105 protein-coding genes and 1 pseudogene (2 of these 106 running past the window's edge) are annotated in these 115343 nt (G+C 60.2%); 57 read left to right on the top strand and 49 right to left on the bottom strand.

What is annotated here, in order from left to right; translation table 11 throughout:
* The 3 genes from cysN to EC919_RS06075 form a co-directional block, all read right to left on the bottom strand.
* On the bottom strand, window positions 1-1150 hold the 5' portion of the coding sequence (gene cysN, locus EC919_RS06085; protein WP_133772169.1) for a sulfate adenylyltransferase subunit CysN. 749 nt of this gene lie to the left of the window's left edge; only the first 1150 of its 1899 coding nucleotides appear in the window; it begins with the start codon at window positions 1148-1150; the stop codon falls past the left edge of the window.
* 15 nt (window positions 1151-1165) lie between these two features.
* Window positions 1166-2083 (bottom strand): sulfate adenylyltransferase subunit CysD, encoded by a 918-nt coding sequence (gene cysD, locus EC919_RS06080; RefSeq protein WP_074884403.1) that lies wholly within the window; start codon window positions 2081-2083, stop codon window positions 1166-1168.
* Between the two features lie 147 nt (window positions 2084-2230).
* Window positions 2231-2989: a Nif3-like dinuclear metal center hexameric protein gene (locus EC919_RS06075; RefSeq protein ID WP_133772167.1), complete on the bottom strand. Its 759-nt coding sequence runs from the start codon at window positions 2987-2989 to the stop codon at window positions 2231-2233.
* Window positions 2990-3087: 98 nt separating this feature from the next.
* On the opposite strand from EC919_RS06075, the gene algW reads away from it, so the two are divergent.
* Window positions 3088-4254 (top strand): Do family serine endopeptidase AlgW, encoded by a 1167-nt coding sequence (gene algW / locus EC919_RS06070; protein ID WP_133772165.1) that lies wholly within the window; start codon window positions 3088-3090, stop codon window positions 4252-4254.
* A gap of 26 nt (window positions 4255-4280) precedes the next feature.
* Here algW and hisC read toward each other — a convergent pair whose 3' ends face one another.
* The 10 genes from hisC to EC919_RS06020 form a co-directional block, all read right to left on the bottom strand.
* Entirely contained in the window at window positions 4281-5339 is a 1059-nt protein-coding gene (gene hisC / locus EC919_RS06065; protein WP_133772592.1) for a histidinol-phosphate transaminase, read from the bottom strand.
* A gap of 2 nt (window positions 5340-5341) precedes the next feature.
* The gene (gene hisD / locus EC919_RS06060; protein WP_133772163.1) at window positions 5342-6670 is read right to left on the bottom strand and encodes a histidinol dehydrogenase; all 1329 of its coding nucleotides are present in this window, start codon (window positions 6668-6670) and stop codon (window positions 5342-5344) included.
* 156 nt (window positions 6671-6826) lie between these two features.
* A complete protein-coding gene (hisG, locus tag EC919_RS06055) occupies window positions 6827-7462 on the bottom strand; it encodes an ATP phosphoribosyltransferase (protein ID WP_065992096.1) in 636 nt (211 codons plus the stop codon).
* Window positions 7463-7626: 164 nt separating this feature from the next.
* The gene (gene murA, locus EC919_RS06050; protein ID WP_122536135.1) at window positions 7627-8892 is read right to left on the bottom strand and encodes a UDP-N-acetylglucosamine 1-carboxyvinyltransferase; all 1266 of its coding nucleotides are present in this window, start codon (window positions 8890-8892) and stop codon (window positions 7627-7629) included.
* A gap of 23 nt (window positions 8893-8915) precedes the next feature.
* Complete coding sequence (locus tag EC919_RS06045; RefSeq protein ID WP_037014766.1) at window positions 8916-9155, bottom strand: BolA family protein; 240 nt, start codon at window positions 9153-9155, stop codon at window positions 8916-8918.
* A 114-nt stretch (window positions 9156-9269) separates the two neighbouring features.
* Window positions 9270-9575, bottom strand: coding sequence for an STAS domain-containing protein (locus EC919_RS06040; RefSeq protein WP_133772161.1), 306 nt, complete (start codon window positions 9573-9575; stop codon window positions 9270-9272).
* Window positions 9572-10228, bottom strand: coding sequence for an MlaC/ttg2D family ABC transporter substrate-binding protein (locus EC919_RS06035; protein WP_133772159.1), 657 nt, complete (start codon window positions 10226-10228; stop codon window positions 9572-9574). The genes EC919_RS06040 and EC919_RS06035 overlap by 4 nt, the downstream gene beginning before the upstream one ends.
* Before the next feature lie 11 nt (window positions 10229-10239).
* A complete protein-coding gene (gene mlaD, locus EC919_RS06030) occupies window positions 10240-10707 on the bottom strand; it encodes an outer membrane lipid asymmetry maintenance protein MlaD (RefSeq protein ID WP_065992091.1) in 468 nt (155 codons plus the stop codon).
* Complete coding sequence (gene mlaE, locus EC919_RS06025; protein WP_133772157.1) at window positions 10707-11504, bottom strand: lipid asymmetry maintenance ABC transporter permease subunit MlaE; 798 nt, start codon at window positions 11502-11504, stop codon at window positions 10707-10709. Before mlaE ends, mlaD begins: the two co-directional genes overlap by 1 nt.
* Window positions 11504-12313 (bottom strand): ATP-binding cassette domain-containing protein, encoded by an 810-nt coding sequence (locus EC919_RS06020; RefSeq protein ID WP_133772155.1) that lies wholly within the window; start codon window positions 12311-12313, stop codon window positions 11504-11506. Before EC919_RS06020 ends, mlaE begins: the two co-directional genes overlap by 1 nt.
* Before the next feature lie 308 nt (window positions 12314-12621).
* On the opposite strand from EC919_RS06020, the gene EC919_RS06015 reads away from it, so the two are divergent.
* The 11 genes from EC919_RS06015 (at window position 12622) to EC919_RS05965 (ending at window position 21235) form a co-directional block, all read left to right on the top strand.
* Window positions 12622-13596: a KpsF/GutQ family sugar-phosphate isomerase gene (locus EC919_RS06015; RefSeq protein ID WP_133772153.1), complete on the top strand. Its 975-nt coding sequence runs from the start codon at window positions 12622-12624 to the stop codon at window positions 13594-13596.
* Window positions 13597-14130: a 3-deoxy-manno-octulosonate-8-phosphatase KdsC gene (gene kdsC, locus EC919_RS06010; protein ID WP_133772151.1), complete on the top strand. Its 534-nt coding sequence runs from the start codon at window positions 13597-13599 to the stop codon at window positions 14128-14130.
* Between the two features lie 10 nt (window positions 14131-14140).
* On the top strand, window positions 14141-14713 hold the full coding sequence (gene lptC, locus EC919_RS06005; RefSeq protein WP_133772149.1) for an LPS export ABC transporter periplasmic protein LptC: 573 nt from the start codon (window positions 14141-14143) through the stop codon (window positions 14711-14713).
* Window positions 14700-15242, top strand: a complete 543-nt coding sequence (gene lptA, locus EC919_RS06000) for a lipopolysaccharide transport periplasmic protein LptA (protein WP_037014791.1) — start codon at window positions 14700-14702, stop codon at window positions 15240-15242. Before lptC ends, lptA begins: the two co-directional genes overlap by 14 nt.
* On the top strand, window positions 15242-15967 hold the full coding sequence (gene lptB, locus EC919_RS05995; protein ID WP_074884367.1) for an LPS export ABC transporter ATP-binding protein: 726 nt from the start codon (window positions 15242-15244) through the stop codon (window positions 15965-15967). Before lptA ends, lptB begins: the two co-directional genes overlap by 1 nt.
* 188 nt (window positions 15968-16155) lie before the next feature.
* A complete protein-coding gene (locus EC919_RS05990; RefSeq protein WP_133772147.1) occupies window positions 16156-17649 on the top strand; it encodes an RNA polymerase factor sigma-54 in 1494 nt (497 codons plus the stop codon).
* Window positions 17650-17725: 76 nt separating this feature from the next.
* The gene (hpf, locus tag EC919_RS05985) at window positions 17726-18034 is read left to right on the top strand and encodes a ribosome hibernation-promoting factor, HPF/YfiA family (RefSeq protein ID WP_037014798.1); all 309 of its coding nucleotides are present in this window, start codon (window positions 17726-17728) and stop codon (window positions 18032-18034) included.
* A gap of 12 nt (window positions 18035-18046) precedes the next feature.
* Window positions 18047-18511, top strand: a complete 465-nt coding sequence (gene ptsN / locus EC919_RS05980; RefSeq protein ID WP_133772145.1) for a PTS IIA-like nitrogen regulatory protein PtsN — start codon at window positions 18047-18049, stop codon at window positions 18509-18511.
* Between the two features lie 2 nt (window positions 18512-18513).
* Window positions 18514-19371: an RNase adapter RapZ gene (gene rapZ, locus EC919_RS05975; protein ID WP_133772143.1), complete on the top strand. Its 858-nt coding sequence runs from the start codon at window positions 18514-18516 to the stop codon at window positions 19369-19371.
* 16 nt (window positions 19372-19387) lie between these two features.
* Complete coding sequence (locus tag EC919_RS05970; RefSeq protein ID WP_133772141.1) at window positions 19388-19660, top strand: HPr family phosphocarrier protein; 273 nt, start codon at window positions 19388-19390, stop codon at window positions 19658-19660.
* 102 nt (window positions 19661-19762) lie between these two features.
* Window positions 19763-21235 (top strand): GGDEF domain-containing protein, encoded by a 1473-nt coding sequence (locus EC919_RS05965; RefSeq protein WP_133772139.1) that lies wholly within the window; start codon window positions 19763-19765, stop codon window positions 21233-21235.
* 42 nt (window positions 21236-21277) lie between these two features.
* Here the strand turns inward: EC919_RS05965 and EC919_RS05960 are convergent, their stop codons facing one another.
* Window positions 21278-21751, bottom strand: coding sequence for a PA2169 family four-helix-bundle protein (locus tag EC919_RS05960; protein ID WP_133772137.1), 474 nt, complete (start codon window positions 21749-21751; stop codon window positions 21278-21280).
* A gap of 232 nt (window positions 21752-21983) precedes the next feature.
* Between EC919_RS05960 and EC919_RS05955 the strand changes: the two genes are divergently transcribed.
* Both EC919_RS05955 and EC919_RS05950 read left to right on the top strand, forming a co-directional pair.
* The gene (locus EC919_RS05955) at window positions 21984-22247 is read left to right on the top strand and encodes a DUF3820 family protein (RefSeq protein WP_133772135.1); all 264 of its coding nucleotides are present in this window, start codon (window positions 21984-21986) and stop codon (window positions 22245-22247) included.
* A gap of 29 nt (window positions 22248-22276) precedes the next feature.
* Entirely contained in the window at window positions 22277-23482 is a 1206-nt protein-coding gene (locus tag EC919_RS05950) for an aminotransferase class V-fold PLP-dependent enzyme (RefSeq protein ID WP_133772134.1), read from the top strand.
* A 344-nt stretch (window positions 23483-23826) separates the two neighbouring features.
* Here the strand turns inward: EC919_RS05950 and EC919_RS05945 are convergent, their stop codons facing one another.
* Genes EC919_RS05945 through zwf form a run of 3 tightly spaced genes read right to left on the bottom strand, consistent with a single transcriptional unit; the run spans window position 23827 to window position 26694 of the window.
* The gene (locus tag EC919_RS05945) at window positions 23827-24501 is read right to left on the bottom strand and encodes a bifunctional 4-hydroxy-2-oxoglutarate aldolase/2-dehydro-3-deoxy-phosphogluconate aldolase (RefSeq protein ID WP_133772133.1); all 675 of its coding nucleotides are present in this window, start codon (window positions 24499-24501) and stop codon (window positions 23827-23829) included.
* 17 nt (window positions 24502-24518) lie between these two features.
* Window positions 24519-25238, bottom strand: a complete 720-nt coding sequence (gene pgl / locus EC919_RS05940; protein WP_133772132.1) for a 6-phosphogluconolactonase — start codon at window positions 25236-25238, stop codon at window positions 24519-24521.
* Window positions 25225-26694 carry a glucose-6-phosphate dehydrogenase gene (gene zwf, locus EC919_RS05935; protein ID WP_133772131.1) on the bottom strand — a complete coding sequence of 490 codons (1470 nt, stop codon included), beginning with the start codon at window positions 26692-26694 and terminating at the stop codon, window positions 25225-25227. The genes pgl and zwf overlap by 14 nt, the downstream gene beginning before the upstream one ends.
* A gap of 231 nt (window positions 26695-26925) precedes the next feature.
* Here zwf and EC919_RS05930 point away from each other — a divergent pair, with 231 nt between their 5' ends.
* Window positions 26926-27795 carry a MurR/RpiR family transcriptional regulator gene (locus EC919_RS05930; protein ID WP_065992054.1) on the top strand — a complete coding sequence of 290 codons (870 nt, stop codon included), beginning with the start codon at window positions 26926-26928 and terminating at the stop codon, window positions 27793-27795.
* Window positions 27796-27940: 145 nt separating this feature from the next.
* Here the strand turns inward: EC919_RS05930 and EC919_RS05925 are convergent, their stop codons facing one another.
* The 10 genes from EC919_RS05925 to edd form a co-directional block, all read right to left on the bottom strand.
* Window positions 27941-28816, bottom strand: coding sequence for a D-hexose-6-phosphate mutarotase (locus EC919_RS05925; protein WP_133772130.1), 876 nt, complete (start codon window positions 28814-28816; stop codon window positions 27941-27943).
* Window positions 28817-28985: 169 nt separating this feature from the next.
* Complete coding sequence (locus EC919_RS05920) at window positions 28986-30341, bottom strand: carbohydrate porin (protein ID WP_133772129.1); 1356 nt, start codon at window positions 30339-30341, stop codon at window positions 28986-28988.
* A gap of 137 nt (window positions 30342-30478) precedes the next feature.
* Window positions 30479-31639: an ABC transporter ATP-binding protein gene (locus EC919_RS05915; protein ID WP_133772128.1), complete on the bottom strand. Its 1161-nt coding sequence runs from the start codon at window positions 31637-31639 to the stop codon at window positions 30479-30481.
* A 2-nt stretch (window positions 31640-31641) separates the two neighbouring features.
* On the bottom strand, window positions 31642-32487 hold the full coding sequence (locus EC919_RS05910; protein WP_133772127.1) for a carbohydrate ABC transporter permease: 846 nt from the start codon (window positions 32485-32487) through the stop codon (window positions 31642-31644).
* The gene (locus EC919_RS05905; protein WP_037014845.1) at window positions 32480-33388 is read right to left on the bottom strand and encodes a carbohydrate ABC transporter permease; all 909 of its coding nucleotides are present in this window, start codon (window positions 33386-33388) and stop codon (window positions 32480-32482) included. Before EC919_RS05905 ends, EC919_RS05910 begins: the two co-directional genes overlap by 8 nt.
* A 165-nt stretch (window positions 33389-33553) precedes the next feature.
* On the bottom strand, window positions 33554-34840 hold the full coding sequence (locus EC919_RS05900) for an ABC transporter substrate-binding protein (RefSeq protein ID WP_065992042.1): 1287 nt from the start codon (window positions 34838-34840) through the stop codon (window positions 33554-33556).
* Window positions 34841-35091: 251 nt separating this feature from the next.
* On the bottom strand, window positions 35092-36552 hold the full coding sequence (locus EC919_RS05895) for an ATP-binding protein (protein ID WP_133772590.1): 1461 nt from the start codon (window positions 36550-36552) through the stop codon (window positions 35092-35094).
* Between the two features lie 6 nt (window positions 36553-36558).
* Window positions 36559-37296, bottom strand: a complete 738-nt coding sequence (locus EC919_RS05890) for a response regulator (RefSeq protein ID WP_037014852.1) — start codon at window positions 37294-37296, stop codon at window positions 36559-36561.
* A 207-nt stretch (window positions 37297-37503) separates the two neighbouring features.
* A complete protein-coding gene (locus EC919_RS05885) occupies window positions 37504-38457 on the bottom strand; it encodes a glucokinase (protein WP_432213798.1) in 954 nt (317 codons plus the stop codon).
* Between the two features lie 8 nt (window positions 38458-38465).
* Window positions 38466-40292, bottom strand: coding sequence for a phosphogluconate dehydratase (gene edd / locus EC919_RS05880; RefSeq protein WP_133772125.1), 1827 nt, complete (start codon window positions 40290-40292; stop codon window positions 38466-38468).
* A 235-nt stretch (window positions 40293-40527) separates the two neighbouring features.
* On the opposite strand from edd, the gene gap reads away from it, so the two are divergent.
* From gap to EC919_RS05810, 14 genes are all read left to right on the top strand, one after another.
* Entirely contained in the window at window positions 40528-41529 is a 1002-nt protein-coding gene (gene gap, locus EC919_RS05875) for a type I glyceraldehyde-3-phosphate dehydrogenase (RefSeq protein WP_133772124.1), read from the top strand.
* 220 nt (window positions 41530-41749) lie between these two features.
* A complete protein-coding gene (locus tag EC919_RS05870) occupies window positions 41750-42265 on the top strand; it encodes an RNA polymerase sigma factor (RefSeq protein ID WP_133772122.1) in 516 nt (171 codons plus the stop codon).
* Window positions 42266-42345: 80 nt separating this feature from the next.
* Window positions 42346-42591: a DUF4880 domain-containing protein gene (locus EC919_RS05865; protein WP_243842208.1), complete on the top strand. Its 246-nt coding sequence runs from the start codon at window positions 42346-42348 to the stop codon at window positions 42589-42591.
* Between the two features lie 183 nt (window positions 42592-42774).
* Window positions 42775-45132, top strand: coding sequence for a TonB-dependent hemoglobin/transferrin/lactoferrin family receptor (locus EC919_RS05860; protein ID WP_133772120.1), 2358 nt, complete (start codon window positions 42775-42777; stop codon window positions 45130-45132).
* Window positions 45133-45218: 86 nt separating this feature from the next.
* Window positions 45219-45818, top strand: coding sequence for a biliverdin-producing heme oxygenase (locus tag EC919_RS05855; protein WP_133772118.1), 600 nt, complete (start codon window positions 45219-45221; stop codon window positions 45816-45818).
* A 93-nt stretch (window positions 45819-45911) separates the two neighbouring features.
* A complete protein-coding gene (locus tag EC919_RS05850; protein ID WP_133772116.1) occupies window positions 45912-46316 on the top strand; it encodes a YbaN family protein in 405 nt (134 codons plus the stop codon).
* A gap of 185 nt (window positions 46317-46501) precedes the next feature.
* Window positions 46502-46852: a DUF5064 family protein gene (locus tag EC919_RS05845; RefSeq protein ID WP_166650495.1), complete on the top strand. Its 351-nt coding sequence runs from the start codon at window positions 46502-46504 to the stop codon at window positions 46850-46852.
* A gap of 84 nt (window positions 46853-46936) precedes the next feature.
* Window positions 46937-48445, top strand: coding sequence for a sigma-54-dependent transcriptional regulator (locus tag EC919_RS05840; protein ID WP_133772112.1), 1509 nt, complete (start codon window positions 46937-46939; stop codon window positions 48443-48445).
* A gap of 425 nt (window positions 48446-48870) precedes the next feature.
* Entirely contained in the window at window positions 48871-49254 is a 384-nt protein-coding gene (gene gcvH / locus EC919_RS05835) for a glycine cleavage system protein GcvH (protein WP_133772110.1), read from the top strand.
* A gap of 10 nt (window positions 49255-49264) precedes the next feature.
* Entirely contained in the window at window positions 49265-52123 is a 2859-nt protein-coding gene (gene gcvP, locus EC919_RS05830) for an aminomethyl-transferring glycine dehydrogenase (protein ID WP_133772109.1), read from the top strand.
* Between the two features lie 175 nt (window positions 52124-52298).
* Window positions 52299-53675, top strand: a complete 1377-nt coding sequence (locus EC919_RS05825) for an L-serine ammonia-lyase (RefSeq protein ID WP_133772107.1) — start codon at window positions 52299-52301, stop codon at window positions 53673-53675.
* Window positions 53676-53745: 70 nt separating this feature from the next.
* Entirely contained in the window at window positions 53746-54867 is a 1122-nt protein-coding gene (gcvT, locus tag EC919_RS05820; protein WP_133772105.1) for a glycine cleavage system aminomethyltransferase GcvT, read from the top strand.
* Between the two features lie 396 nt (window positions 54868-55263).
* Complete coding sequence (locus tag EC919_RS05815) at window positions 55264-55476, top strand: cold-shock protein (RefSeq protein ID WP_003227496.1); 213 nt, start codon at window positions 55264-55266, stop codon at window positions 55474-55476.
* Window positions 55477-55572: 96 nt separating this feature from the next.
* Window positions 55573-56076: an RDD family protein gene (locus EC919_RS05810; protein WP_432213793.1), complete on the top strand. Its 504-nt coding sequence runs from the start codon at window positions 55573-55575 to the stop codon at window positions 56074-56076.
* Between the two features lie 458 nt (window positions 56077-56534).
* Here EC919_RS05810 and lptG read toward each other — a convergent pair whose 3' ends face one another.
* Window positions 56535-57596 carry an LPS export ABC transporter permease LptG gene (gene lptG, locus EC919_RS05805; RefSeq protein WP_133772103.1) on the bottom strand — a complete coding sequence of 354 codons (1062 nt, stop codon included), beginning with the start codon at window positions 57594-57596 and terminating at the stop codon, window positions 56535-56537.
* The gene (lptF, locus tag EC919_RS05800) at window positions 57589-58707 is read right to left on the bottom strand and encodes an LPS export ABC transporter permease LptF (protein WP_133772101.1); all 1119 of its coding nucleotides are present in this window, start codon (window positions 58705-58707) and stop codon (window positions 57589-57591) included. The genes lptG and lptF overlap by 8 nt, the downstream gene beginning before the upstream one ends.
* Before the next feature lie 305 nt (window positions 58708-59012).
* Between lptF and EC919_RS05795 the strand changes: the two genes are divergently transcribed.
* From EC919_RS05795 to EC919_RS05770, 6 genes are all read left to right on the top strand, one after another.
* A complete protein-coding gene (locus EC919_RS05795; protein ID WP_133772099.1) occupies window positions 59013-60503 on the top strand; it encodes a leucyl aminopeptidase in 1491 nt (496 codons plus the stop codon).
* A gap of 57 nt (window positions 60504-60560) precedes the next feature.
* Entirely contained in the window at window positions 60561-60989 is a 429-nt protein-coding gene (locus EC919_RS05790) for a DNA polymerase III subunit chi (RefSeq protein ID WP_133772097.1), read from the top strand.
* Between the two features lie 7 nt (window positions 60990-60996).
* Window positions 60997-61437, top strand: coding sequence for a DNA polymerase III subunit chi (locus EC919_RS05785; protein WP_133772095.1), 441 nt, complete (start codon window positions 60997-60999; stop codon window positions 61435-61437).
* 174 nt (window positions 61438-61611) lie between these two features.
* A complete protein-coding gene (locus EC919_RS05780; RefSeq protein ID WP_133772093.1) occupies window positions 61612-64458 on the top strand; it encodes a valine--tRNA ligase in 2847 nt (948 codons plus the stop codon).
* A 204-nt stretch (window positions 64459-64662) separates the two neighbouring features.
* On the top strand, window positions 64663-65691 hold the full coding sequence (rlmF, locus tag EC919_RS05775) for a 23S rRNA (adenine(1618)-N(6))-methyltransferase RlmF (RefSeq protein ID WP_133772088.1): 1029 nt from the start codon (window positions 64663-64665) through the stop codon (window positions 65689-65691).
* Between the two features lie 96 nt (window positions 65692-65787).
* Complete coding sequence (locus EC919_RS05770) at window positions 65788-67122, top strand: DUF2599 domain-containing protein (RefSeq protein WP_133772086.1); 1335 nt, start codon at window positions 65788-65790, stop codon at window positions 67120-67122.
* A gap of 67 nt (window positions 67123-67189) precedes the next feature.
* Here EC919_RS05770 and EC919_RS05765 read toward each other — a convergent pair whose 3' ends face one another.
* Window positions 67190-67471, bottom strand: coding sequence for an HU family DNA-binding protein (locus EC919_RS05765; protein WP_037014905.1), 282 nt, complete (start codon window positions 67469-67471; stop codon window positions 67190-67192).
* A 354-nt stretch (window positions 67472-67825) separates the two neighbouring features.
* Here EC919_RS05765 and yejK point away from each other — a divergent pair, with 354 nt between their 5' ends.
* Together yejK and EC919_RS05755 are read left to right on the top strand one after the other, a co-directional pair.
* Window positions 67826-68827 carry a nucleoid-associated protein YejK gene (gene yejK, locus EC919_RS05760; protein ID WP_133772084.1) on the top strand — a complete coding sequence of 334 codons (1002 nt, stop codon included), beginning with the start codon at window positions 67826-67828 and terminating at the stop codon, window positions 68825-68827.
* Window positions 68828-68832: 5 nt separating this feature from the next.
* Entirely contained in the window at window positions 68833-69183 is a 351-nt protein-coding gene (locus tag EC919_RS05755; RefSeq protein WP_133772082.1) for a glutaredoxin family protein, read from the top strand.
* A 24-nt stretch (window positions 69184-69207) separates the two neighbouring features.
* Here the strand turns inward: EC919_RS05755 and EC919_RS05750 are convergent, their stop codons facing one another.
* The 9 genes from EC919_RS05750 to EC919_RS05710 form a co-directional block, all read right to left on the bottom strand.
* A complete protein-coding gene (locus tag EC919_RS05750; protein ID WP_133772081.1) occupies window positions 69208-70422 on the bottom strand; it encodes a DUF2599 domain-containing protein in 1215 nt (404 codons plus the stop codon).
* 277 nt (window positions 70423-70699) lie between these two features.
* Window positions 70700-71632 carry a glutathione S-transferase family protein gene (locus tag EC919_RS05745; protein WP_133772079.1) on the bottom strand — a complete coding sequence of 311 codons (933 nt, stop codon included), beginning with the start codon at window positions 71630-71632 and terminating at the stop codon, window positions 70700-70702.
* 64 nt (window positions 71633-71696) lie between these two features.
* Window positions 71697-72017 carry a GIY-YIG nuclease family protein gene (locus tag EC919_RS05740; protein ID WP_133772077.1) on the bottom strand — a complete coding sequence of 107 codons (321 nt, stop codon included), beginning with the start codon at window positions 72015-72017 and terminating at the stop codon, window positions 71697-71699.
* A gap of 46 nt (window positions 72018-72063) precedes the next feature.
* On the bottom strand, window positions 72064-72549 hold the full coding sequence (locus tag EC919_RS05735; protein ID WP_133772074.1) for a nuclear transport factor 2 family protein: 486 nt from the start codon (window positions 72547-72549) through the stop codon (window positions 72064-72066).
* A gap of 89 nt (window positions 72550-72638) precedes the next feature.
* Entirely contained in the window at window positions 72639-73946 is a 1308-nt protein-coding gene (locus tag EC919_RS05730; protein WP_133772072.1) for a CynX/NimT family MFS transporter, read from the bottom strand.
* A 347-nt stretch (window positions 73947-74293) separates the two neighbouring features.
* Window positions 74294-75058, bottom strand: a complete 765-nt coding sequence (locus EC919_RS05725) for an amino acid ABC transporter ATP-binding protein (RefSeq protein WP_037014923.1) — start codon at window positions 75056-75058, stop codon at window positions 74294-74296.
* 10 nt (window positions 75059-75068) lie between these two features.
* Window positions 75069-76166 (bottom strand): amino acid ABC transporter permease, encoded by a 1098-nt coding sequence (locus EC919_RS05720; protein ID WP_133772070.1) that lies wholly within the window; start codon window positions 76164-76166, stop codon window positions 75069-75071.
* A gap of 10 nt (window positions 76167-76176) precedes the next feature.
* The gene (locus EC919_RS05715) at window positions 76177-77358 is read right to left on the bottom strand and encodes an amino acid ABC transporter permease (protein WP_133772068.1); all 1182 of its coding nucleotides are present in this window, start codon (window positions 77356-77358) and stop codon (window positions 76177-76179) included.
* Between the two features lie 65 nt (window positions 77359-77423).
* Window positions 77424-78455 carry an amino acid ABC transporter substrate-binding protein gene (locus EC919_RS05710; protein ID WP_133772066.1) on the bottom strand — a complete coding sequence of 344 codons (1032 nt, stop codon included), beginning with the start codon at window positions 78453-78455 and terminating at the stop codon, window positions 77424-77426.
* Window positions 78456-78944: 489 nt separating this feature from the next.
* Here EC919_RS05710 and EC919_RS05705 point away from each other — a divergent pair, with 489 nt between their 5' ends.
* Both EC919_RS05705 and rhlB read left to right on the top strand, forming a co-directional pair.
* Window positions 78945-79601, top strand: coding sequence for an alpha/beta hydrolase (locus EC919_RS05705; RefSeq protein WP_133772064.1), 657 nt, complete (start codon window positions 78945-78947; stop codon window positions 79599-79601).
* A gap of 114 nt (window positions 79602-79715) precedes the next feature.
* Window positions 79716-81182: an ATP-dependent RNA helicase RhlB gene (gene rhlB, locus EC919_RS05700; RefSeq protein ID WP_432213792.1), complete on the top strand. Its 1467-nt coding sequence runs from the start codon at window positions 79716-79718 to the stop codon at window positions 81180-81182.
* Window positions 81183-81344: 162 nt separating this feature from the next.
* Here rhlB and moaE read toward each other — a convergent pair whose 3' ends face one another.
* From moaE to EC919_RS05675, 5 genes and pseudogenes are all read right to left on the bottom strand, one after another.
* Window positions 81345-81794, bottom strand: a complete 450-nt coding sequence (gene moaE, locus EC919_RS05695) for a molybdopterin synthase catalytic subunit MoaE (RefSeq protein ID WP_133772060.1) — start codon at window positions 81792-81794, stop codon at window positions 81345-81347.
* A 1-nt stretch (window position 81795) separates the two neighbouring features.
* The gene (locus EC919_RS05690; RefSeq protein WP_166650494.1) at window positions 81796-82047 is read right to left on the bottom strand and encodes a MoaD/ThiS family protein; all 252 of its coding nucleotides are present in this window, start codon (window positions 82045-82047) and stop codon (window positions 81796-81798) included.
* The gene (moaC, locus tag EC919_RS05685) at window positions 82044-82529 is read right to left on the bottom strand and encodes a cyclic pyranopterin monophosphate synthase MoaC (RefSeq protein WP_133772058.1); all 486 of its coding nucleotides are present in this window, start codon (window positions 82527-82529) and stop codon (window positions 82044-82046) included. The genes EC919_RS05690 and moaC overlap by 4 nt, the downstream gene beginning before the upstream one ends.
* Window positions 82530-82753: 224 nt before the next feature.
* The gene (locus tag EC919_RS05680) at window positions 82754-84148 is read right to left on the bottom strand and encodes a PhoH family protein (RefSeq protein ID WP_122535850.1); all 1395 of its coding nucleotides are present in this window, start codon (window positions 84146-84148) and stop codon (window positions 82754-82756) included.
* Window positions 84149-84608: 460 nt separating this feature from the next.
* Window positions 84609-85715: pseudogene (locus EC919_RS05675) on the bottom strand (polysaccharide deacetylase family protein); the annotation flags it as partial.
* A 183-nt stretch (window positions 85716-85898) separates the two neighbouring features.
* Between EC919_RS05675 and yaaA the strand changes: the two are divergent.
* From yaaA to EC919_RS05600, 15 genes are all read left to right on the top strand, one after another.
* Window positions 85899-86678: a peroxide stress protein YaaA gene (gene yaaA / locus EC919_RS05670; protein ID WP_133772056.1), complete on the top strand. Its 780-nt coding sequence runs from the start codon at window positions 85899-85901 to the stop codon at window positions 86676-86678.
* Window positions 86679-87675: 997 nt separating this feature from the next.
* A complete protein-coding gene (locus tag EC919_RS05665) occupies window positions 87676-88992 on the top strand; it encodes a nucleotide sugar dehydrogenase (RefSeq protein ID WP_133772054.1) in 1317 nt (438 codons plus the stop codon).
* 129 nt (window positions 88993-89121) lie between these two features.
* Window positions 89122-90603 (top strand): mannuronan synthase, encoded by a 1482-nt coding sequence (gene alg8, locus EC919_RS05660; RefSeq protein WP_133772052.1) that lies wholly within the window; start codon window positions 89122-89124, stop codon window positions 90601-90603.
* A gap of 53 nt (window positions 90604-90656) precedes the next feature.
* A complete protein-coding gene (locus EC919_RS05655; protein ID WP_133772050.1) occupies window positions 90657-91829 on the top strand; it encodes an alginate biosynthesis protein Alg44 in 1173 nt (390 codons plus the stop codon).
* 2 nt (window positions 91830-91831) lie between these two features.
* Window positions 91832-93244, top strand: coding sequence for an alginate biosynthesis TPR repeat lipoprotein AlgK (gene algK / locus EC919_RS05650; RefSeq protein WP_133772048.1), 1413 nt, complete (start codon window positions 91832-91834; stop codon window positions 93242-93244).
* The gene (locus EC919_RS05645) at window positions 93241-94746 is read left to right on the top strand and encodes an alginate export family protein (RefSeq protein ID WP_133772046.1); all 1506 of its coding nucleotides are present in this window, start codon (window positions 93241-93243) and stop codon (window positions 94744-94746) included. The genes algK and EC919_RS05645 overlap by 4 nt, the downstream gene beginning before the upstream one ends.
* 27 nt (window positions 94747-94773) lie before the next feature.
* Window positions 94774-96408 carry a mannuronan 5-epimerase AlgG gene (gene algG, locus EC919_RS05640; protein WP_133772044.1) on the top strand — a complete coding sequence of 545 codons (1635 nt, stop codon included), beginning with the start codon at window positions 94774-94776 and terminating at the stop codon, window positions 96406-96408.
* 13 nt (window positions 96409-96421) lie between these two features.
* Entirely contained in the window at window positions 96422-97861 is a 1440-nt protein-coding gene (locus EC919_RS05635) for an alginate O-acetyltransferase (protein WP_133772042.1), read from the top strand.
* A 7-nt stretch (window positions 97862-97868) separates the two neighbouring features.
* Window positions 97869-99005, top strand: a complete 1137-nt coding sequence (locus tag EC919_RS05630) for a mannuronate-specific alginate lyase (RefSeq protein WP_133772040.1) — start codon at window positions 97869-97871, stop codon at window positions 99003-99005.
* 213 nt (window positions 99006-99218) lie between these two features.
* Entirely contained in the window at window positions 99219-100781 is a 1563-nt protein-coding gene (locus EC919_RS05625) for an MBOAT family O-acyltransferase (RefSeq protein WP_133772038.1), read from the top strand.
* Window positions 100782-100791: 10 nt separating this feature from the next.
* Window positions 100792-101967: an alginate O-acetyltransferase gene (locus tag EC919_RS05620; protein WP_133772036.1), complete on the top strand. Its 1176-nt coding sequence runs from the start codon at window positions 100792-100794 to the stop codon at window positions 101965-101967.
* 33 nt (window positions 101968-102000) lie between these two features.
* Window positions 102001-102657 carry an alginate O-acetyltransferase AlgF gene (locus tag EC919_RS05615; RefSeq protein ID WP_122536132.1) on the top strand — a complete coding sequence of 219 codons (657 nt, stop codon included), beginning with the start codon at window positions 102001-102003 and terminating at the stop codon, window positions 102655-102657.
* A gap of 205 nt (window positions 102658-102862) precedes the next feature.
* On the top strand, window positions 102863-104317 hold the full coding sequence (locus EC919_RS05610; protein ID WP_133772034.1) for a mannose-1-phosphate guanylyltransferase/mannose-6-phosphate isomerase: 1455 nt from the start codon (window positions 102863-102865) through the stop codon (window positions 104315-104317).
* 283 nt (window positions 104318-104600) lie between these two features.
* Window positions 104601-105065: a multidrug transporter gene (locus tag EC919_RS05605; protein WP_133772032.1), complete on the top strand. Its 465-nt coding sequence runs from the start codon at window positions 104601-104603 to the stop codon at window positions 105063-105065.
* 33 nt (window positions 105066-105098) lie between these two features.
* Entirely contained in the window at window positions 105099-105923 is an 825-nt protein-coding gene (locus EC919_RS05600; protein WP_133772030.1) for an SDR family oxidoreductase, read from the top strand.
* 284 nt (window positions 105924-106207) lie between these two features.
* Here EC919_RS05600 and EC919_RS05595 read toward each other — a convergent pair whose 3' ends face one another.
* The 4 genes from EC919_RS05595 to EC919_RS05580 form a co-directional block, all read right to left on the bottom strand.
* The gene (locus tag EC919_RS05595; protein ID WP_133772028.1) at window positions 106208-107080 is read right to left on the bottom strand and encodes an efflux RND transporter periplasmic adaptor subunit; all 873 of its coding nucleotides are present in this window, start codon (window positions 107078-107080) and stop codon (window positions 106208-106210) included.
* 15 nt (window positions 107081-107095) lie between these two features.
* Window positions 107096-107296 carry a DUF1656 domain-containing protein gene (locus EC919_RS05590; RefSeq protein WP_065991906.1) on the bottom strand — a complete coding sequence of 67 codons (201 nt, stop codon included), beginning with the start codon at window positions 107294-107296 and terminating at the stop codon, window positions 107096-107098.
* Window positions 107286-109484: an FUSC family protein gene (locus EC919_RS05585; RefSeq protein WP_133772026.1), complete on the bottom strand. Its 2199-nt coding sequence runs from the start codon at window positions 109482-109484 to the stop codon at window positions 107286-107288. The genes EC919_RS05590 and EC919_RS05585 overlap by 11 nt, the downstream gene beginning before the upstream one ends.
* A 222-nt stretch (window positions 109485-109706) precedes the next feature.
* Complete coding sequence (locus tag EC919_RS05580; protein ID WP_133772024.1) at window positions 109707-111218, bottom strand: efflux transporter outer membrane subunit; 1512 nt, start codon at window positions 111216-111218, stop codon at window positions 109707-109709.
* A gap of 180 nt (window positions 111219-111398) precedes the next feature.
* Between EC919_RS05580 and EC919_RS05575 the strand changes: the two genes are divergently transcribed.
* Together EC919_RS05575 and EC919_RS05570 are read left to right on the top strand one after the other, a co-directional pair.
* Window positions 111399-112346, top strand: a complete 948-nt coding sequence (locus EC919_RS05575; protein WP_133772022.1) for a LysR family transcriptional regulator — start codon at window positions 111399-111401, stop codon at window positions 112344-112346.
* Between the two features lie 99 nt (window positions 112347-112445).
* Window positions 112446-113420: a 2-hydroxyacid dehydrogenase gene (locus tag EC919_RS05570; protein WP_133772020.1), complete on the top strand. Its 975-nt coding sequence runs from the start codon at window positions 112446-112448 to the stop codon at window positions 113418-113420.
* 260 nt (window positions 113421-113680) lie between these two features.
* Here EC919_RS05570 and EC919_RS05565 read toward each other — a convergent pair whose 3' ends face one another.
* Window positions 113681-114580 carry a DMT family transporter gene (locus EC919_RS05565; RefSeq protein ID WP_133772018.1) on the bottom strand — a complete coding sequence of 300 codons (900 nt, stop codon included), beginning with the start codon at window positions 114578-114580 and terminating at the stop codon, window positions 113681-113683.
* Window positions 114581-114713: 133 nt separating this feature from the next.
* Between EC919_RS05565 and EC919_RS05560 the strand changes: the two genes are divergently transcribed.
* Window positions 114714-115343 carry the 5' portion of a helix-turn-helix domain-containing protein gene (locus EC919_RS05560; RefSeq protein ID WP_133772016.1) on the top strand. 249 nt of this gene lie beyond the right edge of the window, so only the first 630 of its 879 coding nucleotides appear in the window; its start codon is at window positions 114714-114716; its stop codon lies beyond the right edge, outside the window.

The raw sequence follows: 115343 nt of genomic DNA, 5'->3' as shown, positions 1-115343 counted from the left end.
TGGCCGGGCCTTCTTCCAGCGTGTTCACGTCAACACGATGGGTAATGCTGGCAATCGAACCCGGCACGTAGGACGTGGCGCGTTTGATGTCGTATTTCTTGCCCGGCAGCATCGGCTCTTCGGCCATCCACACCAGCATGGCGTCGAAGGCGTCAGCGACCTGCGGGACGTTGTCGGCATGCACCAACAGGTCGCCACGGGAGATGTCGATCTCGTCTTCCATGGTCAGCGTCACTGCTTGACCCGGGCCCGCATGCTCCAGTTCACCTTCGAAGGTGACGATGGATTTCACGCGGCTGCTCTTGCCGGACGGCAGCACAACGACTTCGTCGCCCTTGTGCACGATGCCGCTTGCCAGGGTGCCGGCGAAACCTCGGAAGTTCAGGTTCGGACGGTTAACGTACTGCACCGGAAAACGCAGGTCGGTGAAATTGCGGTCGTTGGCGATCTCGACGGTTTCGAGAATTTCCATCAGCGACTTGCCGGTGTACCACGGCGAGCGCTCGCTCCGGTTGACCACGTTGTCGCCCTTGAGGGCCGACATCGGCACGAATTCCATGGTGGTCGGCTTCAGCGCGATGCGGTCGGCGAACGCCAGGTAATCAGCCTTGATCTGCTCGAAGATGGTCTCGTCGAAACCATTGAGGTCCATCTTGTTGATGGCGACCACGATGTGCTTGATGCCCAGTAACGAGGCGATGTAGCTGTGGCGTTTGGTCTGGGTCTGCACGCCGTAGCGGGCGTCGACCAGAATGATCGCCAGGTCACAGGTGGACGCACCGGTGGCCATGTTGCGGGTGTACTGCTCATGGCCGGGGGTGTCGGCGATGATGAATTTGCGCTTGGCGGTGGAGAAGTAGCGGTAAGCGACATCGATGGTGATGCCCTGCTCGCGCTCGGCCTGCAGGCCGTCAACCAGCAGCGCCAGATCGACTTCGTCGCCCGTGGTACCGGATTTTTTCGAATCACGGGTGATGGCTTCCAGGTGATCTTCGTAGATCATCTTGGAATCGTGCAGCAGCCGCCCGATCAACGTGCTCTTGCCGTCGTCGACGTTGCCACAGGTCAGGAAGCGCAGCATTTCCTTGCGTTCGTGCTGGCCCAGATAGGCGAGGATGTCCTCGCTGATCAATTCAGATTGATGCGACATGTTCAGACACCCTAATTAGAAATAACCCTGACGTTTCTTTTCTTCCATGGAGCCGGCGCCATCGTGGTCGATGACCCGGCCCTGGCGCTCGGAAGTTCGCGTCAGGAGCATTTCCTGAATGATGTCGGTGAGGCTGGTGGCCTCGGACTCGACAGCGCCCGTCAACGGGTAGTCGCCCAGTGTGCGGAAGCGGACCTTCTTCTTGACGATGCGCTTCTTGTCCTCGTCGGACAGGTGATTACGCAGGCGGTCGTCGTCGATCATGATCCAGGTGCCGTTCATCTCGATGACTTCGCGCTCGGCGGCGAAATACAGCGGGACGATCGGAATGCCTTCGAGGTAGATGTACTGCCAGATGTCCAGCTCGGTCCAGTTGGAGAGCGGGAACACACGGATCGACTCGCCTTTGTTGACGTTGCCGTTGTACACATTCCACAGCTCGGGGCGCTGGTTTTTCGGGTCCCAGCGGTGCTTGGTGTCGCGGAAGGAATACACGCGCTCTTTGGCGCGGGATTTCTCTTCGTCACGACGGGCGCCCCCGAACGCGGCATCGAAGCCGTGCTTGTCGAGGGCCTGCTTGAGGCCCTGGGTTTTCATGATATCGGTGTGCTTCGAGCTGCCGTGGGTCAGCGGGTTGATACCCTGCGCGACGCCGTCCGGGTTCACGTGCACGATCAGGTCCAGGCCCATATCCTCGACCATCTTGTCGCGGAAGCGGTACATCTCCTGGAATTTCCAGCGGGTGTCGACGTGCATCACAGGGAATGGCAACTTGCCTGGAAAGAAGGCCTTGCGCGCCAGATGCAGCATCACGGCAGAGTCTTTACCGACGGAGTACAGCATCACCGGGTTATCGAACTCGGCAGCGACCTCGCGGATGATGTGGATGCTTTCCGCCTCCAGCTGTTTCAGATGCGTCAGTTTGTCGACCATGGTTACTCACGGGATAACGTACGTGTATGGAGAGCCTGCGGGCTCTATCGAGCGAGGCACTTTATCATGGGGCCTGATTCTATTCAGCGGCAGGGATAGATCGAAACGATCTAACCATATAGCTCAGGCATTGGACCCGCGGGCCCGTTAAATCGGGTTCGGGCAGTCGATGAACAGATGCTCCAGGGCAAAGCGTCGCGCCAGGTAATCACCCAGTGCCTGAACCCCGTAGCGCTCGGTGGCGTGATGACCGGCGGCAATGAAACTGATGCCGTTCTCCCGTGCGCTGTGAAAGGTCTGCTCGGACGCCTCGCCGCTCAAGTACAGGTCCACGCCGGCCAGCACGGCTTGATCGATGTAGCCCTGCCCGCCTCCGGTGCACCAGCCGACCCGGCGAATCATGCCGTCGCCTTCGATCAGCAGCGGCTCACGTCCCAATGCAGTCTGGACGCGGTGGGCGAAATCCCGTGGGGTCATGGCCTCGCCGAGTGAGCCGACCAGCCCGACGATGCGCGGATTGTCCGGGTCCAACGGACCTTCGACGGTAATGTCCAGTTGCTGGGCCAACTGAACGTTGTTGCCCACGTCGGCATGAAGGTCGAGGGGCAAGTGGTAGGACAGCAGGCTGATGTCGTGCTTGAGCAGCGTTTTCAGGCGACGCTGTTTCATGCCGGTGATGCAGGGGTTCTCGCCTTTCCAGAAATAGCCATGATGCACCAGCACCAGATCGGCATTGGCCTCCACGGCTGCGTCCAGCAACGCCTGACTCGCGGTGACGCCGGAGACGATTCGGCTGACCTGCGGCCGGCCCTCGACCTGCAGGCCGTTGGGGCAATAATCCTGAATCCGTGCGCTACCGAGATAGCGGTCCGCTTCTTCCACCAGGGTGCTCAAGGCAACCGCCATAAAAGTCTCCTAAATATGCAGTCCAGACCGTGTCGGTCCTCGTATAATGCCGGCCATTATGGCGCAGCTAGGCGCTTCTACTTTCAGGATTCCGCTCAATGTTCAAAGCGCTGCGTTTTCTCGGCTGGCCCTTGCTCGCTGGTGTGCTTATCGCTTTATTGATTATCCAGCGCTATCCCCAGTGGGTCGGGCTGCCAAGCCAGGACGTGAACCTGCAGCAAGCGCCACAGCAGACCTTTGTGCAACAGGGTCCGGTCTCGTACGCAGACGCTGTCAGCAACGCCGCCCCCGCCGTGGCCAATCTGTACACGACCAAGATGGTCAATAACAACAACAAACCCAACCATCCGCTGTTCGACGACCCGCAGTTTCGTCGTTTCTTCGGCGACAACCTGCCTAAACAAAAGCGCATGCAGTCGAGCCTGGGATCGGCCGTGATCATGAGCCCGGAAGGCTACCTGCTGACCAACAATCACGTCACCTCCGGCGCCGACCAGATTGTCGTGGCGCTGAAAGACGGCCGCGAGACGATTGCCAAGGTGGTCGGGAGCGACCCCGAGACCGATCTTGCGGTTCTAAAGATCGACCTCAAGAACCTGCCTTCCATTACCCTCGGCCGGTCGGATGCCATCCGCATCGGCGACGTCGCATTGGCCATCGGTAACCCGTTTGGCGTCGGCCAGACCGTGACCATGGGCATCATCAGTGCCACCGGGCGCAATCAGCTGGGCCTCAACACCTACGAAGACTTCATTCAGACCGACGCGGCGATCAACCCCGGCAACTCAGGGGGCGCGCTGGTAGACGCCAACGGCAACCTGACCGGGATCAACACGGCGATCTTCTCCAAGTCCGGTGGCTCCCAAGGCATCGGTTTTGCGATTCCGACCAAGCTGGCCCTGGAAGTGATGAAGTCGATCATCGAACACGGTCAGGTGATTCGCGGCTGGTTGGGCATTGAGGTACAGCCGCTGACCCAGGAGCTGTCGGAATCCTTCGGCTTGAAGGATCGTCCAGGCATCGTGGTCGCCGGGATTTTCCGGGACGGCCCGGCGCAGAAAGCCGGATTGCAACTGGGTGATGTGATTTTGAGCATCAACGGCGAGCCCGCAGGCGATGGGCGCCGGTCAATGAATCAGGTGGCGCGCACCAAGCCGAGCGACAAGATCGCCATTGAGGTCATGCGCAACGGCAAGGAATTGAAGCTGAGCGCCGAGGTGGGCGTTCGCCCACCGCAGACAACGGCGCCTGCGGCGGAAAATTGATCGGTTGCGGTCAGGCAACCGTCAACTCAGTTCGACAAATCCCCCAGCGCATCCAACAGCGCCTGATTCTGTTCAGGCGTGCCTATGGTGATGCGCAGGAATTGCGCGATGCGCCCCTGCTTGAAGTGACGCACGATCACGCCCTGCTCGCGCACCTTCGCCGCCAGACCGGCAGCGTCATGCCGAGGGTGACGGGCGAAGATGAAGTTCGCCGCCGAGGGCAGCACTTCAAAGCCCTTGCCCTCCAACTGTTCGACAAGCGCTTCACGGCTGGCGATCACGCGCCGACAGGTGCGCTCGAAATAGTCGCGGTCATCGAATGCCGCCGCTGCGCCGACAATGGCCATGCGGTCCAGCGGATAGGAGTTGAAGCTGTTCTTGACCCGCTCCAGCGCTTCGATGAGGTCAGGATGGCCCACCGCGAGGCCAACCCTCAGCCCGGCGAGGGCGCGCGATTTGGACAGCGTTTGAGTGACCAGCAGGTTCGGATAGCGATCCACCAGGCTGATCGCGGTTTCACCGCCGAAGTCGATGTACGCCTCGTCGACGATCACCACGGAATCCGGGCTGTTCTTGAGGATCTGCTCGACGGCATCGAGGGCCAACAGGCAGCCGGTGGGTGCATTGGGGTTCGGGAAAATGATGCCGCCATTGGGACGCGCGTAATCTTCGGCACGAATCTGAAACTGCTCGTCCAGCGGCACGGCTTCGTAATCGACACCATACAGGCCGCAATACACCGGATAGAAGCTGTAGCTGATGTCCGGGAACAGCAGCGGTTTATCCTGCCGGAAGAACGCGTTATAGGCGTGGGCCAACACCTCATCCGAACCGTTGCCCAGGAACACGCGATTGGCGTCGACGCTGTAATAACGCCCTACGGCTTGCTTCAGCACGTCACTGTTGGGGTCGGGGTACAGACGCAGGTCGTCACTGACCGCAGCACGCATGGCATCAATCGCCTTGGGCGACGGGCCATAGGGGTTTTCGTTGGTGTTGAGCTTCACCAGTTTAGTCAGCTTGGGCTGCTCACCCGGCACATAAGGCACCAGGTCGTTGACGAAGGGACTCCAGAATTTGCTCATGCTCATTTGCCCTCTTGTGCGGTATCGACAATGCGGTATTCGGCGCTGCGGGCGTGGGCAGTCAACGACTCGCCCCGTGCCAGTACCGATGCCGTTTTGCCCAGTTCGGACGCACCCTGCTCCGAGCAGAAGATGATCGATGAGCGTTTCTGGAAATCGTAAACGCCCAACGGCGACGAGAACCGTGCGGTGCCCGAAGTAGGCAGCACATGGTTGGGACCGGCGCAGTAGTCGCCCAGCGCTTCGGAGGTGTGGCGGCCCATGAAGATCGCGCCGGCGTGGCGAATCTGCGGCAACCAGGCCTCAGGATCAGCCACCGATAACTCCAGGTGCTCCGGCGCAATCCGGTTGACGACTTCAATGGCCTGATTCATGTCGGTCACTTTGATCAAGGCGCCGCGGCCGTTGATGGAGGTCTGGATGATTTCCGCGCGCTCCATGGTCGGCATCAGTCTCGCGATGCTGGCCGCGACCCGATCAAGGAAGTCCGCATCCGGGCTGACCAGAATTGCCTGGGCGTCTTCGTCGTGCTCGGCCTGGGAGAACAGGTCCATGGCGATCCAGTCGGGGTCGGTCTGGCCGTCGCACACGACCAGAATTTCCGACGGGCCGGCGATCATGTCGATGCCTACCTGGCCGAACACATGACGCTTGGCGGTGGCCACGTAAATGTTGCCCGGACCGACGACTTTGTCCACCTGCGGGACGCTTTCAGTGCCATACGCCAGCGCCGCGACGGCTTGGGCGCCGCCGATGGTGAATACGCGATCGACGCCGGCGATGCAGGCCGCCGCGAGTACCAGCTCGTTGAGTTCACCGCGCGGGGTCGGCACGACCATGACCACCTCGCCGACGCCGGCGACTTTGGCCGGAATGGCGTTCATCAACACCGAAGACGGGTAAGACGCTTTACCGCCCGGCACGTACAGCCCGGCGCGATCCAGCGGCGTGACCTTCTGACCCAGCACGGTGCCGTCAGCCTCGGTGTAGCTCCAGGAATCCTGCTTTTGCCGCTCGTGATAACTGCGCACGCGGTCGGCTGCTTTTTCGAGCGCCTGGCGCTGGGCGGGCGTGATGCGGGTCAGTGCCAGCTCCAGCCGCTCGCGCGGCAGAATCAGGTCCGCCATCGACGCCACGTCCAGCCCGTCGAAACGGCGGGTGTATTCCACCAACGCCGCATCGCCGCGCTCGCGCACGTTCTTGATGATGTCCAGCACACGCTCATTGACCGAGTCGTCAGACACACTTTCCCAGCTCAGCAGATGATCCAGATGACGGGCGAAATCCGGATCGGCAGCGTTGAGTCGGCGAATAGCGTTGGGAGTGGTCATAGCGTGGGCCTCAATGATGGCGATTTCTCAGGTGGCGATGTCAGTTGCGAGGATAGGCAGATGCCTAAGCTAGCAAGCCATCCGCGCGGGCACCTGAGAAATTTGGCTATGACACGGATAGCTGGACGTGATCCTGTTGAGGGTCACGCGATGCAGTCAACCGCGGTGTCGCGACTCCACGGCAGTGCGCAGGGTGTCGATCAGCGACTGAATACGGGCGTGCTGCATTTTCATGGAGGCCTTGTTCACCACCAGACGCGAGCTGATGTGGGCAATCATGTCCTGAGGTTCAAGGCCGTTGGCACGCAGCGTGTTGCCGGTGTCGACGACGTCGATGATCTTGTCGGCCAGACCCACCAGCGGTGCCAGCTCCATGGAGCCGTACAGCTTGATGATGTCGACCTGACGGCCCTGTTCGGCGTAGTAGCGCTTGGCAACGTTGACGAACTTGGTCGCAACACGCAGCCGGCCCTTGGGTTCGACCGCGCCGACCGCGCCTGCGGTCATCAGCTTGCACTGGGCGATTTGCAGGTCGAGGGGCTCGTACAGCCCCTGGCCCCCGTATTCCATCAACACGTCCTTGCCCGCGACGCCGAGATCAGCAGCGCCATGCTCGACGTAAGTCGGCACGTCGGTCGCACGCACGATCAGCAGGCGCACATCGGCCTGGGTCGTGGGGATGATCAGCTTGCGGCTCTTGTCCGGATTCTCGGTCGGCACGATGCCCGCTGCAGCGAGCAGCGGCAAGGTGTCGTCGAGGATACGGCCCTTGGACAGTGCAATGGTCAACATGGGAAACGTCAGTCCTTATCAGCAGCGCGTGCCGGGTCGCAACTGGCGCCCGACAACCTCCGGCTCAAGAAGCCGGAGTGAAACGAATCAGAAAGTCTTGGCGCGATGGCCAGACACGTCGCCCGAGTCGATCACATCGACCCGGGCGAGCGCGCAGCAGCTGACTAGCCCGGAACGCGACGGATCTTCGCGCCCAGCATCTGCAGTTTTTCTTCGATGCACTCGTAACCACGGTCAATGTGGTAGATGCGGTCGATCAGCGTGTCGCCTTCGGCAACCAGCGCCGAAATGACCAGACTCGCCGAAGCGCGCAGGTCGGTCGCCATTACTGGCGCGCCTTTGAGCTTGGTGCAGCCGGTGACGATCGCGGTGTTGCCCTCGACCTGAATCTGCGCGCCCATGCGGTGCATTTCATACACGTGCATGAAGCGGTTTTCGAAGATGGTCTCGATGACTGCACCCGTGCCCTCGGCAATGGCGTTGAGCGAGATGAACTGCGCCTGCATGTCGGTCGGGAAAGCCGGGTACGGTGCAGTGCGCACATTGACCGCTTTCGGACGCTTGCCGTGCATGTTCAGCTCGATCCAGTCTTTGCCGGTGGTGATCTCGGCGCCGGATTCACGCAGCTTCTCGAGAACCGCTTCGAGAATCGTCGGATCGGTGTCCTTGAGTTTCACACGGCCGCCGGTTGCCGCCGCCGCCACCAGGTAGGTGCCGGTTTCGATACGGTCGGGCATGACGCGGTAGGTCGCCGAACCCAGGCGCTTGACGCCATCGATGGTGATGGTATCGGTGCCGGCCCCAGAGACTTTACCGCCCATGGCGTTGATGAAATTCGCCAGGTCGACGACTTCAGGCTCACGCGCGGCGTTTTGCAGGACGCTGCGGCCGTTGGCCAGTGCAGCAGCCATCATGATGTTCTCGGTACCGGTCACGCTGACGGTGTCGAAGAAGAAGTTGGCGCCACGCAGGCCGCCTTCCGGCGCCTTGGCCTTGATATAACCACCTTCGACGTCGATCACCGCGCCCATGGCTTCAAGACCACGGATGTGCAGATCGACCGGACGCGAACCGATGGCGCAACCACCAGGCAGCGCCACTTCGGCTTCACCGAAACGGGCAACCATCGGACCCAGGACGAGAATCGACGCACGCATGGTTTTCACCAGTTCGTACGGAGCGACCAGGGTCTTGATGGTACGTGGATCGATTTCGACGCTGAGCTTCTCGTCGATGATCGGCTCGATGCCCATGCGACCGAACAGCTCGATCATGGTGGTGATGTCGTGCAGGTGCGGCAGGTTGGCGACGGTCACAGGACCATCAGCCAGCAGCGTAGCTGCGAGAATCGGCAGGGCGGAGTTTTTCGCCCCGGAGATGCGGATTTCGCCATCAAGGCGAATGCCGCCAGTAATAATCAGTTTATCCATTGGAATCTCGACGCCGTGTTGGCTCAGGTGCGCTCGGCCCATGCAGCGCGGCTGAAAAATTTCATGGTGACCGCGTGGATGCTGCCATCGGCGATCCATGGGTTCAAATGCGTGTAGATCTGCTGCTGGCGCTTGACCGGGCTCAGTGCAGCCAGTTCGTCGCTGATCAGGTTCAGCTGGAAATTACAGCCTTCGCCTTCAACTTCGACCTGGATGTCTGGCAACTTAGCTTCCAGGAAGCTTTTAACTTCTACGGCCTGCATGCTTAACCTCTATCGGCGCCCTACGCGCGCGGGTCGGCCATCATACAAAAAAGCCCTCTCGTTGCGAACCCTACTTTGCAAGGGACGGACGAGGGGCTTTATCGATGAAAGCAATTAATGATGCTGCAACAGCTCGGTCAGGCCGGAGACCTGGGCGATTTCCTGCATGTCTTCTGGCAACGCGCGGACGGTGACTGACTTGCCCGCCGCCTGAGCATCCCGCATGAAGGCGAGGAGCAACGAAAGGCCGACACTGCTGGACTTCTCGACACCGGAGCAATCCAGTGTCAGCGCTGCAGCAGTACTTGCCTTGATCAGCGCCGCGCCCTGCTCACGCAAGGCGGGGCCGGTCCGATAGTCGACCACGCCGGAGAGCATCAGCTCTCCGACGTCAGTGGCTGTAACGGACGCTTCACTCATTTGACGACCTTGTCGCTAGAGGCTTCCGAGGTCTCCTTGGCCTTGGCAACTTCGCCAGCCCAACCGTCGATGGTTTTGTCCAGGTTGTTACCGTTGCGCTGCATGGCATCGGCGAACTGATCGCGGAACAGCTTGCCGATGTTGATGCCATTGATGATCACGTTGCGCACTTTCCACTCACCACCGATTTTGACGAGGGTGTAGGAAACAGGGTAAACCGCGCCGTTGTTGCCCTTGACCGACATGTCGACGGAAGTGCGATCAGCCGCTTCCTGCTTGGCCGGGGAAACAGTGATGCCCTGATTGTTGTACTCGAGCAGCGCGTTGCCATAGAACTGGATCAGGCTGCGCTTGAAGTTTTCCTGGAAGCGTTGCATCTGCGCCGGGCTGGCGTTGCGAGAATACTTCACGGTCATGATGCTTTTGGAGATGCCATCAGCGTCGATGACCGGGCCGACGATGCCGTTAAGTGCATCGTAGAAGGCCTGCGGATTGGACTTGTAGGTTTCCTTGTTGGCGGACAGGTCAGCCAGCAATTGCTTGGTGGTGCGATCAACCAGGTCGTGGGCGGAAGCATCGGACGCCGCTGCGTTAGCGAACAAAGGCAGGGCGGCCAGTAGCACCAGAAGGCCACGGCGCAGAATCGAGATCATGAAAAAACTCCTCATTTGGCGTCTTTGCCCACTGAATTGAGCAGGAATTTACCGATCAGGTCTTCGAGTACCAACGAGGACTGGGTGTCATGGATGGTGCCGCCGTCTTTCAACAGCTGGTCATCGCCACCGACACTGATGCCGATGTATTTTTCACCCAGCAGACCTGCGGTCAGGATGGAAGCGGTGGAATCCGAAGGCAGATTGTTGACCCGCTTGTTCACTTCCATCGTCACACGCCCCGTGAAGGTATCGTGATCCAGATCGATTGCAGTGACCTTGCCAATGTTCACACCGGCCATGGTCACTTTCGCTCTGACAGTCAAACCGGCGATATTATCGAAATTTGCGTAAAGTTTATAAGTGTCGGTGTTGGCGCTGGCGCTCAGACCGCTGACGCGCAGGGCGAGCAGGAGCAAAGCCAGGATCCCGGCCAGCAGAAACAGGCCTACACCGGTTTCGAGGGTGCGGTTTTGCATCAGAAGTCTCCAAACATCAAGGCGGTCATAATAAAGTCCAGGCCCAGTACGGCCAATGAGGCGTAGACCACGGTCTTGGTCGTGGCGCGACTGATCCCTTCGGACGTGGGCTCGCAGTCATAGCCCTGGAACACGGCAATCCAGGTGACGACAAAAGCGAACACGACGCTCTTGATGACACCGTTGAGTACATCATCGGAAAACGAAACACTGTTCTGCATGTTGGCCCAGAAGGAGCCTTCATAAACGCCCAGCCAGTCCACCGCCACCCACGAACCACCCCAGATGCCGACCACGCTGAAAATCAGCGCCAGCACCGGCAGCGAGATGAAGCCTGCCCAGAGACGGGGCGCGACGATGTATTTCAGCGGATCAACGCCAATCATCTCGAGACTGGACAACTGTTCGGTAGATTTCATGTTGCCGATTTCGGCAGTCAATGCAGAGCCTGCACGACCGGCGAACAATAGAGCGGTGACGACCGGCCCGAGTTCACGCAGCAGCGTCAGCGCCACCATCTGCCCTACAGCCTGCTCGGAACCGTACTTGGCGAGAATGCTGAAACCTTGCAGCGCCAGCACCATGCCGATAAACACCCCGGACACGACGATGATGGCCAGGGACATGACGCCCACCGAGTGCAGCTGACGAAGGAGCAGCTGGAAGCCGCCGCCGATGCCGCCGCGTCCAAGAAACGCATGAACCAGAAAAATCCCTGAACGACCCAGCACTGCAACCATATCGATCGTCGAACGCCCCATCAGGCGTACGCGATCCATTAAAGACTTTCTGCGCATCAGCGCTTCCCCAAAAGATCGTCGCGATAATCCGGCGCCGGATAATGGAAAGGCACCGGCCCGTCGGGATCGCCCGTCATGAACTGACGTATACGAGGGTTATCCGACTCCATCAGTTCCTGCGGCGTGCCCTGCCCCAGCACCTGACCGTCACCGACGACATATAAATAGTCGGCGATGCTGGCGGTCTCGGCGAGGTCGTGGGACACCACGATACTGGTGATACCCAGCGCATCATTGAGCAGCCGGATCAGCCGAACCAGCACGCCCATGGCGATAGGGTCCTGACCCACGAAGGGCTCGTCGTACATGAGGATCTGCGGATCCAGCGCGATGGCGCGCGCCAGTGCAACACGGCGCTTCATGCCACCCGACAGTTCGTCGGGCATCAGATCGACTGCACCACGAAGCCCGACCGCCTGCAATTTCAGCAGAACGATGTCGCGGATCATGTCTTCAGGCAGCTTGGTGTGAACCCGTAGCGGGAACGCCACGTTTTCAAAAACGTCGAGATCGGTAAACAGTGCGCCGCTCTGAAAGAGCACGCCCATTTGCTTGCGGGCATCGAACAGATCACTGCGCGAAAGTTTCGGCAAATTCTGGCCATTGACCCAGACTTCGCCAGCGCTCGGACGCAGTTGTGCTCCCATCAATCGCAGCAGGGTGGTTTTGCCACTGCCCGAAGGTCCCATGATGCCGGTGACTTTGCCCCGGGGGATACGGATGTCCACATTATTGAAGATGCTGCGCGTACCGCGCTTGAAGGACACGCCCTTCAGCTCGACCGCGTAGGCGTTATCGGCACTCATCTAAACTCCTTGCGATGCAACCTGTCTCTCAGATGCCGCGTTCTTGACGAACGACACACTTTTGGAGGGGCCGAACAAGCGGCGGACTATACCACCGCTCTCGCACCTCGCCCAAGCTCCAACATGGCAAGTCGCAAACAAAGAAGCGCATTAAGGACGGTGTGGAAATTTCGTACCCATCGCCAGCCGTTATCATGCAGTTGCTGAAGGACATGCCCTTTCATTAAACAAACAGCAACGATGAAGCGTGAGGCTTTTGAACATTGCCGCTATAATCCCCGGCTTTTGACCAAGCGACCCCTTCCGATATGTCCAATGCGCGCAACCTGATTGAATCGGCACAGAGCACCATCCGCCTTGAAATAGAAGCCGTGGAAGGTTTGCTCGCGCATATCAATGCCGATTTCGTCAGTGCGTGCGACATGATTCTGGGCAGTCAGGGCCGCGTGGTCGTGGTCGGCATGGGCAAGTCGGGGCATATCGGCAAGAAGATCGCCGCGACCCTCGCCAGCACTGGCACTCCTTCGTTTTTCGTGCACCCGGCCGAGGCCAGCCACGGCGACATGGGCATGATCACCAGCGCCGACATCATTCTGGCCCTCTCCAACTCGGGCACGACCGCCGAGATCGTCACGTTGCTGCCGCTGATCAAGCGCCTGGGCATCAAGATGATCAGCCTCACCGGCAACCCGGATTCAACGCTGGCCAAGGCCGCTGACGTCAACCTCAATGCACGGGTCGAAAAAGAAGCCTGCCCGCTGAATCTGGCGCCCACCTCCTCCACCACGGCGGCGCTGGTCATGGGTGACGCCCTGGCCGTTGCACTGCTGGACGCCAGAGGGTTTACCGCCGAAGATTTCGCGTTTTCCCATCCGGGCGGTGCGCTGGGTCGTCGGCTGCTGTTGAAGGTCGAGCATGTCATGCACACTGGCGCCAACCTGCCGCAGGTTGCGCGAGGCACGCCGCTTCGCGACTCGCTGATGGAAATGACCCGCAAGGGGCTGGGGATGACCGCCATCCTCGAGAGCGACGGCCGCCTTGCCGGTATCTTCACGGACGGTGACTTGCGTCGCACGCTGGATCGCCCTATCGACATACGCCAGGCGACCATCGATGAAGTGATGACCGTGCACGGCAAGACCGTGCGCCCGGAAATGCTCGCGGCCGAAGCCTTGAAAATCATGGAAGACAACAAGATCGGCGCACTCATCGTGGTCGACGAGAACGATCGCCCGGTTGGCGCGTTCAACCTTCAAGACCTGCTCCGCGCAGGAGTCATGTAAATGAGCGCCGATATGAATGACCTGATGCAACGCGGCAAGAACATCAAACTGGCGATTTTCGACGTCGATGGCGTACTGACCGACGGGCGCCTGTATTTCCTCGAAGACGGCAGCGAGTTCAAGACGTTCAACACACTCGACGGACAGGGCATCAAGATGCTCATCAATTCGGGTGTGACGACTGCCATCATCAGCGGACGCAAGACCCCCGTGGTTGAGCGGCGCGCGAAGAACCTCGGCATCGCACACCTTTATCAGGGCCGCGAAGACAAACTCGTGGTTCTTGACGAGCTTTTGCAGCAACTGAATCTAAGCTACGAGCAGGTCGCGTACCTGGGTGACGATTTGCCTGATCTGCCGGTCATTCGCCGGGTGGGTCTGGGCATGGCCGTTGCCAATGCTGCCGGCTTTGTCCGCGAGCATGCCGATGGCATTACCCAGGCACGTGGCGGTGAAGGCGCTGCCCGCGAATTCTGCGAGTTGATCCTGAAGGCTCAGGGCAACCTCGAAGCGGCTCACGCCGCCTACCTATAGAAGTGCATTTATGCTGAGCAAAAAGTTTCGTACGTTTCTGCTGTTCGGTGTGCTGGCACTGCTGCTGGCAGCGGTCGGCTACTGGAACATCAGTCCGGAAAGCTTTCTGGATCAACCCAAGGCTGCCGTGGATGAAAGCGCTGTCGATTACTACGCGACCAACGCCCACAGCATTCAGTACCTGCCTGACGGGTCCATGCAGTACGACATGACCGCCGACAAGGTCGAGCACTTGAAAGCCACCGACGTCACCCTGATGACCACGCCGGTACTGCAGATGTATCGAGGTTCGACCTTCCCGTGGCACGTGCAGAGCGTTCGCGCCGAGGTGTCGCCGGGGGGCGATCATGTCGAGCTGATCGACTCGGTGCGCATCAACCGCACTGACGAAAAGAACCGCACCACCATCATCACCAGCAGCCGCATGACTGTATTCCCGCAGAAGCAATATGCGGAGACTGCCCAACCCGTTAGAATCGACGGCCTTGGCGGTGTAACGACCGGCACGGGTATGAAAGCGTATCTGAAAGAAAGCAGGATGAACCTGCTATCCAACGTAAGAGGACAGTATGAGGCTCGTTAAAACCCTTCCTTTTTTGCTCGGCCTGGGCGCAGCACTGGGAAGCGCGAGCGCCTGGTCTCTGCCGACGGATCGCGATCAACCCATCCACATCCAGTCGGATGACGCGCAGCTGGACGACAAGCAGGGCATCGCCACTTACAAAGGCAATGTCATCATCACCCAGGGCACGATGAAGATCACCGGCAACACCGTGACCATCACCCGTACACCCCAAGGCGACGTGGACGTGTTCACGTCCGTGGGCAACCTGGCCTATTACGAGCAGAAGCCATCGGTGGACAAGCCGATCGTTCAGGCCTGGGGTGTCACCATCCAGTACTTCGCAGCCCAGAACCGCATCGTGCTGATCGACAAGGCCAAAGTGGTTAACGACGGCAACACGTCCGAAGGCGAGAAAATCGTCTACGACACCGTCAAGCAGGTCGTGAACGCTGGCCGCGCCAATGGCACCAAGGTCACCGCGCCTCGCCCTCGCATCGACATGGTCATCCAGCCGAAAAAGAAAACCGACCAGCAGAAGGCCCAGTAATGGCAACGCTGAAAGCCCAGCACCTGGCCAAGGCCTATAAAAGCCGCCAGGTCGTACGTGACGTCAGCCTGTCCATCGAGAGCGGCCAGATCGTCGGCCTGCTCGGCCCCAACGGCGCCGGCAAGACCACCTGTTTCTACATGATCGTCGGCCTGGTTCAGGCGGATCAGGGTCGCGTCCTGATCGACGACCAGGACGTCAGCCACCAGCCGATGCACGGCCGTGCGCGCGCCGGTATTGGCTACCTGCCACAGGAAGCGTCGATCTTCCGCAAGCTCTCCGTGTCGGACAACATCATGGCGATCCTGGAGACCCGCAAGGAGCTCGATCGCGCCGCCCGCCGCAAGGAACTGGAAAGCCTGCTGCAGGAATTCCACATCACCCACATCCGCGACAACCTGGGCATGAGCCTGTCGGGCGGTGAACGTCGCCGCGTGGAAATCGCACGCGCCCTCGCCACTTCGCCGAAATTCATTCTGCTCGACGAGCCCTTCGCCGGTGTCGACCCTATTTCCGTAGGCGACATCAAGCAGATCATTCACCACCTCAAGGCCAAAGGGATCGGCGTGCTGATCACCGACCACAACGTGCGTGAGACACTGGACATCTGCGAAACGGCCTACATCGTCAACGATGGGCAGCTGATTGCCGAAGGCGACGCCGAATCCATCCTGGCCAACCAGTTGGTCAAGGAAGTGTATCTGGGTCACGAGTTCCGCCTGTAACCGCAGTGATGACATGAGGTTGTGCGGTACCCCGCAACGTGCGCCACCGCCGACCTCGTTTTTAATTGTCATCACACTCTAGGCAAACCCTCCAGGTTCAGGCATATAATTTGCTTAAGTTGGTGCCCTCGGCGCCCTGCTAGTAAATGGCGCGCAGTGCGCCGGCGAATAAGGTGTTAAGCCCTGCCATGAAACCTTCGCTAGTCTTGAGAATGGGCCAGCAGCTGACGATGACGCCTCAGCTGCAACAGGCAATCCGCTTGCTTCAGTTGTCGACACTGGATCTCCAACAAGAGATTCAGGAGGCGCTGGAGTCGAACCCGATGCTGGAACGGCAGGAGGAAGGCGACGATTTCGACAATGCCGACCCCCTGGCGGATAACGTAGAGCAAAAGCCCAACGCTGATGTTCAGGAACCCACCTACCAGGAATCGGCGCCTACCGTCGACAATCTGGATGAGGGCGACTGGAACGAGCGCATCCCCAACGAGCTGCCCGTCGACACCGCGTGGGAAGACGTCTATCAAACCAGCGCCAGCAGCCTGCCAAGCAACGACGATGACGAGTGGGATTTCACCACCCGCACCTCCGTTGGCGAGAGCCTGCAAAGTCACCTGCTCTGGCAATTGAATCTGGCACCAATGTCGGACACCGATCGCCTGATCGCCGTAACCCTGATCGACTGCATCAACAACCAGGGCTACCTCGACGAAACACTCGAAGAAATGCTCGACGCCTTCGATCCCGAGCTCGATATCGAGCTGGACGAAATCGAAGCCGTTCTGCACCGCATTCAGCAGTTCGAGCCTGCCGGCATTGGCGCTCGCAACCTGAGCGAATGCCTGCTGCTGCAACTTCGCCAGTTGCCCGCCAAAACCAAGTGGCTGGCGGAAGCGCAGAAGCTGGTCAGTGACTACATCGATCTGTTGGGCAGCCGAGACTACGCGCAACTGATGCGCCGCATGAAGCTCAAGGAAGACGACCTCCGTCAGGTCATCGAACTGGTCCAGAGCCTCAACCCGCGCCCCGGCTCGCAGATCGAGTCCAGCGAAGCCGAATACGTCGTACCTGACGTCATCGTGCGCAAGGACAACGAGCGCTGGCTGGTGGAGCTGAACCAGGAATCCGTGCCGCGCCTGCGAGTCAACCCCCAGTACGCAGGGTTCGTGCGTCGCGCCGATACCAGCGCCGACAACACCTTTATGCGCAATCAGCTGCAGGAAGCTCGCTGGTTCATCAAGAGCCTGCAGAGCCGTAACGAGACGCTGATGAAGGTGGCGACGCAAATCGTTGAACACCAGCGCGGCTTCCTTGAGTACGGCGACGAGGCCATGAAGCCGCTGGTTCTGCATGACATCGCTGAAGCAGTCGGCATGCATGAATCGACGATTTCACGGGTGACCACGCAAAAGTTCATGCACACGCCGCGCGGGATATACGAACTCAAATATTTCTTTTCCAGCCACGTCAGCACCTCCGAAGGCGGCGAATGCTCGTCCACGGCGATTCGCGCGATCATCAAAAAACTGGTCGCTGCGGAAAATCAGAAAAAGCCGTTGAGTGACAGCAAGATCGCTGGTTTACTGGAAGCACAAGGCATTCAAGTGGCCCGTCGCACAGTCGCCAAGTACCGCGAATCCCTTGGGATTTCGCCGTCCAGCGAACGCAAGCGACTGATGTAGAGGTCACGCGTCAAAGCGTTCCAGTGGCAGGCATTACGCCTGCCTCTTAATGCACTGGCAACGAAGGAGAAGCTGTATGCAAGTCAACATCAGTGGACACCAGCTGGAAGTGACCGAACCTCTGCGTACCTACATCGGCGAGAAGCTCGCCCGATTGGAGCGCCACTTTGACAAGATCACGAATGTGCAGGTCACGATGGAGGTCGAGAAGCTCAAGCAGAAAATCGAAGCCACCCTGCACGTTCCTGGCGCTGAAGTGGTTGCCAACGCCGAACACGACGACATGTATGCAGCCATTGACCTGCTTGCCGACAAGCTTGACCGCCAACTCAAAAAACATAAGGAAAAACAGCAAAGTCTGCTGCAAGGTGCGACTGCTCGCTGACACTCCCCACTCATGATCCGACTTGAAAATATCCTGACCCCTGGCCGTTCACTCGTGAACGTGCCAGGCGGCAGCAAAAAAGCCGTACTCCAAAACATCGCCAACATGATCAGCAAACAAGTGCCTGGTCTGGATGAGCAGGTGGTGTTTGAAAGTTTTATTGCCCGTGAAAAACTCGGCTCTACCGGATTCGGTAATGGCATCGCCATTCCCCACTGCCGTCTGAAGGGCTGTTCAACGCCTGTCAGTGCCGTGCTGCATCTCGAAAAACCCATCGATTTCGACGCCATCGACGGCGCACCGGTTGACCTGCTGTTCGTGCTGCTGGTCCCGGAAGCGGCGACCGATGCTCACCTCGAGCTGCTGCGCCAGATCGCCAGCATGCTTGATCAGGCCGAGGTGCGTAAGCGGCTGCGCGGTGCCAAAACCGCTGAAGAGCTCTACAACGTCGTGATCGACGTCCAGAACGGTCACTGACCATGCGCATGATCATCGTCAGCGGCCGCTCCGGCTCCGGCAAGAGCACGGCCCTCGATGTCCTTGAAGACAGCGGCTTCTACTGCGTCGACAACCTGCCCGCCGGCCTGCTCCCGGAACTGGCCGAGCGCGCGCTGATCAACACCGAGCTGGCTGAGCCCCTGCTGGCGGTCTCGATCGACGCACGCAACCTGCCCAGTCACCTGACACGATTCCCGCGCATGCTCGCCGAAGTTCGCGCCCGCCACATCCAGTGCGACGTGCTGTTTCTCGATGCCGATGAATCTACCCTGCTCAAGCGCTTTTCCGAGACCCGCCGTCGTCACCCGCTGAGCACGGCAACACGCTCGCTGGCCGAAGCGATTCGTGACGAGAAGACGCTGCTCGGCCCGATCATCGACCTGGCGGATCTGACCGTCGACACCACGCACCTGAATCTCTATCAGCTGCGCGACATCCTCAAATTGCGCCTGCTGAACAAACCCGAGCCGGGCACTGCCTTCCTCATCGAATCCTTCGGCTTCAAGCGAGGCATGCCCGTGGACGCCGACCTGGTGTTCGACGTGCGCTGCCTGCCCAACCCGTACTGGAAACCCGAGTTGCGCGAGCAGTCGGGCCTCGACAAGCCGGTTGCCGAGTACCTCGCGGCGCAACCGGACGTCGAAGAGATGTTCCAGGACATCTTTTCGTACCTTAATAAGTGGTTGCCGCGCTTCGCCGCCAGCAACCGCGCCTACGTCACTATTGCCATTGGCTGCACCGGCGGGCACCACCGCTCCGTCTACCTGACCGAACGTCTGGGTCAGGTGCTGCAGCAATCGCTCAAGAATGTTCAGGTCCGCCACCGCGACCTAAGCTGAAAGGACCTCCATCGCGATGCCCGCTCTAGAAATCACCATCATCAACAAGCTGGGTCTGCACGCCCGGGCCGCCGCCAAGTTCGTAGGTGTCGCCGGCAAGTACCCGTGTCAGATCAGGGTCGGCCGCACGCCGGAAACCATGGTCGATGGCAAAAGCATCATGGCCGTCATGATGCTGGCTGCCGGCAAGGGCACCCTGATCCACCTGGCCACTGAAGGTGAGGACGCCGATGCCGCGCTGGCGGGACTGGTCGAACTGATCAACAACAAGTTTGACGAAGGCGAATAAGCCCCAGGGCTGCACGACGCCTCCATTCCCCGTCAGAGATGATCGATGCCACTGACAGCCATGCCTCCATTTTCACCCGGGATCAGATCAGGTTCCGAGAAGATGCTGATGCTGGGCAGCGCCGTGGCGGTGGCAGCCATCCTCGCCATCGTGACCTGGTTGCTGTTTCGGGAGCTGGACACCGCCAACGAAGCTGCAGTGCGCTCGGCCAACAATGTGGTGCAGCTGATCGACGCTGACGTGCAGCGTAACGCCGAGCTGTACGACACCTCTCTTCAGGGCCTGATCGCTGCATGGCGACGCCCCGATGTCATGACGATCTCGCCGGAGTTACGGCAGCTGGTTCTCTTCGACCGGGCCACGGCGGCGCCTTACAAGGGCGACCTGGTGCTGCTCGATGACACCGGGCGCATCGTCGCCGACTCCACCTCGTTGACGCCGCGGCAGGACAACTTTTCCGATCGGCCGGGGTTTCAGGAACATCGGGACAGCGGCTCGCTGGCGCTGGTGGTCGACGGGCCCTTCCTGTCGCGCTGGGGCTTCAAGGACCTGTGCATCAGCTTCAGTCGCCGCCTCCCCTCCGACAATGGTCAGTTTGTCGGCATTGCCAGTGCATCAATGCGCCTGTCGTACTTCGACCAACTGTTTCGCACTCTGGACATCGGTCCCACCAGCACCGTCAACCTGCTCAGCGCGGATGGCGTGATGCTGGCCCGGCAACCCGATGACAACAACCGGACCTTCATCGGCCAGAACTTCAGCATGCGGCCCAACTTCAAACGCATCCTGCAAGAAGTCAACGGCAGCTTTGCGGCGGTATCCGAGCTCGACGGTGCTCAGCGGCTTTACACCTTCTCACGGGTGGGTGACTTGCCATTGATCGTCGTGGTGGCTCAATCGCGGGATGACGTCTATGCCGTATGGAAACGCAATGCGTTGCTGGTGGCGGGCGCAACCGGCTTGCTGTGCATTGGGATCCTTTTGCTGTCCTGGCTGTTGGGCCGCCAGCTGCGCCTGCGCCAGAACGCCGAGCGCGAACTGGCGGGGCTGGCCTCCACAGACGGGCTGACCGGCCTGGCCAATCGGCGCAGGCTGGATCAGGTGCTCAAGCAGGAATGGGCGCGCGGCATGCGTTCGGGCAAGCCTCTTGCCCTACTGATGATCGACGTCGACCACTTCAAGGCCTTCAATGACCGGCACGGACATCATGGCGGCGACGTCGCCTTGCGCAGCGTTGCCCAGACGCTGGCCGCCAGCATCCGCAGGCCAGGTGACCTCGCCGCCCGGTATGGCGGTGAAGAGTTCATGGTAGTGCTTCCGGAAACCGACAAGGCAGGTGCCTGTGTCATTGCAGAAAAGCTGCGTCAGGCAATCGAAGCGCTTCCGCTCTTTGCCGAGGACACAGTGCCCATCACCGTAAGCATCGGCATCGCCACGCATCTGCCGGTAACCCACGATCAGCCCGAACTGCTGTTTCATGCTGCAGATCGTGCCCTGTACCGTGCCAAGAAAAATGGCAGGAATCGCGTGGAAGTCGAACCATACGCGACGCCCTCTGCCGGACTGCAGAAATAAAAAAACGCCAGACTGGCTGGCGTTTTTCAGAGCTACTGCGAATTACTTGTTGGCAGCACGAACGGTATCACGCAGGGCTTTGACCTTGTCGTGGTTCGCTTGCACGCCCTGCAGCTGACGCTGAATCAGGGAAGTGACGTTGACTGGCAGGTTCTTCTCGGTAGCTTCCTGAGCGGCCTTTTTGTAAGCCTTCAGCGCGTGATCTTCACCGCTTTCGACTTCATTCAGGACGGCTTCGTCGTTCTTGCCGCTCAAGGCGCTTTTCAGGTTGACCCACAGACGGTGTGCGCCGCCAGCAATGCTGGAAGAGTCTTCGGGATCGCCGCCCAGTGCGCGTACTTCAGCTTGCAGCTCGGCTACAGAGGTCTTGCAGCCAGAAGAGCGGGAAAGCAGGTAGGCCTTGATTTCAGGGTTCTTGGCGTCTTCAGCAGCAGTGTGAAAACCTTTCTCACCGTCAATGCTGGTCTCGATCAAGTCATTCAGAATAGAGATGGCTTCTTTGTTGATATCCGACATTTTGCGGTTCCTTTCTGGCAGGTTTATCAAAGGTTTGGTTAACGAAACACTCGATGAGGTAGATATTGCACTGTGCATGCCAGCTTTTGCCGATAATAAATATCCATATTTTTCAATGAGTTAAGAATATCAAGCGACAGTCGCGCCGCGCTTTCTGCATGATCTGTGTGTTTGCGCAATTGCAGAATGCACGTATCTTTCAAGTTCACTCGAACGGATAAGCGGTTATTGGATGAACCCGGAGAAACTCAAGCTGTTGGTGACGCGCGAAATGCCGTTCGGCAAGTATCAGGGGAGATTGCTGGCAGATCTGCCGGGCGACTACCTGAACTGGTTTGCCCGACAGGGTTTTCCCGCAGGCGAGCTGGGCAGCCTGCTGGCACTGATGCACGAGATCGATCACAACGGCCTCTCGGCATTGTTGGACCCTCTGCGCACCCGACCTCGCGAACCGCTGCGGCCGGGCCCGTCGAAAACGCCCATACGCTTCAACTAAAACGTCCATTGATAAAAGCGAGCCGCTTTATGAACAGCACTGCATACGCAATAACGGAATGGGCGGATGAACAGGCTCGGGACGAAGCGTTCTGGCAGCAGGTCGCGGCGCAATACGACGTCGAGCCCGGGCCGGTCAATTTCGAATACGGCTATTTCGGCCGCATGACCCGCGCAGCGCTCAGGGATTACGAGCAAAACCTCGCTTACGTCAATCGCAGCAACTCGGTCTATGTGCGGCAAAAGTTCGATACCGAGGACAGCGAGATCATTCGCGCCGACCTCGCCGATCTGCTCAACGTGCCGACCCGCGAAGTCGCCCTCACCCGCTCCGCGTCGGAGTCGGTGCAAGCACTGATCCGCAACTACAACGGCCTCTCGGCTGGCGACCAAGTGCTGGTCAGCGACCTTGATTACAACAGCGTGCAGACCGGCATGCGCTGGCTGGCGAAGAACCGCGGCGTGGAAGTGATCGAAGTCACTCATCAGCATCCGGCGAGCCACGATGGGTTGCTGCAGACCTACCGCGAAGCGTTTGCCGCTCACCCACGACTCAAGTTGGTGGCGCTGACCTACGTCACCCAACGGACCGGGCTGGTGATGCCGGTGAAGGCCATCGCCGAGCTGGCCAAGGCCCACGGCATCGAAGTGATTCTGGATGGCGCCCATGCCTTGGGCCTGCTCGATTTCGAGCTTGCCGACCTTGGCGTGTCGTTCGCCGGCTTCAATTTGCAGAAATGGATAGGCGCGCCGCTGAGCCTGGGCTTCATCTATGTGAAGCAGGAACGCCTGAGCGCCATCGACCCCGACATGGCAGACGAACGCTACGGTGCGGACGACATCCTCGGCCGCGTGCCTTACGGAACGCCGAATATCCCGGCACTGATGACACTGCCCAAAGTGCTCGCCGACCATCGCGCCATGGGCGGCGCACCGGCCAAAGGCGCACGCCTGGCCTATCTGCGGGACCTGTGGGTCACTCACGCACGCACTATTGAAGGCATCGACGTGCTGACGCCGGACGACCCGCGACTGTATTGCGGGATCACCTCATTTCGGTTCAGCCGTCACGCGGACCAGGAACTCATGGTCAAGCGCCTGCTCGATGAGCACGGCATTTTTGCGGTGACGCGGGAAGGCTCGGCCTGCGGGACGTGCATTCGCATCACACCGGGATTCACCACGTCGGCAAAGGACGTTGATCAGTTGGTGGCAGCACTCCGCGCGCTGGCTTGAGGTCTGCCTCAATAGGCGGCGCCGGGATCAACGCCTTCGATAGTCCGTAGAAAAAAAGACGGCGCCTTCATGACGAAGACGCCGTAAATCCATCGAGAAACGAACTACAAAGGAGCGGCAAAGATAAGCGCTCCAGCCACTGCCTGTGCGGTACATATGTATTGCGTATAAACAACGCAAAAAAAACGGCGCTCCCGACCAAGGAACACCGTTAAAAAGCCATGCAACAACGACTTCTGCAGCAACGCCCCGAAGGGCGCTATAAACGGATCATGCTCAACAGTAAAACAGCCTCCACTTGAACGAAGGCTGTCGAAGCGTGCGCCTGACCGGCAACTCCAGACTCAGTCGAACAACGCGATGGCTTCGGCAGTGGCATCGGTGATCCGCTGCCAGTCGCCGTTCTTCACCCACGCGTTATCGATCATCCAGGTGCCGCCGACGCACATCACGTTGGGCAGTGCCATGTAACTTTTCAGGTTGGCCGCACTGACGCCGCCGGTAGGGCAGAAGCGCACTTCCGGGAATGGACCGCCCAGCGCCTTGATCGCACCAACGCCGCCACTGATTTCCGCCGGGAACAGCTTGAAGCGACGATAACCCAGCGCGTAACCGATCATGATTTCCGAAGCGCTGCTGATGCCTGGCAGCAGCGGCAATTCGCTGAGTGCGGCGGCTTCCAGCAGATCCTGGGTGCTGCCGGGGGTGACGATGAATTGTGAACCCGCCTCCTCGGCCGCTTTGAGCATGTGGCGGTCGAGAATGGTGCCGGCACCAACGCTCAGCTCGGGACGCGCATCCCGCAGCATGCGAATGGCCTTGAGGCCGAACTCCGAGCGCAGGGTGATTTCCAGCGCATTCAGGCCGCCAGCGGCCAATGCATCGGCCAGCGGCAGGACATCCTGTTCGCGGGCGATGGTAATGACCGGCAGAATCTTCGCTTTCGCGCAGAGTGCGTCGATCTGGGCAATCTTGCTCGCCATGCTATTCAACGGCTGTTTCACGTGGGTATTTTCCATGGCGGCTGATCCTTTGCTTATGGGCACCAGTAGATCTCTAGAGACGAGTTGAGGAACGCGCGCACCGGCATTTCGGCGAGGTCATCGCCTGCCAGTGCCGCGCGCAATGTGTCGAGTTTGGCCTGACCGGAAACGGACAGGATGGTGGTCGCTGCCGACGCCAGTACCGGACGCGTCAGGGTCAGACGCTGATGCGGGACGGTCGGTGCAAGCATGGGCAGGCAACGACGCTCACTGTTGAGGTCCAGCGCTTCCTTCAGGTGCGGGCTGTTGGGAAACAGCGACGCGGTGTGGCCGTCGTCGCCCATGCCCAGAATCAGCACGTCGATCTTCGGCAGCTCCCTGAGCGCCTCGTCAGTGGCAGCCGCGGCTTCATCCACTGTGGTCGTGGCACGGTAAAGACTAAAAAGCTCTGCCTCGGCTGCCGGTCCCTGAAACAGGAAACGCTTGAGCAGGCCTTCGTTGCTGTCAGCGTGCTCGATCGGCACCCAGCGCTCGTCAGCCAGGCTCACGCAGACTTTCGACCACTCGAGTGGCTTCTGCGCCAGCGCCTTGAAAAACGCCACCGGGCTTTTGCCGCCCGACACCACCAAGGTGGCCGTGCCGTGAGGATTACTGGAAATCGCCGCCGTCAGACGCTCGGCCACGTGGTCGGCCAGCGCGTTCGCCAGCACGTCAGGGTTAACGAATTCGTTGGCCTTCAAGCCCGCCGGAAATTCAAGTTCACATATCGCCATACCAGGACCTCCCGTCACGCGTAATCAAAGCAATGGAGCTCATCGGCCCCCAGGAACCAGCGGGGTAAGGCTTGGGCGCATCGCCCGCCTTTTTCCAGCCTGCGATCAACTGGTCGCACCATTGCCAGGCGTATTCAATTTCGTCTTTGCGGACAAACAGGTTCTGATTGCCACGCATGACCTCCAGCAACAACCGCTCGTAGGCGTCCGGCACACGGGCGCTGCGGTAGGCATCGGAGAAGCTCAGTTGCAAAGGGTTGCTGCGCAGCTGCATGCCTTTGTCCAGGCCCTGATCCTTGGTCATCACTTGCAGCGAGATGCCTTCGTCAGGCTGCAGGCGGATGATCAGGCGGTTGCTGATCTGCAAGCGCTGCTCCGGCGCAAAGATGTAATGCGGCGGCTCTTTGAAATGGATAACGATCTGCGACAGCTTCTGCGGCATGCGCTTGCCGGTACGCAGATAGAACGGCACGCCCGACCAACGCCAGTTGCGTATGTCGGCACGAATGGCGACGAACGTTTCCGTATCGCTCTGGGTGTTGGAGTTTTCTTCCTCCAGATAACCCGGCACCGGCTTGCCGTCGCTATAACCGGCGATGTACTGACCGCGCACCACTTGGGTGGCCAGACGCTCCGGCGTGAACGGCGCCAGTGCCTTGAGCACCTTCACCTTCTCGTCACGGATGCTGTCGGCGGACAGGTCGCTGGGCGGGTCCATCGCGATCAGGCACAGCAGCTGCAACAGGTGGTTCTGAATCATGTCGCGCAGCTGGCCCGCCTGGTCGAAATAACCCCAGCGCCCTTCGATGCCGACCTTCTCCGCCACGGTGATTTCCACGTGGGAGATATGGTTCTGGTTCCACTGGGTCTCGAACAGGCTGTTGGCAAAACGCAGGGCGATGAGATTCTGCACCGTGTCCTTGCCCAGGTAGTGATCGATCCGGTAGATGCGGGTTTCAGGCAGGAACCTGGCAACGGCATCGTTAACCCGGCGCGACGACGCGAGGTCGTGGCCGATGGGTTTTTCCAGCACCGCGCGGGTGCGGTCGGTGAGGCCGACCAGCGCGAGGTTCTCGCAAATGGCGCCGTAGACCGACGCCGGGGTCGCGAAGTAGGCAATCATGGTCGGCGCGTCGCCCACGGCCTCGGCGAGCGCGACGTAGTCCTCGCCCTTGAGGAAGTCCACATGCAGGTAACTCAGGCGGGCCTGAAAACGCTCCACGTGCTCGGTCTTAAGCTGCGCCTCGGGGACGAAGCGGCGCAGGCTCTTGTCGATGTAAGCCAGGTGCTCTTCAGGAGTTCCGGGCTCACGAGCCAACGCAATAATTCGGGTCTCGGCATGCAGCAGTCCAGCTCGATCAAGCTGGTACAACGCAGGAAACAGTTTGCGTACCGCCAGGTCACCCAAGGCGCCAAACAACGCAAAAGTGCACGGTTCAACCGTAATCGAGAGCATAATGTTGGTTCTTTTATCAAGTTAAGCTACAAATACCTTTTTTAAAGGCGTTACTCAAGGCCGAATGTAGTAATAACCACAACATTCCCACCAGAACCACATTAGAGTGGTGATCACCACAGGCCCTCAGTACGATAGGCCACCTTTGCGACAGGCTAAAGGCCCAAATTCCCACTCTGCAAATAAAGGCCTATTCACCGGCCCGTCGCCGTTTCATCAGAAGGACAAACAATGGACCGCGTACGCAATCTTCTGGAGCAGATCCAGAGTCGTCTGGAAGAGCTGAACAAGGCCGAGCGCAAGGTCGCCGAGGCGATTCTGAGCAATCCACAGCAGGCCACCCGGTTCAGCATCGCTGCGCTCGCGCAGGCGGCGAAGGTCAGTGAGCCAACGGTCAACCGCTTCTGCCGTTCATTCGATGTCAGCGGTTATCCGGAGCTGAAACTGCAGTTGGCCCAGAGCCTGGCCAGCGGCGCCGCTTACGTCAGCCGCGCAGTGGAAGCCGATGACAACCCGGAAGCCTACACGCGCAAGATTTTCGGCAGCGCCATCGCATCCCTCGACAGCGTGTGCCAGGTGCTCGACCCTAACCTGATCAGCAAAGCGGTCGACTTGTTGATTCAGGCGCGGCAGATCCACTTTTTCGGCCTTGGCGCTTCGGCGCCGGTGGCGCTGGACGCGCAGCATAAATTCTTCCGTTTCAATCTCGCCGTCACGGCCCATGCCGACGTGCTGGTGCAGCGCATGCTGGCCTCGGTGGCTCACACCGGCGAGCTGTTCGTGATCATTTCCTACACCGGACGCACCCGCGAACTGGTGGAAGTGGCGCGCATCGCTCGGGAGAACGGCGCGTCGGTGCTGGGCCTGACGGCAGCCGATTCGCCGCTGGCAAAGGCCAGCACGCTGAGCCTGAACATCCCGCTGCCGGAGGACACCGACATTTATATGCCCATGACGTCGCGGATCGTCCAGCTGACGGTGCTGGATGTGCTGGCGACCGGCATGACCCTGCGTCGGGGCGTCGATTTCCAGCCGCACTTGCGCAAGATCAAGGAAAGCCTGAACGCGAGCCGGTACCCGGCGGACGATGAGTTGAATTAAGGGCACCTTTATTTGTAGGAGCGGGCTTGCCCGCGGTGAGACAGTCCGGACCGATACATCTCTGTAGCGGGAACAATTTTTCGCGGGCAAGCGCGCTTCTACAGGGGTTGCGCCAGTCGACTGACCGCATTCGTCGCTATGTCGCTCAATGCACCAACGTCGCCTGCAGGCTTAAACTGGCGTGCTGCCCCGGCGCCAGGCTCAGGCAGTCATCAACACCTGACGCGGCCTCGACCCGCAAAAAACCCATGGCTTCATCGCCACCTACACCGAGCAGCGGTCGGCTGCCTGGGTGCCAGACCACGGTGCTGTCGCTGTCGCCCGTGTCGATGCTCAACCGGCGCTGCCAGGCGTCATCCTGCAACTCAAGCATGCCGGCGTGCTCGAAGACCCGCTGACAACTGCCGTGTACGCGCAACTCGCCCTTCTGCTCGCAGGCGCTGCGGCTGAGTTCGTCATAACCGTGGGCACCGTCGAGCCCCTGCAACGCAACATCCGCCACATCGCTGATGCGCCAATAGGCGTGCAAGCCATGGCCGAAGTGGCAAGGCTCGCTGTCGTCATGACGCGTCTCCAGGCGCAGGTCCATCGCCTGCCCCAGCTCAGCGTAGAGATCGGCCTGCCAGTCCCACAATTTGAGTTGCCAGCGCAAGGTCACGCCCGCCTCGTGCTCGTGGCTTTCGACCAGTTTCCAGTCGAGCAGCCGGCCCCAGCCGTTGGCCGGCCAGCCGCTCTCCCCCGGATGACGCCCGACCCAGGGCCAACTGACCGGCACGCCGCCGCGGATCGCGCCAACCAGAGGCCAGTGCGCGGCACACCACAGCCAGGGTTTCTGCCCGGCAGGTTCGAAATGCAGCAGTTGAGCGCCCTGCCGACTGAAGACGGCCTGGCACTGCGCATGATTGATCACCAGCACATCACGCTGTTGGTAGCGTTCCCACTGAAAGGTCGGTTGCGGTCGCACCGAGGTGAAGAAACGCTGAAGAGGATGCTCGGCTGAGCCGGGGTCCCTGAAGGGCATCGTTGTAGCACTCCAGATAGCGGTCACACGTCACGCGAGAAAAAATGCTCCGAAGGCGGAGCCATTGCGGCGGAATAAACAGCGCGAAAAAAAACGGGCAGCCAGGCTGCCCGTAAAGCACACACGACCCTTGATCGTTTGTGGAGCGCGGAGGAGCGTCCGCTTTAACTTAAAACTTCGACTGAATCTTGATACCGGCAACCAGTGCGTTCTGAACGTCGTCCACACCGCCCGGGCTCTTCACGTACTGCAGGTTGGGACGCACGGTCAGCCAATCGGTTACGTGCACGCCGTAGTAGATTTCCGAGTTGTATTCGGTCTTCTGGATCGGCAGGTAGCCCGGGTTGTCGTAGTCCTCGATACCGTTGACGGCGTTGACCAGGCGACGGTTGTCCTGGGCATCATCGTTTACGTGGATACGCGCGATGCCGATACCGATGTCATCCTTCGGACGTGCATCGAACGGGCCTTTGTAGACGAAGCCGACCTGCTGGTAGTTGTCGACGAAGTTGGTGGCTTTGTCATGCACGGTCGCGTTGGCGAAAATACTCAGACCACGGGATGCGTCGCCGTTGTGAGCCGTCAGCTGTTGCTGAGCCACAACCCACCAGCCGTGCTTGTCTTTGTGGGACTTGAAGTTACCGCCGGCAGTAGCCTGAGGCTGACCGTTTTCGTTCTCGTAGAGATCGTCGGCACTCGGGTTACTCACGTAGTAGCCCAGACGGTATTCGCCTGGCAGCGAGTTCACGTTCGGCGACCACACCACTTCAACCGGTACGACGGTGCCTTTGGCGCCGCTGCCACTGAGTTTGAAGCTGTTGCCGGTTTCCAGGTACGACGGGTTCTGCTCGTAGACACCGATCTGGGCGAACAACTCAGGCGTGATGTTGTACTTCACGCGTGCAGCCCACTGGCTGACAGGCCAGTTGTACCAGGTGTTGACGTAGTTACCGACCTGCGAGCCGCAGAACGAAAGGTTCTGGAAGTCGCAAGGGAAGCTGTTGAAGTCTTCGCCTTCACCGAAACGGCCGACCTTGATGTCCAGCTTGCCGTCGAAGTACTTCTGCTTGACCCACATCTGGGTCAGACGCCAGGTCTGGCCACGGCCCCATACTTCCTGGGAGGAGCTGAGTGTGCCGGCACGCGGATCGCCGATCCGGTCGTTGGAAATGTTCCTGCCGCTACGCTCGGTGATCGCAAGCTTGAACTCTGCGTCGTGCCAGCCGAGGATTTTTTGCAGGTCCATCTGTACGCCGAACGCAAACTGGTCGCTGTAGCGGGCAGTCGTGTCGTCGTTATAACCACCGTTGAGGTTGCTGGCGGCTTCGCCCACGTACTCGATCGGGAAGTCGTAACCCTTGTCGTACAGCTCTTGACGCAGACCACCCCAGTCACCGGTCATGTGCTCGCTGGCTTTGAAAGGCTCCATTGCAGACGCCGTTCCGGAAATCGTCAACGCGCTCAGGACAGACAACCCACCGATCAGCTGAAACTGGTTAAGCGACTTGTTACGTACCTTTTTCATCCCTTGGATCCTCGTTTTATTGTTATTAGCTTTTGAACAGCGTTGTAACCACGTACATCGTGTGCATGACAGGTTTGGTACGGCAGACATCCACCCGTCACAGGTGCTCGTTTGTGCAGTGCTCCTGCACGTCGGGGTCAGTTGCGGTTGAGCCGCGTGACATTTCCCATGTTCTCCACCGGCTGGCTCGGTGCCAAGACGCCAAGGCGCTCGCCGGTTTTGGCGTCGAACAGCAGAACCTTCGCCGGATCGAACTGCAGCGTCAAGGTCTCGCCCACAGCGGGTGCAATATCCGGCGCCAGACGGCAGCAGACCTTGCTCTCGTTGAGGGTCACGAAGACCAGCGTATCCGGACCGGTCGGCTCCGTCACCTGGACTTCGGCGCGAAGGGTCGGCAGACCGGCAGTATCACCGGACGCTAGCACGATCTGCTCGGGACGCAGGCCCAAAATCACCTCACGGTCCTCAAGACCCGCATCGTTCATGCTCATCGGCAGCTCGCAGCGGGCCTGACCGCTGTCGAGCAATGCGACGAGGCGACCGTCCTTGCGTTGCAGGCGCAGCGGGATGAAGTTCATCGGCGGCGAACCGATGAAGCTCGCCACGAACAGGTTGGCCGGATCGTTGTAGATCTGCTTCGGCGTACCGAACTGCTGAATGATACCGTCTTTCATGACCGCCACTTTGTCGCCCAGGGTCATCGCTTCGATCTGGTCGTGGGTCACGTAAACCGTGGTGGTCTTGAGGCGCTGATGCATCAGCTTCATTTCGGTACGCATCTCGACGCGCAATTTCGCGTCGAGGTTGGAGAGAGGTTCGTCGAACAGGTAAATCTTCGGACGACGGGCCAGCGCACGGCCCATGGCCACACGCTGTTGCTGACCGCCGGATAACTGCCCCGGCTTGCGGTTGAGCAGGTGCTCGATCTGCAGCAGCTTGGCGACACGCGCCACTTCAGCGTCGATGTCGGCCTGATTCATCTTGCGAATCTTCAGCCCGAATTCGATGTTCTCGCGCACGCTCATGGTCGGGTACAGCGCGTAGGACTGGAACACCATCGCGATGTCGCGATCCTTCGGGCTCATGCCGCTGACGTCCTGATCACCGATCATGATCGCGCCGCCGGTAATGTTTTCCAGGCCGGCGATGCAGTTCATCAGGGTCGACTTACCGCAGCCCGAAGGGCCGACCAGAATCAGGAACTCGCCTTCTTTGATGGAGAGTTCGATGTTCTTCAGGGTGTCCGGCAGGCCGGCCCCGTAAGTCTTGTTTACATTGCGTAGTTCAAGCGTTGCCATGATTACCCCTTGACTGCGCCGGCCGTCAGCCCGCGCACGAAATACTTGCCTGCGACCACGTAGACCAGCAGGGTCGGCAGCCCGGCGATCATCGCCGCCGCCATATCAACGTTGTATTCCTTGACGCCCGTACTGGTGTTGACCAGGTTGTTCAGCGCGACCGTGATCGGCTGCGAATCACCACTGGAGAACACCACGCCGAACAGGAAGTCGTTCCAGATCTGGGTGAACTGCCAGATCAGGCAGACCATGATGATCGGCGTCGACATCGGCAGAATGATCCGACGGAAGATGGTGAAGAAGCCGGCACCGTCAAGACGTGCCGCTTTCACCAGTGCGTCCGGAATACTGACGTAGTAGTTGCGGAAAAACAGCGTGGTGAACGCCAGACCGTAAACGACGTGGACGAACACGAGACCTGTGGTGGTGCTGGCCAGGCCCATTTTGCCGAGGGTGAAAGACGCCGGCAGCAGGACGGTCTGGAAGGGCAGGAAGCAACCGAACAGCAGCAGACCGAAGAACAACTGCGAACCGCGGAAGCGCCACATCGACAGCACGTAGCCATTCAGCGCGCCAATGGTGGTAGAGATCAGCACCGCGGGAACGGTGATCAGGAACGAGTTCCAGAAGTAACCCTTCACCGTCGCCCAGGCTTTGATCCAGCCGATGGCCGTCACTTCGGTCGGCCAGCTGAGCAGGTTGCCACTGCCGATGTCTTCCGGCGATTTGAAGCTGGTCAACAGCATGACCACCAGCGGCACCAGGTAAATAAACACCGCAACGATCAGCACCGCATAGATGGCGACGCGGCTCAGGCTGAGGGCGGGCTTGTTGGCGAGACTAGTCATTGCGCTTGGCCCTCAGCTCGGAATACAGATAAGGCACGAGGATGGCGAGAATCGCGCCGAGCATCAGAATCGCGCTGGCGGAACCCATGCCCATCTGGCCACGGCTGAAGGTGAACGAGTACATGAACATCGCCGGCAAGTCAGACGAATAGCCCGGGCCACCGGCCGTCATGGCAGCGACCAGGTCGAAGCTCTTGATGGCGATGTGCGCCAGAATCATCACCGCGCTGAAGAACACCGGACGCAGGCTTGGCAGCACGACCTTCCAGTAGATTTTCGGCATGCTCGCGCCGTCGATCTGCGCGGCACGGATGATCGACTGATCCACGCCACGAAGGCCGGCCAGGAACATCGCCATGATGAAGCCCGACGCCTGCCATACCGCAGCGATCACCAGGCAATAGACAACGCGGTCCGGATCGATCAGCCAGTCCAGGCGAAAGCCTTCCCAGCCCCAGTCCCGCAGCAGTTTGTCCAGGCCCATGCCCGGGTTCAGCAGCCACTTCCAGGCCGTGCCGGTGACGATCATCGAGAGCGCCATCGGGTACAGATAAATGGTGCGGATAAACCCTTCGCGGCGGATGCGCTGGTCCAGGAAGACCGCCAGCAGCACGCCAACCACCATGCTGATGCCGATGAACATGCCGCCGAACACCGCGAGGTTTTTGCTGGCTACCCACCAGCGGTCGTTGTCAAACAAGCGCGCGTATTGCGCCAGACCCACGAATTTGTAGGTCGGCAGGAAAGTGGAGTTGGTGAACGACAGAACGAACGTCCACAGGATGTAACCGTAGAAGCCCACCAGTACGATGAACATGCTGGGCGCCAGCACCAGTTTAGGTAGCCAGCGCTGCAGTGCATCGAACGGCGAGGCTTTGCTGAACACAGCAACAGAACTCATGGTGAAATCCAGTACAGGAAAAGAAATTTGCGAACGCGGTAACTATGTAGGAGCGCGCTTGCCCGCGAAGGCTTAGCGTCAGTCAGCCCATCATTGACAGACAGACAGCTTCGCGGGGAAGGTGGATCGCCACCCCGGCGCTCCTACAGACCTGCCGGCTACGCGCTATTTAGCAGACTTGATCGCAGCACCCAGCTTCTTCGCCGCGTCGGCCGGATCGGCTTTCGGGTCGTTGATGAAGTTGGTCACGACGTCAAAGAAAGCGCCCTGCACGGCCAGTGTGGTGGCCATGTTGTGCGCCATGCTTGGCTGCAGGCCGCCGGTTTTGGCGTCAGCCAGGAAGTCCTTGGCAGCGGTCTGGGCGCACGAGTCGAAACCGTACTTGCCCATGTCAGCCAGCATGTCGTTGCGAACCGGGATCGAGCCTTTGTTGATGCTGAAGACTTTCTGGAAGTTTTCACCCAGCACGACCTTGGCGATGTCTTGCTGACCGGCAGCAGTGCCCGCGTCCTTCTGCTTGAACACAGCCAGGGAGTCGATGTTATAGGTGAACGCCTTGTCGGTGCCCGGGAACGCTACGCACTCGTAGTCTTTGCCCGCGACTTTCTTGGCGGCAGTCCATTCACTCTTGGCCCAGTCACCCATGATCTGCATGCCGGCCTTGCCGTTGATAACTTTGGCCGCTTCCAGGTTCCAGTCCTGGCCTTTGCCGTCGGCATCCATGTAGGTGGCGACTTTCTTCAGCTCGGTCAGCGATTTGACCATTTCAGGGCCGGTCAGCGCAGCGTTGTCGAGGTCGACCAGTGCCTTCTTGTAACCATCAGCGCCCATGACAGAGAGAACGACGGCTTCAAAAACGGTGCTGTCCTGCCAAGGCTGGCCACCGTGGGCCAGAGGGATGAAGCCTGCCGCTTTGAGCTTGTCGCCCGCTGCGTAGAATTCTTCGAGGGTGGTGGGGGCTTTTTCGATACCGGCTTTCTTGAAGACTTCCGGGTTGATCCACAGCCAGTTGACGCGGTGAATGTTCACCGGCACGGCCACGTAGTCACCATCGTACTTCACGGTGTCGGAGACTTTCTTGTCCAGCAGGCTGTCCCACTTCTCTTCTTTGGAGACGGTTTTCAGCACGTCGGTATCAAGCAGGCCGGTGGAGGCCCATTCCTGAATGTCCGGGCCTTTGATCTGGGCAACACCAGGCGGGTTGCCAGCAACGGCGCGGCTCTTGAGCACGGTCATTGCGGTTGCACCGCCGCCGCCTGCAACAGCGCCGTCTTTCCAGGTGAAGCCGTCTTTTTCAACTTGCGCGCGGAGCACATCGACAGCGGCTTTTTCGCCACCGGACGTCCACCAGTGCACAACTTCGACGGTGCCCTTGGCATCAGCCGCCATGGCGCTCAGAGGGAACAACGAGGCGAGGGAAATAAGTGCAGCGAGACGGGAAATCGAATTCATATCTGACCTTTCTTGTTGTTATGCATGAGCAAGTCGTGGCGCTTGCGCTGCGTGGATTCTAACCAAGGGGTTAGAGCGGACGGTAACGAAGGGATGCGCGAATGTCACAAGGCTGTGACATTCAGATAGCCACTCGCTCGACTGTAGGAGCGCGCTTGCCCGCGAAAAATTGTTCTCGCAACAAAAGATGCGCTGGATTGACTGCCGCCATCGCGGGCAAGCGCGCTCCTACAGGGAGTAGCGGCAGCGGATTACTCCACGCCACGGGGCAGATACAACGTCACCCGCAACCCGCCCTCGCGCATGTTTTGCAACGTCACTTCGCCGCCATGGCTATGGGCAATGTTGCGCGCAATCCCGAGCCCCAGTCCGTAGCCCTGCTGGTGTTTGCCGGCCAGCCGGAAATGCGGCTCGAAGACTTGTTCCATTCGCTGCTCCGGCACGCCCGGACCCTCGTCTTCGACGTGCAGGATGAACGCGTCGGCGTCGTCCTCCACAAGCAGGTGCGCACGGTCGCCGTATTTGATCGCGTTATCGATCAGGTTGCCCATGCACCGGCGCAGCGCCAGGGGCTTGCCGTAGTACATCGACATCGCCTTGCCCTGCAACGTGACACGGCCCGCACCGTCGGGGGAGAGATAGGGTTCGATCAGACAATCCAGCGCGTGATTGAGGTCGACCGGCTCGATGTTCTCGTGAATATCGGTGTCCTTCACGCACTGCAATGCACCTTTGACCAGCAGCTCCAGCTCGTCCAGATCGCGGGTGAATTTGGCCTGCATCTGTTCGTCTTCAAGCAGTTCGACGCGCAGGCGCAGGCGGGTGATCGGGGTGCGCAGGTCGTGGGAAATCGCACTGAACAGCTGGCCGCGCTCGGTCAGGTAACGGCTGATGCGATCACGCATGGTGTTGAACGCGCGCGTCACTTCGACCACCTCACTGCCACCGCCCTCCACCACCGGCTCGACGTCGGCCCCCAACGACAGATCCCGCGCGGCATGGGCCAGACGCTTGAGCGGGCCGCTCTGCCAGTGCACCAACAGGCCGATGAAGACCAGCAGAAAAATACTGGTCAGAGCGATGAACCAGACCTGCTGCGAGGGCAGACCTTCCGCCTCGAGCATGGTGTAAGGCTCAGGCAGCAGCGAGGCGATGTACAGCCACTCGCCGGGCGACAGCTCGATCTGCGTGACCAGCACGGGCGGGTTCACCGGTTCGAGGGTCAGGGCGTAATGGGCCCATGAGCGTGGAAGTTCGTCGAGCCTCAAGCCGCTATTGAAGATGCGCAGGTCTTCGGGGCGCACAAAGCGCACGAGGATATCCGGGTCGGCGCCGAGATTCTGCCGCAGCACCTGACCCACCACATCAATGACTGCGGTCTTGCGCACGGTGGGTTCAAGCACCTGCATTTCCAGCGGACGATCGTTGAGCGAGACGAAGAAACGCGTGCCGCCCATGCTGCGCAACTGATCGAGCACCAGCGGCCGAAACGCGACAGGCAGCGAGCGAAAGTAACTCACGCTCGCGGCCATGGAAAAACCCAGACTGCGGGCGCTGGTCACCAGCCCTTCCATCTGCGTGGCGCGCAGTTGAGAGAGCCAGATCAAGCTGGACAGGGTTTGCGCCAGCAATACGGCGAGCAAGGTCAGCATCAACATGCGCCCGAGCAGCGAGCGCGGCACCGGCAAGCGGCGTTTCCTGTCGGCCACCATCAAGGGCTAGTAACCGTTGCCGGCTTGGGGCAGCACATTGGCTGCCAGCAGATAACCGCTGCCTCGCACGGTACGGATCAATCGCGGCGCCTTGCCGGTGTCACGCAAGCGTTGACGCAGGCGGCTCACCGCCATGTCGACGATGCGCTCCAGCGGCATCAGCTCACGGCCACGGGTGGCGTTGCCGATGGTGTCGCGGTCGAGAATCTGTTGGGGGTTGTCGAGGAACAGTTTGAGCAGCGCGAAATCGGCGCCGGACAAAATCACTTCTTCGCCGTCGTTGTGAAACAGCCGGTGACTGACCATGTCCAGCCGCCATTCATCGAACACCAGCACTTCACCGCCGCTGCGTTCCTGGCCGAACTGGGCGCGACGCAGCAGAGCCTTGATCCGGGCCTGAAGTTCGCGGGGGCTGAAGGGTTTGGCCATGTAGTCATCGGCGCCGAGTTCCAGACCGATGACCCGATCGGCCTCGTCGGAGCTGGCGGTCAGCATGATGATGGGAATATGCGGCTGACGCGGATGCTGCCTGACCCAGCGACACAGGCTGAAGCCGTCTTCATCGGGAAGCATGACGTCGAGGATCAGCAGGTCGCTGGCCTCTTCGTTGAATGCCTGACGAAACTCGGCCCCATCGCCGACCGTGCGCACCTGAAAACCGGAACGGCTCAGGTAGGCTTGCAGCAACTCCCGAATCTCCTGGTCATCGTCGACCACCAGAATCGATTTACTGACAGCGTTCACATGGTCGTCCTTGTGAGCAATGGATTGTTGTTATGGGCACAAATAACACATCAGCCTGACGATCGGGATCGGCAGCAAACCGGCTGCCCCGAAATCCATCGCAGGCATATCCCCTGCAGGAGCACGCTTGCCCGCGATGACGGCAGCCAATCCCACACGTCCTGGTCGCCAGCGCAATTTTTCGCGGGCAAGCGCGCTCCTACATGTCTAGCCCTGCGCGAGCAGGGACTGATCCAGCGCCACGCCTGCGCCCATCAGGCCAGGGTATTCAGCCGTGACCAGCCAGACCGGCACGTCATTGAAATAATCCTTCATCAATCCCTTCTCGGCGAACGCCTTGTTGAAGCCGCTCTGCATGAAGAAATCAACGAAGCGCGGGATCACGCCCCCGGCAATATACACGCCGCCGCGTCCGCCGACAGTCAGTACGTTATTGCCCGCCACACGACCGAGGAACACGCAGAACTGCTCCAGCACCGCGCTGGCGACCGGGTCGCCCTTGAGCGCCGCCGAGGTAATGGCCGCAGGGGATTTGAGTTCAGGCTCGATCTCGTCCAGTCCACAGCTCACTTGATACAGCAGCAGGAGCCCGGCGCCACTCAGAATCGTCTCGGCGCTGACGTGCTCGTGGGTGGCCATCAAACGCATCCACAGCAGGGCTTCGCGAGGCGTACCGATCGGCAGATCAACGTGACCGCCCTCGCCCGGCACGGCGGACCAGCGGGCTTCGCCGGTGCGGATCAACGTGCCGACGCCCAATCCTGTGCCAGGCCCGATCACCACCCGCGCGCCGCGAGGATCGCCCTTGCCATGACGCACGGTCAGGTACTCGTCGTCCTTCAGGCGGGTCATGCCCAGCGCCATGGCGGTGAAGTCGTTGACCAGGATCAGGTGGTCAATCTTCAGTTCGGCACAGAACGCCTGCCGGTTGATCTTCCAGTGGCTGTTGGTGAATTGGAAATCGTCGCCGGTCACCGGCCCGGCCACTGCCAGGCAAATGGAGGTGACATCACCACGCTGCAGTTCCAGGTCCTGCAGATAGACCGTCAGGGCCTTTTCAGGACTGGCGTAATCGACCGTCGCGAACACGCGGATCGAATGCAACTGATCGTCTTCCCAAATGGCAAACCGCGCATTTGTGCCGCCGATATCACCCACCATCGCCAATGTCACTTGAGCGTCTCCAGATTCGAAGTAAAGGCGCTGGCGCCCTTCTCTGCCGAGCTGAAGGCCATGCGCATGAAGCCGAACAATTCGCGCCCGCTGCCCACGTTATGGGACAGGCGACCGATTGCCGGCTCTCTGGCGGCCAATTCTGCCGGTTCGATCAGAACTTGCAACGTTCCTTTCACGCCATCGACACGAATGAGATCCCCATCACGCACCAAGGCGAGCGGCCCGCCGTCGGAGGCTTCCGGGCACACGTGAATTGCCGCCGGGATTTTCCCGGACGCGCCGGACATACGCCCGTCCGTAATAAGCGCCACTTTGAAGCCACGATCCTGAAGCACGCCCAGAAACGGCGTCATCTTGTGCAGCTCAGGCATGCCGTTGGAGCGCGGCCCCTGGAAGCGCATGACCGCCACAAAATCGCACTCCAGTTCGCCAGCCTTGAAAGCGTCGGCGAGGTCTTGCTGGTCCTCGAATACTTTGGCGGGGGCTTCGACGATCTGGTGCTCCAACGCAACGGCGGAGACTTTCATCACGCCACGGCCCAGGTTGCCTTCCATGACCCGCAGGCCGCCCTCGGCCGAGAACGGACGCGCGATGGGGCGCAGGACATTTTCGTCGAGGCTTTCCACCGGGCCATCGCGCCACACCAGCGTGCCTTCTTCCAGGAACGGCTCTTGGATGTAGCGACGGAGGCCACGACCCATGACCGTGTTGACGTCTTCGTGCATCAGGCCCGCGTCGAGCAGCTCACGGATCAGGAAGGACATGCCGCCGGCAGCCTGGAAGTGGTTGATGTCGGCTTTGCCGTTCGGGTAAACGTGGGACAGGGTCGGCACAACTTCCGACAGATCGGCCATGTCCTGCCAGGTCAGCTGAATGCCCGCGCACTGGGCAATCGCCGGCATGTGCAGCGTGTGGTTGGTGGAACCGCCCGTCGCGTGCAGGGCAACAATCGAGTTGACCAGCGAACGTTCGTCCACAATCTCTCCGAGTGGGATGAAGTCGCCGCTTTGTTTGGTCAGGCGGGTGACCTGGAACGCCGCCTCGCGTGTCAGGGCATCGCGCAGCGGTGTGTAGGGATTGACGAAAGAGGCGCCCGGAAGATGCAGACCCATGACTTCCATGATCAGCTGGTTGGTGTTCGCCGTGCCGTAGAACGTGCAGGTACCCGGGCCGTGGTAGGACTTCATCTCCGAATCCAGCAGCTCTTCGCGAGTGGCCTTGCCTTCGGCGTAGCGCTGACGCACGTCGGCTTTCTCTTTGTTGGAGATGCCCGACACCATCGGGCCGCCTGGCACAAAAATCGTCGGCAGATGACCGAAGCGCAGCGAGCCCATCAGCAAGCCCGGAACGATCTTGTCGCAGATGCCCAGCATCAGCGCGCCGTCGAACATGTTGTGGGACAACGCCACCGCCGTTGCCATCGCAATGACTTCCCGGCTGGCGATACTCAGCTCCATGCCCGGCTCGCCCTGGGTGACGCCATCGCACATCGCCGGAACACCGCCGGCAAACTGCCCCACGGAGCCGATTTCACGCAGCGCTTTTTTGATCTGTTCGGGGAAGTGTTCGTACGGCTGATGCGCCGAGAGCATGTCGTTGTAGGAGGAGACAATGGCGATGTTGGCCGCATTCATCATGCGCAGGCTGTTCTTGTCTTCGGGACCACATGCCGCGACGCCGTGGGCGAAGTTGGCACACTGCAGCTTGCCGCGCATCGGCCCGTCGCTCGCCGCACCCCGGATCAATTGCAGGTAGCGTTGACGGGTTTCACGGCTGCGAGCAATCAGCCGTTCGGTTACCTCAAGGACGCGGGGATGCATGTCATGGACTCCAGGCTAGCGGATGGGGTCACCCGTTCAGGCGCTTTCACCAGGCTGCGATCAAATCCGGTGCTCAGACAAGAGCGGCGGCAAACACTTGATTTTCAGACAGTTGTGACGGCCAGACGGGTTTCTATTTGTAGATAAAACAAAATACTGCCACTAAAAGGGGTTGTTTTCTATTTTTATGAGAATAATCTTGTAATTCCAACAACAAATTCTTGAGGACGGGTGTATGACTCTCCGCATCGCAATCAATGGCTTTGGCCGAATCGGCCGCAACGTCCTACGCGCACTTTATACCCAAGGCTACCGTCAGGACCTGCAAGTCGTCGCCATCAATGACCTGGGCGACAGCGAGATCAACGCCCACCTGCTGAAATTCGACACGGTGCACGGGCCGTTCGACGGCACCGTCGAACACGATCAGGAAAGCCTGATCGTCAATGGTGACCGAATTGCAGTCAGCGCGATTCGCAACCCGGCCGAGCTGCCGTGGAAATCCCTGAACATCGACGTGGTGTTCGAATGCACCGGTCTGTTCACGGATCGCACCAAGGCTGCCGCGCACATCACCGCCGGCGCCAAGAAAGTGATTATTTCAGCACCGGCCAAAGGCGCCGATGCGACGATCGTCTACGGCGTCAACCATGACGTGCTGCGCCAGTCCCATCAGGTCATCTCCAACGCTTCGTGCACCACCAACTGCCTTGCGCCGGTCGCCCAAGTGCTGAACCGTGAGCTGGGTATCGAGAGCGGTCTGATGACCACCATCCACGCCTACACCAACGACCAGAATCTGATCGACGTCTACCACACCGACCCGTACCGGGCTCGTTCGGCGACTCAGTCGATGATCCCGAGCAAGACGGGCGCTGCCGAAGCGGTCGGTCTGGTGCTGCCGGAACTGGCGGGCAAGCTGACCGGCATGGCCGTGCGTGTACCGGTGATCAACGTGTCGCTGGTCGACCTGACCATTCAGCTCAAGCGCGATGCGACCGCCGAAGAGGTCAACGCGATCATGAAAGAAGCGGCGCAGCATTCGAAAATCCTCGGTTACAACACCCTGCCGCTGGTTTCCCACGACTTCAATCACAACCCGCTGTCGTCGATCTTCGACGCGAACCACACCAAAGTCAGCGGTCGCCTGCTGAAGGTGCTGGCGTGGTACGACAACGAATGGGGCTTCTCCAACCGCATGCTGGATAACTGCCTGGCGTTGATGAACGCCGAGTAAGTAACGGAATCACCCTGTGCAGGAGCGAGTTTGCTCGCGAAGACAGACGTCAAGCCGCTGGACAGTCAGTGGATTTACCAGGCTCTTCGCGATCAACTCCCTCCCTCAGTAATGACTACCGTCCCCGGACAACGCCCTTACAATCTGTGCAAATCCCTGCCTTGACCTGAACTCCAGATGATAAGCATTATCATCTGCTGAATTCTGGTCGGGTGTCCCCGTGACTCAGTCGCACTTCAATACGGTCTTTCTCGCCCGGCGAACCATGCTGTTGCGCACGCTTCAGCGCATGGTGCGCAGCCACACCACGGCCGAAGACCTGCTTCAGGAAACTTACCTGCGCGTGACCAGCGCGCTCACCGAGCGAGCCGTCGAGCACCTCGAGCCCTTCGTCTTCCAGACCGCGCGCAATCTGGCCCTGGATCATCTGCGTGCCAGACGCACCCACGCGCGCACCATCATTGACCATGCGCCGATCAGCGATATCCATAATGTCGTCGCCCCCGACTCCGCGCTGGAGGATGCCGCCCACGCCAACCGTCTGCTGGAAAGCCTGAGCGCAAGCCTGGAAACCCTCTCGCCACGGCAGCAGAAAATCTTTACCCTCAGTCGGCTCCACGGCGCGAGTTATCTGGAAATCGCCGACAAGTTGGGGGTGTCCACCAGCACCGTACAAAAAGAACTGAAGCTGGTCATGGCGCTTTGCATGGGTGTGGCAGCGCGGCTGGATCACTGAGCTCCATCCGTAAGAATCGTCAACTGGTGCTTCAGAGTGACGTTACACTGCCGCCCAAACCGTGGACCTGAGGACGCTGCTTGACGGACGCCCAATCCCCCCGCCGCGCTCAAGCCGATGCGCCGCGCGCTGCCGAGACGATGGACCAGGCCCTGACCTGGCTGATCGAACTGGAGATCGCCGATGCGGCAACCCATGCGCGTTTTCTTGAGTGGCTCGAGGCCGATCCTTCCCACCGCGAAGCCTTCGCCAGCGCCGAAGCCGTGTGGCACTCGCAAGCGCTATTCGATGCAGCTGCGGTGCTGGCTGCGCAGAAAAAAACCTAGCGCCGGACAATGTGCTGGCGAAACCGGGGCGCCATCGCGGCAAACCGGATGATGTGGAACTGACCGAAATTATTTTTACGCGATAGCTGCGTCCCGTACGTCTAGTCATAGCCAATGCAACTGATTCCTATTTGAATCATCTCGCAACAACTATGACGACCCGCACGACAGGGAGCGCTATCCATGCTGTCCAGCTTCAACCCCGCACCACCCGCCTCGCCCACGACCACTCACCCCTTCGGGCTCTCGCTGCTGACGATCGCCATCTTCGCCGCAGCGCTGCACAGCCCCGCCGCTGCCGCTGCCGAACAAAGTACCGCGCTGGAACTGCAGCAGATCACGGTCAGTGCCACGCGTCAGGCGCAGTCGGTGGATTCGGTCCCCGGTACGGTGACCGTGCAGGACCGCGCGGCGCTGGATCGGCGCAACGTCAACAACATCCGTGACCTGGTACGCGACGAGCCCGGTGTTTCCGTGGGCGGGGCCGGCCAGCGTGCGGGCACCAGCGGCTACAACATTCGTGGCATCGATGGCGACCGGATCCTGACGCAGGTGGATGGCGTCGAAGTGCCGGACAATTTCTTTCAGGGCCCTTTCGCCAAAACCCATCGCAATTACGTGGATCCGGAGATCATCAAGCACGTCGAGATCCTGCGCGGCCCTGCTTCGGCGTTGTACGGAAGCAGCGCCATCGGCGGCGCGGTGAGTTATTACACCCTCGACCCCGAGGACATCATCAAGCCGGGCAAAGACGTCGGCGCCCGCCTGAAAACCGGTTATAGCTCGGCGGACAACAGCTGGCTGAATTCGTCCACAGTCGCCGGCCGCGCGGGGGATTTGGACGGTTTGCTGCACGTCAGTCAGCGCAACGGCCACGAGACCGAGTCCTACGGCGAGCATAGCGGGACCGGCCTGTCCCGCACGGCAGCCAACCCGGAAGACGCCCGCGCCACCAATGTGCTGGCCAAGCTGGGCTGGAACTACGGTGACAATGATCGTCTGGCGTTCACCTACGAGAAGTACAAGGACGACACCCATACGAATCAGAAGAGTGTGGTGGGTGGGCCTTTCAATGCCGGTGTTGGCTTCGGCTACTACGGTTCACGTCAAGGGAACGACGTTATCACCCGAGAGCGGTTTGGCCTGGAAAACAGCTTTGCGCTGGACAGCGTGTTGGCTGACAACGCCAAGTGGAGCTTGAACTACCAGATTGCCAAGACTGATCAAAATACCTTTGAAAGGTATCTGCCCTCTAACCCCAGAAGCGGGGCGGTTTTGCGAGATGTCTGGCGCACCCGCGACACCCACTACAAGGAACGCCAATGGATCCTCGACGCACAGCTGGATAAAGCGTTCGACATCGGCGGCACACAGCACCTGTTGACGTACGGCACGACCCTCAAACAACAGAAGGTGACAGGGCTTCGGACAGGAACAGCCACCTGTGCGTCGGTCGTCGGAACCTGCCGCACCCTCGGGGCAGTGAGTGCCAGCGCGAACGACATCGTGGCCCCCACCAATGACTTCCCGAACCCGACGATCACCACCTACGGGCTGTTCGCTCAGGATCAGATCAAATGGGGCGACTGGACCTTGATGCCCGGCGCCCGCTATGACTACACCGCACTCGACCCGGACGCCACAGATTCATTCCTCAAAAGCGTCAATCTGAGAAGCAAGAGCGAGTTCGACGACAGCACGAAAAAATGGCATCGCCTCTTACCCAAGCTGGGACTGACGTATGCGTTCAACGACGCCTATACCTGGTACGGCCAGTACGCAGAGGGTTTCCGCACGCCGAGCGCCAAGGCGTTGTATGGCCGCTTCGAAAACACCCGCGGCAATTACGTCGTCGAGCCCAATCCAGACCTGAAACCGGAGACCAGTAAAAGCTATGAAACCGGGCTGCGCGGTCACTTCGACGAGGGCACGTTTGATCTCGCGCTGTTCTACAACACGTACCGCGACTTCATTAATGAAGACGCGGTGATTCCGGCGAAGTCCACCACCACGACCTTCCAGTCCAACAACATCAAGCACGCCACCATGAAGGGCGTCGAACTCAAGGGGCGGCTGAACCTGGACAGCTTCGGCGCACCCGAAGGCCTCTACACCCGAGGCTCGCTGGCCTATCTGTACGGCCGCAACAACGACACCGGCCAGCCCATCAACAGCATCAACCCGCTGACCGGCGTGTTCGGGCTGGGTTATGACCAGAACAACTACGGCGGTTTGCTGAACTGGACGCTGGTGAAGCGCAAGACGCGGGTCGACAGCAGTAACTACTACGCCCCCGACGGCGCCACCCGGTTCAAGACCCCGGGCTTCGGTCTCGTTGACCTCACGGGTTATTACAAAGTCACCGACGACGTCACGGTCAGCGGCGGCCTGTACAACCTGGCGGACAAAAAGTACTGGCTGTGGGACGACGTGCGTGGCTACGACAATGTCGGCGAAGCAGGCGCCACCGCTCCCGCCAACCTCGACCGTCTGACCCAGCCAGGCCGCAATTTTGCCGTCAACGTGATGTGGAACATCTGACCTGATCCCGTCGCAGGCGCTTTTGGTTGCGCGTCTGCGACATTCGTTCGTCTTGTTAACAAGCGCCCCATTTCCAAGGAAGACCCATGACCGATAACGCAATCCGTCGCTCGCAACGACTGAACCAGATCACCCATGCCGCCCATGAACAACTGGACAAGGCGGTGAAGGCCAATGCGCCGTTCGAAACGCTGGCCAGCTACACCCGATTCCTCCGCGCCCAATACCTGTTCCAGGCCGAGCTGAAAACGCTGTACATGCACCCGCAGTTGATCGCGTTGATTGCCGACCTGCCTGATCGCTGTCGCGCCGAACAGGCCAAGGCCGATCTGCTTGATCTTCAGTCTGTGATCCCTGGCCCGGTCGCCGGCGCCGTCGAAGCGCCCTGCCTTGCGCAGGCGCTGGGCTGGCTATTCGTATCGGAAGGTTCGAAGCTGGGCGCAGCGTTTTTGATCAAACGCGCCGAGACCTTGAGCCTCAGCGACACCTATGGCGCCCGTCATCTGGGTGAACCGTCAGGTGGACGAGCCGAAGGCTGGAAACGCTTTATCCGGATCATCGACGATCTGCCGTTCAACGCCGAGCAGGAGCGCGAGATAGACCTCGGTGCAGTGGCGGCCTTCGAGCGTTTCAACGTGCTGCTGCAACACGCCTACGCTTCAGCGTCTGAAGCGGAACCCGCCTGACGCCGGGCCTTTTATGCCCGGCACTGATAAGCTGGGCGCCTTTGCGGGACGTGAAAATCCCGCAACACCTGCTCACTCTGCATTACCGAGACCATGACCAGTACACCACCCGGCAGCAAACTGTCCCGCATCCTGTTTGGCATTCTCGCCTATGCGAGCCTGACCATCGGCATCATCGCGATCTTCATTCCCGGCCTGCCCACCACCGAATTCATTCTGCTGGCGGCATGGGCAGCAACGCGAAGCTCACCGCGCCTGAGCGCGTGGCTCGAGCATCATCGGGTGTTCGGCCCGATGCTGAGCAACTGGCGAAACGGCAAGATGATTGCGCGCAAGGCCAAGATCAGCGCCACTGTCACGATGTTGATCTGCGCGGTCATGATGCTGGTGGTGCTGAAACACAATTGGTGGATCTACTTCGCGGTGGCCGGCATGGTGCTGGTCAATCTGTGGATCTGGTCACGGCCTGAGCCTTCGCGGCTTCAGCCGGAAAAGTGAGGTGTAGGACCGGCTTTAGCCGGGAAGAGGCCGGTTTGAACACGCTCTATTCTGAGGTGTGACGCCTGACGCTTTCCCGGCTAAAGCCGGTCCTACAAACAGCGCGCGGCGTAAGAACCTGAACCCGAGGCGGCTCCCGGCGGTCTGTCCTCTTAGGTCCATCACCTTTCCCCGGAGCCATTGCCATGTTCGAGCCAGGTCATCTGCACATCGTCCACCCCGCTCTGCAATCACACGACGTCGGCTGCGACCTTCATATCCGCTACGAGGTCAGCCAGACCGATTCGGGTCAGGGCATGCAGTTCACCCTGGAAGGCGACGTCAATGGCCAGGCGGTTAACGAGACCTTTGAGCTGCCGAAGGACAAGGCCTACAACTTCGCCAGCGAGGCGTCGCGCAGACTGGAGAAGCATGGCCTGCCGAGAACCACCGACCTGCATGCGATGCACGGTGAGTACGACCGAATGTTCGAAGACATCCGTCACAAGCTCGACATGAAGTCCGGTGATCCGGTCAAGCCGGAGCATCTGGAATAACCAGCGCCCCTTCAAGGTCTCGGGATGGGCAATGCGATTACTGGCATAATCGCCCCCCTACTCCCGCGAACCCTTTCCTTCCTCATGCGCATTCACGTCACGTTCATTGACCGCGTCGGCATCACCCAGGAAGTGCTGGCCATTCTTGGCGGGCGCAATCTGAACCTCGATGCGGTGGAAATGGTGCCGCCCAACGTCTATATCGACGCGCCGACGCTGAGCCATGATGTGCTTGAAGAACTCAAGGACCGGCTGTTTCGCGTGCGCGGCGTGGAAGCGATCACGGTGGTCGACATCCTTCCCGGCCAGCGCCGTCACCTGCAACTCGACGCCCTGCTGGCAGCGATGACTGACCCGGTGCTTGCGCTCGACAGCGCCGGCCACGTTCTGCTGGCAAACCCGGCGCTGGTTGCGTTGTATGGCCGAGAACCGACTGGGGAGTCGATTGGCGAGCTGTTTTCCGATACGGGCCTGCAAATGGCGCTGCTGGAAAACGGCTTCCGTTTGCCGCTACGGGAAGTCACGCTCAACGGCGAAGCCCTGCTGCTGGACGCGACACCAATCACCGACGCGGGCGCCTTGCTGACCCTTTATCAACCGAGTCGAATCGGCGAACGCCTGTCGGCACTGCACCACGATCATGCCGAAGGTTTCGATGCGCTGCTCGGCGATTCCGCGCCGATTCGCACACTTAAAGCCCGTGCACAGCGGGTCGCGGCACTGGATGCGCCGCTGCTGATTCAGGGCGAAACCGGTACGGGCAAGGAACTGGTGGCGCGCGCCTGTCATGCGGTGAGCGCGCGCAACGGGGCGCCTTTTCTCGCACTGAACTGCGCTGCATTGCCGGAGAACCTCGCCGAGAGCGAACTGTTCGGTTACGCCCCCGGCGCCTTTACCGGTGCGCAGCGGGGTGGCAAACCGGGCCTCATGGAGCTTGCCAACAAAGGCACCGTGTTTCTCGACGAGATCGGCGAGATGTCACCGTATTTGCAGGCCAAATTGCTGCGCTTTCTTAATGACGGCAGTTTTCGGCGGGTCGGCGGCGACAAGGAAGTGCAGGTCAACGTGCGCATCTTGAGCGCCACCCACCGTGACCTGGAGAAAATGGTCGCCGAAGGTACCTTTCGCGAAGACCTGTTCTATCGCCTCAACGTGCTCAATCTGGACGTGCCGCCGCTGCGTGAACGCGGGCAGGACATCCTGATGCTGGCGCGCTATTTCATGGAACAGGCCTGCACGCAGATTCAGCGACCGGTCTGCCGCCTTGCGCCGACCACCTACCCTGCCCTCCTTGGGAATCGCTGGCCCGGGAACGTTCGCCAGTTGCAGAACGTGATCTTCCGCGCAGCGGCCATTTGCGACAGCTCGCTGGTCGACATCGGCGACTTGGACATCGCCGGTACGTCGGTGGCCAGAGGTAGTGATGGCGAAGTCGAAAGCCTGGAAGGTGCGGTCGAGGATTTTGAGAGGTCGCTGCTGGAAAAGCTCTACAGCCAGTACCCCTCGACCCGCCAACTGGCCGCGCGACTACAGACGTCCCACACCGCAATCGCCCACCGGCTGCGCAAATACGGTATTCCCGGCAAATCTTAGTAGGCAGAACTTTGAGCTCGAGGCCGCCTGCCTATTACGCTCGGTCCTGCAGATGGCCGTAGGAGCCGGCTTGCGGGCGAATGGGTCTAACATCCACGGATACTTTGACCGCCAACAACGGATTCGCCAGCAAGCCGGGTCCTACAAATCGCATTCACCTAGCAACTCTGGCACGATATCGAAACACCGTATTGAAATCATTCCAGACTCATAACTTAACTACCCCGTGCCGCAGCCTTGGGCCCAGGCCCCCCGAACCCGAAACCTCCGTATCGGTTTCGTTCCAGCAGCGTTCAATCCACTCGCCCCTCCAACCTCCGCAGCCCAACGTTTAGGAGTCGCTCCCGACCTTGGCCGCAAACTTGCTATGCACTCTCCCCATCACGCCCGGGCATAACGGGCGATTCACCATCTGGGGAGATTTCATGAGCGAGTTGCGTTTTACCGAAGACCACGAGTGGCTGCGGGCCGAAACAGACGGCAGCGTTACCGTGGGCATCACCGCCTTTGCGCAGGACGCACTGGGAGACGTGGTTTTCGTGCAACTGCCGGAGCTGCAGTCTTACGAGAAAGGCGCAGAAGCGGCCACCGTCGAATCGGTCAAAGCCGCCAGCGGCGTGTACATGCCTCTCGATGGTGAGATCGTCGAAACCAACCCCGCGCTGGATGCCAACCCGGAGCTGGTCAACGAAGACCCGCTCGGCCAGGGCTGGTTCTTTCGCTTTATTCCTTCCAATCCCGATGCTGTCGGCCAACTGCTGACCCAAGACGCCTATGATCGTCTGATCAAAGCCAACGCCGAAGCCTGAGGAGCGCGCAATGACTGATCGTATTGAATTGAGCACCGCCAACGAGTTCATCGCCCGCCACATCGGCCCGCGTGCCGCTGACGAAAAAGCCATGCTCACCACCCTGGGCTATGACTCCCTCGACGCGCTGACCGCCAGCGTCATCCCTGAATCCATCAAGGGCACCAGCGTTCTCGGCTTGTCCGCCGGGCAAAGCGAAGCCGACGCGCTGGCCGATATCAAAGCGATTGCCGGCAAGAATCAGCTATTCAAGACGTACATCGGCCAGGGCTACTACAACACCCACACGCCGGCGCCGATCCTGCGCAACCTGCTGGAAAACCCGGCGTGGTACACCGCTTACACGCCGTATCAGCCGGAGATTTCCCAAGGCCGTCTGGAATCGCTGCTGAACTTCCAGACCCTGATCAGCGACCTGACCGGCCTGCCGATCGCCAACGCCTCGCTGCTCGACGAAGCGACTGCGGCCGCCGAAGCCATGACCTTCTGCAAACGTCTGAGCAAGAACAAGAGCAGCAACAGGTTCTTCGCCTCCGCCCATTGCCACCCGCAAACCCTCGATGTGCTGCAAACCCGCGCCGAGCCGCTGGGCATTGAAGTGGTGGTCGCAGACGAAGCTCAACTGACCAACGTCAGCGAGTTCTTCGGCGCGCTGCTGCAATACCCTGCCAGCAATGGGGACGTGTTCGACTACCGCGAGCTGGTCGAGCGCTTCCATGCCGCCAACGCTCTGGTCGCCGTGGCAGCCGACCTGCTGGCCCTGACCCTGCTGACGCCACCCGGCGAATTTGGCGCTGACGTGGCCATCGGCAGTGCGCAGCGCTTCGGCGTGCCGCTGGGTTTCGGTGGTCCGCACGCGGCCTACTTCTCCACCCGCGACGCCTACAAGCGCGACATGCCCGGCCGACTGGTCGGTGTGTCCATCGACCGCTTCGGCAAGACCGCCCTGCGTCTGGCCATGCAAACCCGCGAGCAACACATTCGTCGTGAGAAGGCCACCAGCAACATCTGCACCGCGCAGGTTCTGCTCGCCAACATCGCCAGCATGTACGCCGTGTATCACGGCCCCCGCGGCCTGACCCGCATCGCCAACCGCGTGCATCACCTGACCGCGATTTTCGCCGAGGGCCTGAGCCAGCTGGGTCAGAAGGCCGAGCAGTCGTTCTTCTTCGACAGCATCACCCTGAACACCGGCGCCAAAACGGCCGACCTGCACGCCAAGGCCCGCGCACACGAAATCAACTTGCGTGAAGTAGACGCCGAGCGCCTGGGCGTTTCGCTCGACGAAACCACGAAGCAAGCTGACGTCGAAGTGTTGTGGTCCCTCTTCGCGACAGAAGGCCAGGCCCTGCCTGACTTCGCCGCGCTGGCAGACAGCGTCGAAGCGCGCCTGCCTGCCGAGCTGAAGCGCCAGTCGGCGATCCTCAGCCACCCGGTGTTCAACCGGTACCACTCCGAAACCGAGCTGATGCGCTACCTGCGTCGCCTCGCGGACAAGGACCTGGCGCTGGACCGCACGATGATCCCGCTGGGCTCTTGCACCATGAAACTCAACGCCGCCAGCGAAATGATTCCGGTGACTTGGGCCGAATTTGGCAACCTGCACCCGTTCGCCCCTGCCCAGCAAAGTGCCGGTTATCAGCAACTGACCGATGAACTGGAAGCGATGCTCTGCGCCGCCACCGGCTATGACGCGATCTCCCTGCAGCCGAACGCGGGCTCCCAGGGTGAGTACGCGGGTCTGCTGGCGATCCGCGCTTACCACCAGAGCCGTGGCGATGAGCGTCGCGACATCTGCCTGATTCCGTCCTCGGCCCACGGCACCAACCCCGCCACTGCCAACATGGCCGGGATGCGAGTGGTCGTGACCGCTTGCGATGCACGCGGCAACGTCGACATCGAAGACCTGCGCGCCAAGGCTATCGAGCATCGCGAACACCTCGCCGCACTGATGATCACCTACCCGTCGACCCACGGCGTGTTCGAAGAAGGCATCCGCGAAATCTGCGGCATCGTTCATGACAATGGCGGTCAGGTGTACATCGACGGCGCCAACATGAACGCCATGGTCGGTCTCTGCGCACCGGGCAAGTTTGGCGGCGACGTGTCCCATCTCAATCTGCACAAGACCTTTTGCATCCCCCACGGCGGCGGCGGCCCGGGCGTTGGCCCGATCGGCGTGAAATCGCACCTCGCGGCGTTCATGCCGGGTCACGCGAAAATGGAACGCAAGGAAGGCGCGGTCTGCGCGGCGCCGTTCGGCAGTGCGAGTATCTTGCCGATTACCTGGATGTACATCCGCATGATGGGTGGCGAAGGCCTCAAGCGCGCCTCGCAACTGGCAATCCTGAATGCCAACTACATTTCCCGCCGTCTGGAAGAGCATTACCCGGTGCTCTACACCGGCAGCAACGGCCTGGTCGCCCACGAATGCATTCTCGACCTGCGCCCACTGAAAGAAACCAGCGGCATTAGCGTCGATGACGTCGCCAAACGCCTGATCGACTTCGGTTTCCACGCACCGACCATGTCCTTCCCGGTCGCGGGTACGCTGATGATCGAGCCGACCGAAAGCGAGTCGAAAGAAGAGCTGGACCGCTTCTGCGACGCGATGATCAAGATCCGCGAAGAAATCCGCGCGGTCGAAAGCGGCGTGCTGGACAAGGACGACAACCCGCTGAAAAACGCGCCGCACACCGCCGCTGAACTGGTGGGCGAATGGAGCCATCCGTACAGCCGCGAGCAGGCCGTGTACCCGGTGGCGTCGTTGATCGAAGGCAAATACTGGCCGCCGGTCGGTCGCGTCGACAACGTGTTCGGCGACCGCAATCTGATCTGCGCCTGCCCGTCCATCGAAGACTACGCCTAAGCGGCAGTTCCAGGCGCTCCGATGTGTTTGCATCAGAGCGCCGATCTCTGCAGGAGCCGGCTTGCTGGCGAACCCGTTTCATCATGAACATTCATGCTGACTGATCTGACGCGTTCGCCAGCAAGCCGGCTCCCACAGTGACTTCACCTAATAAGAACAATCCCGGAACCCCATCATGTCGCTGAGCGTATTTGACCTGTTCAAGATCGGCATTGGTCCCTCCAGTTCCCACACGGTGGGCCCGATGCGAGCGGCGGCGCGGTTTGCCGAAGGCTTGCAGCGCGATGGCCTGCTGGAAACCATCATCTGCGTCAAAGTCGAGCTCTACGGTTCCCTCGGCGCCACCGGCAAAGGTCACGGCAGCGACAAAGCCGTGTTACTGGGCCTTGAAGGTGAGCATCCCGACACTGTCGATACCGAAACCGTTGCGGCTCGCCTGCAACAGATCCGCAGCACTGAACGCCTGAACCTGCTCGGCCAGCACAGCATCGAATTCATCGAAAAGCATCACTTGGCGATGATTCGCAAACCCTTGGCCTACCACCCCAACGGCATGATTTTTCGCGCCTTCGATGCTTCGGGCATACAGGTCCGCAGCCGCGAGTACTACTCCGTAGGCGGCGGCTTCGTGGTGGATGAGGATGCGGCTGGCGCAGACCGCATTGTGGAAGACCAGACGCCGCTGGTGTATCCGTTCAAAACGGCCCGGGATCTGATGGCGCACTGCACTGCCAGCGGGCTTTCGATCAGCCAGGTCATGCTCGCCAACGAAGGCGCATGGCGCTCCGAAGCCGAAACCCGCCAGGGCCTGTTGCACATCTGGCAGGTCATGCAGGACTGCGTCGAAGCGGGCTGCCGCAACGAAGGCATCTTGCCGGGCGGCCTGAAGGTCAAGCGGCGTGCGGCAGCATTGCATCGCCAGTTGTGCAAAAACCCGGAAGCCGCGCTGCGTGATGCGTTGTCGGTGCTCGACTGGGTCAATCTGTACGCGCTGGCGGTCAATGAAGAAAACGCCAACGGCGGCCGTGTGGTTACCGCGCCCACCAATGGCGCGGCCGGGATCATCCCGGCGGTGCTGCATTACTACATGCGCTTCATCACCGGGGCGAACGAGGACGGCGTCGTGCGTTTCCTGCTCACGGCGGCAGCGATCGGCATTCTCTACAAAGAGAACGCGTCGATCTCCGGCGCCGAAGTCGGCTGTCAGGGCGAAGTCGGCGTGGCCTGCTCCATGGCGGCCGGCGCGCTGTGCGAAGTCCTGGGCGGCAACGTTCAACAGGTGGAGAACGCCGCTGAAATCGGCATGGAACACAACCTTGGCCTCACCTGCGACCCCATCGGCGGACTTGTTCAGGTGCCGTGCATCGAGCGCAACGCCATGGGTTCGGTGAAGGCGATCAACGCTGTGCGCATGGCCTTGCGCGGCGACGGCCAGCATTTTGTCTCGCTGGATAAAGTGATCCGCACCATGCGCCAGACCGGCGCCGACATGAAAAGCAAGTACAAGGAAACAGCCCGTGGCGGGCTGGCCGTGAACATCATCGAGTGCTGACATCAGCCCGTATTCATAGGGTTCCCTGCCCTGCGCGGGGAATCCGGAACCGCTTTCAAGGAGTGACCCCATGACCACCGAATTGCTGAAGACCCCGCTCAACGCCCTGCACCGTGAACGCGGCGCGAAAATGGTCGAATTCGCCGGCTACGACATGCCTGTTCAGTACCCCGCCGGCGTCATGAAAGAACACCTGCACACCCGCGATCAAGCCGGCCTGTTCGACGTCTCGCACATGGGTCAGATCCTGTTGAGCGGGCCGAACGCCGCGAAAGCGCTGGAAACCCTGGTGCCGGTGGACATCATCGATCTGCCGGTCGGCATGCAGCGCTACGCGATGTTTACCAACGACAACGGCGGCATTCTCGATGACCTGATGGTCGCCAATCTGGGTAACGATCAACTCATGCTGGTGGTCAATGCCGCCTGCAAGAACGAAGACCTGGCGCACCTGCAGCAGCACATTGGCACCCAGTGCGAGATCACGCCGCTGTTCGACGAACGCGCATTGCTCGCGCTGCAAGGTCCGCACGCCGTTACCGTACTGGCGCGGCTGGCGCCGGAAGTCGCGAAAATGACCTTCATGCAGTACACCTCGACGAAGATCGACGGCATCAACTGCTACGTCAGCCGCTCGGGCTACACCGGTGAAGACGGTTACGAGATTTCAGTGCCGGCGGATAAGGCTGAAGCCCTGGCGCGTCGACTGCTCGCCGAGCCTGAAGTGGCGCCGATCGGCCTGGGTGCGCGCGACTCGCTGCGACTGGAAGCCGGCCTGTGCCTCTATGGCCATGACATGGACATCGACACCACGCCGATCGAAGCGAGTCTGTTGTGGGCAATCTCCAAAGTGCGTCGTGCTGATGGTGCACGGTCAGGCGGCTTCCCCGGTGCCGACGCGATCTTCGCCCAGCACCAAAGCGGTGCGGCGCGCAAACGTGTCGGCCTGTTGCCTCAAGAACGTACGCCAGTGCGTGAAGGCGCTGAAATCGTCGATGCCGAGGGGACGACCATCGGGACCGTCTGCAGCGGCGGTTTTGGCCCAACGCTGAGCGCGCCATTGGCCATGGGCTATGTCGACGCCCGTTTTACCGCGCTGGAAACACCGGTCTGGGCAATCGTCCGCGGCAAGAAAGTCCGCATGCACCTGACTAAAATGCCTTTCGTTCCGGCACGTTACTTCCGCGGCTAAGTAACATCGTCAAAAAATGCGGCACCGCAACAGTGCATTAAACTGTGCGGATGCCGCCGTCTGGCGCCAGCGTTAAGTGCATTCAAAACTGTCAAAATATTGAACTTCGCCGAGCCTCTAAGCATTAAAAACTATCGATCTTGCGAAGGTGGTTAATGTTTTCGAAAGAGCCTGAACCCCCCATGAATGCTGGCCCAAACGGGGCTTGTTTTTTCGGCGAGAGTTAGCGTAGAGTTTCTCGACTGTGTTTGCATGGGTCGCTGGGATCGTGACCCGGGCAGTAGCGCCAAAAGCAATGCTACATCCCGCTCTACGTTTCTTCTTCCTGCAACCAGCCCCAGTACTCTTTCGTGTGAAAGAGACTGTCATTAATTTAATGCTTCAAGGAATAAGAAAATGTCTACACGTCAGAGCGGCACCGTTAAGTGGTTTAACGATGAAAAGGGTTTTGGTTTTATCACGCCTGAAAGCGGTCCGGATCTGTTCGTCCACTTCCGCGCTATTCAAGGCAACGGCTTCAAAAGCCTGAAAGAAGGCCAGAAAGTGACGTTCGTCGCGGTGCAGGGCCAAAAAGGCATGCAGGCTGACGAAGTACAAGCTGAAGCCTGATTAGCCGACGCAAAAAGCCCCTGATGGCCAACATCAGGGGCTTTTTTATGCCTGGGATTTCGTAAACTCCCTGCTCCCGTGTGAACGAGCGCTGCCATGACCTCCCCTGACATTGACGCGCAGGTGCTACGCCCCCAAGGCGACTTTCCCGTTGCGGGACTGGGCCGGCGCATGGCTGCGATCAGCTACGACGCGCTGCTGTGCGTAGCGCTGATGATGGTCACCACCTTTCTCTACAAACTGGTCTGGATGGGGATTGTCGGCGAAGCCAGACTGCGCCAGCTCTCCGAGTCCGGCGCGCTCGATGCCGACCCGCTGCTGTCCTCGATCTTGCTGATCACGCTGTTCGCCTTTTTCGCTACATTCTGGACCCATGCAGGTCAGACCCTGGGCATGCAGGTGTGGGGAATACGCGTGCAGAACGCCGACGGAACCGTCATCAGCCTGTGGCAAGCACTGCTGCGCTTCGTCGTCGCCATCGCATCGTGGCTCTGTATGGGGCTCGGTTTCTTCTGGAGCCTGTTCGACAAGCACCAACGCTGCTGGCATGACCTGTATTCCGAAACGCAGCTGGTGCGGGTGCCCAGAACCCACAAGTAAGCCCGCCCAGAAAATCCGCTGTTTACCTGAGAGATACGGTCCGCAGGAGCCGGCTTGCTGGCGAAACCGATCAACCGGTGCCATTTCCAGCGACTGACACGACGCGTTCGCCAGCAAGCCGGCTCCTACAAAGTTCGGGGAGTCAGCCAGCGACAGGTGAGGCGCTCAACGTCACGCGCAAGCGCGTCTTCCGCGAGTGTGCGACCGCTGAACAGTATCGGTACTGCGAAAATCCGTAGGAGCCGGCTTGCTGGCGAAAGGGGTGGGTCAGCCGACATCAATGCCTCAGGAACAACGCGTTCGCCAGCAAGCCGGCGCCTACAGAGTTTTGCGAATATCCGCAGTTGATCATCCGCCGCACATTCAGTGGAGAAGCGCACTCGGGTACTCCCCCTATCTGTGCAATGCGCCCACAAAAAAGCCGACCCTAAGGTCGGCTTTTCATGACGCAGCCGGCATCAGCCCGCGCGTCGCAGCAACCAGATGCCCGCCAGCGCACACACACCCGCCGGCACCAGTACGGCGAAGAGTGGCGAGAAGCCGAACACCAGGCTCGACGGGCCCAGCAGATCCTGAGCGATGCGGAAGGTGAACCCCACGAGCACGCCCGTAAACACACGCTGCCCCAGCGTCACCGAGCGCAACGGCCCGAAGATGAAGGAAATCGCCATCAGCACCAGCGCAACGGTCACCAGCGGCTGGAGGATCTTGGTGTAAAACGCCAGCCAGTAACGACCGTTGTTCAACCCCTGATCAGCCAGATAACGCGCGTAACCATAAAGCCCGGTCATCGACAGCGACTCCGGCGGCAGCACTACCGTGCTCAGCAGCTGCGGGCTCAACGCGACGTTCCAGCGCTCTTCGGGCGCGGTGACCACTTCGGTACGACCGTCGTGGAACACCGTCGTGGTGACGTCTTTCAGCAACCAGTAATCGGTCTTGAAGTTGGCCTGTTTGGCGAAGCTCGACGTCAGCATGTGACGCTGGTCGTCGAAATGGTAACGGGTGACGCCATACAGCAGGCCGTTCGGTTGCACCGTGTTGATGTGGATGAACTCCTCACCCTGACGGTGCCACAGACCGTGCCTGGCGCTCTGCGCGTCGCCGGTGCCTTGAGCGAGCGAACGCGCGGCCTGGGCCGAGGCTTCGGTCACTGGCGCCAGGTATTCGCCGATCAACAGCCCGGCCACCATCAACACCAGCATGGGTTTCATGACCGCCCAGACAATACGGCCGATCGATACGCCGGCGGCACGCATGATGGTCAGTTCGCTGTTGCTGGCCAATGCGCCGAGGCCGATCAGGCAACCGATCAGCGCGGCCATCGGCAGCATGTCGTAAAGACGGCGCGGCGCGGTCATCAACACGAAACTACCAGCGTCCCAAAAGGTGTAGGTATCGCTGATGTCGGCCATTTCGTCGATGAAGGCGAACAGCGAGGCCAGCCCGAGGATGATCCCCAGTACCGCCAGGATCGCCATGAACACGCTTTTGCCGATGTAGCGATCGAGCTTAACCATGAGCCACCCCCGACACGCTGCGGCGACTCGCAAGCTTCAGGCGCAGCGGCTCCCAGTAGAGCAACGCCAGCCCGATGGTCAGAAACAGCGCATGCACCCACCACAGGCCAAGACCCATCGGGATCTTGCCCTTCTCCAGCGCACCGCGTGCGGCAATCAGGATGGTGAGATAAGCCATATAAAGAAGAATCGCCGGAAGGAGCTTGAGGAAGCGACCCTGACGCGGGTTGACCCGAGCCAGCGGCACGGCCATCAGCGTCACGATGAACACCAGAATCGGCAGCGAAACCCGCCACTGCAGCTCGGCCCTGTTGCGCAGGCTGTCTTCACCGGTCAGCAGTTCGCTGGTGGAGATGGCATCGCGGTCGGTGACCTCATCGCTGATGTCCGGCTTTGGCAGCAAGGCGCCGTAGGTGTCGTATTTGATCGCACGGTAATCGGCCTGACCGGGGTTGCCGTCGTAGCGATAGCCGTTGTCGAGAATCAGGTAGCGCGTGCCATCGGGTTTGATTTCCTGCCGGCCTTTTTCCGCGACCAGCACGGTGATGCCGTGGTCCTTCTTCTCGTCGAGTTTCTTCTCGGAAATGAACACGCCGCCCAAGTTGATGCGGTCGTCGGTCATGGTTTCGGTGTAGGTCACGCGACTGCCGTCGCGCAGAAGCTGGAAGCGACCCGGCACCAGCGTGTCGAATTCGGTCATCGCATCCTGCTTGTTGATCAGCAGCTGAAACTGGGTGGCACCTTGCGGAGCGAGGCTGAAGCTCAGCCAGGCCACCAGCAGTGACACCAACGCAGCCGGCGCGAGGGTGATCAGCAGCAGACGTTGCTGGCTCATGCCGGTGGCGGCCAGTACGGTCATCTCGCTTTCGAGGTACAACCGGCCATACGCCAGGAGAATCCCGAGGAACAAGCCCAAGGGGAGAATCAGTTGCAGGAAACCCGGCAGACGGAAACCCATGATCAGAAACAGCACGCCCGGATCGAGTGCGCCGGATGCGGCCTGGGCCAGGTATTTGATGAAGCGGCCACTCATGATGATTACCAGCAGCACAGCACTGACAGCGCTCAGGGTAACCAGCACTTCTCGGGACAGGTAACGGAAGACAATCAAACCAGACACTCCAGGGTTGTCACGCTAAGGCGCCATGACAATGAAATGAATCAGCCATGATGCGCGCGACGGCGTACCACCAAAAAAATATGCGGCATTATCCTGTGATTGGGTGTGTCTGTCACTGCGCGCGCGGGATACTTCTGCAACCTGCGCACGCGCGGACCCGGACGGGGTTGTCATCCATTGGCTCGCAGGGTCAAACTGCGGGCCTTGCCGCAGGCATGCCGGTGTAAATACCTCTGCGCCGCTGCCGAGCCGTGTGCTCAAGTGCGATAACTCACAGTTTATTCGGGGACCCCGACATGGAATTGGTTGTTAAAAGCGTCAGTGCAGAAACCTTGAAGACCGCCACACTGGTGGTCGCCGTCGGTGAAGGCCGCACGCTGAGCGACACCGCGAACACCCTCGACACCCTGAGCGGTGGCGCCATCAGCGCCGTCCTCAAGCGCGGCGACCTGTCGGGCAAGATCGGCCAGAGCCTGTTGCTGCACAGCCTGCCCAACCTGAAAGCCGAACGCGTACTGCTGGTCGGTTCGGGCAAAGAGCCGGAATTGAATGATCGTCAGTTCCGCAAAGTCATCAGCGGCGCCCTCAGCACCCTGAAAAGCCTGGGCGGCGTTGATGCCGGCTTCGACCTTGATCAACTGAACGTCAAGAATCGCGACGTCTACGGCAAGAACCGCCTGCTGGTCGAAACCCTGGCCGACGGCGAATACGTCTTCGATCGCTTCAAGAGCCAGAAAGTCGATCCTCGCGCCCTGAAAAAAGTCACCCTGCTGACCGCCAAGGCCAACGTCGCCGACGTCGAGCGCGCCGCCAAGCATGCACAGGCCATCGCTGCCGGCATGGCGGTGACCCGCGACCTGGGCAATATGCCGCCGAACATCTGCCACCCGACCTATCTGGGCGAGCAAGCCAAAGCGATGGGCAAAGCCAACAAGGGTCTCAAGGTCGAAATCTTCGATGAGAAAGACATCGAGAAGCTGGGCATGGGTTCGTTCCTGGCGGTCGGTCAAGGCAGCGCTCAGCCGCCACGCCTGATCGTCATGCAGTATTCCAACGGCAAGAAAAGCGAGAAACCGTACGTGCTGGTCGGCAAAGGCATCACCTTTGACACCGGCGGCATCAGCCTCAAGCCGGGCCTGGGCATGGACGAAATGAAATTCGACATGTGCGGCGCCGCAAGCGTGTTCGGCACGTTGAACGCTGTGCTTGAACTGCAACTGCCGATCAACCTGGTGTGCATCGTCGCGGCGGCCGAAAACATGCCGAGCGGCAACGCAACCCGCCCGGGCGACATCGTCAAGACCATGAGCGGCCAGACCGTCGAGATCCTCAACACCGATGCCGAAGGCCGTCTGGTGCTGTGCGACGCGCTGACCTACGCCGAACGCTTCAAGCCACAGGCCGTGATCGACATCGCGACCCTGACCGGCGCTTGCGTCGTCGCGCTGGGCGGTCACACCTCGGGCTTGCTGGGCAACAGCGACGCATTGATCAGTCAAGTGCTGGAAGCCGGTAAACGCGCCGACGACCGCGCCTGGCAGCTGCCGTTGTTCGACGAGTATCAAGAGCAACTGGACAGCCCGTTTGCCGACATCGCCAACATCGGCGGCCCGAAAGCCGGCACCATCACTGCCGCCTGCTTCCTCTCGCGCTTTGCCAAAGCCTACGAGTGGGCGCACCTGGACATCGCCGGTACGGCATGGCTGAGCGGCGGCAAGGACAAAGGCGCCACGGGCCGTCCGGTTCCGCTGCTGACCCAGTACCTGATCGATCGCGCTGGCGTTTAAGCCGCTGCCAACGCGCCGGCCTCCCCGGTCGGCGCGTTCAGCGTTCTGGAATCACCCATGACCCAAGTCGATTTCTACATTCTGCCGAGTGCCGACCCCGTCGCGCGCCTGGACTTCGCCTGCAAACTCACCGACAAGGCCTGGCGCCTCGGCCACCGGGTGTACCTGCATTGCAGCGATGCCGGGCAACGCGAGGAACTGGATGCCCGACTGTGGCGCTTCCGGGGCGAAGCATTCGTTCCCCATGGCTCGGTCGAAGACGATCAGGACGCTCCCGTGGCGCTGGGTATCGGCAGCGACCCCGGCCAACATCAGGATCTGCTGGTCAATCTCGACCTGCGTATCCCGGAATTCTTCAAACGATTCGCGCGTGTCGCCGAGATCGTTGTCGAGGACCCAGCCATCCGCCTCGCGGCGCGCGAGAGTTTTCGCTTCTACCGCGAACAGGGCTATCCTCTGCAAGATCACCGGCTGCAGCGTCTTTGAGCACACGATGGATAATTCAAAACACCTGAAAGATTCAGCGCACCTGCTGGATGACCTCGAGTCCATTCGTCAGCTGTTGGGCGATGATCCGGCCCAGCCTCCCCTGCTGACCGAATCCGTTCACAGCGACGAGCAGATTCCGCTGCTGTTTGACGTGGTCAGCGGCCAGGTCGTGACGCTCGATGAGCACGAAGCCAACCTCAATGACATTCCCCTGCTCACGCCTGAGCCGGTCGCGGCTACTCCACCTCCCGCGCCAGCTGCCAACGCATCGAGCGCCGGGGCGCCGAACGCAGAGGCACTGCTGCACCTGGACGCCGAACTGCGAGCCGCTGCGCAGTTGATCATGCAAGACGTGATCGACGACTTCGCTCCGCACATCGAGAACGAGATCAAACGCCGTCTGGATGCGCGAATGGAACGACTGCTGAGTCAATACACCAGCTGAACCTGTCCTCTTTCCCGACCCGGGATCGCGGCAAGCGCAGTCCTACAGATGCCCGCGACGATTCCGGGCATCACCGCTCATAGCCACCGACCTCCCGCTTGTAGCTTGACGCCGCCTTGAAAAGCTATACTCGTCGGCTTTTCCGACTCAAAGCAGATCAGGTTCCCGCCTCGCATGGACAAGACCTACCAGCCGCACGCCATCGAAACTTCCTGGTACCAGACCTGGGAGTCCGAAAACTATTTCGCTCCGCAAGGCGCGGGCGACTCGTACACCATCATGATTCCGCCGCCGAACGTCACCGGCAACCTGCACATGGGCCACGGTTTCAATAACGCGATCATGGACGCCCTGATCCGCTTCCGCCGCATGCAGGGTCGCAACACCCTGTGGCAGCCGGGCACCGACCACGCCGGTATCGCCACGCAGATGCTGGTGGAGCGTCAACTCGAAGCCTTGGGTCAGAGCCGTCACGACCTGGGTCGCGACAAATTTCTCGAAAAAGTCTGGGAATGGAAGGATCAGTCCGGCGGCAACATCAGCCGTCAGATCCGTCGCCTGGGCTCGTCGGTCGACTGGAGCCGTGAGCGCTTCACGATGGACGACGGTTTGTCCGAGGCGGTTAAGGAAGCCTTCGTGCGTCTGCACGAAGACGGTCTGATCTACCGTGGCAAACGTCTGGTCAACTGGGACACCAAGCTGCACACCGCCATCTCCGACCTCGAAGTGGAAAACCACGACGAGAAGGGGCATCTGTGGAACCTGCGCTACCCGTTGGCCGATGGTGCGAAGACCGCCGAAGGTCTGGACCATCTGATCGTCGCCACAACCCGTCCGGAAACCATGCTCGGTGACGCGGCCGTCGCCGTGAACCCGAATGATGAGCGCTACAAGGCGCTGATCGGCAAGTTCGTCGAGCTGCCGCTGGTAGGTCGTCGCATCCCGATCATCGCGGACGACTACTGCGACCCTGAATTCGGTACCGGCTGCGTGAAGATCACCCCGGCCCACGACTTCAACGACTACGACGTCGGCAAGCGCCACAACCTGCCGCTGCTGAACATCTTCGACAAGAACGCTGCCGTGCTGCCCGCTGCGCAAGTGTTCAACCTCGACGGCACGCTGAACGACACCGTCGACGGCACCCTCCCTGCCGAATACGCCGGCCTCGACCGCTTCGAAGCGCGCAAGCAGATCGTTGCCGCGTTCGACGCCGCCGGGCTGCTGGTCAGCGTCGACGATCACGCCTTGAAAGTACCGAAGGGCGACCGCTCCGGGACGATCATCGAGCCGTGGCTGACGGATCAGTGGTACGTGTCGACCAAGCCGCTGGCCGAACCTGCCATTGCCGCCGTTGAAGACGGCCGTATTGCCTTCGTGCCCAAGCAGTACGAGAACATGTACTTCTCGTGGATGCGCGACATTCAGGACTGGTGCATCAGCCGTCAGCTCTGGTGGGGCCACCGCATTCCGGCCTGGTACGACGAGTCCGGCAAGGTTTACGTCGGCCGCGACGAAGCCGAAGTCCGCGCCAAGCACAATCTCGGTCCTGACGTTGCCCTGCAACAGGACAACGACGTGCTCGACACCTGGTTCAGTTCCGGCCTGTGGACGTTCTCCACCCTGGGCTGGCCAGAGCAGACCGATTTCCTGAAAACCTTCCACCCGACCGACGTACTGGTTACCGGTTTCGACATCATTTTCTTCTGGGTTGCCCGGATGATCATGCTCACCATGCATTTGGTGAAGAACGAAGACGGTACGGCGCAGGTGCCATTCAAGACCGTGTATGTCCACGGTCTGGTGCGCGATGGCCAAGGCCAGAAGATGTCCAAGTCCAAGGGCAACGTCCTTGATCCGCTGGACATCATCGACGGCATCGAGCTTGAAGCCCTGGTGCAGAAACGCACCTCCGGCATGATGCAACCCAAGCTGGCCAAGAAGATCGAGAAGCAGACCCGCGACGAGTTCGCCGACGGCATCGCAAGCTACGGCACCGATGCCCTGCGCTTCACCTTCTGCTCGCTGGCCTCTACCGGCCGGGACATCAAGTTCGACATGGGCCGCGTCGAAGGCTATCGCAACTTCTGCAACAAGATCTGGAACGCCGCGCGCTACGTGCTCGACAAGGGCGAAGACTGCGGTCAGAACGGCGAAGCGTTCGAGCTGTCGCTGCCGGATCGCTGGATCATCTCGCAGCTGCAACGCACTGAAGCCGAAGTAACCCGTCAGCTGGATCAGTTCCGCTTCGACCTCGCGGCGCAGGCGCTGTACGAGTTCATCTGGAACCAGTATTGCGACTGGTACCTTGAGCTGTCCAAGCCGGTTCTGTGGGACGAGACGGCGCCGATCGAGCGTCAGCGTGGCACCCGTCGCACGCTGGTGCGTGTGCTGGAGGTCGCCTTGCGTCTGGCGCATCCGTTCATGCCGTTCATCACCGAAGAAATCTGGCAGCGCCTCGCGCCGCTGGCCGGCGTTGAAGGGAAGACCATCATGCTGCAACCGTGGCCGGTGGCGAATGATGCGCGTATCGACGTCGCGGCCGAAGGCGACATCGAGTGGCTCAAGAGCCTGATGCTCGGCGTGCGCAACATCCGTGGCGAAATGAACATCGGCCCGGGCAAGCCGTTGCAGTTGTTCCTCAAGAACGTCAGCGCCGAAGACCAGCGCCGCCTGAACGAGAACGAGCACCTGCTGAAGAAGCTGGCCAAGCTTGAATCGTTCACCGTGCTGGAAGCCGGCGCTGAAGCACCTCTGTCGGCGACCGCACTGGTCGGTGAGATGGAAGTGCTGGTGCCGATGGCCGGCCTGATCGACAAGGACGCCGAACTGGCGCGTCTGGACAAGGAAATCCAGCGTCTGCAGGGCGAAGTGCAGCGGGTCGGCGGCAAGCTGTCCAATGCCGCGTTCGTCGACAAGGCGCCAGCTGAGGTGATCGCCAAGGAACGCGCGAAGATGACCGAAGCCGAACAGGCGCTGGGTAAACTGGCGGAGCAGCACGCTCGGATCGCGAGTTTGTAAGTACCGTCTTCCAGACGAGATGCCCTGCCGGCCTGCAACCGGGCTGGCAGGCGCAACGAAATCTTTGTAGGAGCGCGCTTGCCCGCGATGAGGCCAGCCCAGACGCCATCCGTCCATCTTCGGGACTGCGGTGTTCAATCCGACGTCATCGCGGGCAAGCGCGCTCCTACAGGGGTGCGGTGTCTGTCACCTGAATTGATACCCATGACAAATCCACTGCACACCAAACCTCCGCGCAAAAAAGCCAAACCTGCTCAACAGGCCAAGCCCGCCGCGCCGCGTGAGAAAGCCACCCTGCACCCGCGCAACCGCCATCAGGGGCATTACGACTTTCCGCGCCTGATTAAAAGCAGCCCCGAGCTGGGCAAGTTTGTGATCCTCAATCCCTATGGCAAAGAAAGCATCGACTTCGCCAATCCGGCCGCCGTGCGGGTGTTTAACCGCGCCTTGCTCAAAGCGTTCTACGGTATCGCCCATTGGGATATTCCGGCCGACTATCTCTGCCCGCCAATCCCGGGGCGCGCGGACTACCTGCACTTTCTGGCTGACCTGCTGGCTGAGCGCAACGACGGCGTCATCCCGCGCGGGGCGTCCGTCACAGCGCTGGACATTGGCACTGGCGCCAACTGCATTTACCCGCTGATCGGTCAGGGCGAGTACGGCTGGTCGTTCCTGGGCTCGGACATCGACAAGATCGCCCTTGCCTCGGCGACCACCATCGTCAAAGCCAACGGCTTGAGCAAGAGCATCAGCTTTCGGGAGCAGACCAACCAAAAGCACATCCTGACCCACTTGCTGCAGCCCGATGAACGCTTCGACATCACCGTGTGTAACCCGCCCTTCCACGCCTCGGCTGCGGAAGCGTTAAGCGGCAGCCAGCGCAAATGGCGAGCCCTTGGCAAGGCCGACCCCAAACGCAAGTTGCCGGTGCTGAATTTTGGCGGCCAGGCGGCGGAGCTATGGTGCGAAGGTGGCGAAGCGCGCTTTGTGACGCAATTGATCAGTGAAAGTGCTCAGGTGGCGGCGCAGGTGTTGTGGTTCAGCACGCTCGTGTCCAAAGCTTCGAACCTGCCCCTGATCCAGAGCGCGTTAAAAAAAGCCGGTGCCGTTGAAAGCCAGACGGTAGAAATGGGACAAGGGCAGAAACAGAGTCGCTTCGTTGCCTGGACCTTTCACGACACAGCTCGCCAGCAAGCCTGGCGGGAACAGCGCTGGGCCGCGAGCAAGCGCTGATTCTCAAACGGCGGTGTCATTTCTGTCAGTAGACGACCAACACCCCTGTTCATAAGCTGAATCCTCGTTGCGTGCCCCGGCACAAGGAGGTCAGCCATGCGCGTCTCAGCCTGCGTTATCTGCCTGTTAATGGTCTGGAACTGCCCGTCATGGGCAGTTGAGCTAAAGGTAAATCTTGATCCGGTCGAAACGGTCAGGCGCATCAACGCCAGTTACAACCGCATCGACAACCATTGCAAAGAGCCGGACACCGGCGCGGCCCGGGGCCATTACTACTGCAGCGGCATCACGCTGCGCATGGTCAATGACGGCAACTTCAATCCTTGGGATTACAGCCCTTACGCCCTGCAAACCGGGGCGACGTCCTACACCTGGATACGCCGTGACCTGAGCACATCAGTGCTTGTTCACCCCGCTGGCTTCATTCTCAGGACGCCAACGGACGGGCTCGCGCTACAGCTCCCGGTCAAGCAGGAGGGCTGGGCCTGTATCTACACGTTCGATGGCTACACAGGCCCGGATCGCAAGGGGTACGGGTGCGGCCCCTTCAACGATGCCACGTTCCTTCCCCCTTCCCACCCCACGACGGTGAACAAGAACGCTCAATGGGCCTACGGCACCTGCGCCGATCAGAGCGTAACCACGGCCGAGCAGTGGAAGCAGAAATATCAGGGCGGTGTCCGACAACCGATTCAGACAACACAGTGCTCGTGGAACGCCGAAGTGCCTGCGCAGTGGGACGCGATGATTCAGGCCCATGAAGCCAGAGCGACCACCACCAACGCCGACCCTTATTCGCGCAAGGACTTCTTCAACGAATTCATGCTCAAAAATGCCGCCGGCGGCAGCGACATCATGGATGACATCGATGCGTTTATTTACCAGGGCAAGAACACATTCAACTACCCCGTCCGGGGCGACAACGGGAAAGCGGCGGTACAGCAGGACGGCCTGGCCAACGCGCGTACCTTCCAACGCAAACTCTATGATCAGGGCTACGCGGTGCCCATTCTGAATGTCGATTTCACCCGGCCGCCAGAACAGCGCTTCACTTACAGCGCGGCCGATCAAGGGATTTCGTTGAACCTCAATCGCAACGTGACTGCGAAATACATCGCACGGAGCAACTGGGAGCAGCGCCTGGACCCAGGCATGGGGAAAACGGAGTGGACGCTGAACGTCGTCCTGACTGAACTGGGCAAAAAAGTACAAGCCAGTCAGCAGCAAGAGGTTTATCAGGAGCTGTACGAATTGCGCGGTTCAGATGCGCAATGGCGGGACGAGGAAAAAGACGCGGGCAGCATGAAGCAGCAAATCGCCTGCATCGTGCGCAACTACCCACAACGCGCTGACTGGAACCTGGAACCCTTCCGCCCGGTGGTCTCAGAGACAGCGGCGAAAGCGGCCGGGTGCAACCCCTTCAAGAAGTAGCGGGCACAAAAAAACCGTGTCCGGATTACTCCGTCACACGGTTTCCTCATCCAAGCAGCGTTTTCGCTTACTTGTTGACCGAGTCAGTCAGCACTTTGGCTGGTACGAACTTGACTACTTTCTTGGCGGCGATTTCGATGGCTGCGCCAGTCGAAGGGTTGCGGCCAGTGCGTGCTGGACGCTCGGTGACTTTCAGTTTGCCGATGCCTGGCAGAGTGATTTCACTACCGTTTTCCAGTTGGTCAGCGACGATTTGACCCAATTGGTCGAGAGCGTTGCGCGCGGTGGTTTTTGGCGCGTCGATAGCTTCTGCGATATCGGCGATCAATTGGTCTTTAGTCAGAGCCATGGTGGTGTTCCTTCCCTATCAAATTCGAATGGTTTGCAGAGTGTGGTACAGACGCGAAATGTAGATACTGTAAACGGCCTTTGGTTCGGCCGAACGCCCACAAACTGCACGCCTGGCGCGCTTGGGCGCTCAGGACCGGGCAAAACTAGCACAGCGCAACGCAAATATCCGCCCCTACCTACCCATTTGGTCAGCTTTATCGCCCGAGAGGCGTAAAAAAGTCATATTAATGGGCGCAGGTCAGCGTTTTCGGCCCTTCCAGAGCGTTCCGACTCCCGTCTGCGGTACACTTGCCGACTTTCGCACGGGCCTGGTCTGGTCCCGTTCAGTTCCCCTTCAGCCGCCGAGAAATCCATGCCGATCCGTCACGCCATCGTCCACTTGATCGACAAAAAACCCGACGGTACGCCCGCCGTGCTCCACGCCCGGGACTCGGAGCTCGCCGAGTCGCAGGCCATTGAGAACATGCTGGCGGACCTCAACGAGAGCTACAACGCCAAACAGGGCAAGGCCTGGGGTCTATTCCATGCCGAATCCGGCGCGCACCCGTTCAGTGGCTGGCTGAAGGAATACCTGGATCAGGGCAAGGATTTCACCCAGTTCAGCCGCATCGCGGTCGAGCACCTGCAGAAACTGATGGAAGAATCGAACCTGTCGGTCGGCGGCCACGTACTGTTCGCGCACTATCAGCAGGGCATGACCGAATACCTGGCTATCGCGTTGCTGCACCACAGTGAAGGCGTGGCCGTGAACGAGGCGCTGGACGTAACGCCCTCCCGGCATCTGGACCTCGGCCAACTGCACCTTGCGGCCCGCATCAATATTTCCGAGTGGCAGAACAACAAGGCGTCCAAGCAGTACATCTCGTTCATCAAGGGCAAGAACGGCAAGAAGGTGTCCGAGTATTTCCGCGACTTCATCGGCTGCCAGGAAGGTGTCGACGGACCGGGCGAGACCCGCACCTTGCTCAAGGCCTTCAGTGATTTCGTCGAGAGCGAAGACCTGCCCGAGGACTCCGCTCGCGAAAAAACCAAGACGCTGGTCGATTACGCCAGCAGCCAGAGCAAGATGGGTGAGCCCATGGGACTGGAAGAGCTGTCAGGTCTGATCGACGAGGAGCGCCCTCGCGCCTTCTATGATCACATCCGCAACAAGGATTACGGCCTGTCGCCCGAGATCCCGGCCGATAAGCGCACACTCAATCAGTTCCGTCGCTTCACCGGCCGCGCCGAAGGTCTGTCGATCAGTTTCGAGGCGCACTTGCTGGGCGACAAAATTGAGTACGACGAAGAGAAAGGCACGCTGATTATCAAGGGGCTGCCGACCCAGCTGACCGATCAACTGAAAAGGCGCTGACCCACATGTTTGCCCGGACCTTGAAGAAATTCGTGCTGATCATGATGGTGGTCGTGGTGTACCAGAACTGGGGCAAGATCGAACACTGGGTCAATCCATCCCAGGCGATATCGGCCCAGTCGCAGGCACAGGCCAAGGTCACGCTGTACGCGACCGACTGGTGCGGCTACTGCAAACAGACCCGGCGCTTTCTGGACAGCAAGGGCATCCCCTTCACCGAGTTCGACATCGAAAAGGACGCTGCAGGTCGCAAAGCCTATGAGGCGCTCGGCGGTCGCGGTATCCCTCTGATCGACGTGAACGGCACGCTGATCAGAGGCTTCAGCGAAGAGCAGATCCTCGCTGCGCTGAAGTAACACCGAACGTCTGGCTGCCCAGGTTCAAACCGGATTGCAACCCGCTGCCTCGGCCTTCTCTTCAGAGAGATCGGGGCGGAACGGCTCCAGATTGAATTCATCTTTATTGCGCGCAATGTTGAAGTGGCACACCAGCTGGCGACGCATGCCACCGCCATCATTTTGTTTCCACTGAAAATCGTTTTTGTACTTGCGGACCAGTTCGGCATACACCGCGTCAGAGCCTGAAGAGCCCTTTTGCTTCTTACCCAATTCGGTCAGCACGACCGATAGCGACCACTCCTCTTCTCCCGTGCCCGGGTCAGCGCGTGACGTCCACGTGGCGGACTTGATATAGCGATCAATTGTCTTGCCCGATTCAGAGACAGCCTGATCATCGGCGTCACAGGCAAACGTTGCATCTTTAGAGGGGGAATCAGGAAGTGTCATTGCGATAATCGGCACCCAGACACCGGTTTGAGAGTAATAACGTTGTTGATCAAATCGGGCATCGTCTCTGCCGCCCCCAGGTTCGGGCAAATAGAAAAAGGCCTGAATCGGCAAGTTTTTATCAGGCGTTTCATTACTCCAGGTATCCAGCCTGAGTTCATTCTGCTTATTGAATGACGTTTTTCCCATCTCGCGCATGGCGCTCAAACTGGCATTGAAGTTGTCAGTCGCGTGCCGGTCCAGCGGATCGCGCACATCAAAACCGCACTCGTTGCGGTTATCGCCCTTGGTCTGCGTCTTGTACTGCTCTGCCCACTGGCGACCGGTCTCGATCTTTTGAGAAAAGCACTCAGCGCCTTTGCCTGGCGCGCTCGCTGCCGGGGAGGTGCCGCAGCCTTTGTCGACCCGCGAGTCAGTCCCGCCGTCCATCGGGAACGAGCACAGCACGTTGTAGGCGCTTTTGCCCGTCGGCAGCTCCTGAATCGGAAAGAGCACGTAGCCGTTGTTTTCATAGCGGACAAGCCGGGAAAATTTGGCATCCTTGCGCAGATAAGAAAACGATGTACCGCCGCTCTTGACCGAGGCCGGGCTCGGATCCCACGAATTGTAGTCGTCCGAGGGAATGGTCGCCCGGAAGATAACCCCGTTGCACAAAAACGCAGGTGACGAGGCTTTGCCGCAGTTTTCCCTTGTATCGTAATATTGACGTGTCAGCGCTTTCGCCGTATCAGCGCAACTCGCTGCATAAACATCTGCGGATTGGATTGCAAGAAAAAGAAGCGATAGCCCCAACGCATTGCCGTTTGCCATGACGTGCTCTCCGGTCCCTGGAAATAAAACGTCCGGTGTCACGGAATATCGAAGATATCGGCGCCACACAGGGACCCCAACACTCTCCTTGACCGGACAACTTTTATATAAGGTGAAAGAAGAGAGTAAACCGCGTAGCCGTTTAAACAACTGTCAGAACTGACAGTCACGACGACTACTTCATGATCATCCAGATCAATACGCAATTAAAACAAAGCGATTATTCGGCACCGCGATAAGCCCGGCATTGCACCGGGCTTATTTGCACATCACCGATTCAAACCGCCTTGATTTGAAAACCGAAACGCGGGAAGTGCACGTGCACGGTACCCGCGCGGTCGTCTTCGCGGCGCAGGATGATCTCTTCGCGCCCGCTGAACACCAGCTCTCCCGCCACCGCGTCAACGCCGTAATCCACCGCGGACACGGTGACCTGTTGGCCGACAGCAAAACCATTGGGATCGGTGAACGCTTCGTCAGGCACCGGGGCCGGGGTGGCAGCGCGCGCAATTTCAACGGCGTCGCCCGAACTCAATTCGCTCGGTGCGCCATGGCCGAACGCGATAACGCGCTCGTACCAGCTCAGCACCGCCGGATAGGCATCCACGAGCGGGGACGTGACAGGGGTTTGTTTCAGGAACCACAGGGTGTGGGCCACCGAGAAATCAGCAATCGAGGGGGCGCCGAGAAGGAAGTCGCCATTGCGCTCGAGCTGGGTTTCCAGACGCGCCATCAGTGTAGGCCATTGATGCTGAGCCACTTCCAGCGGGACACGATTGGCGCTGCCGCCATTAAACAACGTGGCGCGGTCGGCAACGAATGCCTTCACAGCCTCAGGCGGGACCTTGGCGAAACGCGCAGCCATGGAGGCAGGTTGAAACACCAGGCTGACGGAATGCAGAAACAATACTGAATCCGCCCACGCGGCCAGGCTTGCCGACGTGAACTCCTGACCTTCGGGGTAGAAGGTCGGCGAGGACTTTTCCTGCTCCAGGCGCCGGGCGATTAACGCGGTGTCGCAGTAGATATCGGCGCCCACTTGCAGGACAGGGGTTTTGCGATAGCCACCGGTAAGGGGCATGAGGTCGGGTTTGGGCATGATCGACGGGATGTTGACCGAGCGCCATGACAGGCCTTTGAAGCCCAGCATCAGACGGGCTTTTTCGGCGAACAGTGACATTGGATAGTGATGAAGAATCAACTCAGACATGCTTCGGGCCATCCGCAGGGATAAACCACCAGCTTATCCCCCCGAGGCCTCACGGCATACCCGCTCAGGCTGATGGCGCGGCATCACTCGGCTGGATGTCGCCGGCGGCCAAGCATTCCTTGGCGCTTTTACGCAGTTTTTTGATCAACCGCTCCTGGCGCAAGGCGTCGCCCTTGTCGCGACAGGCCTCCACATACACCAGCGCCACCGCCGGGCTTGAACTGAAGAAGCGTGCGCCTTTGCCGCTCTGATGCTGAGCAAAGCGGCGCAGCGGATCGTTGCTGATGCCGCAGTACAACGCGCCATTGGCCGCGCGTACCAGATACACGAACCAGGCTTTGACCGGAGCAGCTTCGGGTACGGTGGCGATTTCGGCTTCAGGCATGCAGGACCGTGGCGCATTAGCGGGGGGAGCGGATTCTATCAAAACGTCAGCGACTGGCCTGAAAAGCCTTCAGCCCTTTCTGGCCCTGTGCACGAATGGCGTTTTGCACAAACGGCGTCCAGCCCAATAAAGCCCCTTTCGTGCCGAGGGCCTGCCGCGACCAGCGCCACAAATCGAAATGATCGTGGTGCTCGCAGATCTTCCCGTCGCGAAAGACGAACCGCGCCTGAATGTCGTTGACCACCGTGCGACCGGTCTGGCTGAACAGGTAGGTCGCGACCCAGTGGGCAGCGCCTGTCGTGGCATCCGCACGGACATGATCGAACACCACCGAAAAATCACGGGCGCGGGAGGTCAGCATGCGCCACATATCGCCGGCATCCTGCCCGCGCAGCTCGCCAAACACCGGGTCGGAAAACACCACGTCTTCGCTGTAGCACGCGGCCATCGCCTCGGCGTCCAGACGGCTGAATGCCTCGTAAAACCGCGTGATCAACGCGCTGTTGTGCTCACTCGAAAAGGTCTCGCTCATGGGAACGCCGTCCGTGGAAATAGGATGCCTGCACGATAAGCGGCCGCAGCGCGTTTTGCCACGGGCATTCGCCGGTGAAATGCCGGCCCTCAGACTTTCTCGCTGGTGACGCCCACGTAAAGCGAACGCCCCGCGCCCAGGCCGGCAATGATCGCGGACACGCCGATGACGCCGAAGATCCAGCCCACCGAATCCCAGTTGCCGGTCCAGTCATGCACGACGCCCACTGCAAAGGGGCCAAGCGATGCCAGGGTGTAGCCGAAGCCCTGGGCCATGCTCGACAGGTTGGCGGCGACGTGGGAGTCGCGCGAGCGCAACACGATCAGCGTCAGTGCCAGGCTGAACGTCCCGCCCTGCCCCAGGCCAAGCACGATGGCCCAGGCCCACAATTGCTCGATCGGTGCATACAGGCAGCCGAACAGACCGGCCAGGGTCAGCAGCATCACCAGCACAATCGCAACCCGCTGATCACTGCCGCGTGTGGCGAGCCACGGCGCGGTTAGCGAGCTGACCAGTTGCACCATGATCGAACCGGACAACAGCAGCCCGGCTTCGGTGGCAGTCAGTCCGCGCCCGATGAGGATCGACGGCAGCCAGCCGAACACGATGTAGGCCAGCGACGATTGCAGGCCCATATAAAGGGTGACTTGCCAGGCCAGAGGATCGCGGCGCAAACCGCGCACCCGGTAGGCCACCTGATGCTGACCATGGCGCTGACGCGTCTGCGGCCACCAGAAGAGCGCGGCGAGAATCGCCGGCACGATCCAGAAGCCCAGGCCCAGTGTCCAGTCGCTCCCGTTGCCGCTACCCAGCGCCTCGCTCAACGGCACCGTGGAGCCCGCCGCCACCGCAGCGCCGAGGCACAGCGCCATGGTGTAAACGCCCGTCATCGCACCGGCCTGTTTGGCGAAGTCGCGTTTGACGATGCCCGGCAGCAATACCCCGATGATGCCAATGCTGGCCCCGGCCATGATGCTGCCCGCAAACAGACCGAACTCGCCCAACGAGCTGCGCAGAATGATCCCGCACGCCAGGGTCAGGAGAATGCCAAGCACCACGCGCTCACTGCCGAAACGCCGCGCAAGGATCGGCGCAAGCGGCGCGAACAGGCCCAGACACAACACCGGCAGTGTGGTCAGCAAACCGGCCGTGGCCGCAGACAGCCCCAGACTCCGTGACACTTCGCTCAACAACGGCGCCATGCTCGACAACGCCGGACGCAGATTCAGCGCCACCAGCACCAGGCCCAACAACAGGAACCATGGGCGTTTGAGCACGGGATGATGCTGCTGCACTTGCTCGTCATCAGCTTCTGCATCGATCAGCAGTTCGTTTATTTCGTGAGGGGTCGAAGGATTGGAACGGGGACTGCTCGCCGTCGGCGCCTTGGTCGTCATGGGATTCTCGTGAGGGCAGGAGGATGTAACAGCGCATTGCGCAAAGAAGGCATCCTGTTCGAGAACAGCACGGAACACAAGTTATGGGACGGATTGGGTACAGTCTAAGACCCGCAGACTTGCTTCTGCCCGCTGGGCGTTGAGGCGCACATACGCAAGGCTGTAGGAGCGCGCTTGCCCGCGAAGATTTGGGTAAATCCGACCTCTCGTCATCACCTGACAGATTTTTTCGCGGGCAAGCGCGCTCCTACAGGTATGTGCGCGTCAGTTCGCTGCTGCAGGGCGATCAGCGGGCATAAAAAAACCCAGACCTGAGTCCGGGTTTCTCACGCTGCCACTTCAACCGATCAATGCAGAATCTGACTCAGGAACAGGCGCGTACGATCACTCTGCGGGTTATCGAAGAAGTCGTTTGGCGCGGCTTGTTCGACGATTTCGCCTTTGTCCATGAAGATCACGCGGTTGGCCACGGTGCGGGCGAAGCCCATTTCGTGGGTCACGCAGAGCATGGTCATGCCCTCTTCCGCCAGGCCGACCATGGTGTCGAGCACCTCTTTCACCATTTCCGGGTCGAGGGCCGAAGTCGGCTCGTCGAACAGCATGATTTTCGGCTTCATGCACAGCGCGCGGGCGATCGCCACACGCTGTTGCTGACCACCGGAAAGCTGCCCCGGGTACTTGTGCGCCTGCTCCGGAATGCGCACGCGCTCCAGATAATGCATGGCGATTTCTTCGGCCTTGCGCTTGGGCATCTTGCGCACCCACATCGGCGCCAGCGTGCAGTTCTGCAGGATGGTCAGGTGTGGGAACAGGTTGAAGTGCTGGAACACCATGCCGACTTCGCGGCGAATCGTCTCGATCTGCTTCAGGTCCGAGGTCAGCTCGGTGCCATCGACCACGATGCGACCCTGCTGGTGCTCTTCCAGACGGTTGAGGCAGCGAATGGTGGTCGACTTGCCCGAGCCCGACGGGCCGCACAAGACGATGCGCTCGCCTTGACGCACGTTCAGGTTGATGTCTTTCAAAACGTGGAACTGGCCGTACCACTTGTGGACGCCTTCCATCCGGATCATGCCTTCGGCGCCCAGAGGCTTACTGATAGCTTCACTCATCACAAAACTCCTAACGCTTGTGGCCTGTGTCCAACTTACGCTCCAAATGCATGGAGTAGCGGGACATGCCGAAACAGAAGATCCAGAACACCAGGGCCGCGAACACGTAACCCTCGGTCGCCATGCCGAGCCACTTGGGGTCGGCGGCAGCTTGTTTGACGCTGTTGAGCAGGTCGAACAGGCCGATGATGATCACAAGGCTCGTGTCCTTGAACAACGCGATCACAGTGTTGACCAGACCCGGAATAACCAGCTTCAGGGCCTGCGGCAGAATCACCAGCCCCATGCGCCGCCAGTAGCCGAGGCCCATGGCCGCAGCCGCTTCGTACTGCCCCTTCGGAATGGCCTGCATGCCGCCCCGAACCACTTCGGCCACGTACGCCGACTGGAACAGAATCACGCCGATCAGTGCGCGCAGCAGCTTGTCGAAGTTCATGCCTTCAGGCAGGAACAACGGCAGCATCACCGACGACATGAACAGCACAGTGATTAATGGGACGCCTCGCCAAAACTCGATGAACGTCACGCACATCACGCGGATCGCCGGCATTTCGGAGCGACGCCCCAATGCCAGCACCACACCCAACGGCAACGCGCCGGCGATACCCACCGTCGCGATCACCAGGGTCAGCATCAAGCCGCCCCACTGACTGGTCGCAACCAGGTCAAGGCCGAACACGCCGCCATGCAGCAGGAAGTAAGCAACGATCGGGTAAATGAACAGGAACGACAGGCCGTAGACGGCCTTGCGCGGCATCATTTTGATGAACAGCGGCGCGACGCCGATGATCGCCAGCCAGACGGTCAGATCAACCCTCCAGCGCAACGCCTGCGGGTAATAGCCGTACATGAACTGGCCGAAGCGCTGTTCGATGAACACCCAGCAGGCGCCGGCCTTGGTGCAGTCTTCGCGCGTGGTGCCGACCCAGTTGGCATCGAAGATGGCCCAGCTCAGCAGCGGTGGAACAACCAGCCAGATCAGGTAGATCGCGAACAGGGTCAACAGCGTGTTGATCCAGCTCGAGAACAGGTTCTGGCGCATCCATGCCACCGGGCCGAAGACTTTGCTCGGCGGTGGCATGTCGGGTTTGAAAGTATGGGATGTCATGCGCGTTTCCTCACCGCTCGATCAGCGCAATGCGCTTGTTGTACCAGTTCATCAGCAGGGAAATGCTGATACTGATCGCCAGGTACACGCTCATGGTGATGGCAATGACTTCGATGGCCTGGCCGGTCTGGTTGAGCACGGTACCAGCGAACAGCGAAACCATTTCCGGGTAGCCGATACCGGCAGCCAGCGACGAGTTCTTCGCCAGGTTCAGGTATTGGCTGGTCAACGGCGGGATGATCACCCGCAGGGCCTGCGGAATGATGACCTTGCGCAGCGTCGGCCCTGGGCGCAGGCCCAGCGAACGTGCCGCTTCGGTCTGGCCGTGGCTCACGGACTTGATGCCCGAACGCACGATTTCGGCAATGAATGCCGCCGTATAAACCGTCAGCGCGAGGGTCAGCGCCAGCAGTTCCGGGATCAACACCCAGCCGCCAACAAAGTTGAAGCCTTTCAGCTCAGGCACTTCCCAATGCACCGGTGCACCGAAGATCAGCGCGCAGAGCGCCGGGATCACGAGGAACAGCGCAAGGCCTGCCCAGAACTTGTGGAAGGGTACGCCCGTCGCTTCGAAGCGCTTGTTCGCCCAACGCGTCATGAACACGATGGCGACAATGGCCAGTACCACGCTGATCACGAACGGCCACGCCGCATCGGTGGCAATCGCGGCCGGCATGTTCAGACCACGGCTGCTGACGAAGAACGAGCCGAGAAACCCGTGGGCAGCCCGCGGACCCGGCAGGGTCAGGAACACCGCGAAGTACCAGAACAGGATCTGCAGCAGCGGCGGAATGTTACGGAAAACTTCAACGTAAACCGTCGCCAGCTTGTTGATGATCCAGTTGTTGGACAGACGCGCGACACCGACGATGAAGCCCAGCAGGGTCGCGAGTATCACGCCGATGAAGGTCACCAGCAGCGTGTTGAGCAAACCGATCAGGAAAACCCGCGCGTAGGTGTCCGACTCCGTGAACGGAATCAGGTGCTGCGCGATGCCGAAACCGGCACTGTTTTCAAGGAAACCGAAACCTGAAGTGATACCCCGGTGTTGCAGGTTGGTCTGGGTGTTATCGAACAGATACCAACCCATCGCGACTACGGCGACAACCGTAATTATCTGAAATAGCCACGCACGCACTTTAGGGTCGCTGAGGCTGAGCCTCTGCTTGGGTGCGCTGATTTGATTTTGCATGGAGTGCCCCGGAAGAAATGCAACAAAGCGCCCGGCTGCGATTCACGCAGCCGGATGCAGGTCAATCAACGCACTGGTGGTGCGTATTGAATGCCGCCAGCGTTCCACAGAGCGTTCTGACCGCGAGCGATCTCCAAAGGAGTGCCTGCGCCCAGGTTCTTCTCGAACATTTCGCCGTAGTTACCGACTTGCTTGACGATCTGTACGACCCAGTCTTTCTTCAGCTTGAGCTGCGGACCGTAGTCGCCGTCGGCACCCAGCAAGCGGGCCACGTCAGGGTTCTTGGTGGATTTGGCTTCGGCTTCAACGTTTTTCGACGTGACGCCTGCTTCTTCCGCGTTCAGCAGCGCGTAGCCAACCCAGCGAACGATGGTGCTGAAGTCTTCGTCGCCACGGGCAACAACTGGGCCCAGCGGTTCTTTGGAGATGGTTTCAGGCAGAACGACGTAGTCCTTCGGCGAGGCCAGCTTGGAGCGCTGTGCGTAGAGCTGGGATTTGTCGGAGGTCAGGACGTCGCAACGACCGGACTCCAGCGACTTGGCGCTTTCGTCGGAGGTGTCGAACGTGATCGGGGTGTACTTGAGGTTGTTGGCGCGGAAGTAGTCCGACACGTTCAGCTCAGTGGTGGTACCGGCTTGAATACAGATGGTCGCGCCGTCCAGTTCCTTGGCACTTTTCACGCCCAGCTTGCTGTTGGCCAGGAAGCCAACGCCGTCGTAATAAGTGACAAAGCCCGGGAATACCAGACCCATGCTCGCGTCGCGGGAGCTGGTCCAGGTGGTGTTACGCGACAGGATGTCGATTTCGCCGGACTGCAGCGCGGTGAAGCGCTCTTTGGCGTTCAGCTGGCTGAACTTGACCTTGGTCGCGTCGCCAAACACTGCGGCAGCAACAGCGCGGCAGAAGTCGGCGTCGATGCCCTGGATCTTGCCGCTGGCGTCCGGAACCGAGAAGCCTGGCAGACCGTCACTGACGCCGCACTGAATAAAGCCCTTCTTCTGAATGGCGTCCAGCTTGGCACCCGCTTGAGCGAACCCGGTCAGACCGAGCGCTGCAGCGGCGGCCACTACAGCCAGGGTGGATTTCAACATCTTCATTCAAACCTCCAGTTTGCTCTTTGTTGTGTAGGAGCCTTAGCCCCGTCGCACCCTTGTGAGGCATTCGTGACCCGTGCTGGCTTGTTTTTGGGTCATGCGACGTTGAACCCGTTTACCGCCACCGGCGCCAGGCATCTGGTCATCCCGTGTTCGAGGTGTCGCGAGTCCAGCAGACTGAAGCCCCATGATGTCCTTGAACCCCGAGGTTCAAAGCGAATCGTGCCGGGAATCCTGCTCGATGATTCCATGCTGCCTCCGACGCAACACTTGGCTGTCTGCTTGATAGCCTATTAGTGTTACCGCCCGAGGTGAGCGCCTTCACTCCGCGGGTTGTGTAGCAAAGCCCGTACCACCATGCTGGCAATGTCGAATTAGCGACAGGTCAAGATCAAAACTTGTAACCTTGCGACATCCGAAATCCCATGTTCAAGGCCCGATGCACCGCCTTAAAGCGCTGCACCGACGGCACCGCACACTAATGGAGCACACATGACTGAACCCTTGATCATCGAGCCGGAACTGGCAGTCGATGCCTGCGTGATCTGGCTGCACGGCCTGGGGGCCGATCGCTACGATTTCCTGCCGGTGGCCGAGATGCTGCAGAAGACGCTGAAGACCACGCGGTTCATTCTGCCCCAGGCACCCACCCGGGCCGTCACCATCAACGGTGGCTACGCGATGCCCAGCTGGTATGACATCAAAGCCATGAGCCCGGCCCGCGCCATCGACAGCGACCAGCTGGAAAACTCGGCGCAAGGCGTCATCAAGCTGATCGAACAGCAACGGGACAGCGGCATCGACCCGGCGCGAATCTTCCTGGCAGGGTTTTCCCAGGGCGGCGCCGTGGTATTGCACACCGCCTTCCTGCGCTGGGAAGGGCCACTGGGCGGCGTGCTCGCGCTGTCCACTTACGCACCGACGTTCAGCGACGAAATGAGCCTGTCCGCCAGCCAGCAACGCATACCGGCCTACTGCTTGCACGGCATCAATGACCCGGTGGTTCTGTACGCCATGGGGCGAGCGGCTTACGAGCATTTGAAGGCCCGGGGCGTCACCGTGACATGGCAGGAATACCCAATGGAACACGAAGTGTTACCGCAGGAAATTTCCGACATAGGTGTCTGGCTCGGGGATAAGCTTCGCTAGTCCACTCATTTGATCCTTCCAATTGCGTTGTGGATTTGCTAGGACACTACGCCGCGCCGGGTTCTTGCTTTACACTCCCCGGCGTACATTCCTAAATCACTCGATGAGATCACCGTGCTCAAAGCACTTAAAAAGATGTTCGGAAAAAGCGAGGCTGAGCCGCTCGCGCCTGCTGCTGCCCTCCCCGTCCCCCAACGCCAGACCGAAAGCGTCTCGCGGGAACCGTCAGCCGCAGAAGTGCACGTGCCTGCGCCCGAGCATTCGGCAGCCACCGCACCGGTCGCTGCGTCGCCCGTGAAGGCTGAACGTCAGCGCCGTGAACGCGCGCCCAAGCCCGTCGTCATTCCCTGGAAACCCGAAGACTTCGCTGTCGAACCCCAAGAAGGCAAAACCCGTTTCCACGATTTCCCCCTTGCCCCCGAATTGATGCACGCCATTCAGGACCTGGGTTTCCCGTACTGCACGCCGATCCAGGCCGGCGTTCTGGGTTATACCCTCAAAGGCCGTGATGCCATCGGCCGTGCCCAGACCGGCACCGGCAAGACCGCCGCCTTCCTGATTTCCATCATTACCCAGCTGACCCAGACGCCGCCGCCGAAAGAGCGCTACATGGGTGAACCCCGTGCGCTGATCATTGCGCCGACCCGCGAACTGGTGGTGCAGATCGCCAAGGACGCCGAGGCGCTGACCAAGTACACCGACCTCAACGTGATGACGTTCGTCGGCGGCATGGATTTCGACAAGCAACTCAAACACCTCGAAGCCCGACACTGCGACATTCTGGTCGCCACGCCAGGCCGTCTCCTTGACTTCGCCCAGCGCGGCGAAGTGCATCTGGACATGGTTGAGGTGATGGTGCTGGACGAAGCTGACCGCATGCTGGACATGGGCTTCATCCCTCAGGTCCGCTCGATCATTCGCCAGACCCCGCACAAGGGGGAGCGCCAGACGCTGCTGTTCTCCGCCACCTTCACCGAAGACGTGATGAACCTGGCCAAGCAGTGGACGACAGATCCTGCGATTGTCGAGATCGAGTCACTGAACGTCGCCAGCGACACGGTCGAGCAGCACATCTATGCCGTTGCCGGCGCTGATAAATACAAGCTGCTGTTCAACCTGATCAATGATCACGGTTGGGAGCGGGTGATGGTATTCGCCAACCGCAAGGACGAAGTGCGGCGTATCGAAGAGCGCTTGGTGCGCGACGGCATCAATGCCGCGCAGCTCTCAGGCGACGTGCCCCAGCACAAGCGCATCAAGACGCTGGAAGGCTTTCGCGAAGGCAAGATTCGCGTGCTCGTGGCCACTGACGTTGCAGGTCGAGGGATTCACATCGACGCCATCAGCCACGTGATCAACTTCACCCTGCCGGAAGTCCCCGACGACTACGTACACCGTATCGGCCGGACCGGTCGTGCAGGCGCTGACGGCGTGTCGATCAGCTTCGCCGGTGAAGACGACTCCTATCAGCTGCCCTCGATTGAAGAGAAGCTGGGTCGCAAGATCAGCTGTGAAACGCCGCCGACCGTGTTGTTGCGCCCTGTGGTGCGCGTGCAGCGGGCGATTCCTGCGGCGGAGTAAGCCACACACCTGTAGGAGCGTGGCTTGTCCCGCGATCGGCGACGCAGTCGTCGCAATGGCTGGGAATGGGGCTGTATCTGACACACCACATTTGTTGGCCAGACTGCCGGTTCCCGGCAGATCGCGGGACAAGCCACGCTCCTACAACGCTGAGTTTGCAGTCTATTTCCAGCGATCCGCAGCCTTGTGGTCGCTGTCGCGCCCTTCCACCCAGCGTGGACCTTGCGACGTGTTTTCCTTCTTCCAGAACGGCGCTCGGGTTTTCAGGTAGTCCATGACGAAATCACAAGCCTCGAATGCCGCCTGGCGATGGGCGCTGGCTGCAGCGACGAACACGATCGGCTCGCCCGGCGCCAACTCGCCCACCCGATGTATCACTTCCAGCTTGAGCAACGGCCAGCGCTGCTGCGCTTCGTCGACAATCTTGAGCAACGCTTTCTCGGTCATGCCGGGATAGTGTTCAAGGAACATCCCCGCCACTTCACGGCCGTCGTTGAAATCCCGTACGTAGCCGACAAAGCTGACCACCGCACCCACGCCGACGTTGGCGTCGTGCATGGCGTTGACTTCAGCACCGGGATCGAACGCAGCGGCTTGCACTCGCACGCTCATATCAACCTCCGGTGACAGTCGGAAAGAACGCCACTTCATCGCCTGGCTCAACGGGCGTGTCCAGGGAGCAAAGCTCCTGATTGCGGGCGCACATGATGCCTTTCTCGCTCAGCACTTCCCACACACCCCCGCGCTCGAGCAAATGCTGGCGCACGGCGTCGACGGTAGCGAACGCGCCTTCCAGGGTTTCGCTCTCGGTGCCGAGGGTTTCGCGAAAACGCGCGAAGAACTGGACTTGCACGTGAATGGTCATTGGGCGCTCACCTGTTCGTCGGCAATGAAGTGTCCACTTTTGCCACCGAGCTTTTCGAGCAGCCGCACGTGCTCGATGGTCATGCCGCGGTCCACCGCCTTGCACATGTCGTAGATGGTCAGAGCGGCGATGCTGGCGGCGGTCAGCGCTTCCATTTCCACCCCGGTCTGGCCGGAGAGTTTGCAGCGGGCAACGATGTGCACGGTGTCAGGGCTTTGGGCGGTGAGTTCGACCTTCACACCCGTGAGCATCAGCGGGTGACAGAGGGGTATCAAATCGCTGGTTTTCTTCGCGGCTTGAATGCCGGCGATGCGGGCGACGGCAAAGACGTCCCCTTTTGGATGCCCGCCTGCGACGATCATTTGCAGGGTTTCGGGCAGCATGCGCACGCGCGCTTCGGCCACGGCTTCACGGAACGTCACGTCTTTTTCAGTGACGTCGACCATGTGGGCGCGACCTTGGGAATCGAGATGAGTGAGCACGGGATGACTCCTGAACAGGAGCGGGGATTGTAACGCCGATAAGACCCGAACTGCATCGGGCTGGGTGAGAAACCGCGTTAGGCGCGGGTCGTAGGAGCCGGCTTGCTGGCGAATGCAGTGTATCAGTCACAGTTGCAGTGAATGACTGGACGCGTTCGCCAGCAAGCCGGCTCCTACAAGTTCAGCGGTGAGTGGATGTTCATGTAAAGCGATGGACCACAGGTTTACAAATGGCTCTCCGCGTATTCAGCCAGGATCGAGCGTGGGACACCTTGCAGACTGATGTGCACGCCGTTGGGGAAATCCTTGAAACGCTCCGTCAGGTAGGTCAGCCCCGAACTGGTGGCCGACAGATAAGGGGTATCGATCTGTGCCAGGTTGCCCAGGCAGACTACTTTGGAACCGGCGCCAGCACGGGTGATGATGGTTTTCATCTGGTGCGGCGTGAGGTTCTGGCATTCATCGATCAGGATCAGGCTCTGCTGGAAGCTTCGGCCCCGGATGTAGTTGAGGGATTTGAACTGCAGCGGCACCTTGCTCAGAATGTAATCGACGCTGCCATGGGTGTTTTCATCGTCCATGTGCAACGCTTCCAGGTTGTCGGTGATCGCGCCAAGCCATGGCTCCATCTTTTCTGCTTCGGTGCCGGGAAGAAAGCCGATCTCCTGGTCGAGCCCCTGCACGCTGCGGGTAGCGATGATGCGGCGATAACGCTTGCTGACCATGGTCTGCTCGATGGCAGCGGCCAGGGCGAGAATGGTCTTGCCCGAACCGGCCGCGCCGGACAGGTTGACCAGATGAATATCCGGATCGAGCAGCGCGAACAGCGCCAGCCCCTGATAGATGTCGCGCGGTTTCAGCCCCCACGCCTCCTGGTGCAGCAGGGGCTCTTGATGCATGTCCAGCAGCAGCAACTCATCAGGCTTGACGCCTTTGACCCAGCCGACGAAGCCTTGCTCATCGATGATGAATTCATTGATGTGCACAGACGGAATCTGCTCGATCATCTGCACTTTGTGCCAGGTGCGGCCGTGATCCTGACGGGTGTCGACCTTGCTCACCCGGTCCCAGAAAGAGCCGGTCATATTGTGGTAACCGCGAGACAGCATCGACACATCGTCGACCAGTTGGTCGGTGCTGTAATCCTCGGCCTCGATGCCGCAGGCCCGCGCCTTGAGGCGCATGTTGATGTCTTTGGTGACCAGTACGATGCGCGTGTCCTTTTTCCGCGCATGCAGGTCAATCAACTGGTTGATGATGATGTTGTCATTGAGGTTGTCGGGCAGCACCCGGTTGGGCTCTTGCCGCTTGTTCATGAGGATGGACAGATAACCCTTGAAAACGCCTGTACCGCGATCGATCGGTACGCCTTTTTCGACCTCCTCCGGGGTCGCTTCGCCGAGTGTCTTGTCAATCAACCGGATCGCCTGCCGACATTCGGCAGCGACCGAGTGCTTGCCCGCCTTGAGCTTGTCCAGTTCTTCGAGGACCGTCATGGGGAGTGCAACGTGGTGTTCTTCGAAATTCAGAAGCGCGTTTGGATCATGGATCAATACGTTGGTATCGAGCACGTAGAGGATTGGCTGGTTAGAGGAAGGGGTGCGTCCGTGGTCATCCATACTCGCTCACCTTTGTAGTAGCCAAGTGACGCAACACACAGCGATGCTGCGCCACGAAAAGGCCGCCGAGGCTTTCCCCTTGAGGCAGGAGAAAATTGCGCAAAGTGGGTCTGGGATGACGCCACCTGTGTTGCAGGGTTCGGCGGTCTGTTGTCGTAATACCGCAAAACCGATGACATAAAAACGCGTTTCGGCGCTTTTTGAAGTTTATTTTTCAGGGGGCAAATTAGCCCTTGGCGGATGGGTCAGCCACGTTTACAGTCGGAAGTCCGGTCCGGGACAAATCCTCAGAAATTTCCGACATACTTCCTCGTTACTCCCCTTCCTTCACTGGCGACACCGTCTGCTCAACCGCTGCACCCGGCTGATCGGTGGACTCTTCTGCGGCGTCATCGTCTGGCGTGTCAGCCTCGTCATCCGGCATATCTTCTTCGTCCGCCAACTGCTGCGGATAGATATGGCAGTCTTCCCAGATCACCCCGCTTTGCGCCGTATTGGCCATCAGCCATGGCACCGCCTGCTGAGGCTTGTCCGTGCTGTCATGGAACACCACATTGCCGCGCCGCCAGAGCAGCATCAGCGTCAGCACACGGTTGGCGGCCTGCTCGGCGCTGATGCGTCCGGTGCTGTCCTGGGAATCGATGTTCCACAGCGAAACCCGCAACTGCTGATCACGGAAGAACGGCGCACTGTCGGCCCGACGATGCCCGTAAGGCGGTCGGAACAGCGGCACGAAATTGTCCGGCAGCACCTGCTGAACCAGCGCGGCCGTACGCTCGATGGAGTCCTGCCAGTCGCGCCACTGGGCATGGGACCTGAACTCCCAACCTTGCAGGCCCACGCATTGCTGCCGGTAGACGTTTTGCAGCGCCTGCGCCGAGGTGCTGTCGAGACGACTCTGCAGGCTTTTGCCCAGGACGAAGAACGTCGCGGTGATCTTCTGCTGGCGCATGAAGTCAGCCAGCCAGTCCGTGGCGCCATCAGCGACGGTCGGACCGCTCTCGAAATTGAGCAGGAAGGTCCGGTCCGGCATTTCCTCGCCACTGAGTTCATCGGAGTTGTAGCGCTCGATCTCACTGCTGGTCTGCGGGAACAAGGCGGCCATGCGCAACAGTTCGTTGAGATAACGCTGGTTGAAGGCATCGGCCGGCGCTGCCCACTGCGCGTAGAAGGAATCATCGGCCACTTTGTACTCGGCGGCGCGCTGGCGCAGCATGGGCACGTCGTCGACCAGCACGCAGAAGGAGGCGTCGGCTTCGCAGGTTTTTTCAGCGAATGTCCAGTTCTCGAACAGGCGCGCCCACAACCGTGTGCGGATCAGGTTGATCGTCGGCAGGTTGATCTGGCGCAGGCCCAGGCGCGCGCCAAGCTGGGCGTCGCTGAGGTTTTCGCTTTCCAGCAACTGATGGGCGAAGCTGAGAATTTGCGCGCGAGACGCGACGTCGAACAGCTGCGGCGTTTCCAGCGCCTCCGGCCAGACCGAGCGATCCAGCATCGCGATATCGCCCGTGGCCGCCTGTGCGTTGAGCCCCAGCAAACAGGCTCCGATCAATAACAGCATGCGCAACACGACGTGCTCCCAATCCTTGATAAAGAGGCCGAAAACCGGCGAGGCACTATAGCGGATTTGCCTTGGACCAGATGGCCGGATTCGGGCACGGCCGCTGTAGGAGCGCGCCTATCGACACCATAGCTGGAGTCATCCGCACGCAACGCCTAGAATCGCCCGACGATTAAAGGAGACCTGCCCATGCTGATGGTGATTTCCCCAGCCAAAACACTCGATTTCGACACCACGCCCACCACCAAGCGTTACACCCAGCCGCAATTTCTGGATCACTCCCAGGAACTCATCAGCCAACTGCGTGACATGACCCCGGCGCAGATCGGTGAGCTGATGCACCTGTCCGACAAGCTCTCGGGTCTCAATGCCGCCCGCTTCGGCAGCTGGAATCCGGCCTTTACTCCCGAAAACGCCAAGCAGGCGCTGCTGGCCTTCAAGGGCGACGTGTACACAGGTCTCGACGCCGACACCCTGAGCGGACCCGATCTGACGTACGCCCAGAAGCATCTGCGTATGTTGTCCGGGCTCTATGGATTGCTGCGCCCTCTGGACCTGATGCAACCGTATCGGCTGGAAATGGGTACAAAGCTGGCGAACGCGAGGGGCAAGGATCTTTATGCATTCTGGGGCGACCGCATCAGCGAGTGGCTGAACGAGGCGCTTAAAGAACAAGGCGACGACGTGCTGCTCAACCTCGCCTCGAACGAGTACTTTTCGGCGGTCAAGCGTCCGGCACTTAATGCCCGCGTGATCGAAACCGAGTTCCGCGACCAGAAAAACGGTCAGTACAAGATCATCAGCTTCTACGCCAAGAAAGCCCGGGGCATGATGACTCGGTTTGTGATTTCCGAGCGCATCAGCAAGCCCAAAGACCTGACGCAATTCGATGCCCACGGCTATCGATACAGCAACGAGCTGTCCTCTCCAGACAAGCTTGTCTTCCTGCGCGACGAGCAAGACGCCTGAGCCGCAGCTCTCCTTTCCTGCGCCAGAACGCATGCCTGTCTCGACCAGTTGACGGGCATTGCGACGCTACCCAATCCCTACTTCAGTGCACTTCTCAGGGCGCTTCTCTCGCCGTCTTGATGCGTCCAAGTAAACCCCACCATTCGAATGTGTCTATCCATCCAACCGAAAGCAAAGCAAAACAGTGACTGTGTTCGCAAATTCCCACACTTACTTAGTTCATAACCTACAGTTTGCGCAGACGAACGGTAGTGCTGCCGACTAATTGGCGCCAACTAACAGTCAAAAAATAACAACTCTATTTTTTCTCAAAAATTTAACAACTTTTTTTGAAGATTCCGGACCGCTGATTTGAACTAGTGGCACCCCAGCCTGCAGGCCGGCCAAAGCCTTATAAACTAAGGCCCAAACCTGAGTCGGTCACTTCTTGGATAGCCCCGAAAAGCACCGGGTGTTACGAAAAATCTCAAAAAGAGGACGAGTGGCCCGGAACTTATGGGGAATGCCCACGCTCCTACATCCCGTAACAATTCTCGTCCCCCATGTAGGACATCTCTTACATGGCACATGGACAGATCTGGAAGTTGCTTCTCAACGAAGTTAGACCCGCCGGTCAAGTGGTACGTACAAGGAGTCACGCACCAAACTAGTTGAAGTGAAGTGAGCTAGCACCATTCGGGTGCCCGCAGTCGTGAATCGGGGCTGATTTATCAGGAGAGGGCCAAACGCCTTATTCTTGACCGCCTGAGCGCGACGCGCAAACCATCCGTTGGAGTGCCTGCCACATCCCAGATCGGGAACCTATATAAATATGTATGGGCTACTCGACACTTTTGATCTGTAGCATTCGGGTTTGCCTTTCATATAGGTGACTCACCCCTTAATTCTGCCTGTGCTTGTCACGCGACATTCATTTGCCGTGCGTACGAGTGCGCGAAAGTTGTAAGACAGTTTTTATATTCGGCCAACTAATGGCGTAAACATCGAGGAGATTACTATGCGTATCAGCATCTTTGGTTTGGGCTATGTCGGTGCAGTCTGCGCGGGCTGCCTCTCGGCGCGTGGTCATGATGTTGTTGGCGTGGACATCTCCGCCGCCAAGATCGATCTGATCAACAACGGCAAGTCGCCAATCGTTGAGCCAGGTCTGGGCGAGTTGCTGGAAACCGGCATCAAGACCGGCAAACTGCGCGGCACCACCGACTTCTCCGAAGCCATTCGCGCCACTGACCTGTCGATGATCTGCGTCGGCACGCCAAGCAAAAAGAACGGCGATCTGGAGCTGGACTTCATTGAATCGGTCTGCCGCGAAATCGGCTTCGTGCTGCGCGACAAGAGCACCCGTCACACCATCGTCGTGCGCAGCACCGTTCTGCCGGGCACCGTCGCAAACGTTGTCATCCCGATCCTGGAAGACTGCTCTGGCAAGAAAGCCGGCGTCGACTTCGGCGTCGCGGTCAACCCTGAGTTCCTGCGTGAAAGCACCGCGATCGCGGACTACGACCGTCCTCCGATGACCGTTATCGGCGAATTCGACAAAGCATCCGGTGACGTTCTGCAATCCCTGTACGAAGAACTCGACGCGCCGATCATCCGCAAGGACATCGCCGTTGCCGAAATGATCAAGTACACCTGCAACGTATGGCACGCGACCAAGGTCACCTTCGCCAACGAAATCGGCAACATCGCCAAGGCAGTCGGCGTCGACGGCCGTGAAGTGATGGACGTGGTCTGCCAGGACAAGGCTCTGAACCTGTCCCAGTACTACATGCGCCCAGGCTTCGCTTTCGGCGGTTCCTGCCTGCCGAAGGACGTCCGCGCCCTGACCTACCGCGCCAGCACCCTGGACGTTGAAGCGCCACTGCTCAACTCCCTGATGCGCAGCAACGTTTCCCAGGTTCAGAACGCTTTCGACATCGTCGCTGCCAGCGACACTCGCAAAGTTGCCCTGCTGGGTCTGAGCTTCAAGGCCGGTACCGATGACCTGCGCGAAAGCCCACTGGTCGAGCTGGCAGAAATGCTGATCGGCAAGGGCTACGACCTGAGCATCTTCGACAGCAACGTCGAATACGCTCGCGTTCACGGCGCCAACAAAGACTACATCGAGTCCAAGATCCCGCACGTTTCGTCCCTGCTGAACTCGGACTTCGACGCGGTCATCAACAACTCCGACGTGATCATCCTGGGTAACCGCGACGAGCGCTTCCGTGCACTCGCCAACAACGCGCCAGCCGGCAAGCGTGTGATTGACCTGGTGGGCTTCATGAAAGGCACCACCACCGAAAACGGTCAAATCGAAGGTATCTGCTGGTAACACACAGCGAGCTGCAAGCCACGAGCTGCAAGTTTCAGGCTTCATCCCTCCAGTCCCGGGCGTCAGCGCCTGCGACTGGAGGTTTGAAGCTTGCGGCTTGAGGTTGCAACTGACTTAGGGATACACACTATGCAAAGGCTGAAGCACGGCTTCCTCCAAGCCGCAGGTTGGCTGTTTTATCTGACGTTGCTGGCGGCCATTGCCATGGCACTGCCCGCATCGCTGTTTGACTCGCATTCCAAAGATTTCATTTTCCTGATCGGTATCGTCGGCATCTGGCGTTACTCGATGGGCGCAACGCACTTCGTGCGCGGCATGATTTTTCTGTACATCGTCTACCCGCACCTGCGCCGTAAAGTGCGCAAGCTGGGCAAGGCAGCCGATCCGTCCCACGTGTTCCTGATGGTCACCAGCTTTCGTATCGATGCGCTGACCACCGCTCAGGTGTACAGCTCGGTGATTCGCGAAGCCATCAACTGCGGCTTCCCGACCACCATCGTCTGCTCCCTGGTGGAAATGTCCGACGAGCTGCTCGTCAAGGCACTGTGGGCCAAGTACAACCCGCCGGAGCACGTGAAGCTCGACTTCGTACGCATCGCCGGTACCGGCAAGCGCGATGGCCTGGCATTCGGTTTCCGCGCCATTTCCCGTCACATGCCTGACGACCGCGCCGTGGTTGCGGTGATCGACGGTGACACTGTTCTGGCCGAGGGCGTGGTGCAGAAAACAGTTCCGTGGTTCCAGCTGTTCGGCAACGTCGGCGGCCTGACCACCAACGAGTTCTGTGAAGTACGCGGCGGTTACATCATGAGCGAATGGCACAAGCTGCGTTTCGCTCAGCGTCACATCAACATGTGCTCGATGGCGCTGTCCAAACGCGTCCTGACCATGACCGGCCGTATGTCGGTGTTCCGCGCCACCGTGGTGACAGACCCGATGTTCATCGCTGACGTGGAAAGCGATTCGCTGCAGCACTGGCGTCTGGGCCGCTTCAAGTTTCTGACCGGCGACGACAAGTCGAGCTGGTTCAGCCTGATGCGCCTGGGCTACGACACGTTCTACGTGCCGGATGCCGCAATCAACACCGTTGAACACCCGCCGGAAAAAAGCTTCCTGAAGGCCAGCCGCAAGCTGATGTACCGCTGGTACGGCAACAACCTTCGGCAGAACTCCCGTGCGTTGGGTCTGGGCTTCGGTCGTCTCGGCATCTTTACCAGCATCGTGCTGTTCGACCAGCGCGTGTCGATGTGGACGTCGATCCTTGGCCTGACCGTTGCCATGCTGGCAAGCCTGAAGTTCGGCATCGAATACCTGCTCGCCTACTTGCTGTGGATCGGCATCACCCGTCTGATTCTGACCCTGCTGCTGTCGTGCAGCGGACACAAGATCGGGCCGGCCTATCCGATGATTCTCTATTACAACCAGATCGTCGGCGCACTGATGAAGATCTACGTCTTCTTCCGTCTCGACCGACAGTCCTGGACCCGCCAGGACACAAAACTGAGCCGCGACATGGCCAGCTTCCAGGGTTGGTTCAACACCTGGTCGTCGCGGACCATGACTTTCTCGGCTGGCAGCATCTTCGTTGCCGTGCTGCTGACAATGGTCTGACCGGGCCTCTGACCGAAACAATGGATCAACTCGATTAATCAGGAATTACCACCATGAATACAGCCGTGAATGCCAATGTCGTACATGAATCCGAAGCCCAGCGTCAGCACGCACGGGTCAAGATCCCGGCCAAACTGCGACTGCTCAATGGTCAGCCGAACGCTCCGCTGGTGCGTGTCGAAGACCTTTCCGCAGGCGGTCTGAGCTTTGTCGCGCCTTCCAACCTGCGTCCAGGCGTTGGTGAGGTCATCAAGGGTCGTCTGCAGTTCCTGATCGACAACCTCGGTCTGGCCATGGACGTCGACCTGCAAGTGCGCACCATCGATTCGAGCACCGGCCGTGTCGGCTGCCAGTTCCAGAACCTGGAATCCCAGGACATCTCCACCCTGCGTCACCTGATCACTTCGCACCTGTCGGGCGATCTCATCAGCATGGGCGAAGTGTTGGCGACCCTGCAGCGCGATAACTTCACCAAAGCACGCAAATCCAAAGACGGCGGCAGCGGCCTGAGCGCTTTCGGTCGCCTGCGCGCCGTGACCTTCAGCGTCGGTATCTTCGCTGTCGGTGTGATTGCGTTCGGCTTCGTTGCCAAGTCGGTCTACGGGATGTACTTCGTCAGCCACTCCACGTCCGGTCTGGTCAGCGTACCGAGCCTGGATGTCACCATGCCCCGTGAAGGCACCGTGACCAGCCTGGTGACGCCGAACGGCAACGTCGCCAAAGGCGCACCGCTGGCGACCTTCAACACCAGCATGCTGGACATGTTGAAAGGCAACCTGGACCCGGACGAAATGCAGCCGGCCAAAATCGAAGAGCTGTTCGGTCGTCAACTGGCCGGCACCATGACCAGCCCTTGCGATTGCGTCGTGGCCAAACAACTGGTCGCCGACGGTCAGTACGCCAGCAAAGGTCAAGTGATCTTCCAGATGGTCCCGCGCAACGTGGCCGCCAACGTCGATGCTCGCTTCACCTACCGTCAGTTCGCCGATGTACAGCCGGGCGCTCGCGTGACCTTCCAGGTGGCTGGCGAAGACGGCGACCACAGCGGCAAGATCGTCAGCGCCACGGCTCTGAGCCCTGCCGACCTGTCTTCCGACATCCGCGTCCAGATCCAGCCTGACGAAGCCATCAACAGCAGCCTGGCAGGTCGTCCGGTTGAAGTGGTGAGCACTCGCGGCCCGTCGCTGAACTGGTTGATCGATAAAGCCACGGCGGCAGGTTTCTAAACATGGCTAGCCCACTACGAAGTTTGTCAGCCCCTACATTGTTGAGCCTGGCGATCGCTATCGGTTTGGGCGGCTGTGCCGGCCTGCCCGATCAGCGCCTGGCCAACGAAGCCCTGAAACGCGGCGACACCGCGCTGGCGGAGCAAAACTATCGGCAACTGGCGGACCTGGGCTATAGCGATGCACAGGTCGGCCTCGCGGACATCCAGGTGGGTACCCGCGACCCGGAGCTGATCAAGCAGGCCGAGGCGACTTACCGTGCCGCAGCCGCCACTTCGCCTCGGGCGCAATCGCGTCTGGGCAAGTTGCTGGCGGTCAAGCCGAACTCCACCGAAGCCGAGCAGCGTGAAGCCGAAGGTCTGCTGAAGAAGGCTTTCGCCAATGGCGAAGCCGGCACGCTGATCCCGCTGGCGATGCTCTATCTGCAATACCCGCACACGTTCCCGAACGTCAACGCGCAGCAAAAGATCAACGAATGGCGCGCGGGCGGTTATCCGGAAGCGGGTCTGGCCCAGGTGCTGCTGTATCGCACCCAGGGGACCTACGACCAGCATCTGGCAGAAGTCGAAAGCATCTGCAAGCAAGCGCTGCGCACCACTGACGTTTGCTACACCGAACTGGCGACGGTCTACCAGAAGCGCGGCGAAGCCGACAAACAGGCTGCGCTGATCGAGCAGATGCAAAGCGGTTACGCCATGGGCAGCGTGCCTGCCATGCGTGTCGACAGCGTCGCTCGCGTGCTGGCGGATTCGACAATCGGCAAGCCGGACGAAAAAACCGCGCAATCGCTGCTGGAAAAAGTGGCCCCCGGTTACCCCGCTTCGTGGGTCAGCCTGGCGCAGTTGCTGTACGACTTCCCCGAACTGGGTGATGTCAACAAGATGATGGAATACCTGGACAACGGCCGTGCTGCGGATCAACCGCGCGCCGAGCTGCTGCTGGGCAAGCTGTATTACGAAGGCAAGCTGGTCTTGCCGGATGCGAAGAAAGCCGAAGAGCACCTGACCAAGGCCGCTGCGACGCAAATCTCCGCGCATTACTACCTGGGTCAGCTTTATCGCCGGGGTTATCTGGGCCATCCAGACCCGCAGAAAGCTGTCGACCAGTTGCTGACCTCCGCACGCGGTGGCCAGAACAGTGCCGACTTCGCCCTCGCGCAGTTGTTCTCGCAAGGCAAAGGTATCAAGCCTGATCCGGTCAACGCATGGGTCTTCGGCCAGCTCGCACTGGCCCAGGGCACGCCGCAAGCGACGGATCTTGCGCAACAACTGAACGAACAATTGCCGCCTGAGAAGCGCGCCCAGGCGCAGAGCCTTCTCCAGCGAGAACAGCAGGTCCGTGGCACAACCGCGCAAAACGCGTTGGCCTTGCAGACACTGCAAGAAGAAAAAGACGGCGGGGACGCACCTCTATGAAGCTTAAGTTGAACCCTCTGATGGCAGCCGGATTCGGTCTGGGCTTCTCCCTGATCTGGGCCACACCGACACTGGCAGCCCTGACCGACACTCAGAATTTCGGCATCGAAGTCAAAGCGACCGGCCAGATGGAAGACGACCGTGACCTCGGCACCCGCAGCGGTGGCGACGTCAACGGTGTCGGTCTGGATCTGCGTCCATGGGCCTATGGCGAGTGGGGCAACTGGAGCGGTTACGCGATGGGCCAGGTCGTCACCGCGACCGACACCATTCAGACCGACCCGCTGGATCAGCAGGTCACTGACGCAAACGGTCAAAGCGCCCAACGTTCGCGCAGCACGTCCAACAGTCGCAAAGTGGATGACAGCTACGCGGCCCTGCGCGAATTCTGGATCGGCTACAGCGGTTTCACGCCTTACCCGGGCGAGATCCTGAAAGTCGGTCGTCAGCGCCTGCGCAATGACGATGGTCAGTGGCACGACACCAACATCGAAGCGGTGAACTGGACCTTCGACACCACCCTGCTCAAGGCAGAAGTGGGCGCCGCCCAGCGCTTCAGCGAATACCGCACCGATCTGACCGAGCTGTCGGCGCAGGACAAGGATCGCTCGCACCTGTATGGGGATGTGGAATACCAGTGGACGCCGGGGCAGTGGGCAGGCGTTCGCGCGCACCACAGTCATGATGGCGGCAGCCTGAAACAACAGGGCTCAGCCATCGACGACCTGGACAAGACTTCGCGTGGCGACCTGACCTGGCTGGGTCTGCAGGCCAACAGCGACGCCTACAACTACCGCAACCTGAACACCGTCAACTATTGGGGCAGCCTGACCTGGCTGACCGGCGATCGTGACCGCATCGGCACCACCTACAACGCTGCTGAAGATCAGTACGTGGCCGGCGAGAAGAACAACGAAAACGTCAACGGCTGGGCCACCGACCTGGGCCTGCGTTTCCGCCTGGACCCGATGTGGCAAGTGGGCGGCGCCTACTCCCGCGCCAGCAAGAACTACGAACAGAACGGCCTGGAAAGCAACCGCTCGAACTGGACCGGTACCCGCTCGCGCGTGCATCGCTTCGGTGAAGCGTTCCAGGGCGAAATGGCCAACGTAGAGTCCGGCTCGCTGTTCGCGTCCTGGCAGATGCAGGACGAGTACGACGCCTCGCTGATCTACCACAAGTTCCGTCGTGTCGACGGCCACTCGGGCATCGGCGGCGCGGGTATCAACCCTGCTCAGGAAAATGTCGACTCCGATGGCGTCAGCACGTTTGCCTCGTTGCCGCTCGAAGATGGCCGCAAGGACCTGGGTCAGGAAATGGACCTTGTCGTCACCAAGTACTTCAAGCAAGGCCTGCTGCCGGCTGCGGTAAGCCAGTCGTTCGACGAACCGTCGGCGCTGATTCGTCTGCGTGCAGGCGTGTTCAAACCGGGCGATGCGTATCACAGCGGTGTAGACGACTACATGCACCGCGCCATCGTCGACGTCATCTGGCGCTTCTGATGCAAGCCGCGATAGGAGTGCAATGAGATGAACAGTCAAGCAAGCAGATTGCGTCACCGGGCATGGCCCCATGGCCTGCTGGAAAGTGCTGTGCTGAGCAGCGCCTTGCTGCTCGCCAGCACTGCAGCCATGGCCAACAGCCCGTTGCCGGTCCACGCCCCTGCGGCGCATCCGGCCGACGATAAGGTAGAAGTGGTCAAAGGTCTGCATGAGGCCAAGACCTACACCGTTACCAGTCCGCCCATCGAGCCGCTGCTGATGGACAAGCCAAAACTGCCTGACCTGTCGGGTTACACCCAGCAGGCCATGCAGAAGAAGATCGTGCGCGGCAAGCCGGGCAAGGTTGCGATCAAACGCATGATGCAGGAAGACTCGCTGAAGGAATTCATCGGCGGTGACAACAAGATGGCCGAATGGGTGGCCCGTCAACACGGCATCCCACAGGCGATCTTCATCGAAGACGGCTACATGACCCTGCAGGAGCTGGCGAAGAAGGTGCCTAAACAGTACCTGAGCGAAACCTCGCCGGGCATCTTCCTGGCGCGTCTGCCGATCGTCGTCGGCAAGAACGGCATCTTCGAAATCGACAAGAAGACCACCGAGCTGCGCTTGTCTCAGGACGCCGGTGCGTTCATCGTCAACGACAACCTGCTGTTCATGTCCGATACAAAGCTGACCGGCTGGAACGAGAAGACCAATGGCCCGTCGACGTATAAGACGCCGAAGGAATTCCGCCCGTTCCTGCTGTCCTGGGGCGGTACCCAGACCTACATGTTCAACACCAAAGTGGCGAGCCTGGGTTACAACAACAGCAAGTCGTACGGCATCAGTATTTCCCAGTACACGCCCAACATGAAGGCGCAGATGAACCGCGCCGAGCCCACCGGCTGGATCGTCAATTCTGACTTCTCGGACATGTGGTACGGCTTCTACTGCTATGAAACCCGCGACTTCGTGGTCAAGGGCAGCACCTACCACGACAACATCATTTACGGTATCGACCCCCATGACCGTTCCCACGGTCTGATCATTGCCGAAAACACGGTGTACGGGACCAAGAAGAAGCACGGGATCATCGTTTCCCGTGAGGTGAACGACAGCTTCATCATCAACAACAAGACCTACGACAACCACCTGTCCGGCATCGTCCTTGACCGTAACAGCGTGAACAATCTGGTCGCGTACAACGAGATCTACCGTAACCACACCGACGGCATCACCCTGTATGAGAGTGCCGACAATCTGCTGTGGGGCAATCGTGTGTTCGCCAACAAGCGTCACGGGATCCGGGTTCGCAACAGCACCAACATCAAGCTGTACGAAAACCTGGCCATCGGTAACGGTCTGATGGGCGTTTACGGCCACATCAAGGACCTGTCGGACACTGACCGCGACATCAAGCTCGACCCGTTCGATGCTGAAGTCTCGCTGGTCCTGGTCGGCGGCGAACTGACCTCCAACGGTTCAGGCCCCCTGTCCATCGATTCGCCTCTGAGCGTCGAGCTGTACAAAGTGGCGATGCTCGCACCGACCAAATCCAGCGGGATCAGCTTCAACGGTGTTCTGGGCGATCGTCAGGACGAAATCCTCGATCTGCTGGTGCGCCAACAGAAAGCCGTGTTGATCGACCCGGTCGAAAGCCAGAAACAACTCCGGGACTGAGGAAGATATTTCTATGCACGCACATTTGATCAAATTGCTCAGCCTCTCGGGCCTGACCGCTGCACTGTTCGCCGCCAGCAATGGCGCGTATGCAGCGGACACCACCGCCCCGAGTTTCACGGCCGAGCCTTGCTGCAGTCTGTGCCCTGAAGCGCACGACGAAAAAAACTACGTCAGCCGCTATCAGCAGAACTTCACCACACTGGTTCAGGCCCAGGGCGACTGGCTGTTCCGGACCCGTGAAGACTTGCGCACCGAATTCGACACCACGCCTGAAGGCTATCGCCGCATGCAAATGCTGCACGATGCCTTCAAGAGCAAGGGCGTAGAGCTGGTGGTCGTGTATCAGCCGACCCGCGGACTGGTTGATCGCAACAAGCTGTTCCCGGCTGAACGCGACAAGTTCGACTACAACACCGCGCTGCGCAACTACCAGGCCATGCTCGGTCGTTTCGCAAAAATGGGTTACACCGTGCCGGACCTGTCGCCGTTGACCAACGAGCAACAGGCCCACGACTTCTACTTCCGCGGTGACCAGCACTGGACGCCGTATGGCGCTCAGCGCACAGCCAAAATCGTCGCTGATTCCGTGAAGAAGATGCAGGCTTTTGCAGGTGTTCCGCGCCGTGAATTCGAGACCCACTTGTCAGGTCGCATGGGCAAGAAGGGCACTCTTCACAATATGGCCGGTCAATTGTGCGGCACGAGCTATGCCATTCAGTACATGGACCAGTTTGAGACAGAGCCCAAAGGCGAAGCGGCCGACGGCGACCTGTTCGGTGACTCCGGCAACCCGGAAATCACACTGGTCGGTACCAGTCACAGCGGGAAGAACTACAACTTCTCCGGCTTTTTGCAGGAATACATTGGTGCCGATGTGCTGAACGTCGCCTTCCCGGGCGGCGGCCTTGAAGGGTCGATGCTGCAGTACCTGGGCAGCGAAGACTTCCAGAAACACCCACCGAAGATTCTGATCTGGGAATTCTCGCCGCTTTATCGCCTGGACCAGGAGACCATCTATCGCCAGATGATGTCGCTGCTGGACAACGGCTGTGAAGGCAAACCGGCGGTCATGAGCACCAGCACTACCCTCAAACCAGGGATCAACGAGTTGCTGGTCAACGGCAAAAATGGCATCAAGGATGTGCGCAACGGCAGTAATCAGATTGACATCAAGTTCGCCGACAACTCCGTCAAAACCCTTCAGGCGCGCCTCTGGTACATGAACGGTCGTCACGAAGACTTGAAGATCGAAAAACCTGAAACATCTGAAACCGACGGGCGCTTCTCCTTCGAACTGCGCGATGACAAGGACTGGGCTGACCAGCAATTGCTCGCACTGGAAGTGCAGGGTCCGGAAGCGGGCGCTGCGCCACAGCAAGTCGAAGCGAAAGTATGCAAACGCAACGTGTTCCCGAATGTCGCGCATCAAACCGCGCAAGCCGGGTTATGAGGCTCTTATGCACACTCCAAAACTGATGCTCCCTACCCTTCTGTCGCTGGCGATGATGTCCTCGGCACTGTTCGCCACCGGCGCCAGCGCTGCGTCGACACTCGTCCCGCCACAGGGTTATTACGAAGGTGTCGAGAAATTCAAGACAGGCCAGGGCAAGTTCAGCTGTGACTCGATCCCGCAGCCCTACACCGGTCCGCTGCAGTTTCGCAGCAAATATGAAGGCTCGGACAAGGCTCGCGCCACGTTGAACATGGTGTCGGACCAGGCGTTCCGTGATGCAACGAAAGACATCACGAACATGGAGCGCGCCACCAGCAAAGTGGTGATGCAGTACATGCGCGACGGTCGTCCCGAGCAGCTCGATTGCGCGCTGAACATGCTGACCACCTGGGCCAAGGCCGATGCGCTGGAGTCCACCGACTTCAACCACACCGGCAAGTCGATGCGCAAATGGGCACTGGGCAGCATGTCGTCCGCCTATCTGCGCCTGAAGTTCTCCGAATCGCATCCCCTGGCCACCCGCCAGCAGGAAGCGCAGGTGATCGAAGCCTGGTTCAGCAAACTGGCGGACCACGTCGTCAGCGACTGGAACAATCTGCCGCTCGACAAGACTAACAACCACTCGTACTGGGCCGCTTGGTCCGTGATGTCCACAGCAGTGGCGACCAATCGCCAGGACCTGTTCGACTGGGCGGTGAAGGAATTCAAGATCGGCGCCAATCAGGTTGACCCGCAGGGCTTCCTGCCGAACGAGCTGAAACGCAAACAGCGCGCGCTGGCGTACCACAACTATGCACTTCCGCCATTGGCCATGATTGCGAGTTTCGCCCAGGCCAACGGTGTCGATCTGCGTCAGGAAAACAACGGCGCCCTCAAGCGTCTGGGTGATCGCGTGCTGGCTGGCGTGAAGAACTCGGGCAGTGAATTCGCCGCCCGCGATGGCGAAAAGCAAGACATGACGGACCTGAAAACCGACATGAAATTCGCCTGGCTGGAACCGTACTGCTCGCTTTATGACTGCGGCCCGGATGTGCTTGAACAGAAACACAAGATGCAACCGTTCAAGAACTTCCGCCTCGGCGGCGACGTGACCCGCACCTATGACCCGACACACGACAAGGGTGACAAGGGCGGTTCCTAAGAGCCTCCACGTGACAATGTAGGAGCGCGCTTGCCCGCGAAAGCGATTTTCCAGACGACATAACTGTGTCGGATGTACTGGCCTTATCGCGGGCAAGCGCGCTCCCACACAGTCGGCGTCGGTCGTTCGGATTTACGTTTCACCCCTCCATTTTTTCGTGGGGGGTTTGGGGGGGCTTCGGCCCTTGATGTTGGACAAATGGAGAGATAAAGGATGGTTTTCTCATCCAACGTGTTCCTGTTCCTGTTCTTGCCGGTGTTTCTCGGCTTGTACTACCTGAGCGGGCAACGCTATCGCAACCTGCTGCTGCTGGTCGCCAGCTACGTGTTCTACGCGTGGTGGCGAGTGGACTTCCTGGCACTGTTCGCAGGTGTGACGCTGTGGAACTACTGGATCGGCCTGCGCGTAGGCGCCGCCGGGGTCAGAACCAAACCGGCACAGCGCTGGCTGCTGCTCGGCGTTGTGGTCGACCTGGGTATCCTTGGCTATTTCAAGTACGCCAACTTCGGCGTGGACAGCATCAACGCAATGATGACGTCGATCGGTCTTGAACCGTTCATCCTTACCCACGTGTTGCTGCCGATCGGTATCTCGTTCTACATCTTCGAGTCCATCAGCTACATCATCGACGTGTACCGCGGCGACACGCCGGCGACGCGCAATCTCATCGACTTTGCGGCATTTGTGGCGATCTTCCCGCACCTGATTGCTGGACCGGTACTGCGTTTCCGCGACCTGGTCGACCAGTTCAACAACCGCACGCACACCCTCGACAAGTTCTCCGAAGGCTGCACGCGGTTCATGCAGGGTTTCATCAAGAAGGTCTTTATTGCCGACACGCTGGCCGTGGTCGCCGACCATTGCTTCGCCCTGCAGAACCCCACTACGGGTGACGCATGGCTCGGCGCGCTGGCGTACACCGCTCAGCTGTACTTCGACTTCTCCGGCTACAGCGACATGGCCATCGGCCTGGGTCTGATGATGGGTTTCCGCTTCATGGAAAACTTCAAACAGCCCTACATCAGCCAGTCGATCACCGAGTTCTGGCGTCGCTGGCACATCAGCCTGTCGACCTGGCTGCGTGACTATCTGTACATCACGCTGGGCGGCAACCGTGGCGGCAAGGTCGCGACCTACCGCAACCTGTTTCTGACCATGCTGCTCGGTGGTCTGTGGCACGGCGCCAACATCACGTACATCGTTTGGGGTGCCTGGCACGGTGTCTGGCTGGCGATCGAAAAAGCCATCGGCCTGAACACCGCGCCGCGCACGTTCAACGTTGTTCGCTGGGCCTTCACCTTCCTGCTGGTGGTCATGGGCTGGGTCATCTTCCGTTCGGAAAACCTGCACGTTGCTGCCCGCATGTACGGCGCCATGTTCAGCTTCAGCGATCTCGGCCTGTCGGAGCTCAACCGCGCCAGCCTCACCGGCCTGCAAGTGGCGACCCTGGTCGTGGCGTACATCACCCTCGCCTTCTTCGGCCTGCGTGATTTCTACCGCAACCGCGCCCCGGCCAAGCCGACCGACAAAGCCGTGCAGGCCGATGGCCCTGCCGCTGCCGAGCCAGGCCTGATCAAGGCCGTACCGGGCGACAAGCCGGGCAGCATTCATCAACCGGGTTACATCGTCGGCACCGAAGCGCAGGTTCAGCCTGCCTACTGGACCGTCGACTGGTCGCGCTATGCCATGCGCGCCCTGATCCTGCTGATGTTCGTGGCATCGATCCTGAAACTCTCGGCGGCCAGTTTCTCGCCGTTCCTTTACTTCCAGTTCTGAGGAGCCTGACATGACCCGTTCATTACGTTTCCTCTACATCTTCCTGTTCCTGGCGATTCTGCTGGTGCTGGGCCTGTGGTCGCTGCGCAGCTTTGTCGGTTTCTCGACGTCGAAAGAAACCACCGTGCTCAACGGTCACTGGACCAAAGCGGTGGAAACCCACTACGACGAAGCATTCCCGATCAAGCGTCTGGGCACCAACCTCTGGGCGGCGCTGGACTACAAGGTGTTCAACGAAGGTCGTCCGGGGGTGATTCTGGGCAAAGACCAGTGGCTGTACACCGACGAAGAATTCGACGCCGTTGCCAACAGCGAGCAGAACGAAGCGGACAACCTGGCGATCATCCAGGGCGTGCGCGACACCCTGAAAAAGCAGGGCACGCAGCTGGTGCTGGCGATCATTCCGGCCAAGACCCGTCTGTATCCGGAGCACGTCGGTGACAACAAACCGGCCACGCTGCACACCGACCTGTATCAGCAGTTCCACGCTCAAGTGAATCAGGCCGGCATCCTCGCCCCTGACCTGCTGACGCCGCTGCAAAGCGCCAAGGAAAAGGGCCAGGTGTTCCTGCGCACCGACACTCACTGGACGCCGATGGGCGCGGAAATCGTTGCCCAACAGTTGGGTGACGTGATCAGCAAGCAAGTGCCGCTGAACGTTGAACCGCAGAACTTCGTCACCGAAGCCAAGACGACCGAACCCTACAAGGGCGATCTGACCAACTTCCTGCCGCTGGATCCGCTGTTCAGCAACCTGCTGCCCAAGCCGGACGACCTGCAGCAGCGCAGCACCAACCCGGCTCAGGCTGCCGGCGAAAGCGGTGATGCCCTGTTCGCTGACGACTCGGTTGCGGTCGGCCTGGTCGGCACCAGCTACAGCGCCAACCCGAACTGGAACTTCGCCGGTGCGCTCAAACAGGCGCTGCACGCAGACGTCGTGAATTACGCCGAAGACGGCCATGGCCCGATCCTGCCGATGCTCAAGTACCTGCAGACCGACGCCTTCAAAAGCAGCCCCCCGCAGGTGCTGATCTGGGAATTCCCGGAACGCTACCTGCCCGCTCACAACGACCTGACCGAGTTCGACCCACAGTGGATCGCTGAACTCAAAAAGGCCCGTGACCCCCAACAGAATCTGGCGGACAACGCCAACAACTCCAAGACGCCCACCCGGGCGCAAAACTGAGAGGACTTTTTGACTATGACTTCGCAGAACCCTATGCCAGTTCGTTCGAGCAAAACCAACCTGCTGAAAACCTGCGTGCTGGCCGCGAGCCTGGGCTTCGTATCCCTTTCCGCATTCGCCGGTGGCGACGCCGCCCTGTATGGCCCGACCGCACCGAAAGGCTCGACCTTCGTACGTGTTTACAACGCCAGCAGCAGCGAAATCTCCGCCAGCGTCGGCAACACCAGCCTCAACGAAATCGGCCCGTTGGCCAGCAGTGACTTCGGCTTCATGCCCCAGGGCGACTACACCGCCAAAGTCGGCAGCCAGTCGCTGCCGGTGAAACTGGCCAGCGATCACTACTACACCATCGTCAACAACACCTCCGGCGCGCCTCAGCTGGTTGAAGAGCCGCCGTTCAAGAACAAGCAGAAGTCCCTGGTTCGCGTACAGAACCTGAGCGACAAGGCACTGACCCTGAAAACCGCTGACGGCAAAACCGACGTGGTCAAGGCTGTGTCTGCCAAGGGCACCGGCGAGCGTGAAATCAACCCGGTCAAAGTCAGCTTCGCGCTGTTTGACGGCGAAAAGAAAGTCGCTGACCTGAAGCCGGTTGCACTGGAGCGTGGTGAAGCCGCCGTTCTGTACGTCACCGGCAGCGGCAGCAGCCTGTCGCCGGTATGGGTCAAGCGCCCGACGGGCACTCAGTAACAGATTTGAATCTGGCCGAGAGGCCGCAGGCAGCGCGCTTGAATACTCGCGCGCTGCCACGGATTTACGGGATTAAGCGTTCGGCGTCAGGCACTGCGGAGCAAGCAGACAGCCAGGAGGGCGCCGGGCGATGCAAGACAAAAACCAGAAAGACCGAAAAGACCTACAGCCCATTCGAACGATTTTTGCTTAACGGAGAAACAAAATGATTCCAGTGATCTTGTCAGGTGGTAGCGGTTCCCGACTCTGGCCTCTTTCGCGTAAACAGTTTCCTAAACAGTTCCTGGCACTGACCGGCGAACACACCCTGTTCCAGCAGACCGTCGAGCGCCTGCAATTCGACGGCATGCAGCACCCGGTTGTGGTGTGCAACAAGGATCACCGCTTCATCGTCACCGAGCAGCTCAATGCGCTGGGTCTGGAAACTCAGGCCGTGATCATGGAACCGTTCGGTCGCAACACGGCGCCTGCCGTTGCCATCACCGCGATGATGCTGGCCAACGAAGGTCGTGACGAGTTGATGCTGGTGCTGCCAGCCGACCACGTGATCGACGATCAGAAAGCCCTGCAACGTGCGCTGGCCCTGGCCACCGTGGCTGCAGAGCGTGGCGAAATGGTGCTGTTCGGTATTCCGGCGACCAAGCCTGAAACCGGCTACGGCTACATCAAGTCCACCGCCGATGCCCTGCTGCCGGAAGGCGTCAGCCGCGTGCAGCAGTTCGTTGAAAAGCCTGATGAACAACGCGCTCAGGAATTCGTCCAGGCCGGCGGCTATTACTGGAACAGCGGCATGTTCCTGTTCCGCGCCAGCCGTTATCTGGAAGAGCTGAAAAAGCACGATCCGGACATCTACGACAATTGCCTGCTGACCCTCGAGCGCAGCAAGCAGGAAGGCGACAGCATCTCCCTGGACGAGGCGAGCTTCGCCTGCTGCCCCGACAACTCCATCGACTACGCCGTCATGGAAAAAACCCAGCGCGCGTGCGTGGTTCCGCTTGATGCAGGCTGGAGCGATGTCGGCTGCTGGTCGTCCCTGTGGGACGTAAGCGCCAAAGATGAAAACGGCAACGTTGCCAAAGGCGATGTCGTTATTCAGGACAGCCGCAACTGCATGATTCAGGGCAACGGCAAACTGGTGACCGTGATCGGCCTGGACAACGTCGTTGTCGTCGAAACCAAAGACGCCATGATGATCGTCCACAAAGACAAGGTTCAGGGTGTCAAGCAACTGGTCAACACGCTCAACGAGCAAGGCCGCAGCGAAACCCAGAACCACCTCGAAGTCTATCGCCCGTGGGGCTCGTACGACTCCGTGGACATGGGCGGCCGTTTCCAGGTCAAGCGCATTTCCGTCAAGCCGGGCGCCAGCCTGTCGCTGCAGATGCACCACCACCGCGCTGAACACTGGATCGTCGTATCGGGTACCGCTCAGGTCACCTGCGACGACAACGTGTTCCTGCTGACCGAAAACCAGTCGACCTACATCCCGATCGCCTCGGTTCACCGTCTGCGTAACCCGGGCAAGATCCCGTTGGAAATCATCGAAGTCCAATCGGGCAGCTACCTGGGCGAAGATGACATCGAGCGTTTCGAAGACGTCTACGGCCGTTCCACCCCGGGCATCGAAGCCGGCGTGAAGACCCAGACCATCGCGCGTTAATACCGCTTTACCGAGTAGTACTAGCCCCCTTTAATCCTCTGCGTATTCCCCATCCGCAGAGGGTTCTCGGGGGCTTTTTTGTGGGCGTTTGAGCCTTCGCGGAATATGCAGGGACGGCTTGCTGGCGAACGCATCCTTTCAAACACGGCGCCTGTAAGGGTCAGAACGGGTTCGCCAGCAAGCCGGCTCCTACGGACTCAGGTCGAATCAGGCAAACCACCATTAGCTCAATCCCCTCCCCTTTCGGTACGATGCCCGCATCTGCAATCGCGAGATCGACACGATGATTTTCGGCGCCGTACTCCTCTTCACCTGGCTGGTCCTGCTTCTGCGCTATCCCTCAAGAGCCCTGCCCGTTTCCCTGGCAGCAGCGGTTGGGTTGGGGGTCGTGGCGGCGTTTGTGGTCTGGGAAGACAGCCGCGATGAGCAGCGCCTTGAGCGTCTGCAACTGCGCGTGAACTATGCGCCGCAGCAATGCCCGACGGGTCGCCCGTTGCTGGTGCTGATCGATAACGGTAATAAAGTTTCGCTGACCGAACTGCGCTGGAAGATCGCCGCTTACGCGCCGGGCGATACCGTCAATCTGGCCGAGGACACCTACACCGCGCCGCGCTATCGCGGGCCGGGGGACTTGTTGCCCGGTAGTCAGTGGCAGGATTGCTTGCCGATGCCACCGCTGCGCCCGGGTTATCGGCCGCAGACCCTGGAGTTTCGTGCCGAACGCCTGCAAGGCACGTTCTCAGGCTGAGTGCCGCCCTTCTCTTTTCTCAAGGACTGAACCATGTCTGTGGTGTTGATCACCGGTTGTTCAAGCGGCATTGGCCGCGCCATGGCAGATGCGTTCAAAGCGGCAGGCCATGAGGTCTGGACAACCGCCCGCAAGCCGGCCGATGTGCAGGCGCTGACCACGGCGGGTTTTCGTGCTGTGACGCTGGAGGTCAATGACAGCGCTGCGATTGATCGACTGATCGCCGAGCTTGATCAACACGGCAAAGGGCTCGACGTGCTGATCAACAACGCAGGCTACGGTGGCATTGGCCCGCTGCTGGATGGCGGTGTCGAGGCCATGCGCAGGCAGTTCGAAACCAACGTGTTTTCCGTGGTCGGTGTGACGCGCGCCCTGTTTCCAATGCTGCGCCGCAACAAGGGATTGGTGGTGAATATCGGCAGCGTTTCAGGCGTGCTGGTTACGCCATTCGCGGGGGCGTATTGCGCGTCCAAAGCCGCCGTCCATGCCATGACCGACGCACTGCGTATGGAACTGGCGCCCTTCGGGATTAGGGTGATGGAAGTCCAGCCCGGCGCCATCGACACCCACTTCGCGCAAAACGCCAGCCACGAGGCCGAGCAAGTCATTCATCAGGAATCGCCGTGGTGGCCGTGGCGTGAAGGCATCCGCGCGAGGGCCAACGCGTCCCAGGGCAATCCAACACCCGCCGCCGATTTCGCACGCGACGTGCTCAACGCCGTGCAGCGCAGCCATCCACCGCGTTTATTGCGATCCGGCAACGGCAGCCGCGCGCTGCCGCTGATGGAACGGCTACTGCCGAAGGCCTTGCTTGAGTGGATTCTGAGCAAGCGTTTCAAGCTGGATAAAAAATACTGACCACTGCGGCAGGCCTCCTGCATCTTCCGGCAAGACACAAATCTGGCGTATAACGCGGCTCAAAGTGTAGGAGCGCGCTTGCCCGCGAAGGCGTCAGCATGGGCGACAGAGATGCGTCGGACGCACCGGCCTCTTCGCGGGCAAGCGCGCTCCTACAGGTTCTGTGTAGAGCCGACGTATCGCGTTCACCCATTCAACCTTACTGCGCAATAGATCGCCGGACACGCCACGCTGCTACATCCTCCGGCAAGACACAAATCTGGCGTATAGCGCAGCTCAACGTGCTACCGCGTTGAATCTTGCGTTTCGGGATTCACGATCACCGTACAAGTAATCCCCGCCGCCAATACAACCCCTTCCGGCACGTAATCCAGATGAATGCGTACCGGCACGCGCTGGGCCAGACGTACCCAGTTGAACGTCGGGTTGACGTCGGCGATCAGTTCGCGGCTCTCCGGGTTATCGCGGTCGTAGATGGCGCGGGCGATGCTCTCGACGTGGCCCTTCATCACTTCCCCGCTCATCAACTGCATGTCCGCCGGATCGCCGATTCTGACGTGGGGCAGCTTGGTCTCTTCAAAGAAGCCGTACACCCAGAACGAATTTCTGTCGACCACGGCCATCTTCGCTTCGCCGATGCGCGCGTAGTCGCCGCGATGCACGTTGAGGTTGGTGACATAGCCGTCCACCGCCGCCAGCACCTTGGTGCGTTGCAGGTTCAATTGCGCAGCGTCGAGTTGCGCGACCGCCAGCTGATAATCCGCCTGGGCAGAGGTGGCAACGTTGCTGGCGTCCTCGCGGCTCTCGGCGGAGATCACCAGGGCGTCCATGTCCTTGCGCCGATTGGCGTTGACCTTGCGCATCTCCCACGTCGCTTTGCGCGACGCCACCATCGCCTCGGCCTGCTTCACCGCCAGCTGATAATGCTCGGGGTCGATCTGCATCAACAGGTCACCTTTTTTCACCGGCTGGTTGTCCTTCACCGGCACATCGATCACCACGCCGCTGACATCGGCAGCGACGTTGATCACGTCGGCGCGCACCCGGCCGTCGCGGGTCCACGGCGTGTCCATGTAATGAACCCACAGCAGCCGGCCGATCCAGATGGCCAGGGCCAGAATCAACAAAGTCGCGATCAGACTGAAGAGCTTTTTCATCTCAACCCACGTGCCTCAACGGTAAACAGTAAGCGCCATGGCGCCGAAAATGCAGCTGAACAGGCTCAGACGCAGGAGCGCCGGATGCCAGAAAAAACGGTACAGATCGAGCCCGGACATGAAGCGGTCCAGCGCCCAGGAAAGCACCATGGCGACCAGAAACATGACGGTCACGGTCGGCATGTAAACGCCGTGGAAGGCGAGTTCACGAGGCATTGAGTTGTCCTTGTGGCGAGGCCACAGACGCCTGTTCCGGCACGGCGCCTGCCAGCGGCGATTGCGGGTCCAGCAGGCAGGTGCGGATGAAGTGCAGGTAGCTTTTCACCCGGCGCAGCGCCGAGGTGTCGAAGTGCGGCGCAAAGGGCTCATCGGTGTTCTGCACGCAGACGATGGCGTGATCGACGGCCGACAGGCTGCGCGCCAGGTTGTGGCGATCAGGCTGGATAAACAGGCGAATCAGCGAGCGGCCCATGGCGCGAATCGCCTGCCGCCACGGTTGCGATTCGGCGTAACTCGGGTGCACCGGCAGAATGTCCTGCTCGCGGCGCAACTCGATGACTGCGTGGCCGATCTCCAGCACCACGAACATCCAGCGCAGCAGGTTGCGTTGCACCTCGGGTTTGCCGGCGGCCAGGCCATAGGCCTGATGCATCAGGTCACGGGTGCGGCTTTCGAAACTGGAGCGAATCCCGCGCAATGGCGCGCTGATGGCGAAACTCACCTGCCGGCGCAGATTGCCTTCCAGCCGCTGCCACAACCAACGACTGTTGGGCGGCAGAATGATCGCCCCCGCCGCCGCGCACAGCAGCATGCCAAGGACCATGGCGATGTAGTCATTGATGAACGCATAGGGGTTGTACACCGTGAGGTTGTCCGGCGCCGAACCGATGCTGAAAAAGATCAACAGCCCCAGTCCGTAGCCGACCCACTGCGGCCGTGTGGTCAGGAACGTGCCGAGCACGAACACCGGCGCCAGCACCATGCACAGCAAGGGAAAACCATCGATGCGCGGCAGCACGAAAAAGGTGATGAAAAACCCCAGCACTGCACCCAGAAAGGTCCCGCAGGCCATCTGAAACGACATGCGCCTCGGGTTCGCCGTCGTTGCGGAAAGCGCCACGGTGGCGGCGGACACCAGGGTCATCGATGCACCGCTCGGCCAGGCCGTCGCCACCCAGTACACCGACATAACCCCGAGAATGAACGTCGCGCGCACCCCCGATGCCAACGACGACAGCCAACTGGTGGTGGACACAAACGGCTCGACCCACTTCTCCCGCGCATGGTTGTGATCGGCCAGGGACGCATGGGTCTGGGCGTAGTCGTGCATGTCGTCGACAAAGCGATACAGCAATTCGTAGGCGGTATGGAAATCCAGCAGGTCATCGTCGCTGGGCTGCGTATTGATGAACTCGGCGCGCAGGCTGCGCACGTGCTCGGGCAGGTCGGCCTTGTAAACGCTCAGCCGATTGGCGAGCAGCGCGGCATCCGAGTTGGTCAGCGCCCGCCCGGCGAAGGGCTCCAGCAACCGAGTCAGCGCAGCCAGGCCGGGCTCGATGGCCTGAACAGCCGGCGTCACGCCACGTCGCCGCAAGCGCTCAAGCAACTGATGCAAGGCGTTGAAGCGCGTGGTGATGGTCATGAACTCGCTGTTCAGGCGATTCAATCGACCGTTGCGGCGGCGCATGTGCGGGTCTTCGAACACGGTGACAGCGCGCAGGCCTTCAAGCCCCACGGCATCGGCGATGAAGCGCACGTTGCTGGCTTCGAACGACGCCGGATCGCTCTCGCCGCGCAGGCCGGTGATGACGAATTGGGCGAAGGTGCCGAAGCGCTGGTACAGGGTGTTGCGCATCGCTGCGCCGGCGCTTTGCGGCAGGATCGCGGCGCTGACCAATGTCGAGCAGACGATGCCGAGGGAGATCTCCAGCACCCGCCACATGGCGGCCATGAACGAGGTGTCGGGGTGCGCGAGTGCGGGCAGTCCGGTCATCGCGGCGGTGTAGCCGGCCAACACAAATCCGTAGGCGCGGAAGTTGCGATAGCGCGCGGCACCGGCGCAGCAGAAGCCCACCCAGATCGCCAGACTGCCGAGGAACAGCTCGCTGTTCTGCGCGAACAGTGCCATCAGGGTGACCATCACCACCGAGCCGGCGAGCGTGCCGAGCAAGCGGTAGAAACTCTTGGCGAACACCTGACCGCTCTGCGGCTGCATGACGATGAACACGGTAATCATGGCCGTGCGCGGCTGCGGCAGCTCCAGGCGCATGGCGATCCAGTAGGTCAGGAATGCTGCGGTCAGTACCTTGCCGATGTAGATCCACGTCACGCCATCGCTGCGCGCCCAGTCATTGAGGCCGCGGCGCCATTCGAGGGATTTGAACCATTGCAGGGCGTGAGTCATTTCAGTTCAACACCTGTGCTGGCCGACCCGACGCCTTCGCGGGCAAGCGCGCTCCTACAGGTGACCGCGTTTCGGCAGTCCCGTCGGCGTAAGCAAAGGATCGTGTTTCGGCAGGCCCACCCATGTCGATGTCCGATCGCGCGTTATCGGGCAAACACATTCCACTGTAGGAGCGCGCTTGCCCGCGATGGGGCCCGTCTGCGCGATAAATGATCATCTGGCTCACCGATCAAACACCGCCAGCGACACCGGCGTTTTCGGCACAGCGGTCCTTTCCGGCGCAGGCGAATCATTGCCCGCCATCAACCCGCCGCCCAGCGCCACCACCAACTCTGCGTGCACGGTCAGGCGTTCGGCCTGGACGTGTTGTTGCACCTGCTGTTGATGAAACAACAGCGTCTGCGCGTTGAGCACATTGAGGTAATCGGTCAGGCCGCGTTTATAGGCAACCATCGCGATGTCGTAGGTTTTATGTGCGGCGGCCACGGATTGATCGGCGAACTGCTGTTGCTTGTTCATCGACTCGCGACGAATCAGTTGATCGGAGATGCCCTTCAGCGCCATGACCAGGGTCTGGTTGTACTGAGCGACAGCTTCGTCATAGCCTGCTGACGCCACGCCCAGTTCCGAACGCAAACGCCCGCCGTCGAAGATCGGCAAAGTGATCGCCGGGCCCACGCTGTAGTTGAATTTCTTGCCGGCGAGGAATTCCAGCATGCCGCCGCCGGTGGCCATGTAACCCAGGCTGCCCATCAGATCGACGTTTGGATAAAACCCGGCATGGGCCACATCGATGCCCCGGGCTTGCGCCGCCACTCGCCAGCGACTGGCGACCACATCCGGACGCTGCCCGAGCAATTCGGCGGGCAGCGCCGACGGCAACTTCAATGCGGCGTTCAGCGACAGCGCCGGGCGCTGCAGACGTGCGCCTTCGCCCGGGCCTTTGCCCGCCAGCGCCGCAATCTGATTGCGGCTCAGGGCAATCGCCTCGTCCAGCGCGTCAATCTGACGATGGGTTTCGGGCAGCGGGGTTTCCGCCTGGCTGACTTCGAAGTGGGTGCCGATGCCGCCTTTCAGACGACGCTGGGCCAGATCAACGATCTGCTGCTGTTGCGCGAGGGTCGCTTCGGCAATGTCACGCTGGGCGTAATTGAGCGACAGCTGGATGTACGCACGGACGATGTTGTCCTGCAATTCCAGTTGCGCCTGACGTTCCTGGGCTGCGCTCATGTGCGCCATGTCCAGCGCCTGTTCAGAGTGATTGCTTTCCTGGCCCCACAGATCAAGGGAATAACTCAGGCCCAGCGACGCGTTGTTGTCCCACGTGCTGGTGTTCGCTAGCTCACCCGGGCCGTAGTACTGATCCGTCGGCCAGTTGTGCCGTTTCAAGGTGCTATCGCCGGAGATGTGCAGGGATTCCGCCGACTCTGCGATACCCGCCATGGCCTTGGCCTGACGCACCCGCGCGGCAGCGATCGCCAGGCTGGGGCTGCCCAGCGCGGCCAGTTCGATCCAGCGATTGAGTTGTGCGTCGCCATAGGCGCGCCACCACTGACCGGCCGGCCAGTGGGCGTCTTTGTCGGCCGCCTTGATGGCGTCGTCGGTGGCCAGCGCGTCGGGTGACAACGCTGTGCCTTGTGGGGCAATTCCGCCAGTTCCGATGCAGCCGCTGATGAGTAACGTTAAAGCCCACACACTGAGGGGCTTGAGCCCTCTGACGAGACGACGCGGCACTGCTGCAATTACCTGAATGAGGGGGAATCGATGATGCGGCGATTCTAGGGGGCGTCTAGTCCGGCGATAAGCCGGGACTTCTGCGAATCTTTGTTACCGAACAGGAGATAATCCTCTGGTATGGCTGACATGGATCAGTTACTTCATGTCACAATTTGCTATCTCACCTGAGAACGGCCAATGGACACTCTGCAAAACATGCGCGCTTTCACTTGCGTGGCGCAAGCGGGCAGCTTCACCGCTGCCGCTGCTCAACTGGACACCACCACCGCAAACGTTTCGCGCGCCGTCTCCAACCTCGAAGCCCACCTGCAAACCCGACTCCTCAACCGCACCACGCGACGCATCGCCCTGACTGAAGCGGGCAAGCGTTACCTGCTGCGCTGCGAACAGATTCTCGGCTATGTGGAAGAAGCGGAAGCCGAAGCCAGCGACGCCCATGCGCGCCCGGCCGGGCAGCTGAAAGTCCATTCGATGACCGGCGTAGGCCAGCATTACGTCATCGACGCGATTGCCCGCTACCGGCGCAATCACCCGGACGTGTCCTTCGACCTGACCATGACCAACCGCGTCCCGGACTTGCTGGAAGAGGGTTACGACGTGTCCATCGTGCTCGCCAGCGAGCTGCCGGACTCGGGCTTCGTGTCCCAGCGACTGGGCATCACCTACAGCATCGTCTGCGCCTCGCCCGCCTACATCAAGGCGTTCGGCATGGCGCACCGGCCGGCTGATTTGCTCAATCATGCCTGCCTGCGCCTGGTCAGCCCGGTGTTCCCGCTGGAAAAGTGGGCGTTCGACGGCCCCGAAGGCCAGGAAACCGTGACCATTGGCAACTCGCCGTTTCTGGTGAATTCGGCCGACGCCATGCAAGCGGCGATCAGCAGCGGCATGGGCATCGGGATTCTGCCGATCTACTCGGCCATCGAAGGCCTGCGCAATGGCTCGCTGGTGCGGGTATTGCCGCAGTACCGTTCCCACGAGCTGAACCTGTACGCGATCTACCCGTCGCGGCAGTACCTGGATGCGAAGATCAAAACCTGGGTCGAGTACCTGCGCGGCTCGCTGCCGGAAATCATGGCCGCCCATGAAGCGGACCTGCAGACCCATGTGTTGCCGGAGACGGTTTAATCATCATCCACGCGCTACGGCGGTGACCCTGCCAATCCCTCGGCAAGAATGTTAGCGTGCTACGCAATGCCCTTCTGAACTGCCGAGAGAAGCTCTCCGATGAAAAAGACCGTCCTTGCCTTCAGCCGCGTGTCCCCGGAAATGGCCGAGCGCCTGCAGCAAGACTTCAACGTGATCATCCCCGACCCCAAAAAGGGTGATCTGAACGCGCAGTTCAACGAAGCCCTGCCCCACAGCCACGGCATGATCGGCGCCGGTCGCAAGCTGGGGCGCGAGCAATTGGAGGGCGCGAAGCAGCTGGAAGTGGTGTCGAGCATTTCGGTCGGTTATGACAACTACGACGTCGGCTACCTCACCGAACGCGGCATCATGCTGACCAACACCCCCGACGTGCTGACGGAAAGCACCGCCGACCTGGGCTTCTCGCTGATCATGAGCAGCGCCCGCCGGGTCGCCGAACTGGATGCCTACACCAAAGCCGGCCACTGGAAACGCAGCATCGAGGCGCCGCATTTTGGCACCGACGTCTACGGCAAGACGCTGGGCATCGTGGGCATGGGCAACATTGGCGCGGCGGTCGCACGACGCGGTCGTCTGGGTTTCAACATGCCGATTCTGTACAGCGGCAACAGCCGCAAGACCGCACTCGAACAGGAACTGGGTGCGCAATTCCGTACGCTGGATCAATTGCTGGCCGAGTCGGACTTCGTCTGTCTGGTGGTGCCCCTCAGCGAAAAGACCACGCATTTGATCAGCACCCGCGAGCTGTCGCTGATGAAGAAGAGCGCAATTCTGGTGAACATCGCCCGCGGCCCGATCGTCGACGAACCGGCGCTGATCAAAGCGCTGCAGGACGGCACGATTCGCGGCGCCGGTCTGGATGTCTACGAAAAAGAGCCGCTGTCTGAATCGCCATTGTTCGCCCTGCACAATGCAGTAACGCTGCCCCACATCGGTTCGGCAACTGACGAAACTCGCCAGGCCATGGCCGACCGCGCCTGCGCCAACCTGCGCGCCGCGCTGCTGGGCGAGAAACCGCAGGACCTGGTGAATGCGCAGGTGTGGAAAGGCTGAGCCGCACTTTTGACCGGACGAGATACCCCATGATCGTTCCCACGGTCCCCGTTGGAATGCCGCTCCCGGCGCTTCGCTTCCGTCCGGCTATTGACGAACCGTAGGAGCCGGCTTGCTGGCGAACGCGTCAGACCATTCCCCCCTCAGGCGTCTGGCCTGCCGCATTCGCCAGCAAGCCGGCTCCCACAGGTTTTCTGACGTGATCGTTCCCACGGTCCCCGTTGGAGTGCCGCTCCCGGCGCTCCGCGCCAGCCAGCCTCTCACGCCAGTTTCGCACCCACCGCCACAACCACCCTCGGTTTGCTGAACACCAGCACGTTCCCGGCCATCACCAACACCAGCCCCATCAGCGCCGGGGCGGTCCATTGGTAGCCTTCGGCAAACGCCGACACATTCAACGCCACCACCGGAAACAGCACCGTGCAGTACGCCGCGCGCTCGGGGCCCATGCGGCCGACAAGGGTGAGGTACGCGGTAAATCCAATCACTGAGCCCGGGATCACCAGGTACAGCAACGAGCCGATGTACCGGGCGTTCCACTCAAAGGAGAACGGCGTACCGCTCAGCACGCAATACACACAGAGCATGGTTGCCCCATACAACATGCCGTAAGCGTTGGTGGTCAGCGGACGCAGCCCGGCCTTCTGTTGCAGACTGGAAAGCATGTTTCCCGCCGAAAAGCACAACGTGCCGAGCAAGGTCAGCGCCAGGCCGATCAAGGTCTCGCGACTGGCGCTGTGCCCGGCCAACTCCGGCCAGAACAGACACGCCAGGCCGATCAGCCCCAGCGTGCCGCCCATCACCACGTTGCGCGCGATTTTCTGCTTGAAAAAGATCCGCGCATTGAGCGCGTTCCACAGTGTCGCGGTGGAAAACACCACCGCCACCAGGCCGGTCGGGATCCACTGGCTGGCCGTGTAAAAACACATGAAATTGACGCAGAACAGGCAAAGCCCTTGTGCCAGACAGATGAGCTGCCCGCGACGATTGACCTTCTGCAGTTTCCCGGTCGCCAGCAACAGGGCGAAGATGATCAGCGCCGCGAGGCCGAAGCGGTAGACGATCGACACCGGGATGGCGACTTCGCCCAGTTGCAGTTTCAAGGCAATCCAGGTCGTGCCCCAGATCAAAACGGTCAGCAAATACAACGTGATGTTCATGTCAGGCTCCCCAGTGAAGGCTCAGTCTGGCGGCGCCGGTCTGCGCTCACTTGCAGAAACTTGCGCATTTGATCGTCACCCCGCTGGCAGGGGGCAGCGCTCGGAGTAGGATGCGAGGCGTAGAGGAGTCCCCATGTCGTCACTCGAAACCATCCAGGTTTTTCAATCCCTGAACAGCTCGCCCCACGCGCAACTGGAGAAGTGCGCACCCCTGGGCGACGGGGTGATGGCGGCGTTATGGAACAACCGTCATGACGCGCAGAACTACCACGCGCCGACTCACCACACGCTGTCGTGCTACATCGACGGCGGCACCGGGACGTTCCGCCGCGATCAACCGGACAAGAAAGGCGCCCCCGACAAGATCTGCACGCTGCCGGCCGGCCACCAGTCTTCCTGGGTGGTGAACGGGGAAATCCGTCTGGCGCATCTGTACATCAGCCCCGAACAGTTCGCCCTTAACTGCGTCACGCTACTGGACCGCGAGCCGCGTCAGCTGGCGTTGCAGGAGCACACGTTTCTGGATGATCCGCTGCAGGCCGAGCGCTTTCATCGCCTGATCCGCATGGACTGGAGCGAGCCGGGCGAACGCATGCTCACCAGCAGCCTGGCCCATGAGCTGCTCGATCATATGGTCCTGCGCCAGGTGGGATTTCGCGAAGGGTTGCGCTTGAAGGGCGGACTGGCGCCGCATCTGCGTCGTCAGTTGGTGGAGTTCATCGAGCTGAATCTTGCCGACCCCTTGAGCCTTGGCCAGTTGGCG

It is taken from the genome of Pseudomonas graminis (assembly GCF_004364335.1).
Taxonomy (GTDB): Bacteria; Pseudomonadota; Gammaproteobacteria; order Pseudomonadales; family Pseudomonadaceae; genus Aquipseudomonas; species Aquipseudomonas graminis_D.
The sequence above is the reverse complement of the archived record's forward strand: the minus strand, read 5'-3'. Positions and strand labels throughout refer to the sequence as shown.

Bases quoted from the DNA above. Each gene is read 5' to 3' on its own strand.
- EC919_RS05710 (WP_133772066.1), bottom strand. From the start codon at position 78,455: ATGAAGATGTTGAAATCCACCCTGGCTGTAGTGGCCGCCGCTGCAGCG.
- rapZ (WP_133772143.1), top strand. From the start codon at position 18,514: ATGCGCATGATCATCGTCAGCGGCCGCTCCGGCTCCGGCAAGAGCACG.
- EC919_RS06020 (WP_133772155.1), bottom strand. From the start codon at position 12,313: ATGAGTGCCGATAACGCCTACGCGGTCGAGCTGAAGGGCGTGTCCTTC.
- lptB (WP_074884367.1), top strand. From the start codon at position 15,242: ATGGCAACGCTGAAAGCCCAGCACCTGGCCAAGGCCTATAAAAGCCGC.
- EC919_RS05705 (WP_133772064.1), top strand. From the start codon at position 78,945: ATGACTGAACCCTTGATCATCGAGCCGGAACTGGCAGTCGATGCCTGC.
- EC919_RS05740 (WP_133772077.1), bottom strand. From the start codon at position 72,017: ATGCCTGAAGCCGAAATCGCCACCGTACCCGAAGCTGCTCCGGTCAAA.
- EC919_RS05900 (WP_065992042.1), bottom strand. From the start codon at position 34,840: ATGAATTCGATTTCCCGTCTCGCTGCACTTATTTCCCTCGCCTCGTTG.
- EC919_RS05770 (WP_133772086.1), top strand. From the start codon at position 65,788: ATGCGCGTCTCAGCCTGCGTTATCTGCCTGTTAATGGTCTGGAACTGC.
- EC919_RS05615 (WP_122536132.1), top strand. From the start codon at position 102,001: ATGCCAGTTCGTTCGAGCAAAACCAACCTGCTGAAAACCTGCGTGCTG.
- EC919_RS05590 (WP_065991906.1), bottom strand. From the start codon at position 107,296: ATGCCTCGTGAACTCGCCTTCCACGGCGTTTACATGCCGACCGTGACC.
- EC919_RS05920 (WP_133772129.1), bottom strand. From the start codon at position 30,341: ATGAAAAAGGTACGTAACAAGTCGCTTAACCAGTTTCAGCTGATCGGT.
- EC919_RS05720 (WP_133772070.1), bottom strand. From the start codon at position 76,166: ATGACATCCCATACTTTCAAACCCGACATGCCACCGCCGAGCAAAGTC.
- gcvH (WP_133772110.1), top strand. From the start codon at position 48,871: ATGAGCGAGTTGCGTTTTACCGAAGACCACGAGTGGCTGCGGGCCGAA.
- ptsN (WP_133772145.1), top strand. From the start codon at position 18,047: ATGATCCGACTTGAAAATATCCTGACCCCTGGCCGTTCACTCGTGAAC.
- EC919_RS06075 (WP_133772167.1), bottom strand. From the start codon at position 2,989: ATGGCGGTTGCCTTGAGCACCCTGGTGGAAGAAGCGGACCGCTATCTC.
- lptC (WP_133772149.1), top strand. From the start codon at position 14,141: ATGCTGAGCAAAAAGTTTCGTACGTTTCTGCTGTTCGGTGTGCTGGCA.
- EC919_RS05815 (WP_003227496.1), top strand. From the start codon at position 55,264: ATGTCTACACGTCAGAGCGGCACCGTTAAGTGGTTTAACGATGAAAAG.
- algK (WP_133772048.1), top strand. From the start codon at position 91,832: ATGGCTAGCCCACTACGAAGTTTGTCAGCCCCTACATTGTTGAGCCTG.
- algW (WP_133772165.1), top strand. From the start codon at position 3,088: ATGTTCAAAGCGCTGCGTTTTCTCGGCTGGCCCTTGCTCGCTGGTGTG.
- EC919_RS05765 (WP_037014905.1), bottom strand. From the start codon at position 67,471: ATGGCTCTGACTAAAGACCAATTGATCGCCGATATCGCAGAAGCTATC.
- edd (WP_133772125.1), bottom strand. From the start codon at position 40,292: ATGCATCCCCGCGTCCTTGAGGTAACCGAACGGCTGATTGCTCGCAGC.
- EC919_RS05810 (WP_432213793.1), top strand. From the start codon at position 55,573: ATGACCTCCCCTGACATTGACGCGCAGGTGCTACGCCCCCAAGGCGAC.
- kdsC (WP_133772151.1), top strand. From the start codon at position 13,597: ATGAGCGCCGATATGAATGACCTGATGCAACGCGGCAAGAACATCAAA.
- EC919_RS05945 (WP_133772133.1), bottom strand. From the start codon at position 24,501: ATGGAAAATACCCACGTGAAACAGCCGTTGAATAGCATGGCGAGCAAG.
- EC919_RS05635 (WP_133772042.1), top strand. From the start codon at position 96,422: ATGCACGCACATTTGATCAAATTGCTCAGCCTCTCGGGCCTGACCGCT.
- EC919_RS05755 (WP_133772082.1), top strand. From the start codon at position 68,833: ATGTTTGCCCGGACCTTGAAGAAATTCGTGCTGATCATGATGGTGGTC.
- EC919_RS05655 (WP_133772050.1), top strand. From the start codon at position 90,657: ATGAATACAGCCGTGAATGCCAATGTCGTACATGAATCCGAAGCCCAG.
- EC919_RS05570 (WP_133772020.1), top strand. From the start codon at position 112,446: ATGAAAAAGACCGTCCTTGCCTTCAGCCGCGTGTCCCCGGAAATGGCC.
- moaE (WP_133772060.1), bottom strand. From the start codon at position 81,794: ATGAGCGTGCGAGTGCAAGCCGCTGCGTTCGATCCCGGTGCTGAAGTC.
- EC919_RS05620 (WP_133772036.1), top strand. From the start codon at position 100,792: ATGACCCGTTCATTACGTTTCCTCTACATCTTCCTGTTCCTGGCGATT.
- EC919_RS05785 (WP_133772095.1), top strand. From the start codon at position 60,997: ATGGATAATTCAAAACACCTGAAAGATTCAGCGCACCTGCTGGATGAC.
- EC919_RS05855 (WP_133772118.1), top strand. From the start codon at position 45,219: ATGACCGATAACGCAATCCGTCGCTCGCAACGACTGAACCAGATCACC.
- EC919_RS05925 (WP_133772130.1), bottom strand. From the start codon at position 28,816: ATGCCCTTCAGGGACCCCGGCTCAGCCGAGCATCCTCTTCAGCGTTTC.
- EC919_RS05930 (WP_065992054.1), top strand. From the start codon at position 26,926: ATGGACCGCGTACGCAATCTTCTGGAGCAGATCCAGAGTCGTCTGGAA.
- EC919_RS05825 (WP_133772107.1), top strand. From the start codon at position 52,299: ATGTCGCTGAGCGTATTTGACCTGTTCAAGATCGGCATTGGTCCCTCC.
- gap (WP_133772124.1), top strand. From the start codon at position 40,528: ATGACTCTCCGCATCGCAATCAATGGCTTTGGCCGAATCGGCCGCAAC.
- EC919_RS05845 (WP_166650495.1), top strand. From the start codon at position 46,502: ATGTTCGAGCCAGGTCATCTGCACATCGTCCACCCCGCTCTGCAATCA.
- EC919_RS05605 (WP_133772032.1), top strand. From the start codon at position 104,601: ATGATTTTCGGCGCCGTACTCCTCTTCACCTGGCTGGTCCTGCTTCTG.
- EC919_RS05850 (WP_133772116.1), top strand. From the start codon at position 45,912: ATGACCAGTACACCACCCGGCAGCAAACTGTCCCGCATCCTGTTTGGC.
- EC919_RS05905 (WP_037014845.1), bottom strand. From the start codon at position 33,388: ATGAGTTCTGTTGCTGTGTTCAGCAAAGCCTCGCCGTTCGATGCACTG.
- EC919_RS06040 (WP_133772161.1), bottom strand. From the start codon at position 9,575: ATGAGTGAAGCGTCCGTTACAGCCACTGACGTCGGAGAGCTGATGCTC.
- EC919_RS05725 (WP_037014923.1), bottom strand. From the start codon at position 75,058: ATGAGTGAAGCTATCAGTAAGCCTCTGGGCGCCGAAGGCATGATCCGG.
- hisC (WP_133772592.1), bottom strand. From the start codon at position 5,339: ATGAGCAAATTCTGGAGTCCCTTCGTCAACGACCTGGTGCCTTATGTG.
- lptA (WP_037014791.1), top strand. From the start codon at position 14,700: ATGAGGCTCGTTAAAACCCTTCCTTTTTTGCTCGGCCTGGGCGCAGCA.
- EC919_RS05595 (WP_133772028.1), bottom strand. From the start codon at position 107,080: ATGAAAAAGCTCTTCAGTCTGATCGCGACTTTGTTGATTCTGGCCCTG.
- EC919_RS05585 (WP_133772026.1), bottom strand. From the start codon at position 109,484: ATGACTCACGCCCTGCAATGGTTCAAATCCCTCGAATGGCGCCGCGGC.
- EC919_RS05680 (WP_122535850.1), bottom strand. From the start codon at position 84,148: ATGGATGACCACGGACGCACCCCTTCCTCTAACCAGCCAATCCTCTAC.
- EC919_RS05895 (WP_133772590.1), bottom strand. From the start codon at position 36,552: ATGGTGGCCGACAGGAAACGCCGCTTGCCGGTGCCGCGCTCGCTGCTC.
- EC919_RS05575 (WP_133772022.1), top strand. From the start codon at position 111,399: ATGGACACTCTGCAAAACATGCGCGCTTTCACTTGCGTGGCGCAAGCG.
- EC919_RS06035 (WP_133772159.1), bottom strand. From the start codon at position 10,228: ATGATCTCGATTCTGCGCCGTGGCCTTCTGGTGCTACTGGCCGCCCTG.
- EC919_RS05745 (WP_133772079.1), bottom strand. From the start codon at position 71,632: ATGTCTGAGTTGATTCTTCATCACTATCCAATGTCACTGTTCGCCGAA.
- EC919_RS05950 (WP_133772134.1), top strand. From the start codon at position 22,277: ATGAACAGCACTGCATACGCAATAACGGAATGGGCGGATGAACAGGCT.
- EC919_RS05565 (WP_133772018.1), bottom strand. From the start codon at position 114,580: ATGAACATCACGTTGTATTTGCTGACCGTTTTGATCTGGGGCACGACC.
- EC919_RS05730 (WP_133772072.1), bottom strand. From the start codon at position 73,946: ATGACGACCAAGGCGCCGACGGCGAGCAGTCCCCGTTCCAATCCTTCG.
- EC919_RS05790 (WP_133772097.1), top strand. From the start codon at position 60,561: ATGACCCAAGTCGATTTCTACATTCTGCCGAGTGCCGACCCCGTCGCG.
- EC919_RS05780 (WP_133772093.1), top strand. From the start codon at position 61,612: ATGGACAAGACCTACCAGCCGCACGCCATCGAAACTTCCTGGTACCAG.
- EC919_RS05750 (WP_133772081.1), bottom strand. From the start codon at position 70,422: ATGGCAAACGGCAATGCGTTGGGGCTATCGCTTCTTTTTCTTGCAATC.
- EC919_RS05630 (WP_133772040.1), top strand. From the start codon at position 97,869: ATGCACACTCCAAAACTGATGCTCCCTACCCTTCTGTCGCTGGCGATG.
- algG (WP_133772044.1), top strand. From the start codon at position 94,774: ATGAACAGTCAAGCAAGCAGATTGCGTCACCGGGCATGGCCCCATGGC.
- hpf (WP_037014798.1), top strand. From the start codon at position 17,726: ATGCAAGTCAACATCAGTGGACACCAGCTGGAAGTGACCGAACCTCTG.
- mlaD (WP_065992091.1), bottom strand. From the start codon at position 10,707: ATGCAAAACCGCACCCTCGAAACCGGTGTAGGCCTGTTTCTGCTGGCC.
- zwf (WP_133772131.1), bottom strand. From the start codon at position 26,694: ATGCTCTCGATTACGGTTGAACCGTGCACTTTTGCGTTGTTTGGCGCC.
- EC919_RS06045 (WP_037014766.1), bottom strand. From the start codon at position 9,155: ATGCAGGCCGTAGAAGTTAAAAGCTTCCTGGAAGCTAAGTTGCCAGAC.
- EC919_RS05915 (WP_133772128.1), bottom strand. From the start codon at position 31,639: ATGGCAACGCTTGAACTACGCAATGTAAACAAGACTTACGGGGCCGGC.
- pgl (WP_133772132.1), bottom strand. From the start codon at position 25,238: ATGGCGATATGTGAACTTGAATTTCCGGCGGGCTTGAAGGCCAACGAA.
- EC919_RS05645 (WP_133772046.1), top strand. From the start codon at position 93,241: ATGAAGCTTAAGTTGAACCCTCTGATGGCAGCCGGATTCGGTCTGGGC.
- lptG (WP_133772103.1), bottom strand. From the start codon at position 57,596: ATGGTTAAGCTCGATCGCTACATCGGCAAAAGCGTGTTCATGGCGATC.
- EC919_RS06015 (WP_133772153.1), top strand. From the start codon at position 12,622: ATGTCCAATGCGCGCAACCTGATTGAATCGGCACAGAGCACCATCCGC.
- EC919_RS05990 (WP_133772147.1), top strand. From the start codon at position 16,156: ATGAAACCTTCGCTAGTCTTGAGAATGGGCCAGCAGCTGACGATGACG.
- EC919_RS05910 (WP_133772127.1), bottom strand. From the start codon at position 32,487: ATGACTAGTCTCGCCAACAAGCCCGCCCTCAGCCTGAGCCGCGTCGCC.
- EC919_RS05610 (WP_133772034.1), top strand. From the start codon at position 102,863: ATGATTCCAGTGATCTTGTCAGGTGGTAGCGGTTCCCGACTCTGGCCT.
- hisD (WP_133772163.1), bottom strand. From the start codon at position 6,670: ATGACCACTCCCAACGCTATTCGCCGACTCAACGCTGCCGATCCGGAT.
- gcvT (WP_133772105.1), top strand. From the start codon at position 53,746: ATGACCACCGAATTGCTGAAGACCCCGCTCAACGCCCTGCACCGTGAA.
- EC919_RS05970 (WP_133772141.1), top strand. From the start codon at position 19,388: ATGCCCGCTCTAGAAATCACCATCATCAACAAGCTGGGTCTGCACGCC.
- murA (WP_122536135.1), bottom strand. From the start codon at position 8,892: ATGGATAAACTGATTATTACTGGCGGCATTCGCCTTGATGGCGAAATC.
- hisG (WP_065992096.1), bottom strand. From the start codon at position 7,462: ATGTTGACCATTGCACTGTCCAAGGGCCGTATCCTCGACGACACCTTG.
- alg8 (WP_133772052.1), top strand. From the start codon at position 89,122: ATGCAAAGGCTGAAGCACGGCTTCCTCCAAGCCGCAGGTTGGCTGTTT.
- gcvP (WP_133772109.1), top strand. From the start codon at position 49,265: ATGACTGATCGTATTGAATTGAGCACCGCCAACGAGTTCATCGCCCGC.
- rlmF (WP_133772088.1), top strand. From the start codon at position 64,663: ATGACAAATCCACTGCACACCAAACCTCCGCGCAAAAAAGCCAAACCT.
- EC919_RS05960 (WP_133772137.1), bottom strand. From the start codon at position 21,751: ATGTCGGATATCAACAAAGAAGCCATCTCTATTCTGAATGACTTGATC.
- EC919_RS05715 (WP_133772068.1), bottom strand. From the start codon at position 77,358: ATGCAAAATCAAATCAGCGCACCCAAGCAGAGGCTCAGCCTCAGCGAC.
- EC919_RS05885 (WP_432213798.1), bottom strand. From the start codon at position 38,457: ATGGTGGGTGATATCGGCGGCACAAATGCGCGGTTTGCCATTTGGGAA.
- cysD (WP_074884403.1), bottom strand. From the start codon at position 2,083: ATGGTCGACAAACTGACGCATCTGAAACAGCTGGAGGCGGAAAGCATC.
- EC919_RS05795 (WP_133772099.1), top strand. From the start codon at position 59,013: ATGGAATTGGTTGTTAAAAGCGTCAGTGCAGAAACCTTGAAGACCGCC.
- mlaE (WP_133772157.1), bottom strand. From the start codon at position 11,504: ATGCGCAGAAAGTCTTTAATGGATCGCGTACGCCTGATGGGGCGTTCG.
- EC919_RS05625 (WP_133772038.1), top strand. From the start codon at position 99,219: ATGGTTTTCTCATCCAACGTGTTCCTGTTCCTGTTCTTGCCGGTGTTT.
- EC919_RS05600 (WP_133772030.1), top strand. From the start codon at position 105,099: ATGTCTGTGGTGTTGATCACCGGTTGTTCAAGCGGCATTGGCCGCGCC.
- EC919_RS05860 (WP_133772120.1), top strand. From the start codon at position 42,775: ATGCTGTCCAGCTTCAACCCCGCACCACCCGCCTCGCCCACGACCACT.
- yejK (WP_133772084.1), top strand. From the start codon at position 67,826: ATGCCGATCCGTCACGCCATCGTCCACTTGATCGACAAAAAACCCGAC.
- EC919_RS05965 (WP_133772139.1), top strand. From the start codon at position 19,763: ATGCTGATGCTGGGCAGCGCCGTGGCGGTGGCAGCCATCCTCGCCATC.
- EC919_RS05665 (WP_133772054.1), top strand. From the start codon at position 87,676: ATGCGTATCAGCATCTTTGGTTTGGGCTATGTCGGTGCAGTCTGCGCG.
- EC919_RS05955 (WP_133772135.1), top strand. From the start codon at position 21,984: ATGAACCCGGAGAAACTCAAGCTGTTGGTGACGCGCGAAATGCCGTTC.
- EC919_RS05690 (WP_166650494.1), bottom strand. From the start codon at position 82,047: ATGACCATTCACGTGCAAGTCCAGTTCTTCGCGCGTTTTCGCGAAACC.
- EC919_RS05840 (WP_133772112.1), top strand. From the start codon at position 46,937: ATGCGCATTCACGTCACGTTCATTGACCGCGTCGGCATCACCCAGGAA.
- yaaA (WP_133772056.1), top strand. From the start codon at position 85,899: ATGCTGATGGTGATTTCCCCAGCCAAAACACTCGATTTCGACACCACG.
- EC919_RS05735 (WP_133772074.1), bottom strand. From the start codon at position 72,549: ATGAGCGAGACCTTTTCGAGTGAGCACAACAGCGCGTTGATCACGCGG.